General features: G+C 70.7%; 96 protein-coding genes, 2 pseudogenes and 1 riboswitch (1 of these 99 running past the window's edge). Of the genes and pseudogenes, 30 read left to right on the top strand and 68 right to left on the bottom strand.

The features are described from left to right. From ACIBUY_RS35180 to ACIBUY_RS35145, 8 genes are all read right to left on the bottom strand, one after another. A protein-coding gene (locus tag ACIBUY_RS35180) for a hemolysin family protein (protein ID WP_365575345.1) crosses the window boundary here: on the bottom strand, positions 1–677 show its 5' portion. Its footprint begins 661 nt before the window's first position; the window shows 677 of its 1338 coding nt (coding positions 1–677); it begins with the start codon at positions 675–677; the stop codon falls past the left edge of the window. A 246-nt stretch (positions 678–923) separates the two neighbouring features. Further along, entirely contained in the window at positions 924–1376 is a 453-nt protein-coding gene (locus tag ACIBUY_RS35175; protein ID WP_365575348.1) for a PH domain-containing protein, read from the bottom strand. 12 nt (positions 1377–1388) lie between these two features. Beyond that, a complete protein-coding gene (gene hisG / locus ACIBUY_RS35170) occupies positions 1389–2237 on the bottom strand; it encodes an ATP phosphoribosyltransferase (RefSeq protein WP_365575351.1) in 849 nt (282 codons plus the stop codon). Positions 2238–2292: 55 nt separating this feature from the next. Then, positions 2293–2565 carry a phosphoribosyl-ATP diphosphatase gene (locus ACIBUY_RS35165; RefSeq protein WP_018534786.1) on the bottom strand — a complete coding sequence of 91 codons (273 nt, stop codon included), beginning with the start codon at positions 2563–2565 and terminating at the stop codon, positions 2293–2295. Positions 2566–2599: 34 nt separating this feature from the next. Next, on the bottom strand, positions 2600–3085 hold the full coding sequence (ribH, locus tag ACIBUY_RS35160; protein WP_365575354.1) for a 6,7-dimethyl-8-ribityllumazine synthase: 486 nt from the start codon (positions 3083–3085) through the stop codon (positions 2600–2602). A gap of 44 nt (positions 3086–3129) precedes the next feature. Continuing rightward, the gene (locus ACIBUY_RS35155; protein WP_399154812.1) at positions 3130–4410 is read right to left on the bottom strand and encodes a bifunctional 3,4-dihydroxy-2-butanone-4-phosphate synthase/GTP cyclohydrolase II; all 1281 of its coding nucleotides are present in this window, start codon (positions 4408–4410) and stop codon (positions 3130–3132) included. Continuing rightward, the gene (locus ACIBUY_RS35150) at positions 4407–5057 is read right to left on the bottom strand and encodes a nicotinamide mononucleotide transporter family protein (protein ID WP_365575360.1); all 651 of its coding nucleotides are present in this window, start codon (positions 5055–5057) and stop codon (positions 4407–4409) included. The genes ACIBUY_RS35155 and ACIBUY_RS35150 overlap by 4 nt, the downstream gene beginning before the upstream one ends. Further along, entirely contained in the window at positions 5054–5674 is a 621-nt protein-coding gene (locus ACIBUY_RS35145; RefSeq protein ID WP_399154811.1) for a riboflavin synthase, read from the bottom strand. The genes ACIBUY_RS35150 and ACIBUY_RS35145 overlap by 4 nt, the downstream gene beginning before the upstream one ends. Before the next feature lie 157 nt (positions 5675–5831). Continuing rightward, positions 5832–5962, bottom strand: a riboswitch (FMN riboswitch). Between the two features lie 248 nt (positions 5963–6210). Between ACIBUY_RS35145 and ACIBUY_RS35140 the strand changes: the two genes are divergently transcribed. The 3 genes from ACIBUY_RS35140 (at position 6211) to ACIBUY_RS35130 (ending at position 10344) form a co-directional block, all read left to right on the top strand. Beyond that, on the top strand, positions 6211–8565 hold the full coding sequence (locus ACIBUY_RS35140; RefSeq protein ID WP_399154810.1) for a chitinase C-terminal domain-containing protein: 2355 nt from the start codon (positions 6211–6213) through the stop codon (positions 8563–8565). A 31-nt stretch (positions 8566–8596) separates the two neighbouring features. Continuing rightward, positions 8597–9496, top strand: coding sequence for an RNA polymerase sigma-70 factor (locus ACIBUY_RS35135; protein WP_399154809.1), 900 nt, complete (start codon positions 8597–8599; stop codon positions 9494–9496). 104 nt (positions 9497–9600) lie between these two features. Then, positions 9601–10344, top strand: coding sequence for an NAD(P)H-binding protein (locus tag ACIBUY_RS35130; protein ID WP_365575373.1), 744 nt, complete (start codon positions 9601–9603; stop codon positions 10342–10344). Between the two features lie 403 nt (positions 10345–10747). On the opposite strand, the gene ACIBUY_RS35125 is transcribed toward ACIBUY_RS35130, so the two are convergent. After that, positions 10748–11914, bottom strand: coding sequence for an ROK family transcriptional regulator (locus tag ACIBUY_RS35125; RefSeq protein ID WP_399154808.1), 1167 nt, complete (start codon positions 11912–11914; stop codon positions 10748–10750). Positions 11915–12032: 118 nt separating this feature from the next. On the opposite strand from ACIBUY_RS35125, the gene ACIBUY_RS35120 reads away from it, so the two are divergent. Then, positions 12033–13244 carry an MFS transporter gene (locus ACIBUY_RS35120; protein ID WP_365575378.1) on the top strand — a complete coding sequence of 404 codons (1212 nt, stop codon included), beginning with the start codon at positions 12033–12035 and terminating at the stop codon, positions 13242–13244. A gap of 75 nt (positions 13245–13319) precedes the next feature. On the opposite strand, the gene ACIBUY_RS35115 is transcribed toward ACIBUY_RS35120, so the two are convergent. From ACIBUY_RS35115 to ACIBUY_RS35050, 14 genes and pseudogenes are all read right to left on the bottom strand, one after another. Further along, positions 13320–14591: an alginate lyase family protein gene (locus ACIBUY_RS35115; RefSeq protein WP_365575381.1), complete on the bottom strand. Its 1272-nt coding sequence runs from the start codon at positions 14589–14591 to the stop codon at positions 13320–13322. Positions 14592–14683: 92 nt separating this feature from the next. Continuing rightward, positions 14684–17395 carry an Ig domain-containing protein gene (locus ACIBUY_RS35110; RefSeq protein ID WP_399154807.1) on the bottom strand — a complete coding sequence of 904 codons (2712 nt, stop codon included), beginning with the start codon at positions 17393–17395 and terminating at the stop codon, positions 14684–14686. 261 nt (positions 17396–17656) lie between these two features. Next, a complete protein-coding gene (locus tag ACIBUY_RS35105; RefSeq protein ID WP_399154806.1) occupies positions 17657–18586 on the bottom strand; it encodes a carbohydrate ABC transporter permease in 930 nt (309 codons plus the stop codon). Continuing rightward, positions 18583–19515 carry a carbohydrate ABC transporter permease gene (locus ACIBUY_RS35100; protein WP_399154805.1) on the bottom strand — a complete coding sequence of 311 codons (933 nt, stop codon included), beginning with the start codon at positions 19513–19515 and terminating at the stop codon, positions 18583–18585. The genes ACIBUY_RS35105 and ACIBUY_RS35100 overlap by 4 nt, the downstream gene beginning before the upstream one ends. A gap of 3 nt (positions 19516–19518) precedes the next feature. Then, positions 19519–20838 carry an ABC transporter substrate-binding protein gene (locus ACIBUY_RS35095; protein WP_399154804.1) on the bottom strand — a complete coding sequence of 440 codons (1320 nt, stop codon included), beginning with the start codon at positions 20836–20838 and terminating at the stop codon, positions 19519–19521. Between the two features lie 271 nt (positions 20839–21109). Then, positions 21110–22198: a LacI family DNA-binding transcriptional regulator gene (locus ACIBUY_RS35090; RefSeq protein WP_365580556.1), complete on the bottom strand. Its 1089-nt coding sequence runs from the start codon at positions 22196–22198 to the stop codon at positions 21110–21112. A 49-nt stretch (positions 22199–22247) separates the two neighbouring features. After that, complete coding sequence (locus tag ACIBUY_RS35085) at positions 22248–24497, bottom strand: alpha-galactosidase (protein ID WP_399154803.1); 2250 nt, start codon at positions 24495–24497, stop codon at positions 22248–22250. Then, on the bottom strand, positions 24463–25470 hold the full coding sequence (locus ACIBUY_RS35080) for a hydroxyacid dehydrogenase (protein WP_399154802.1): 1008 nt from the start codon (positions 25468–25470) through the stop codon (positions 24463–24465). The genes ACIBUY_RS35085 and ACIBUY_RS35080 overlap by 35 nt, the downstream gene beginning before the upstream one ends. A gap of 199 nt (positions 25471–25669) precedes the next feature. Next, positions 25670–27256, bottom strand: coding sequence for a glycoside hydrolase family 43 protein (locus tag ACIBUY_RS35075; RefSeq protein ID WP_399154801.1), 1587 nt, complete (start codon positions 27254–27256; stop codon positions 25670–25672). A 152-nt stretch (positions 27257–27408) separates the two neighbouring features. Beyond that, positions 27409–28305 (bottom strand): annotated as a pseudogene (locus ACIBUY_RS35070) (family 43 glycosylhydrolase); the annotation flags it as partial. 258 nt (positions 28306–28563) lie between these two features. Beyond that, complete coding sequence (locus tag ACIBUY_RS35065) at positions 28564–30132, bottom strand: alpha-L-arabinofuranosidase B (protein ID WP_399154800.1); 1569 nt, start codon at positions 30130–30132, stop codon at positions 28564–28566. Positions 30133–30269: 137 nt separating this feature from the next. After that, positions 30270–31289, bottom strand: a pseudogene (locus ACIBUY_RS35060) (glycoside hydrolase family 43 protein); the annotation flags it as partial. A gap of 49 nt (positions 31290–31338) precedes the next feature. Further along, the gene (locus ACIBUY_RS35055) at positions 31339–33645 is read right to left on the bottom strand and encodes a beta-L-arabinofuranosidase domain-containing protein (RefSeq protein WP_399154799.1); all 2307 of its coding nucleotides are present in this window, start codon (positions 33643–33645) and stop codon (positions 31339–31341) included. 96 nt (positions 33646–33741) lie between these two features. Beyond that, a complete protein-coding gene (locus ACIBUY_RS35050; protein ID WP_399154798.1) occupies positions 33742–35820 on the bottom strand; it encodes a family 43 glycosylhydrolase in 2079 nt (692 codons plus the stop codon). Positions 35821–36538: 718 nt separating this feature from the next. On the opposite strand from ACIBUY_RS35050, the gene ACIBUY_RS35045 reads away from it, so the two are divergent. Both ACIBUY_RS35045 and ACIBUY_RS35040 read left to right on the top strand, forming a co-directional pair. Beyond that, positions 36539–38761 carry an autotransporter gene (locus ACIBUY_RS35045; RefSeq protein ID WP_399154797.1) on the top strand — a complete coding sequence of 741 codons (2223 nt, stop codon included), beginning with the start codon at positions 36539–36541 and terminating at the stop codon, positions 38759–38761. A gap of 87 nt (positions 38762–38848) precedes the next feature. Beyond that, positions 38849–40051 (top strand): alginate lyase family protein, encoded by a 1203-nt coding sequence (locus ACIBUY_RS35040; RefSeq protein ID WP_399154796.1) that lies wholly within the window; start codon positions 38849–38851, stop codon positions 40049–40051. A gap of 13 nt (positions 40052–40064) precedes the next feature. Here the strand turns inward: ACIBUY_RS35040 and ACIBUY_RS35035 are convergent, their stop codons facing one another. Together ACIBUY_RS35035 and ACIBUY_RS35030 are read right to left on the bottom strand one after the other, a co-directional pair. Further along, positions 40065–41450: a uracil-xanthine permease family protein gene (locus ACIBUY_RS35035; RefSeq protein ID WP_399154843.1), complete on the bottom strand. Its 1386-nt coding sequence runs from the start codon at positions 41448–41450 to the stop codon at positions 40065–40067. 179 nt (positions 41451–41629) lie between these two features. Then, complete coding sequence (locus tag ACIBUY_RS35030; protein ID WP_399154795.1) at positions 41630–42826, bottom strand: glycoside hydrolase family 6 protein; 1197 nt, start codon at positions 42824–42826, stop codon at positions 41630–41632. Positions 42827–42924: 98 nt separating this feature from the next. Between ACIBUY_RS35030 and ACIBUY_RS35025 the strand changes: the two genes are divergently transcribed. Together ACIBUY_RS35025 and ACIBUY_RS35020 are read left to right on the top strand one after the other, a co-directional pair. Then, positions 42925–43638, top strand: a complete 714-nt coding sequence (locus tag ACIBUY_RS35025) for a DUF5995 family protein (RefSeq protein WP_399154794.1) — start codon at positions 42925–42927, stop codon at positions 43636–43638. Between the two features lie 101 nt (positions 43639–43739). Then, positions 43740–44669, top strand: a complete 930-nt coding sequence (locus ACIBUY_RS35020; RefSeq protein ID WP_365577578.1) for an LLM class F420-dependent oxidoreductase — start codon at positions 43740–43742, stop codon at positions 44667–44669. 22 nt (positions 44670–44691) lie between these two features. On the opposite strand, the gene ACIBUY_RS35015 is transcribed toward ACIBUY_RS35020, so the two are convergent. Then, a complete protein-coding gene (locus tag ACIBUY_RS35015; protein ID WP_365577581.1) occupies positions 44692–46410 on the bottom strand; it encodes an NAD(P)/FAD-dependent oxidoreductase in 1719 nt (572 codons plus the stop codon). Positions 46411–46766: 356 nt separating this feature from the next. On the opposite strand from ACIBUY_RS35015, the gene ACIBUY_RS35010 reads away from it, so the two are divergent. Continuing rightward, positions 46767–47312: a hypothetical protein gene (locus ACIBUY_RS35010; protein WP_399154793.1), complete on the top strand. Its 546-nt coding sequence runs from the start codon at positions 46767–46769 to the stop codon at positions 47310–47312. Between the two features lie 3 nt (positions 47313–47315). Here ACIBUY_RS35010 and ACIBUY_RS35005 read toward each other — a convergent pair whose 3' ends face one another. Both ACIBUY_RS35005 and ACIBUY_RS35000 read right to left on the bottom strand, forming a co-directional pair. Then, positions 47316–47768 (bottom strand): Lrp/AsnC family transcriptional regulator, encoded by a 453-nt coding sequence (locus tag ACIBUY_RS35005; protein ID WP_399154792.1) that lies wholly within the window; start codon positions 47766–47768, stop codon positions 47316–47318. A gap of 24 nt (positions 47769–47792) precedes the next feature. Then, complete coding sequence (locus tag ACIBUY_RS35000) at positions 47793–49283, bottom strand: amino acid permease (protein WP_399154791.1); 1491 nt, start codon at positions 49281–49283, stop codon at positions 47793–47795. 416 nt (positions 49284–49699) lie between these two features. On the opposite strand from ACIBUY_RS35000, the gene ACIBUY_RS34995 reads away from it, so the two are divergent. Genes ACIBUY_RS34995 through ACIBUY_RS34965 form a run of 7 tightly spaced genes read left to right on the top strand, consistent with a single transcriptional unit; the run spans position 49700 to position 54409 of the window. Next, on the top strand, positions 49700–50584 hold the full coding sequence (locus ACIBUY_RS34995) for an STAS domain-containing protein (protein WP_365577593.1): 885 nt from the start codon (positions 49700–49702) through the stop codon (positions 50582–50584). Then, positions 50581–50982, top strand: a complete 402-nt coding sequence (locus ACIBUY_RS34990) for an STAS domain-containing protein (protein ID WP_365577596.1) — start codon at positions 50581–50583, stop codon at positions 50980–50982. Before ACIBUY_RS34995 ends, ACIBUY_RS34990 begins: the two co-directional genes overlap by 4 nt. Continuing rightward, complete coding sequence (locus ACIBUY_RS34985) at positions 50972–51424, top strand: ATP-binding protein (RefSeq protein WP_399154842.1); 453 nt, start codon at positions 50972–50974, stop codon at positions 51422–51424. Before ACIBUY_RS34990 ends, ACIBUY_RS34985 begins: the two co-directional genes overlap by 11 nt. Next, complete coding sequence (locus ACIBUY_RS34980; RefSeq protein ID WP_399154790.1) at positions 51421–52437, top strand: SpoIIE family protein phosphatase; 1017 nt, start codon at positions 51421–51423, stop codon at positions 52435–52437. Before ACIBUY_RS34985 ends, ACIBUY_RS34980 begins: the two co-directional genes overlap by 4 nt. Further along, the gene (locus ACIBUY_RS34975) at positions 52434–53654 is read left to right on the top strand and encodes a PP2C family protein-serine/threonine phosphatase (RefSeq protein ID WP_399154789.1); all 1221 of its coding nucleotides are present in this window, start codon (positions 52434–52436) and stop codon (positions 53652–53654) included. The genes ACIBUY_RS34980 and ACIBUY_RS34975 overlap by 4 nt, the downstream gene beginning before the upstream one ends. Continuing rightward, the gene (locus tag ACIBUY_RS34970; RefSeq protein WP_365577604.1) at positions 53651–54031 is read left to right on the top strand and encodes an STAS domain-containing protein; all 381 of its coding nucleotides are present in this window, start codon (positions 53651–53653) and stop codon (positions 54029–54031) included. The genes ACIBUY_RS34975 and ACIBUY_RS34970 overlap by 4 nt, the downstream gene beginning before the upstream one ends. Before the next feature lie 9 nt (positions 54032–54040). Beyond that, a complete protein-coding gene (locus ACIBUY_RS34965) occupies positions 54041–54409 on the top strand; it encodes an ATP-binding protein (RefSeq protein WP_399154788.1) in 369 nt (122 codons plus the stop codon). Between the two features lie 28 nt (positions 54410–54437). Here ACIBUY_RS34965 and ACIBUY_RS34960 read toward each other — a convergent pair whose 3' ends face one another. Beyond that, positions 54438–55880 (bottom strand): GuaB1 family IMP dehydrogenase-related protein, encoded by a 1443-nt coding sequence (locus ACIBUY_RS34960; protein ID WP_365577610.1) that lies wholly within the window; start codon positions 55878–55880, stop codon positions 54438–54440. 244 nt (positions 55881–56124) lie between these two features. Here ACIBUY_RS34960 and ACIBUY_RS34955 point away from each other — a divergent pair, with 244 nt between their 5' ends. Continuing rightward, on the top strand, positions 56125–56802 hold the full coding sequence (locus ACIBUY_RS34955) for a hypothetical protein (protein ID WP_365577613.1): 678 nt from the start codon (positions 56125–56127) through the stop codon (positions 56800–56802). Here ACIBUY_RS34955 and ACIBUY_RS34950 read toward each other — a convergent pair. The 4 genes from ACIBUY_RS34950 to rpe all read right to left on the bottom strand — a co-directional run bounded on the left by ACIBUY_RS34950 (position 56795) and on the right by rpe (position 59447). Next, positions 56795–57151, bottom strand: a complete 357-nt coding sequence (locus ACIBUY_RS34950) for a barstar family protein (protein ID WP_365577616.1) — start codon at positions 57149–57151, stop codon at positions 56795–56797. The two genes, ACIBUY_RS34955 and ACIBUY_RS34950, sit on opposite strands and share 8 nt — an antisense overlap. Further along, on the bottom strand, positions 57148–57549 hold the full coding sequence (locus tag ACIBUY_RS34945; protein WP_365577618.1) for a ribonuclease domain-containing protein: 402 nt from the start codon (positions 57547–57549) through the stop codon (positions 57148–57150). The genes ACIBUY_RS34950 and ACIBUY_RS34945 overlap by 4 nt, the downstream gene beginning before the upstream one ends. A 57-nt stretch (positions 57550–57606) precedes the next feature. Then, the gene (locus ACIBUY_RS34940; RefSeq protein WP_365577695.1) at positions 57607–58587 is read right to left on the bottom strand and encodes a sugar-binding domain-containing protein; all 981 of its coding nucleotides are present in this window, start codon (positions 58585–58587) and stop codon (positions 57607–57609) included. A 176-nt stretch (positions 58588–58763) separates the two neighbouring features. After that, positions 58764–59447 (bottom strand): ribulose-phosphate 3-epimerase, encoded by a 684-nt coding sequence (rpe, locus tag ACIBUY_RS34935; protein ID WP_365577621.1) that lies wholly within the window; start codon positions 59445–59447, stop codon positions 58764–58766. 169 nt (positions 59448–59616) lie between these two features. Here rpe and ACIBUY_RS34930 point away from each other — a divergent pair, with 169 nt between their 5' ends. Both ACIBUY_RS34930 and ACIBUY_RS34925 read left to right on the top strand, forming a co-directional pair. Beyond that, positions 59617–61761, top strand: coding sequence for an MMPL family transporter (locus ACIBUY_RS34930; protein ID WP_399154787.1), 2145 nt, complete (start codon positions 59617–59619; stop codon positions 61759–61761). A gap of 112 nt (positions 61762–61873) precedes the next feature. Beyond that, on the top strand, positions 61874–63118 hold the full coding sequence (locus ACIBUY_RS34925) for a hypothetical protein (RefSeq protein ID WP_399154786.1): 1245 nt from the start codon (positions 61874–61876) through the stop codon (positions 63116–63118). Positions 63119–63125: 7 nt separating this feature from the next. On the opposite strand, the gene ACIBUY_RS34920 is transcribed toward ACIBUY_RS34925, so the two are convergent. Continuing rightward, positions 63126–64571: a transcription antitermination factor NusB gene (locus ACIBUY_RS34920; RefSeq protein WP_365577629.1), complete on the bottom strand. Its 1446-nt coding sequence runs from the start codon at positions 64569–64571 to the stop codon at positions 63126–63128. Between the two features lie 104 nt (positions 64572–64675). Continuing rightward, entirely contained in the window at positions 64676–65605 is a 930-nt protein-coding gene (gene fmt / locus ACIBUY_RS34915; protein WP_399154785.1) for a methionyl-tRNA formyltransferase, read from the bottom strand. Positions 65606–65907: 302 nt separating this feature from the next. Between fmt and ACIBUY_RS34910 the strand changes: the two genes are divergently transcribed. After that, positions 65908–66465, top strand: a complete 558-nt coding sequence (locus tag ACIBUY_RS34910; RefSeq protein ID WP_365577635.1) for a hypothetical protein — start codon at positions 65908–65910, stop codon at positions 66463–66465. A 115-nt stretch (positions 66466–66580) separates the two neighbouring features. Here the strand turns inward: ACIBUY_RS34910 and ACIBUY_RS34905 are convergent, their stop codons facing one another. Next, positions 66581–68728, bottom strand: coding sequence for a primosomal protein N' (locus ACIBUY_RS34905; RefSeq protein ID WP_365577638.1), 2148 nt, complete (start codon positions 68726–68728; stop codon positions 66581–66583). 290 nt (positions 68729–69018) lie between these two features. On the opposite strand from ACIBUY_RS34905, the gene ACIBUY_RS34900 reads away from it, so the two are divergent. From ACIBUY_RS34900 to ACIBUY_RS34885, 4 genes are all read left to right on the top strand, one after another. Further along, positions 69019–70248 (top strand): helix-turn-helix domain-containing protein, encoded by a 1230-nt coding sequence (locus ACIBUY_RS34900; protein WP_399154784.1) that lies wholly within the window; start codon positions 69019–69021, stop codon positions 70246–70248. Positions 70249–70326: 78 nt separating this feature from the next. Beyond that, entirely contained in the window at positions 70327–71040 is a 714-nt protein-coding gene (locus ACIBUY_RS34895; RefSeq protein ID WP_399154783.1) for a toll/interleukin-1 receptor domain-containing protein, read from the top strand. After that, positions 71037–72941 carry a hypothetical protein gene (locus ACIBUY_RS34890; RefSeq protein ID WP_399154782.1) on the top strand — a complete coding sequence of 635 codons (1905 nt, stop codon included), beginning with the start codon at positions 71037–71039 and terminating at the stop codon, positions 72939–72941. The genes ACIBUY_RS34895 and ACIBUY_RS34890 overlap by 4 nt, the downstream gene beginning before the upstream one ends. A 17-nt stretch (positions 72942–72958) precedes the next feature. Further along, positions 72959–74008: a hypothetical protein gene (locus tag ACIBUY_RS34885; RefSeq protein ID WP_399154781.1), complete on the top strand. Its 1050-nt coding sequence runs from the start codon at positions 72959–72961 to the stop codon at positions 74006–74008. A 62-nt stretch (positions 74009–74070) separates the two neighbouring features. Here ACIBUY_RS34885 and metK read toward each other — a convergent pair whose 3' ends face one another. The 13 genes from metK to pyrR all read right to left on the bottom strand — a co-directional run bounded on the left by metK (position 74071) and on the right by pyrR (position 88413). Beyond that, positions 74071–75294: a methionine adenosyltransferase gene (gene metK, locus ACIBUY_RS34880; protein ID WP_365577641.1), complete on the bottom strand. Its 1224-nt coding sequence runs from the start codon at positions 75292–75294 to the stop codon at positions 74071–74073. 251 nt (positions 75295–75545) lie between these two features. Continuing rightward, the gene (coaBC, locus tag ACIBUY_RS34875) at positions 75546–76754 is read right to left on the bottom strand and encodes a bifunctional phosphopantothenoylcysteine decarboxylase/phosphopantothenate--cysteine ligase CoaBC (protein ID WP_365577644.1); all 1209 of its coding nucleotides are present in this window, start codon (positions 76752–76754) and stop codon (positions 75546–75548) included. A gap of 120 nt (positions 76755–76874) precedes the next feature. Beyond that, positions 76875–77147, bottom strand: coding sequence for a DNA-directed RNA polymerase subunit omega (gene rpoZ / locus ACIBUY_RS34870; protein WP_005319902.1), 273 nt, complete (start codon positions 77145–77147; stop codon positions 76875–76877). Between the two features lie 71 nt (positions 77148–77218). Continuing rightward, positions 77219–77776: a guanylate kinase gene (gene gmk / locus ACIBUY_RS34865; RefSeq protein WP_365577647.1), complete on the bottom strand. Its 558-nt coding sequence runs from the start codon at positions 77774–77776 to the stop codon at positions 77219–77221. 61 nt (positions 77777–77837) lie between these two features. Next, complete coding sequence (locus ACIBUY_RS34860) at positions 77838–78161, bottom strand: integration host factor (protein WP_026246651.1); 324 nt, start codon at positions 78159–78161, stop codon at positions 77838–77840. Between the two features lie 279 nt (positions 78162–78440). Then, positions 78441–79286 carry an orotidine-5'-phosphate decarboxylase gene (pyrF, locus tag ACIBUY_RS34855; protein WP_399154780.1) on the bottom strand — a complete coding sequence of 282 codons (846 nt, stop codon included), beginning with the start codon at positions 79284–79286 and terminating at the stop codon, positions 78441–78443. Continuing rightward, a complete protein-coding gene (locus tag ACIBUY_RS34850) occupies positions 79283–80392 on the bottom strand; it encodes a quinone-dependent dihydroorotate dehydrogenase (protein WP_399154841.1) in 1110 nt (369 codons plus the stop codon). Before ACIBUY_RS34850 ends, pyrF begins: the two co-directional genes overlap by 4 nt. A 68-nt stretch (positions 80393–80460) precedes the next feature. Continuing rightward, complete coding sequence (gene carB / locus ACIBUY_RS34845; RefSeq protein WP_365577653.1) at positions 80461–83769, bottom strand: carbamoyl-phosphate synthase large subunit; 3309 nt, start codon at positions 83767–83769, stop codon at positions 80461–80463. After that, a complete protein-coding gene (carA, locus tag ACIBUY_RS34840) occupies positions 83762–84904 on the bottom strand; it encodes a glutamine-hydrolyzing carbamoyl-phosphate synthase small subunit (RefSeq protein ID WP_365577656.1) in 1143 nt (380 codons plus the stop codon). The genes carB and carA overlap by 8 nt, the downstream gene beginning before the upstream one ends. Then, a complete protein-coding gene (locus ACIBUY_RS34835; RefSeq protein WP_399154779.1) occupies positions 84901–85473 on the bottom strand; it encodes a hypothetical protein in 573 nt (190 codons plus the stop codon). The genes carA and ACIBUY_RS34835 overlap by 4 nt, the downstream gene beginning before the upstream one ends. Further along, positions 85470–86759: a dihydroorotase gene (locus ACIBUY_RS34830; protein WP_365577662.1), complete on the bottom strand. Its 1290-nt coding sequence runs from the start codon at positions 86757–86759 to the stop codon at positions 85470–85472. The genes ACIBUY_RS34835 and ACIBUY_RS34830 overlap by 4 nt, the downstream gene beginning before the upstream one ends. A gap of 4 nt (positions 86760–86763) precedes the next feature. After that, positions 86764–87741, bottom strand: coding sequence for an aspartate carbamoyltransferase catalytic subunit (locus tag ACIBUY_RS34825; protein WP_365577665.1), 978 nt, complete (start codon positions 87739–87741; stop codon positions 86764–86766). 99 nt (positions 87742–87840) lie between these two features. Beyond that, positions 87841–88413, bottom strand: a complete 573-nt coding sequence (gene pyrR / locus ACIBUY_RS34820) for a bifunctional pyr operon transcriptional regulator/uracil phosphoribosyltransferase PyrR (protein WP_365577668.1) — start codon at positions 88411–88413, stop codon at positions 87841–87843. A gap of 243 nt (positions 88414–88656) precedes the next feature. Here pyrR and bldD point away from each other — a divergent pair, with 243 nt between their 5' ends. Next, positions 88657–89157, top strand: coding sequence for a transcriptional regulator BldD (bldD, locus tag ACIBUY_RS34815; protein ID WP_093894511.1), 501 nt, complete (start codon positions 88657–88659; stop codon positions 89155–89157). Positions 89158–89242: 85 nt separating this feature from the next. Here the strand turns inward: bldD and ACIBUY_RS34810 are convergent, their stop codons facing one another. The 15 genes from ACIBUY_RS34810 to ACIBUY_RS34740 form a co-directional block, all read right to left on the bottom strand. After that, positions 89243–90691 (bottom strand): pyridoxal phosphate-dependent decarboxylase family protein, encoded by a 1449-nt coding sequence (locus ACIBUY_RS34810; protein WP_399154778.1) that lies wholly within the window; start codon positions 90689–90691, stop codon positions 89243–89245. After that, the gene (locus ACIBUY_RS34805; protein WP_399154777.1) at positions 90688–92100 is read right to left on the bottom strand and encodes an MFS transporter; all 1413 of its coding nucleotides are present in this window, start codon (positions 92098–92100) and stop codon (positions 90688–90690) included. The genes ACIBUY_RS34810 and ACIBUY_RS34805 overlap by 4 nt, the downstream gene beginning before the upstream one ends. 110 nt (positions 92101–92210) lie before the next feature. Further along, positions 92211–92645: a transcription antitermination factor NusB gene (nusB, locus tag ACIBUY_RS34800; RefSeq protein WP_365577678.1), complete on the bottom strand. Its 435-nt coding sequence runs from the start codon at positions 92643–92645 to the stop codon at positions 92211–92213. A gap of 2 nt (positions 92646–92647) precedes the next feature. Then, a complete protein-coding gene (gene efp, locus ACIBUY_RS34795; RefSeq protein WP_365577681.1) occupies positions 92648–93214 on the bottom strand; it encodes an elongation factor P in 567 nt (188 codons plus the stop codon). A gap of 59 nt (positions 93215–93273) precedes the next feature. Further along, positions 93274–94392: an aminopeptidase P family protein gene (locus tag ACIBUY_RS34790; protein WP_399154776.1), complete on the bottom strand. Its 1119-nt coding sequence runs from the start codon at positions 94390–94392 to the stop codon at positions 93274–93276. Between the two features lie 85 nt (positions 94393–94477). Beyond that, positions 94478–95329 carry a Pro-rich N-terminal domain-containing protein gene (locus ACIBUY_RS34785; RefSeq protein ID WP_365577685.1) on the bottom strand — a complete coding sequence of 284 codons (852 nt, stop codon included), beginning with the start codon at positions 95327–95329 and terminating at the stop codon, positions 94478–94480. A 134-nt stretch (positions 95330–95463) separates the two neighbouring features. Beyond that, complete coding sequence (aroB, locus tag ACIBUY_RS34780; protein WP_399154775.1) at positions 95464–96555, bottom strand: 3-dehydroquinate synthase; 1092 nt, start codon at positions 96553–96555, stop codon at positions 95464–95466. Further along, positions 96552–97067: a shikimate kinase gene (locus ACIBUY_RS34775; RefSeq protein WP_365577689.1), complete on the bottom strand. Its 516-nt coding sequence runs from the start codon at positions 97065–97067 to the stop codon at positions 96552–96554. The genes aroB and ACIBUY_RS34775 overlap by 4 nt, the downstream gene beginning before the upstream one ends. Further along, a complete protein-coding gene (gene aroC, locus ACIBUY_RS34770) occupies positions 97064–98248 on the bottom strand; it encodes a chorismate synthase (protein WP_399154774.1) in 1185 nt (394 codons plus the stop codon). The genes ACIBUY_RS34775 and aroC overlap by 4 nt, the downstream gene beginning before the upstream one ends. Before the next feature lie 160 nt (positions 98249–98408). Then, a complete protein-coding gene (locus tag ACIBUY_RS34765; protein ID WP_399154773.1) occupies positions 98409–99233 on the bottom strand; it encodes a shikimate dehydrogenase in 825 nt (274 codons plus the stop codon). Next, entirely contained in the window at positions 99233–100882 is a 1650-nt protein-coding gene (mltG, locus tag ACIBUY_RS34760; protein ID WP_365580272.1) for an endolytic transglycosylase MltG, read from the bottom strand. The genes ACIBUY_RS34765 and mltG overlap by 1 nt, the downstream gene beginning before the upstream one ends. Before the next feature lie 127 nt (positions 100883–101009). Then, positions 101010–101474, bottom strand: a complete 465-nt coding sequence (gene ruvX, locus ACIBUY_RS34755) for a Holliday junction resolvase RuvX (RefSeq protein ID WP_365580274.1) — start codon at positions 101472–101474, stop codon at positions 101010–101012. Beyond that, positions 101474–104146, bottom strand: a complete 2673-nt coding sequence (gene alaS / locus ACIBUY_RS34750) for an alanine--tRNA ligase (RefSeq protein ID WP_399154772.1) — start codon at positions 104144–104146, stop codon at positions 101474–101476. Before alaS ends, ruvX begins: the two co-directional genes overlap by 1 nt. After that, positions 104146–104505 carry a DUF6167 family protein gene (locus ACIBUY_RS34745; protein WP_365580280.1) on the bottom strand — a complete coding sequence of 120 codons (360 nt, stop codon included), beginning with the start codon at positions 104503–104505 and terminating at the stop codon, positions 104146–104148. The genes alaS and ACIBUY_RS34745 overlap by 1 nt, the downstream gene beginning before the upstream one ends. 7 nt (positions 104506–104512) lie before the next feature. Further along, positions 104513–104959, bottom strand: a complete 447-nt coding sequence (locus ACIBUY_RS34740) for a DUF948 domain-containing protein (protein ID WP_365580283.1) — start codon at positions 104957–104959, stop codon at positions 104513–104515. A gap of 179 nt (positions 104960–105138) precedes the next feature. Between ACIBUY_RS34740 and ACIBUY_RS34735 the strand changes: the two genes are divergently transcribed. Next, positions 105139–107355, top strand: coding sequence for an ATP-binding protein (locus tag ACIBUY_RS34735; RefSeq protein ID WP_399154771.1), 2217 nt, complete (start codon positions 105139–105141; stop codon positions 107353–107355). Positions 107356–107409: 54 nt separating this feature from the next. On the opposite strand, the gene rpsD is transcribed toward ACIBUY_RS34735, so the two are convergent. The 4 genes from rpsD to ACIBUY_RS34715 form a co-directional block, all read right to left on the bottom strand. Beyond that, positions 107410–108024: a 30S ribosomal protein S4 gene (gene rpsD, locus ACIBUY_RS34730; RefSeq protein WP_365580288.1), complete on the bottom strand. Its 615-nt coding sequence runs from the start codon at positions 108022–108024 to the stop codon at positions 107410–107412. A 413-nt stretch (positions 108025–108437) separates the two neighbouring features. After that, entirely contained in the window at positions 108438–109196 is a 759-nt protein-coding gene (locus ACIBUY_RS34725) for an HNH endonuclease family protein (RefSeq protein WP_365580290.1), read from the bottom strand. A gap of 173 nt (positions 109197–109369) precedes the next feature. After that, positions 109370–110734, bottom strand: coding sequence for a replication-associated recombination protein A (locus tag ACIBUY_RS34720; RefSeq protein ID WP_365580293.1), 1365 nt, complete (start codon positions 110732–110734; stop codon positions 109370–109372). A 57-nt stretch (positions 110735–110791) separates the two neighbouring features. After that, on the bottom strand, positions 110792–111433 hold the full coding sequence (locus ACIBUY_RS34715) for a vitamin K epoxide reductase family protein (RefSeq protein WP_365580295.1): 642 nt from the start codon (positions 111431–111433) through the stop codon (positions 110792–110794). A 140-nt stretch (positions 111434–111573) separates the two neighbouring features. On the opposite strand from ACIBUY_RS34715, the gene ACIBUY_RS34710 reads away from it, so the two are divergent. The 4 genes from ACIBUY_RS34710 to ACIBUY_RS34695 are packed head-to-tail and all read left to right on the top strand — an operon-like array spanning position 111574 to position 115158. Next, the gene (locus tag ACIBUY_RS34710) at positions 111574–112446 is read left to right on the top strand and encodes an ABC transporter ATP-binding protein (protein ID WP_365580298.1); all 873 of its coding nucleotides are present in this window, start codon (positions 111574–111576) and stop codon (positions 112444–112446) included. Next, complete coding sequence (locus ACIBUY_RS34705) at positions 112443–113291, top strand: ABC transporter permease (RefSeq protein ID WP_399154770.1); 849 nt, start codon at positions 112443–112445, stop codon at positions 113289–113291. The genes ACIBUY_RS34710 and ACIBUY_RS34705 overlap by 4 nt, the downstream gene beginning before the upstream one ends. Further along, the gene (locus ACIBUY_RS34700; protein WP_399154769.1) at positions 113288–114538 is read left to right on the top strand and encodes a sensor histidine kinase; all 1251 of its coding nucleotides are present in this window, start codon (positions 113288–113290) and stop codon (positions 114536–114538) included. Before ACIBUY_RS34705 ends, ACIBUY_RS34700 begins: the two co-directional genes overlap by 4 nt. Beyond that, positions 114535–115158 carry a response regulator gene (locus ACIBUY_RS34695; protein ID WP_399154768.1) on the top strand — a complete coding sequence of 208 codons (624 nt, stop codon included), beginning with the start codon at positions 114535–114537 and terminating at the stop codon, positions 115156–115158. Before ACIBUY_RS34700 ends, ACIBUY_RS34695 begins: the two co-directional genes overlap by 4 nt. Positions 115159–115343: the final 185 nt, after the last annotated feature.

Genomic DNA, 115343 nt, shown 5'->3' with positions numbered 1-115343 from the left:
ACGCGCGGCGTCATCACGTGCTGCGCGGTCAGCTCGGCGAGCGAGAGGGTGCGCACGAACAGGTCGGCCGTGTCCTGCTCCAGGGCGCCCGCCTGTGCGGAGTGCCGGGCGAGGGAAACCAGTTCGCCCGGGGTGCGGGCGGAGGCCAGTTCGTCGGCGGGTTCGACGCCGAGGGTGCGCACGAGGCGGTTGGCGACGGTGTTCAGCAGGGAGATCACCGGGCGGAACAGGCGGGCGAAGACCGTCTGGGGGCCGGCGACGAAGCGGGCCACCTGGAGCGGCTTGGACACCGCCCAGTTCTTCGGGACGAGTTCGCCGATCACCATCTGCACGGCGGACGCGAGCAGCATGCCGACGACGACGGAGACGCCGCCGACGGCGCCCTCGGGGATGCCGATGGCCGTGAAGGGGCCGCGCAGCAGCTCGGCGAGGGCCGGTTCGGCGAGCATGCCGACGACCAGGGAGGTGATGGTGATGCCGAGTTGGGTGCCGGAGAGCTGGAAGGAGAGTTCCTTCAGGGCGCTCACGACGGTACGGGCGCGCTTGTCGCCCGCGGCCGCCGCCTGTTGGGCGTCCTGGCGTTCGACGGTGACGAGCCCGAACTCGGCCGCCACGAAGAATCCGTTGGCGAGGATCAGGAGGAAGGCAGCCGCAAGGAGCAGCAACGGGATGGTCATGCCGCCGCCTCCGTGGACGTACGCGAACGGGTCGCGCTATGTCGGGAGGGGGCGGCGCAGGTACTACCGGACGATCCGTCCATCGCTGGAGGGAGTCACTCCTCGGTCAGTAGGATCCCCCGGCCGCCCGTCCGGGCGCGTCGGGGGCGGGGCGGCGCACGATGCATGCCCCGCCACCAGATTAATCAAGTCGGGGCGTTGTACGTCAGGGCGTACACCCCTGAGTCAGCCCTGAAGTCCAGGACGTCAGCTCTGAAGTCCCGTGTGGGCGGCTTCTGTCAGGGCTCGTAGGGCTTTCGCGTCGCGGATCGCCGTCTGCTTGGCGATGCCGGGCTGGATGCCCATCGCCGCGAGGCTCGTGCCGTCGGTGAGGTTGAGGAACACCCAGGGGTCGCCGGGCCGCAGGTTGACCTGGACGATCTCCGCCCAGGCCAGGCGGCGGCTGCGGGCCACGTTGACGACGGTGACGCCCCGGTCGTCGGCGACGACCTTGGGGCGTGCGAGCAGCCCGAGGACGCCCCAGAACAGGGCCGCGGTGAAGACGAAGCTGGTCTTCTCCCCCGGGCTCAGCCCCTTGAGCAGCAGCGCGATCACGGTGATCACGACGAAGCACGCGGCGCCGAGCCCGTGCAGGATCGCCCGGGTGCGGCCGGGCCGGAAGGTGACGGGCAGCCCGGGAAGTTCGGTCGGGTCAGACATGGCGGAACGTCCTCAGAGGCGGCAGGCGTGGATGGCCGTGGTGAGGATGGCCCGCGCGCCCAGGGCGTACAGGTCGTCCATGATGCGCTGCGCGTCCTTGGCGGGGACCATGGCGCGCACGGCGACCCAGCCCTCGTTGTGCAGCGGCGACACGGTCGGCGACTCGAGGCCCGGGGTGAGGGCGACGGCCTTCTCCAGGTGCTCGGCGCGGCAGTCGTAGTCCATCATCACGTACGTACGGGCGACGAGGACGCCCTGGAGGCGGCGCAGGAACTGCTGCACCTTCGGGTCGTCGGCCGTGGCGCCCTTGCGCCGGACGACGCACGCCTCGGACTTCATGATCGGCTCGCCGAAGACCTCGAGCCCGGCGTTGCGCAGCGAGGTGCCGGTCTCGACGACGTCGGCGATGGCCTCGGCGACGCCCAGCTCGATCGCGGTCTCGACGGCGCCGTCGAGGTGGACCACGGAGGCGTCGACGCCGTGCTCGGCGAGGTACTTGCCGACGATGCCCTCGTACGAGGTGGCGATCGTGCGGCCCGCCAGGTCCGCGAGGTCCTTGACCGCGCCGGGGCGGGAGGCGAAGCGGAACGTGGAGCGGGCGAAGCCGAGCGGCAGGATCGCCTCGGCGTTGGCGCCCGAGTCGATCAGCAGGTCCTCGCCGGTGATGCCGATGTCGAGCTTGCCGGAGGACACGTAGATCGCGATGTCCTTGGGGCGCAGGTAGAAGAACTCGACCTCGTTGTCCGGGTCGACCGTGACGAGTTCCTTGGACTCCTTGCGCTGGCGGTATCCGGCCTCATGGAGCATCGCCGACGCAGGTCCGGACAGTGAACCCTTGTTGGGGACGGCGATGCGCAGCATGAGGTCGGATTCCTTTGCGAAATGAGGGAGTTGGGTCAGGAACGGGCGGTACGGCTCAGAGGTGGGCGTACACGTCGTCGAGGGAGATGCCGCGGGCGACCATCATCACCTGGACGTGGTACAGCAGCTGCGAGATCTCCTCGGCGGCGGCTTCCTTGCCCTCGTACTCGGCGGCCATCCAGACTTCGGCGGCCTCCTCGACGACCTTCTTGCCGATGGCATGGACGCCCTTGCCGACCAGCTCTGCGGTGCGGGAAGTGGCGGGGTCGCCGGTGGCGGCCTTCTGCTGGAGCTCGGTGAAGAGCTCCTCGAACGTCTTATTGGACATGGTGGCCCCTACTTTACGCGGCTCTCCCGTGCCCTTAACGCCAGGGTTCCGAGACCGTACGCAGCGTGGTCGCGGTGGCGACGGCCGCGGTGACCGCTTCGTGCCCCTTGTCCTCGTTCGAGCCCTCGATGCCCGCACGGTCCAGGGCCTGCTCCTCGGTGTCGCAGGTCAGCACGCCGAAGCCGATGGGGACGCCGGTGTCGACGGAGACCTGGGTGAGTCCGTTCGTGACGCCCTGGCACACGTACTCGAAGTGCGGGGTGCCGCCGCGGATGACCACGCCGAGCGCGACGATCGCGTCGTAGCCGCGGCCCGCGAGGACCTTGGCGACGACCGGCAGCTCGAAGCTGCCGGGGACGCGCAGCAGCGTCGGCTCGTCGATGCCGAGCTCGTGCAGGGCGCGCAGGGCGCCGTCGACCAGGCCGTCCATGACCTTCTCGTGCCACTGGGCGGCGATGACGGCCACGCGCAGGTCGCCGCAGTTCTTCACGCTCAGTTCGGGTGCACCCTTGCCGCTCACGCGCTTCTCCTCGTACGTACGTAGATGAACAGTCGGTCGGTGGACTACTGGTTGTTGCAGGCGGACGTCTGGGGGGCGTCGAGCCAGGGCAGGTCGTGGCCCATCCGGTCCCGCTTGGTGCGCAGGTAGCGGAGGTTGTGCTCGCCCGCCGTGATCGGCATGGGCTCGCGGGCGGTGACCTCGAGGCCGTGCCGGGTGAGGGCGTCGACCTTGTCGGGGTTGTTGGTCATCAGGCGCACGCTGCGTACGCCCAGGTCGGTGAGGATCTGGGCGCCGGCCGCGTAGTCGCGGGCGTCGGCGGGCAGGCCGAGCTCCAGGTTGGCGTCGAGGGTGTCGCGGCCCTGCTCCTGGAGCTCGTAGGCGCGCAGCTTGGACAGCAGGCCGATGCCGCGGCCCTCGTGTCCGCGCAGGTAGACGACGACGCCCCGGCCGCCCTCGACGATGCGGCGCATCGACTCCTCCAGCTGGGGGCCGCAGTCGCAGCGCTGGGAGTGGAAGACGTCGCCGGTCAGGCACTCGGAGTGGATGCGGGCCAGCACGTCGTCGCCGTCGCCGATCTCGCCGTGCACGAGGGCGACGTGCTCGACGCCGTCGACGGTGGAGCGGTAGCCGTACGCCGTGAACTCGCCGAAGGCGGTGGGCAGTTGGACGGTCGCCTCACGCTTGACGGTCGGCTCGGCGGAGCGCCGGTACGCGATCAGGTCCTCGATGGAGATGATCGTCAGGCCGTGCTTGCGGGCGAACGGGATCAGGTCGGGCAGGCGCAGCATGACGCCGTCCTCGCCCGCGATCTCGACGATGGCGCCGGCCGGGCGCAGGCCCGCGAGGCGGGCCAGGTCGACGGCGGCCTCGGTGTGGCCGTTGCGCACGAGCACGCCGCCGGGCTTGGCGCGCAGCGGGAAGATGTGGCCGGGGCGGACGAAGTCGCCCGCCTCGGCCGTACCCGACGCGAGCAGCCGCAGCGTGGTGGCGCGGTCGGACGCCGAGATCCCGGTGGTGACGCCGTGGGCACCGGAGGCGTCGACGGAGACGGTGAAGGCGGTCTTCATCGACTCCGTGTTGTTGCCGACCATCTGCGGCAGGTCGAGCCGATCCAGCTCGTCGCCCTCCATGGGCGCGCAGATCAGGCCGCGGCACTCGCTCATCATGAAGGCGACGATCTCGGGCGTGATCTTCTCGGCGGCGACGATCAGGTCGCCCTCGTTCTCCCGGTCCTCGTCGTCGACGACCACGACGGGGCGGCCCGCGGCGATGTCACGAATGGCCTGCTCGACCGGGTCCAGGGAGAGGTCCTCGACCTCGTACAGAACGGTTGCCGTGCTCATGCGTGGGCTCCTTCGAGCGCAGGGGCGGAGGCCGCGGCCGCGCGGGACCGCAGCCACCAGTCGCGCATGCCCCACAGGACGAGCGCGCCGTAGATGACGTAGACGAAGCCGGAGAAGGCGAAGCCGTTGGCGAAGTTCAGCGGGACGCCGACGGCGTCGACCAGGAGCCAGGCGAACCAGAACTCGACCATGCCGCGCGCCTGGGCGTACATCGCGACGACCGTGCCGACGAAGATGTACGCGTCCGGCCACGGGTCCCAGGACAACGACGGGTACGCGGTGAACAGGCCGCCCACGGCGAGCGTGCCGACGGCCGCGGCGCCGATCAGGGCGCCGCGCTCGCGCCAGGTGGCGAACCGGACGGCGATGGAGCCGTCCTGCGCCGTGCCCTTGCCGCGGTTCCACTGCCACCAGCCGAAGAGGGCGACGACGATGACGACGAGCTGCTTGCCTGCGCTGCCCGACAGGTGGGCCGTCGCGAAGGCGGTCAGCAGGATCGCGCCGGAGATCAGCTGGGCGGGCCAGGTCCAGATGGAGCGGCGCCAGCCGAGCGCGAGGGCGATCAGGCCGATGATGTTGCCGATCATGTCGGACCAGAGGATGTGCTGGTCGAAGATCGTGAACGCTTCGGAGTTGAGCCAGTTCACTTCGTGTCCCCCGGGGTGCTGCCGTGGCCGAGCATGCGCTCGACGTACTTCGCGATGACGTCGACCTCGAGGTTGACCGGGTCGCCGGGCTGCTTGAGGCCGAGCGTGGTCAGCGCGAGCGTGGTCGGGATGAGGCTGATGGTGAAGTAGTCGACGGCGGCCTCGACGACGGTCAGGCTGACGCCGTCGACCGTGATCGAGCCCTTCTCGACGACGTACCGGGACAGCTCGGCCGGGAGCGAGACCTTGACGATCTCCCAGTGCTCGGAGGGCAGTCGCTCGATGATCGTGCCGGTGCCGTCGACGTGGCCCTGCACGATGTGTCCGCCGAAGCGGCCGTCGGCGACCATCGGGCGTTCGAGGTTGACGCGGGAGCCCGTGGCGAGCGCGCCGAGGCTGGAGCGCTTGAGGGTCTCGGCCATGACGTCGGCGGTGAAGGCGTCGGCCTCGTGCTCGACGACCGTGAGGCACACGCCGTTGACCGCGATGGAGTCACCGTGCTTGGCGCCTTCGGTGACGACGGGGCCGCGGACGCGGAAGCGACATGCGTCGACCGGGCTGCCGAGCATCTCGACGGCGGTGATCTCGCCCAGCTCTTCGACGATTCCGGTGAACACTTCCCGAGTCCTCCCTCATAGGGCACGGACTCCGGGGCACTGTCGTACGACGACGACAGAACGTACGGACGACGACACCGGGAGCGACAACGCCGAACGCAGGGCACCTGTGGGGTGCCCGGAACAGACGGCGACGCGCACACTGGGTGCCCGCCCGCCGCGCACTGCCTCCCATCCGGACTTTAACCGTCGGTCCAGGAATTTCACCTGGTCAACCGGTCACTGGAAGTGACCGGGTCGCGGACTGTAACCGCCGGTTCGGACTTTCACCGACCCCGGAGTGCGCTGCTTCTGGTACACGGCCAGTGTGCCACGTCCGATCGATGTGCATGCATGCGATCCCTGTGGGCTGACTCACAGGGCGTGGCGCTGGTTTTCGCGAGCTGCCGGGAATACGGCGCCAACTTGCCTGGTGGGTGCGGTGGTTGAGAGTTGATCGAGATTGGTACAGACCTATTGACGCGCTGGTCTAGTCCTCTTAAGTTCCTCGCAACCTGCTCGAGCACCACCGCTCCCTCTCCCCAGGAGGAACCGCCGTGCCGTTCTCCCGTCCCCACAGACGCCCGCGCTCCGTACTGCTGGCCGGAGCCGCCGCCGTCGCGGGGCTGTTGCTCGCCTCGCTGCCCGCGACGGCGTCCCGGGCCGACGCCTCCGACAACCAGGAGTCCTGTCGCCCCGACGGCCTCTACGAGACGCCCGGCGTCTCCGTCCCGTACTGCTCGGTCTACGACAGCGACGGCCGCGAGAAGATGGGCGCCGACCACCAGCGCCGGGTCATCGGCTACTTCACCGGCTGGCGCACCGGCAAGGACGGCACGCCCGCCTATCTCGCCTCCGACATCCCGTGGGACAAGGTCACCCACCTCAACTACGCCTTCGCACACGTCGATTCGGGCAACAGGATCTCGGTGGGCTCCGACGGCGCGACGAACGCCGCGACGGGTATGACGTGGCCGGGGGTCGCGGGCGCGGAGATGGACCCGGACCTGCCGTACAAGGGCCACTTCAACCTGCTCACCAAGTTCAAGAAGCAGCACCCGAACGTCAAGACCCTGATCTCCGTGGGCGGTTGGGCCGAGACCGGAGGCTACTTCGGGGACGACGGCAAGCGCGTCGACTCCGGCGGCTTCTACGCGATGGCCACGAACGCGGACGGCAGCGTCAACCAGACGGGCATCGACACGTTCGCCGACTCGGCCGTCGCGTTCATCCAGAAGTACGGCTTCAACGGCGTCGACATCGACTACGAGTACCCGACGACGATGAAGGACGCGGGCAACCCGCTCGACTGGTCGCTCTCGAACGCCCGCAGGGCCGGACTGGTCAAGGGCTACGCGGCCCTGATGAAGTCCCTGCGCGAGAAGCTCGACCGCGCGGGCGCCGCCGACGGCAAGCACTACCTGCTCTCCGTCGCCGCCCCCTCCTCCGGGTACCTGCTGCGCGGCATGGAGACCTTCCAGGTCCAGAAGTACCTGGACTACGTCAACATCATGTCCTACGACCTGCACGGCGCCTGGAACGAGTACGTCGGCCCGAACGCCTCGCTGTTCGACGACGGCAAGGACGCCGAACTCACCGCCGCGGGCGTGTACTCGACGTCCCAGTACGGCGGCACCGGCTACCTCAACACCGACTGGGCGTACCACTACTTCCGCGGCTCGATGCCCGCGGGCCGGATCAACATCGGACTGCCGTACTACACGCGGGGGTTCAAGAACGTACAGGGCGGGACGGACGGGCTGTGGGGCAGGGCCGCGTCGACCGACTGCCCCGCGGGTGCGGGCCTGACCAAGTGCGGTGACGGGGCCGTCGGGATCGACAACCTCTGGCACGACCTCGACACCAACGGCAAGGAGGCGCCCGCCGGTTCGAACCCGATGTGGCACGCCAAGAACCTGGAGAAGGGCATCCTCGGGGACTACGTCACGAAGTACGGCTTCCCCGCCGACACCAGGCTGACCGGTACGTACAAGCGGAACTACGACTCGACGCTCGTCGCGCCGTGGCTGTGGAACGCCGACAAGAAGGTCTTCCTGTCGACCGAGGACGAGCAGTCGGTCGCGGCCAAGGCCTCCTACGTCGCGGACAAGGGCATCGGCGGCGCGATGATCTGGGAGCTGGCCGGCGACTACGGGTGGAACGCGGCGAAGGGCCAGTACGAGCCGGGCGACACCCTGACGTCCACGCTCTACGACGCCTTCAAGTCGGCGACGCCGTACGGTGCGAAGCGGTCCACGATCGACCTGCCGAGCGAGGCGCTCGACATCGACGTGAACTTCGGGGAGTTCCCGCTCGGCGACTCCAACTACCCGATCTCGCCCAAGGTGCGGATCACGAACAACACGACCGCGACGCTGCCGGGCGGCACGGAGTTCCAGTTCGACTACGGGACCTCGGCGCCCGCCAACGCCAAGGACCAGTCCGGGTTCGGCACCACGATCGTGCGCAGCGACCACAGCGGCAGCAACGCGGGCGGCCTGAAGGGCGACTACAACCGGGTCTCGCTCAAGCTCCCGGGCTGGCAGTCGGTGGCGCCGGGCGCCTCCGTGACGGTGGACTTCGTGTACTACCTGCCGGTGTCGACGCCCTCCAACTGGACGGTCACGTTCGGCGGGAAGACGTACGCGCTCGCCGGTGATCTGGCGCGCGGCACGAGCGTCGTGCAGCCGGGGCCGGGGTCGACGTCCTCGCCGTCGCCGTCGCCCACGCCGACTCCCACGTCCGGCGGCGCGACCTGCACGGCGGCCGAGTGGAGCGCGACGTCCGAGTACGGCACGGGCACCGTCGTTGCGCACGGCGGGCACTCCTGGAAGGCGAAGTGGTGGACGAAGGGCGAGGAGCCCGGGACCACCGGCGAGTGGGGGGTGTGGCAGGACCAGGGTCCCTGTTGACCTCGACGGACGCTCTGGCACGCTGGGGGGCGTGACGACTGCTGTTGACCCTGATCCGACCGTCGAGTTCGAGAGCCTGCGCCCGCGGATGTTCGGGCTCGCCTACCGGATGCTCGGGTCCGCCGAGGAGGCACAGGACACGGTGCAGGACGCGTACCTGCGCTTCCGGGCCACCGAACCCGGGGCGATCGAGCACCTGGGTGCCTGGCTCGCCAAGGTCGTCACGAACCTCTGCCTCAACCGCCTCGCCTCGGCCCGCGTACAGCGAGAGCAGTACGCGGGCCCCTGGCTGCCCGAGCCCGTCGTCACCTCGGACGGCGCGCTCGGGCCACTGGAGTACGCCGAGCGGCGCGACGCGGTGTCCTGCGCGCTGCTGCTGCTCCTGGAGCGCCTCACGCCGACGGAGCGGGCGGTGTACGTGCTGCGGGAGGCGTTCGCGTACGGCTATCGGGAGATCGCCGACGTGCTCGGCCTCGGCGAGGCCAACTGCCGTCAGCTGTACCGGCGTTCGGTCGCCCGCATGCACGCGGACGAGTCGCGCTTCGAGGCCGCCGAGCCGGTGCGGCGCGAGCTCGTGGAGGCGTTCGTGCAGGCGGCCCGGGAGGGCGATCTGGCGGGCCTGGAGAAGTTCCTCGCCGCCGACGTGACCTGGCGCAGCGACGGCGGCGGCAAGGTGTCGTCCGCACTGCGGCCCATCGAGGGGCGCGACAAGGTGCTGCGGTTCCTGGCCGGCATCGTGGAGAAGTACGCGGCGGGCTGGGACATGGCGATCGCCGAGGTCAACGGGGCGCCCGCGGTGGTCGCGCGGTCCGGCGACGCGATCGTCGGCGTCACCTCGTTCGAGATGCGGGACGGTGTCGTCCTGGCCGGGCACACAGTGATGAACCCGGACAAGCTGGGGTTCGTGAGCCGTCAGCTGGCCGGCTCCTGACATTCGATCCCCGCCGCTGTCACATTCGCGGCGGCTCGTCGGTTCTCAGCTGACGACGGGCGCTCCGCACGGGAGCGCCCCGGGCACAGAGGGACTGATGCACGATGACCACGATCCTGGTGACCGGCGGGACCGGAACGCTCGGCCGGCACGTCACCGAGCGGCTGCGCGCCGGCGGGCACGAGGTGCGGGTGCTGAGCCGGCACGCCGAGCCGTACGCCGTGGACCTGCGCGAGGGCGGGCCCGCACTCGACCGGGCCGTCCGGGACGTGGACGTGATCGTGCACTGCGCGTCGACGCCGCGCGGCGGTGACGAGCGGGCCGCGCGGAACCTGATCGAGGCCGCGCGCGCCGCGCAGGTGCCGCACCTCGTCTACATCTCGATCGTCGGCGTGGACGAGGTGCCGTACGGCTACTACCGGGCGAAGCACGCGGTGGAGAAGCTGGTCGAGGAGTCGGGGCTCGGCTGGACGGTCCTGCGCACCACCCAGTTCCACGATCTGGTGGTCCAGGTCCTGGACGCCTTCGCGAAGCTGCCGGTGCTGCTGCTTCCGGCGGGCGTCAGCGACCAGCCGCTGGACGTGACCGAAGTCGCCGACCGGCTGGCCGAGTTGGCGCTCGGCTCGCCCGCCGGGCGCGTGCCCGACATGGGCGGACCCGAGGTCCGGGCGTTCGACGACCTGGCCCGCGCGTATCTGCGGGCGACGGGGCGGCGGCGGCCCGTGGTGAACGTGCGGCTCGCGGGGAAGGCGTACGGGGCGTTCCGTGCGGGCGGACATCTCGCTCCGGAGCGGGCCGTGGGGACGGGGACGTTCGAGGAGCACCTGGCTCGGCGCGGCGGGGTCTGAACCTGAACCCGGCCTCCGCCGGCCGCGTCGCCGGGTGCGGCTCCGGCGGGGCTTCTCGCGCAGTTCCCCGCGCCCCTGGAGATGCGCACTTCGTGCGTGATCTCCACCGGGAAGGCAGCGGCCTTCAGGGGGAAGGCGCGGCGAAGCCGCAGCTTTCAGGGGCGCGGGGAACTGCGCGAGAAGCCCACCCGAGCCGCACCCGACGACCAACACGGCCCCGCCGCGTCTAGGGCCTGTCTCTCAGATCCCTCCGTCCGCCCGGAGGGCGGGCCCTGCGGCGTCTGGTGCGTGCTCTCGGCTTGCCGGGGGCCGACCCTCGTACTGGATGTACTTGGGTCTGCGCCCGGTGAGGCGAGAGTGCGTGCCAGGCGTCGCGGGGCAGGAGGGATCTGAGAGACAGGCCCTAGCCCGCCCCGAACACGTCCTCCTGCGCCGCGCCCCGCGCCATGAGCAGCGCTCCGCGCAGCACCGCTCCCCCGCCGAGCTCGCCCGCCCGTACCTGCGTCGCCAGCGGGGACATCACGGTCAGGCGGTCCGCGACCCGGCGGGCCAGGTCGTCGCCGCCGGCCCGGCCGACCTCCCCGGCGAGAACGACGCAGCCGGGGTCAAGGACGGCCACCACCGCGGCGACGCCGAGGACCACCCGGTCGGCCAGGGCGTCAAGGAAGCCCGCCGCGCCGGAGGTCACCGCATCCCGTACCACCTCCGCGGCCCGCTCCACCGGCTCCCCGGGCTCCACCAGGCCGTGCGCGACGGCGAGTTGGAGGATCGCGCCCGAGCCTGCCAGGGAGTGGTAGCCGCCGCCGCAGTCCGTGGCGGAGGGCAGGCTGTCCGTGCCGGGGACCGGGAGGAAGCCGACCTCCCCGGTCCCGCCGGACGCGCCGCGGCGCAGTCTGCGGTCCAGGACGACCGCCGCGCCGATGCCGAGTCCGAGCCAGAGCAGGACGAAGGTGTCCCGGTCGCGGGTGGCGCCGTCGCGCTGCTCGGCGAGGGCCGCGAGGTTCGTCTCGTTCTCCACCAGCACCCGGGCCGGGAGCCGCTCCTGGAGCGCGGCGACGAGGCGGCGGTGCCACTCGGGCAGGCCGGACGAGTCGCGCAGTTCGCCCGACGCCGGGTCGATCAGGCCGGGGGCGCCGACGCCGACGGTGTGCAGCCGCTCGGCCCCGGCCTCCTTCGCCGTACGTTCCAGGAGGGCGACCGCGCGGTCGACGGCGGCGCCCGTCTGCTCGCCCGGTTCGATCGGCAGCGCGGCCTGTGCGAGGACCTTGCCGAGCAGGTCGGCGACGACGAGCCGGACGCCCTCGGTGCGCACGTCGAGCGCCGCGAGGTGCGCGCGGTCGGCGACGATCCCGTAGAGCTTGGCGTTCGGGCCGCGCCGCTGGGCACCCGCCTCCCCGACGACCGCGACGAGCCCGGAGGCGGTGAGGCGCTCGACGAGGTCGGCGACGGTGGGCCTGGACAGGCCGGTGAGGTCCTTCAACTGCCCCGCCGTCAGCGGCCCTTCCTCCTGGAGGAAGCGCAGCGCGAGCCGGTCGTTGATGGCCCGGGCGGTGCTCGGTGATGCGGGCATGGCGAGATCCTACGCCGAAACGGGTTAACTATCAGGCAGGGTTCCTGATAGTTTACGGCCGCGGCCTGGGGACGGGTATGGGGCGGCACAAGGGGACGTACCGGGAGGGACCCATCGGATGAGTGAAGTGACGTACGCGCTGAGGGACTTGAAGCGGGCGCGCTATGCCGTCGCGGCCGTCTTCTGCGTCCATGGCGCAGTGACCGGTTCCTTCGCGACCCGGGTGCCGTGGATCCAGGACCACGCGGGCGTGAGCGCGGGCCAGCTCGGTCTCGCGCTCGCCTTCCCGGCGATCGGCGCCTCCGTGGCGATGCCGCTGGCCGGCAGCGTGAGCCACCGGTTCGGGGCGCGCACGGCGCTGCGCGGGCTGCTCGCCCTGTGGACGCTGGCGCTGACCCTGCCCTCGCTCGCCCCGAACCTGCTCACGCTCTGCGCGGTGCTCTTCGTCTACGGCGCGACGGCCGGCATGTCGGACGTGGCGATGAACGCGCTGGGCGTCGAGATCGAGACCCGCCTCGACAAGTCGATCATGTCGGGGCTGCACGGCATGTGGAGCGCCGGTGCGCTGATCGGCTCGGCCGGCGGCACGCTCGCCGCGCACATCGGCGCGGACGCCCGGCTGCACCATCTGCTGGCCGCCGCGGTGCTGACCGTCGTCGGGTTCGCGGCCTGCCAGTGGGTGCTCGACCTGCGGCCGACCGCGGACGAGGAGCCGCCGCCGCGGTTCGCCCTGCCGCCCAAGTCCGCGCTGCTGATCGGCGCGGTCGGCTTCTGCGCCGTCTTCGCCGAGGGCGCGAGCCTGGACTGGTCGGCGGTGTACCTGCGGGACGTGCTCGACACCTCGGCCGGTCTCGCGGCGGCCTGCACCACGGCGTTCACGCTCACCATGGCCGTCGCCCGGATCGCGGGCGACGCGGTGGTCGACCGGTTCGGCGCGGTGCGCACCGTGCGGGTGAGCGGCGTGATGGCCACGTGCGGCGCGCTGCTCGTCGTCGTGGCCCCGAACCCGCCCGTGGCGATGGCCGGATTCGGACTGCTCGGCCTCGGCATCGCGGTCGTCGTGCCGCTCGCCTTCGCGGCGGCCGGGCGCAGCGGCCCGAACCCGAGCCAGGCCATCGCCGGCGTCGCCACGATCACGTACACCTCGGGCCTCATCGCCCCGTCGGCGATCGGCACGGTCGCGGACGCGACGAGCCTGGTGGTGTCGTTCGGTCTGGTGACGGCACTGACCTGCGGGCTGATGCTGTTCGCGGGCGTCCTGCGCGGCGGCGACCGCACGCCCACGGCTGCCCGGAAGGCCCAGGACCCCTCGCCCGCCCGCACGAACTGACCGTCCCCGGGCGGGGATTCAAAGACAGACGCTCAGGGGCGCCGGGACACCCGGCGCCCCTGTCGGCATCCGGTATCACCCCGCGATCGAGTCCAGTTGCTCGGCCGCGGGCCGCAGCGCCCACAGGTCACCGCCGGGCGGCGTCTCCAGCTGCGCGACCGCCCTGCGCGCGGCCTTGTCGCCCGCGTCGGCCGCCGCGTGCACGACGTCGCTCGCCGCGAACCGCTTGAACTCCAGCTCCGGATGCGGCCAGGCCGCCTGCCCCGTCGCCGCGGGCAGCAGGTAGTCCACGGCCTTGAACAGGCTCTGCCCGTCAGGACCTCGGTACGCCCACAGGTCGACGCCGACGTGCTTGCCGATGGCGGCGAGCCGCGTGTACGCGACCAGGTCGAAGGTCGAGTAGTGCCAGCTTCGGGTGCGCGCGAGCTCCTGCGGCTGGGTGCCGTCGCCCGCGATCTGCGCGTCGATGCGCCCGGCCCGGGCGTCGAGGACCGTGCGGCGCGCGAGGTCCGTGTCGCCGGTCGCGTACGCGAGGGCGGCGACCTGCATGTCATAGAACGTGCCGTGGTTGTTGTCCGCGGCGCCCTCCTGCTTGCCGAAGTCGCTGTTCACCAGCCAGTCGAGGAAGTCCTCGTTCCACTGGCCCATGCCCGCGCGGTCGGCCTTCGACCAGCCGGGGGCGCCGTTCGCGAGGAGTGCGACCGCGTCGACGACGCTCGTGTACGACTGCGAGAAGTCGATGATGCCGATGGCGCGGCCGTCGTACTTGCACGGGATGAACTGGGCGTGGTTCAGGTTCGGGTTCATCTTCGTGTCGGCGTCGAGGAACCAGGTGCGCAGGACCTGTCCGGCCTTCTCCGCGTAACGCCGTTTGCCCGTGTAGTACCAGGCGAGCGCGAGGTCGTAGGTGGAGTCGAAGACCTTCTCGACGTCCTGCCGGTCGGTGCCGGTGTCGACCTCTGGATTGCGCTGTCCGTCCTTCTGAACGTACGGGCAGCCCCACGGATTGTCGGCGGTAGGGGCGGTGGACGGCCACCAGTAGGGGGCCTGGCTCAGATAGTCGTGGACGTCGCCGCCGGGCGCGGGCTTCGGCTTGTCGACGACGGTCCAGGGGCCCTGGTCGAGCCAGGCGTCGGCGCGGGCCGTCAAGTTCCTTACCGAGCGCTCGAGTTGGTGGTCTCCATGGGCGATCCGCTCCTTGGTCTGCTGAAGGCGCTTGCCGTCGAGCACGGCGGTTCGGGGAGCGGAATCGCGGGCGGCGGCGTCCGCGGTCGGTACGAGGACGGCTGCCAGAGCGGCCGCGGCCGCGACGAGAGCGCCGAGGCGCATCCGAGGTCTTGCACGCATCACACGGCTCCATTCAGACATATATCTGAACGATGTTCACGAATAAGTGCATGCGAGCGTAGACCTCGGACCACTCCTCAACAAGAAGCGCGTCAGGTCTCGTGCCGTTCTCCGTAGATGTGGAACTCGGTCATCTCGAACACGTTGCGGACGATGCCGTAGAGCACGTCGGGCAGGGGTTCGAGCATCTGGACCTTCACGTAGCGGAATGCGGCGTCCCGCAGAGCGGGGTCGACGTCGAGCGTGTTGAAGTCCTGGGTGAAGCTGGTCACGCCCGGGGTGAGCCGGGTCCATGTCGTGCCGTCGTTCGAGCCGTAGACGGCGGAGTTCGCGAGCCGGTCCGCGAAGATGTTGCTCTGGAATCCGAAGCGGGTCGCCGAGACCCGGAAGCCGGGACCGAAGTCGAAGGTGTGGGAGAGGTCGACCGCCTGGGAGTACACGGTTCCCGACTGGTTGTCGCCGTCGACGAGATTGCCGATGTTGGCCCCGGCCGTGGAGGAGGCCACGAGTGAGGGGTAGTCGAGGCTGCCGTCCACGTCCGTGCGCGGGGAGAGGAGGGCGAGACCGTCGACCGCCGTCACGAGGCGGGCCAGCGCCGTGAGGTACGTGTCGTCCGTTCCTTCGGCACGCGCGGCCTCGGCAGCGGTGAGCGCCTGGTCGTAGGCGGCCTCGGTGTGGGAGACGTACGCGGCGTCGGCGTCGTGACCCTGCTGGGCGAGTGTGAGCGCGGCGGTGCGGTTGCGGGCGGCGGCGAGCTCGACCGGGTGGCTCGCCACGGTGGTGCCGTCGGAGACGGTCACGGTGCTGACGGTGGAACCGGCCGTGTCGGGCCCCCACGTCAGTTGGCCGGTGGCCGAGTTGAGGGTTGCACCGGCGGGCAGTCCATGGGCTGTGTAGGTGAGGGTGCCCGAGCCGTTGTAGTGCGCGGACAGGTCGGCGTTGGCGGTCGCGCCCCTCCAGGCGACGATGCGCTGGGGGGACGTGTCGTCGAAGCTCGGGGGTGTCAGCTCACCTGCGGCGTTGGTGTTGACGTGGTCGATGTCGATCGTGCCGCTGCCGGTGGCCCGGATGAAGAGGATGTCGCCCATGGAGTGGGGGTACATGACGTAGCGCCATGCGCCGCCGGTGTCCGGCACGAGGATCGTGCGGTCGTCGTGGCGGTCGAGGCGCAGCCGGACCTCACCGTCGGTGCGGACCCGGAAGGCGAGGAGCTGCTTGCTGGTCGAGCCGCTGAGGTAGGCGATCTCGGAGCCCCGGCCCGCGGTCGGCATCCGCACGTAGCCGGTGTCACCGTCGGTTCTCCGCTCGACGTCACCGGAGAGAGCGGTGTACTTGTTCTCGACCTCGAGGATCGTCGGGCTCGCCTGCGGCGGCGGGACGGTCTGCCCGGCCGCGGAGGCGGGCGCGAAGAGCCAGGAGTCGCCGCCGCCGTCCACGTTGTCCCACGCGTTGCTGAGGGTGCCGTTGTAGGAGAACAGGGGGCCGTTGCGCTTGGCGTACGCCTCGGCGAAGTACGGCGCGAGCTTCTTGACGTCCTCGCCGCGGGTGAACGCGTAGTAGTAGTAAATGTCCCAGAAGCTCGCGGTGTTGTAGCGCCCTCGGTAGTTGTACGAGATGTGGTTGTAGGTGTCTCGGATGGTGCCGTCGGGCGAGATGGCGTAGGCCATCGGGGTCCACGGGGTGTCGTGGCCGAGCATGTAGCGCCAGAAGTAGTCGGCGGCGGCGAGGATCCGGTTGTCGAGGAACTCGTAGGGGCCGACCGCGTTCGAGGCCTCGGAGACGGTGCCCGCGACGGGGTCGACCTTGGTGTGCTGCGCCATGAGGATGCGGGAGATGATCGCCGCATTGGTGAGGTCGCCCCCGCCGTGCGCCTGGTCGCGCCCCATCTCGGCGTGCTGCACGTGCGGGTTCTTGATCGGTTTGCCGGTGGCGTCGTCGGTGTCGACCCAGCGGAACAGCCGCGCGACCGAGCCGTTGAAGCCCTGGTCCTTCGCTGTGGCGTTGACCGTGAACCATTCGACCGAGCGCTGATAGAGGGCGGTGTCGTCCATGAAGACGGCTCCGGCCATCGCCCCCATGAGCGGGTAACTGTGCTGGTTCATGAAGTGGTTGTTGTCGTCCTGGAAGGTCTTGACGACCGGGACGACGAGGTTGCTGGTGAACGCCCGCGTGTCCGCCTCGGTCCAGGGGTACGCCTCGTCGGCGCACGAGGTGTAGCGCAGCAGCTCCGCGGCGGAGACCATGCGGTTGAGGGGGATGCCGGTGTGGATGTGCGCGTCGGTGAAGTACGCGTACTTGGCCGGGTCCATCTGCTCCCAGATACGGATGATGTCCAGGGCGTTCTTGCGGTAGACCTCCTCACCGGTGAGCACGTAAAGGAGCGCCTGCGTATAGGACTTGAGACCGTCGGCGATGAAACGGCCGTTGAATCCCTGGCTGTTGAACGCGTCGGACGCGGGCTTGGTCGGGTCGGCGCTGCTCCGGTTCGACGATGTCACCCCCGTTCCGGCCGCTGACGACTTCTGCATCGCGCGGAAGGACGACGTCCAGGGTTCGGCGCCCGCGGCGATCTGCCGGCGGGCGTTCTGAAGGATCGGCTCGGTCAGGCCGACGCCGGGGTGGACGAACTTCTGTGCGCTGACCGTGGATTGGAACGTCACGGCACATGTGCCGGACTCCTGCGCGCCGGCGGTTCGGGGCACCGCGAGGAGGAGTGCGGTGACGAGCAGGAGCACCGCGCCGAACGCGCCGAGTCTTCGGACGCGGGCGTCCGCGGCGACGGGAGTCGGATTCAGGGTGAGCACCTTGAGAGCACCTTCTTCCTTGACCGGGGAATTCAGATGACAGGTTCCGGTGGCGATCAGGAACCCCGTGCCGGCACGCGCCTAGGGCGTGTCTTCAAACTCCCGTCGTCGCCCGCAGGGCGGCCGCGCGGCGTCTGGTGCGTGCTCTCGGCGTGCCGGGTGCCGACCCTCGTACTGGATGTACTTGGGTCTGCGCCCGGTGCGGCGAGAGTGCGTGCCAGGCGTCGTGAGGCAGACGGGAGTTTGAAGACACGCCCTAGGTCACTTGAGGCTGCCGAGCGTGACTCCCGTACGCCAGTAGCGCTGCATGGAGATCATCAGGAGCACCATCGGGATGAGCGAGATCATCGAACCGACCACGACCATGCCGGTGAGGTCGACGGAGGAGTCGACCTTGATCTTGAGCCACGAGTAGAGGCCGACCATTACCGTCCACTTCTCCGGCGTACGCAGGAACACCAGTGGGCCGAAGAACGAGTTCCAGGAGCCGACGAACCCGAGCAGGAAGATGGTCGCCGCGCCCGTGGACATCAGCCGGGCGCCGATCTGGAAGAAGATCCGGTACTCGCCGGCGCCGTCGATGCGGGCGGCTTCCAGGAGTTCGGCGGGGATCGCTCCCTCGGCGTACACCTTCGCCAGGTAGACCGAGAAGGCGTTGAAGAAGCCCGGCACGATGATCGCCCACGGTGTGTCGACGATCTGCAGGTCGGTGTAGAGGAGGAAGGACGGGATGGTGAGCAGCGCGTGCGGGACGAGGAACGAGCCGATGATGCAGCCCATGAGGACGCTCTGGCCCCGGAAGCGGTACATGGCGAGGCCGTAGCCGCAGGCGACGCAGATCAGGGTCATGCCGAGCGTGGAGACCACACCGTAGAAGACGGTGTTCCACATCCACTTGAGGAAGATGCCGTCCTGATAGGTGAAGAGTCCCTTGAGGTTGTCCCCCAGGTGCATGTCCGCGAACCAGAGGCCGTTGGTGGTGTAGAGGTCGCTCTGGCTCTTGGTGGCGGAGACGATGAGCCACCAGATCGGGGCCAGCGAGTAGACGGTGAAGAAGACCAGGCCGCCGACGACCAGGGACTTCGTCCGTCGGCTGTGCCGCACCTGGCCATCCGTACGCGGCGTGACGCGCGGTCGCTTGGCCGGGGCGGGCGGGGTTGCCGACGGGGGCCCGTCGAGAGTTGCGGTCATGATGTGGGCGCCTTGTTCGTGAACCGGTAGAAGAGGGCCGAGGCGGTGCCGACTACCAGGGCGAGGATGATCGACAGGGCGGCCGCGTAATTGAAGTTGCCCTGTTGGAAGGCCCAGTCGTAGATCGCCATGATCGGTGTGAAGTCGCGCGTGATCGTCTGTGGCGTCATCGACTTGAACAGCATCGTGTCGCTGAAGATCTGCAGCGTCCCGATGATGGAGAGCACCGTGGTCAGCACGAGTGAGCGGCGTACCAACGGCACCTTGATCGACCATGCGATACGCCACTCGGAGGCACCGTCGATACGGGCCGCCTGGTAGACGTCGGGATCGACCGAGCGCAGCGCGGCGTACACGATCAGCATGTTGAAGCCGATGCCGCTCCAGGCCATCAGATTGCCGATCGACACCCAGAGCAGGCTGCTGCCGTAGAAGTTCGCGTCGATGCCGAAGAGGCCGAAGAACCCGGTGAGGGGGCCGACGGTCGGGCTGTAGAGGTAGATCCAGATCAGCGTGGCGACGATCCCGGGGATCATGTACGGCACGAGGAGCGGCAGCCGGAAGCGGTCGGCCAGCTTCTGCGACGCGGCGTCGAGGAGGAGGGCGAGTCCGACGCTGAGGAACTGGATGAGGGGGATGCTGATCACGGCGAAGAGGCCGACGCGCAGCATCGAGGACCAGAACCTGCCGTCACCGAACCCGTCGAGGAAGTTGTCCACACCGACGAACTCGACCGTCTTGGCCCCGAATCCGAGCCCCGAGCCCATTTCCGCGTACAAGCTCTCCTTGAGTGCCAACACCATCGGTACGACGGTGAACAGGGTGAACCCGAGGAAGAACGGGACGGTGAAGGAAGCCCCCTTGAGGGCCATCATGCGCTGCCGGCCGAGACGCGGGGCCTCGGCCGACGGGCGGGTGGAGGCGCTCATCGATCAGCCCTCGACGTTGATGTTCTTCGACTTCAGATCCCGGACCGTGAACTCCTGCATGTGCTGGAGTGCGGCCTTGACCGTGATCTTCTTGGTGACGATCTTGGCCCACTGGTCCTGGAGTTCGGCGAAGACGCCGGTGTAGTTGGGGCCGACGGTCCAGGAGTCCTTGGCGTGCTCGAACGCCTTGAGGATGACGCCGCGGGCCTCGGACTTGTGCGGGCCGAAGAGCTTCTCCGGCACCACCGAGTCCACCCAGGGGGTGACGTCCTTGACCGCGCCCGGCCACTCGTACTGCTTGGTGTCCTTCCGATAGGTCGCGTTGATCGCTTCCTTGTCGGTCTTCATCCACACGCCGGCCTCGACGGCCTCCTTGACGTGGGCGCAGCCCTTGGGCACGAGCAGGCCGGCGTTGGCGAGGTGGGCCGGGGTGGTGAAGTCGGCCCCGGCGAACTGCGGCAGGTCGACGGGCTGCCAGTCCCCCAGGGACTTCTTGTTGTTGATCTCGTAGTTGGCCAACTGCCAGGTCTGGGTGGGCAGCGAGACCATCTTGCCGGAGTCGAAGTATTTGATCAGCGCGGGACGGTCCTGGTACGTCTGGTTGGCGACGAGGCCGTTGTCGACGAGCTGCTGGACGACGTCGGCGGCTTTGAGGGACTCGGGCGAGAGGAAGTCGACCTTCCAGGTGTCGCCCTGCTCCTTGTACCAGGTGCCTCCGGCCTGCTGGACGAGGTTGACCAGGGTGGACGGATCCTCCCCGGCGAGGTTCATGATCTGGACACCGTGCTGCTTCAGCTTCTTTCCGGCGGTGATGACGTCGTCCCAGGTCTTCGGGACGGCAACGCCGTACTGGTCGTACACCTTGCGGTTGATCATGAAGAAGGTCGGGTTGAAGCCGGTCGGGATGGCGTAGTACGCGCCACCCGCCCGGACCGACGGCGGCGCGACCGGGTTGAACTCCTTGAGGTGGGGCTCCAGTTCCTTGGTGATGTCGGTGAGCAGACCCTCGCCTGCCAGGCCCGGCACCTCACCGAAGTTCTTGACCAGGCAGGGCACGCCCTTGCCCGAGGCGACCACGTTGCGCACGTTCTGCCCGGCGCCGACGCTGTCGGTCTGCTTGACCAGCTTGATCTTGACGTCGTCGTGGGTGGAGTTGAACTTGTCGACGACCGGCTGGATCGTCTTTGCCTCGTCCCAGCTCCACCACTCGATGGTGACGGGACCGTCGGCCTTGCCCTCGCCGTCGGAGCCGCAGCCCGCGAGGATGACGGACAGAGTGACGGTGGAGGCCACGGCGGCCATTCTGCGGTGACGCGTACGCATGCGGGCTCCTGGAATGAGAGCGGCAAAGGGAGGGTGGACCGTTCACTCGCAGCTTGGGGGCGCGTGCCCGAACTCGGCGTAGAAATCGGTCTCTACGGAAGCTAGGGCCACGTCGCGAGCCGGGCAAGGTGTCTGCACGGGAAAAGTTTGATTACGTCGGTTCTTGTGACCTTCGGTCGAGATCTCGGACGGCCTGATTCAGAAATCGGTCTCCATCCAGACCCCGCTGGAGCGATGAAGACCGGTATCGGAGCGTGTGCGGGTCCGTCGGCTATGCCCTCGACGGCCGCTTACGGGCAGCCCCGGGGGCGCGGACGGAGTCCCTGATGACCACGTGGGTACCGAAGACCTTGTGCTGACGCCCGGCCAACTCGTCGCGGTGCAGGGCGAGTCGCACGGCGTCGCGCCCCATCTCCTCGAGCGGCACGGCGACGGTCGTCAGTGCGGGATAGATGTCCATGGCGAAGGGGATGTCGTCGTAGCCCGCGACCGACACGTCCTCCGGTACGCGCACTCCCGCCTCGCGGAATGCCTGGATCACGCCCGCGGCGACCATGTCGGTCCCCGCGAAGACAGCAGTGAACTTGGCTTTCGCGGCGAGGAGTTCCTTCGCAGCGCGATAGCCGAACGACCGCGTGAACTCCCCCGGCACCATCAGTCCCGGATCGGGTTCCACCCCGAGCATCTCGTGCGCACGCCGGAAGCCGGCCACCCGCTCCGTGCTGGTGGAAAGACCCGGCACGGCGCCGAGATAGGCCACCCGCCGGTGCCCCGAGGTGAGCAGGTGCGTCGTCATGGCGAAGGCGCCGCCCTCGTTGTCGTACTCCACGACGGTGGCCGGCACGCCCTCCCCCAGGGGTGGCCTTCCCACCAGGACGAGACGGGAGCCCGCACGGTCGAGCGCGGTCGCGAAATGGGTCATCCGCTCCTGGTAGGCCCGGTCTTCCAGGGCCCCGCCCACCACGATCACGGCGTCGGCCCGCTGCTCCCGCATCGTCTCGACGACGGCGATCACCCGCTGCGGGTCTCCGTGGGTCGTGCAGAGCATGCAGAGCCTGCCCTCGGCCGACGCCTGCTCCTCCACACCGCGCGCGATGTGCGCGTAGAACGCACCGGTCACGTCGTTGACCACGAAGGCCACCGTCTTGTTGCTGGCCCCGCCGAGCACCCGGGCATGGGCGTTGACGACGTAGTCCAGCTCCCGCATGGCCTTGAGGACCTTCGCCCGGGTGGTCTTCGCCACCGGATAGGTGCCGCCGATGACCCGGGAGACGGTCGCCGGTGAGACGCCGGCCAGCCGGGCGACATCCCTGACGGTCGAGGCGTCCGCCGTGGACCCGCCCCCCGTGCTGCTGCTCACTGTGCCCCTGTCCCCTCGGCCTGTTCCACCACTGTGCCTGCGGTGACGCTCACGATAGTGGAGGCGACGGGCGGGGGATCCGCACGATCACCGCGGAGACCGGATGGGCGAGCCCCACCCGCAGCCCCTCGGGAGTCGGATCGAGGCGCACGGGCACGGACGCGTACAGACAGTGGATGCCCTCCGCCTGTCTTTCGGGCTGCCCTTCGGGCTGTCTTTCGGGCTGTCTTTCGGTCTGCCCTTCGGTCTGCCCTTCGGGCTGCCTTTCGGGCATGGGGATCAGGCAATCCCCTGGACCACCGCGCCGCCAGACGGCCATGAGCGTCGCCTCGTCCGTGGTCAGGGCGAGTGCGAGCCAGTCGTCGCGCCAGCCGGGCAGTCCGAGCGGCCAGCTCGGCACCGCGCGGGCCAACTCGCGCCGATAGGTCTTGTAGACGTCGAGCGCAGCGGACACCAGGCCGATCTGCCGGTCGTCCAGCAGGTCGATCCGGCCGCTGAGATGGACCCGGCCCAGCAGTGCCGAGACCATCGAGAACCCGATCTCCGCGTCCGTCATGCCCGGCTGCGGGTATGCCCACACAGCGCCCTGCTCCGGGGGCACCGCCGCCGGTGCGGCTGCGGCGACCGCCGCGATCAGCCGCTCGTCCTGCTGGTCGGTGAGCGACTGGACGGGCACCCGGGCCAGCGTGGCGTGGTCGACGCGCATCCCACCGGCCGCGCATCCCTCGACCACCAGGCCGGGGTGACGCTCCATCACGGACTCCAGCCAGGCCAGAGTGGCCCGGTTGTGGGCCAACAGGCCGTGGCCGGGCCCGTGGGGAGCGGCGTCGGTGCCGACGCCTATGTCGATGTTGTGGTCGAACTTGAAGTAGCCGATGCCGTACTCCCTGACGAGCCGGTCGACCGTCTCGTCGAGGTGGGCGAGAGCAGCGGGATGCATCAGGTCGAGCTGGTGCCGCCCCCACTCGGTGATCCGGACACCGTCGCGCCGGAAGAACGCTTCGTCCGGCAGCATCCTGGCGATCGGGCTGCGCACGCCGACGACTTCGGGCTCCAGCCACAGCCCGGGGATCATCCCCGCTGCCTTCACGGCGTCGGTGACCTCGGCGAGACCGCCGGGGAAACGGCTCGCGGCCGGGCGCCACTCGCCGATGGCGTCCCACCAGCCGGGCACGCCTCCCACGCCGTCGGGGCCCCGTTCGTCGTCGAACCAGCCGGCGTCGACGCAGAAGTACTCCGCACCCGCCGTCGCCGCCGCCCGGACCAGCGGCAGCAGCTTGTCCGTCGTGGGGTCGCCCATCAGACAGTTCATGAAGTCGTTGAAGACGACGGGGAGTTCGGTGCTGTCCGGGTGCGGTCGCCGCCGCGCACGCCGGTGTCCGGTGAGAGCGGCCAGGGCCCCCTCCCGCTCGTCGGCCACCGCGACCGTCGCCGCGACGGTGGTGAACGTGTCTCCCGGGGCGAGCAGCACGGACCACTGGTGCTCGCGCTGCCCGGGCCCGGACAGGAGCAGGTACAACTCGTCGAAGCGGTCGGCGACTTCGGCGTGCCAGGAACCGTTGTGCTCGATCTGCCAGGCCAGCACCCCGGCCGGGCCCTCCAGCCAGCCCATCGGCAGCTTCTCGGAGGAGGGCCAGGCACCCGAACTGGTCAGCGCGGCCCGGTTCTTCGAGCCGGTCTGCCCGAAGCGGGTCATGCCCACGTCGACAAGGCCCGCCTCGCCGAGCGGCACTCCCTTCCAGCGGTACTCGCCGCTCCACGGGTTGTCGCCGGACCACAGCAGAACGTCGTTCTCCCACCGCCCGGCAGCGCCGAGCGCTCCGGCGACGCCGGCCAGGACGAACGACGTGACCTGCTCGATCCGTACCTCGCGCGCCCCGGCCGTCACCTCGGCCCAGGCGGTCACGACCGGCAGGCCCGGGGTCAGGCGGTAGTGGGCGGCGACCCGCAGATCCGTCGCCTGGTCCCTCATCCGTACGGTGAGCAGGTCCTCCCCCGCCTCATGACTCTCGTACCGCAGTCGTCGGGAAGCCAGGGAGTCGACGTGCCGCTTGCCGGAGGTGCCACTGCGGCCGTGGCCGGTGACTTCGATCTCCACCAACGGCAGTGCCGCCGCCCCGGCCGAGGCGGTGTTGAGGCCGAGCAGGCGGGGCGGGGCGTCGGGGCCGTGGGCGAAGTGGAGGGTCAGGGCTTCATGGCCCCAGTTGTCGATCATCGAGAAGCCTTCGGTGCGGGGAATCGGCAGCGTGCGCGAACGGGCCTGCTCACGCCGCCCGTTCGAGGACGGAGGGGTCGACACGGTGCAGCAGTGGGACACCCGACACCAGTCGCTCCAGCTCGGCGATGGCATACAGGCCGAGACGCCGTACTTCGTTGCCGTGCGAGCCGGCCAGATGAGGGGTCAGAAACGCGCCGGGCAGGTCGAACAGCGGCGAGTCGCTCGGCAGTGGCTCGGGCTCCGTGACGTCGAGGACCGCCGCCAGCCGGTCCGTCCGCAGTTCCGCGATGAGCGCGTCGTGATCGACGAGGCTGCCGCGCGCCGTGTTGATCAGCACGGTTCCGTCGCGCATCGCCGCGAGCTCGGCCCGTCCGATGAGTCGGTCCGTCTCGAAGGTCGCCGGAGCGTGCAGGCTCACGATGTCGGATGCCCGCAGCAGCGCGTCGAGGGACACCAGACGGACACCGAGCCCCGAGGCCTGTGCCTCGTCGACGTACGGATCGGCGAGCAGGACCTCGAAGTCGAACGGCCGCAGCAGCTCGATGACCCGGCGGCCGATGCGGGAGGCGCCCACGATGCCGATCCTGCGTCCGAAGTTGCCGATGTCCGGCTGGATCTCGGCGAGGGTGAAGCCGCGGCGGGCCCGGTAGCGCTCGCGCGCCGCGATCACGTCCTTGCCCGCCAGAAGGATCACGCCGAGGGTGTACTCCGCGACGGGCAGGGCGTTGGCGTCGGCGGACGAGGAGACGACCAGGCCGCGGTCCCACCATCCTGGGGCCATGATCCCCTTCACGGAACCGGCGGCGTGCAGCACGGCCCTGAGCCGGGGTGCTGCGTCGAGGACGCCGGCGTCGACAATCGGGCTGCCCCAGCCCGTGAGGAGGATCTCCGTCTCCGCGAGGGCGGCGCGAACCCGTGGGCCGGTGAAGTCGCGGACGAGCAGTGCCGGGTCGACGTCCACGGTGCGCCCCAGTCGGTCCAGGAGATCGGGCGGATAGACGGCGGCCAGCGTCTCGGCGCTCATGGCGAGCAATGCCTTCGGACGGTCGGACACTGAGGGGCCTCCGGTGGGATGACGAGAAGGGACATGAGAGGGGCTGAGAGGCTGAGAGGACTGCGAGGGCTGCGCAGGACCGCGAAGGCTGCGAAGGCAGCCAAGAGAGAAATCGGTCTCTGTCGAGGGCGAGAGTCTCTGTCGAGTACGAGACGAGGTACGGCCGGTGGCTACGAGCACACCCGTTCGTCGCGGCCCGTCACCTGTCCCTGAGTTCGAAGTGATCGAAGAACGCCGGCTTGCGCGTCCCGCCCAGGTCCTGGGCGCACAGGCCGACGAACGCGCCGGTGAAGCGGAGCGCGTCCCCGTAGTCGTCGGAGAGCCTGCTCGCGTCCAGGACGGGGCCGACGTCCCGCCAGTCAAGGCCGTCGGGCGAGGCCGACAGGCGCAGGTCCGCCTCGTCGAAGCGGGCGCGGAGGTGGATCGCGGGCCAGTCGTCGACGTCGGTCTCGGTGGCCGGCTGTTCGCGGTAGGTGCCGGCGTCGTTCTCGACGAGGCCGAGGATCCGGCCGCGGGTCTCCTCGTGGGTGACGCGCAGGTAGAAGTACGTGCTGGTGTCGTACCAGCAGATGAGCCCGGCGGCCTGGGTGAAGTGATCGGGGCGGAAGTCCACGACGGTGGCCGCCTCGCACCGCACCGAGCGCAGGCGCCGGGCGACCAGGCTCTGCTCGAAGCGCGAGTGCAGACTCTGGCGGCCGCTGAGGCGCAGCTGCCCGGGCCGGTCGGTGAGGCTCAGCCATGACGGGTCGGCGGGCACCCGGAGGGTGCACCAGGAGGCGTCCAGGGTCGTTGCGTCGAAGTCGTCCCGCTCGGGTGCGACGACGGCTGCGGCGGTGGCGGCCGAGGGCGGGCCCGGCACCGTGACCCGGGGTTCCGTACCGCCGTGCGCCAGTCCCGGCCAGCCGTCGTCCGTCCACACGATCTGCTCGACGCAGGTCTCCCGGCCGAGGACCGAGCGCGGCCCGCCCTTGGTGTCCACGGGTCGTGAGGCGAGGTGGGCGATGTACCACTCCCCCTCGGGTGTCCGGACGAGCTCGCCGTGACCGGCCTTGAGCAGCGGCGCCTTCCAGGTGTGACGGGTCGTCATCAGGTCGCCGCCCGGGGCGAGTTCGTACGGTCCGGCGAGCGATCGGGACCTGGCCATGAGGATGCCGTGGTTCCAGCCGGTCCCCCCGTGCGCGAGCATCAGGTAGTACCAGCCCTCGCGCCGGTACAGGTTCGGGCCCTCGACCAGGTCCTCGTGGGTGAGGATCGTGCGGGGCCGCCCGGTCAGCCGTCGCTGCTCGCGGTCGTACTCCTGGAGCAGGATGCCCGCGAACGACGGGCGCCCCTCGCGTGCGTCCCACTGGATGTTGAGCAGCCAGGTCCTGCCGTCCTCGTCATGGAAGAGCGACGGGTCGAAGCCCGACGAGTTGAGGAAGACCGGCGCCGACCACGGGCCCTCGATCGAGGGCGCGGTGATCAGGTAGTTGTCGACGTCCTTGAACGGGTTCCCGGTGGTGCGCACGATGCTGTACGCGAGCCAGAACAGGCCGTCGTGGTGGGAGAGCGACGGGGCCCACACGCCCGCCGAGTCCGCGACGCCCCGCAGGTCCACGAGGTCGGGCCGGTCGAGGATGTGGCCGGCGGGCTCCCAGTGCGCGAGGTCGGTGGAGCGGTGGACGGGGACACCCGGCAGCCACTCGAACGTGGAGTTGACCACGTAATAGGTGTCGCAGACACGGACGATGCTCGGGTCCGGGTGGAAGCCGGGAAGTACGGGATTGCGGATCAGGCCCGCGGGCATGCGGCGGTTTCCCTTCGGCAGAGGCAGGTCCGGCAGGTCTCTGGCACCGTGAGGAGTCGACCCCACTTTAGAAACCGATTTCCATGGGGTCAATGGTCATGGTGTGCGAAGCCCGGCCTCGCTCTCGGTTCCGGTCAGGGCCCGACGGCGACGACCGTGCCGGCCTTGGCATCCACCGAGATCCGCTCGCACCAGTCCATGACCAGCGTGCGCCGGTCGGGGAAGGACAGCGGCAGCCACACGTGACGCGAGTCGTTGACCGGGGCGCCCCAGTTCGCCGCCCACCGGTCGCCCAGGTACAGGTACGACGAGTCGTCGGCGCCGTGCACGGCGAGTGCGTATGCGGTCTGCGAGTCGTACGTGGTCGCGTCGCCCGCGTCGCGAAGCTCGCTCCACGGGCCCGTGAGGGAGTCGGCGGTGGCGTACTGCTGCTGATTGGGAGCCCAGCCGGTGCAGCCCGACGTGAGCAGGAAGTAGACGCCGTCCCGCTTGAACACGGCGGGGGCTTCACGGGACTTGCCCACCCACAGCTTCGCGACCAGTTCCTCGGCCGACAGGTAGTCGGGGCTCAGCCGGTAGACGTGCAGGTCCTCGTTCTCGTTGGCGGCGGAGACGAGGTATCCGGTCCCGTCGTCGTCACGGAAGAGGGTCAGGTCACGGGACATGTGGCCGAGCGGTCGCAGGCTGCCCTGATAGGCGTAGGCCCCGTCAGGGGTGTCGCACACGGCGACCGCGGCGCGGGCCTCCCCGTAGTGACCGACCGCCTCTTTGTGCATCCACAGGACGAAGGCGCCGGTGCGGGGGTTGTGGAGCACCTTGGGGCGCTCGATGTTCGCCGCGGCCAGCTCGGGATGGGACGCCTGCGTGAGCACGTGCCCCCTGAACTCCCAGTTCACGAGGTCCGCGGAACGGTAGGCGGCGACACCGCGGAAGGTGTTGTCGGGATGACGGTCCTCCCCGAACCAGTAGAAGAATCCGTCGACTTCGACCATCCCCCCGCCATGGGTGTGGAGCGGACTGCCGTCGGTGTCGGAGAACTGTGTGCCGTTCACCAACTGGTGCATGGATCGCGTCCCTTCCTCAGCGCAGCAGTTCGACCGAGACCAAATAGAAATCGGTCTCTACGGAAGAGTGCTGGGTGAGCGGGAGCAGGTCAAGATGTCGGCGAGGAGATCGAGTGCGTTCCGGGCGGAATCGAAGCCGTACGACGGACGACGGCCGTCCCGCGGCACCCTGCTGGGTGCCGCGGGACGGCCTTCCGGACGAGATGGGCGTACTCCCTGTTCGCCTTCAGCGGTGGTCGCTCGTCAGCTCAAGGGGGTCGCGGTGAGCCAACTGGTGTCCTGGGCCCACGAGTTCGTGGAGTCCCAGGCGTTGGAGCCGCCGTTGGCGGCGATGTAGGACGAGTATTTGTAGTGGCGTACGTATTTCGTCGGGTAGTTGACGGATGTGAAGGAGGTGCCGGATCCGCTGTTGCCCGCGGTGGGGCAGAAGGTGGCGTCCTGGGCGAACGAACCTCCGCCGTCGTCGGTGTTCACGTAGAGCCGGAGGTTGCGGTGGCGCAGGAACTGGCCGGGCTTGCCGGCGGACTCGAAGGAGAGGCAGGAGGTGTTGGCCAGTCCGGCCCGGACGACCCAGGTGGCGTCCGCTCTGTCGGCGGCCGGGCTCGACGAGTTGACCGCGGAGATGCCGACCGTGCTGTCGGCGGCGTTGCGGTGGAGGTAGTGCGAGGTGCAGCAGGGCGCGGTGGTGGCTTTCAGGGAGGTCCGGGAGCCGGGGGTGAGGGTGCCGGTGTTGGTGGTGGCGCTGCTGTAGCCGGCGGCGGTGATGTTGGCCTGGACGGCGTTCTCGGTGGCGTCCGAGGGGTAGCCCGAGGTCATGACGCCTTCGTAGAAGGTGCCTTGGCCGGTGTTGCTGTTGTCGCCGCCGATGCCGAGGATGATCGCGCCTTGCTTCTTCATCGGGTTGTAGCCGGAAGCGTTGGGGCGTACGCCGTTGTAGTAGGTGGACAGGCTGCCCGACTGGGCGTTGCCGCCGCGGATGGACCACTGGTTGGGGCCGCCCTTGAGCAGGGCGGTCTGGAAGCGGTTGTTGACGCTGGGGTCACCCGCGTTGTAGCCGCGGTTGACCCCGGAGAACAGGCCGTTCTCCAGGTCGGCCATGACCCAGGGGCCGTTGCCGCTGCCCCAGCCCCAGCCTTTGCTGTTGCCGAAGTAGAGGGCCTCCATGGTGCCGTTGCCGTCGTCGTTGCCGGTCGTCTCGGCGTTGCCGTAGTCGAAGCAGCAGCCCCCGTTGAAGTGGGTGCCGTCGAGGATGGCGTACATGCCCTCGGGCTGGTCGCCGGTGGCGATGCCGTGGGTGTTGTTGTTGCGGTAGCCGGTGCCGGGGGCGACGTGGACGCCGTACGCGGTGTGGCCGCCGACGGTGACCGGTGCCTCGAAGGCGTTGGCCAGGTTGTCGTTGCCGCCTTCGGCCGGTCCTGGCCAGTGGCCCTTGAGCGCCCGGGTGAGCTTGTTGCCCTTGCCGGACTGGTCGTAGATGACGGAGATGACACAACTGGTCTTCGCGCAGAAGGAGTCCTGCGCTGCGGCGTCGGCGTATCCGCCGACGCTCAACGGGCCGATGTCCTTGGTCGCGTTGTCGGAGGCGCGCATGACCTGGTACAGGGGGCCGTTGTACGTCCCGTACAGGGCGCGGGTGGTGCTGTGCGCGGCGACGCAGGGGGTGCCGCCCGCGGCGTAGATGTCGCACGGCCCTTGGGCTGCGGCCTGCGAGGTGGTGCTCGTGGCGGTGAGCAGGCCGCCGGTGAGCACGGCTGTGGCGACCGCCGCGAGGAGGGCGCGGGTGGCACGGCGGAGCAGCCGTGGCGTGACCATGAAGTACTCCTTCACCTGAGGTGGGGGGCTGAACCGGGCGGTCAGGGAACGGACTTGAGGCAGGGCCGCCCGGACGGGACCCTCCTGCTGGCTTCGGCCGCGGGTCAGTTCGTCACGCGGGAGGCAGCCGCTCGGCCGGTGTCGGGCCAGCGGGCGAGGACACGGCTCTCCTCAGCGGCCGTCAGGGACATGATCGAGCCGTGGCGTTTCGGGGTGCCGCCCATGTCGTAGCTCGGCGGATCCTGGAGCCGGTAGGAGCTGACGTCGAACGGGTCGGTCATCAGGATCGGCCTGTATTCGCGTACACCGTTCGGGGCGTTGTAGTCGATGTAGAGGGCCCACTCGTCGCGGTCCTTGAACTTCATCCAGGCCGGGCCCTCGACCACATTGCCGGTGAGACCGATGCTGGAGAGGTCGCCGAGGTCGGTCCACGTCCCCAGGAGCGAGTGGGCGCCCTCGACCGTGTTCCGGCCGTCTCCGGAGACCCGCACGTAGCGGTAGTCGCCGGCGCCCGGGGGCACCTCGGTGATCTGGGTGTCGACGACCGGCGTGGTGCCCGGTGGGTCGATGTAGACCTGCGGGGTGGTGAGGGAGCGGAAGTCCTTGGTGCGGGCGTAGTAGATGCGGTACTTCAGCACGCCGTTCAGCGTCGCGTTCGTCGCCCAGTACAGGACGTAGTCGTTGGTCTCCGGATTCCACATGGCCTCGGGCGCCCAGGCGTTGCGCCCGTCGGGGATCGCGCCCGCGACGTTGAGCAGCCGCGGCTGCGACCAGGTGACCAGGTTCGTCGACTCCCACACGACGAGGCTGGGGCTGCCCTTTTCGTACGTGGAGCCGCAGCGGATGCACAGGTCGGTCGCGATGATCCAGTACCGGCGCCCGTCGGGAGAGCGGATCAGCGCAGGGTCGCGCACCCCGCGCGTTCCCACGGTGGAGCGCAGCACCGGCGCTCCACCGTTGAGGTCGTTCCAGTGCAGGCCGTCCGCGCTGTGCGCGAGGTACAGCGTCTGGCCGGTCGCGGAGTCGCCGGTGAAGTGCACCATCAAGTAGCCGGGTTCGGCGGCGGCGGCTCGCTCGGGCGAGCCGTGAATGTGGAACGTGAAGAGCAGACCGACGGCGACGACGACCGCCGCCAGCCGGGAGAGAAGCGCGGACATGCTCATCTCCTGCCTCGTACAAGGGGAAAGGGGAATGGTGGGGCGGCGCCTAGTTCCGCACGATGCGCCAGCGGTTGTCGGCCGAGCCGTCGTCCGGGGCCTGCACCGCGAACGCGCCCACAGCCGTGGAGTTGCCGGCGATGGCGAGCAGCTTGCCGCTGTGCTCGTTGCGGATCTTGTAGGTGCCGTCTCCCTGGTCGAGCAGCGTCCACCTGTGGTCGGCGGTGCCGTTGTCCGACCACTGCAGGACGGTCGCGTCGTTTGCCGTGGACATGTTCAGGACGCCGAGCACCTTGCCGCTGTGGGCGTTGCGGAAGCGGACCGCGCTACCGTCCGGGACCACTTCCCAGTCATGGTCGGCGGTGCCCGTGTCGCCCCACTGCAGCGCGCGGCCGCCGTCGGCCGTGGACATGTCCTGGATGCCGAGGACCAGACCGCTGCCCGCGTTGGCGAGCCGGACGGTGCCGCTGGTGTTCCAGTACACGGTGTAGTTGTGGCCGTGCGCGTCGTGGAACGGGCCCAGGTTGACGGTGGATCCGTTGGCGGTGGCGGTGAAGGCGAGCGAACCGCTGTCGGTCCGTTTGATGGAGGACGTGTTCAGGGAAGGGAGGGCGCTCAGCGCGACGTCGCCGTAGTCGCCGGACAGGACGACCGGGCCGTGGGTGATCGCCGCGACGTTCGGGTTGTCGTTGGCCGCGCGCATGATGATCCGCATGGGCAGGCGGACGGTGACGGTGTCGCCCGAGGTCCATGAGCGGCTCAGGGTGGCGTAACTGCCGGGGGTGGTGGTGATGGTCTGGGCGACGCCGTTGACGCTGATGGTGGCGCCGGTGGTCCAGCTCGGGATGCGGATGCGCATCGCCCAGGTTCCGCTGACGCTGCCGGTGACCTTCAGGGTCGTGGTGTCGCTGACGGGGTATGCGGTGGTCTGGGTGACCGTGATGCCGCGCTCCGACCAGGTGAGCACCGAGGGCACGAACAGGTTCACGATCAGGGTGTTGTCACGGTGGAAGTAGATGGAGTCCATCAGCCTGGTGTGCATCTCCAGGCCCGTGCCCTGGCAGCACCAGAAGGTGCCGTAGTCGGTGCTCCAGGTGCCTCCGCCCCATGCCGGGCCGACGCCGCGTCGGCCTCCCGGGTTGAGCGGGGTGAAGTAGGTGACGTGGCCGTGGTCGTCGGCCGGGTTCTGCTGGCCGATCATCTGGTTGAGCCAGGCCCGCTCGTAGTAGTCGAACAGTGCGGCCCGGTCCGGGTCCAGCTCGAAGAGTTCCCGGGTGAGGGTGAGCATGTTGACGGTGTTGCAGCTCTCGCAGGTGTCCTTGGCCAGGTAACCGGCGATGGCGTTCGGGGCGCGGAAATGCTCCGCCTGGCTGTTGCCGCCGATGGCATACGTGTGTGTGCCGACGCAGATGTCCCAGGCGTGGGTGGCGATGTCGCGGTAGCGGGTCGTACCGGTGGCCTTGTACTCCCGGGCGGCACCGATCCACTTGGGCACCTGGGTGTTGGCGTGCAGTCCGGCGAGCTGGTCCTGGTTCGCCGCCAGCGGGTCGAACACCGCGGCGTGGTCGAACCGTTGGGCGACGGTGAGCCAGCGCGCGTCGCCCGTCTGCTGGTGGAGATCGGTCAGCACGGCGTTCATGCCGCCGAACTCGGTCCCCAGCATGGCCTGCATCTGCTGGGTGCTCAGCCTGCCGGTGCGCCGGTCGACCCATCCCGCCAGGGCGAGCAGGACGTCCCGCGCCTGCGTACTGCCGAGGTGGCGCCATACGTCGAGGAGGCCGGCGAGGGTTTTGTGGATCGTGTAGTACGGCACGTTGCCGTTGGTCAGGGTCCCCTGCTCGAGGGCGGTGAAGTCGGACTCGGGGTAGCCGGAGAGGTACCCGGCACCGAAACCGGCAGCACTGTTGTTGGCCTGGCACTTGGCCAACTCCGCGACCATGTGCGTCGCCTTGTCCCGGCAGACGCTGTCGCCGGTCACGGCGTACAACTGCGCCCACGCGGTGAGGAAGTGTCCTTGGACGTGGCTGCGGAAAGGGAAGGTCGGCGCGTCCCAACCGCCGTTGGCGGCCGCGCCGTTGGTGGACAGCCGGTGGTTGGCGCGGAAGGTGTACAGCAGCCGGTCGACATCGACGAACCGCAGGTAGTTCCGCGTCCGGTTCTGGTTGTCCAGCCACCGGCTCGCGGTGAGCTGGACCTGGCCGAGCGCGAAGGGCTGCGCCAGGACCCCGACGGCGGCCCGCGGCGAGGAGACCGCTGCGCGGGCGGCGGAAGTGCCGATGGAGGAACCGGTGGCGGAGGCCGCCGCGGTGGCCCCGGCCATGTGCAGGAGGCGCCGTCTGCTGACTGAGGAGGACATCTTGCACCTTTCGGTGACGGGAGCGTGCTTGCCTGGTCGTTGCTGTGCCTGCTCTTCGAGGCCGGTGGGACTCCCCGGCCTCGTCCCACAGGGCCCCTAGCCGGTGACGCGCGGGAAGGCCCATCGCTGGTTGGAGCTGCCGACGTCGCGGTACTGGATCAACGCGGCACCGTCGGCCGTACTGCCTCCCCTGACGTCGAGCACCTTGCCGCTGTTGCGGTTGACCAGGACGAATGCGCCACCGGCCGCCGGGTTCAAGCGCCACTGCTGACTCGTCCGGCCGTCGGCCGTCGCCTGCACGACCGGTGCCCCGTCCGCCAGGGACGATCCCGCCACGTCGAGCACCTTGCCGCTGGGGACACAGGTGAGGGTGTGGTAGCCGTCCCCCGTTGACTGGAAGGTCCAGTGCTGGTTCGATCCGCCGATGTCGGGCCACTGGATCACGGGGGCACCATCGGTGTCGGAGGCGCCGGACACCTCGAGGACTTTGCCGCTGCGTGCACTGACACACGTATGGGCCCTGGTGGGTGCGATGACGTACTGCACCGAGTCGATGTCGACGTAGCCGGTGCCGTTCGGGTTGTGGGTGAACAGGCCGATCCGGTCACCGCGGTAGCCGCCCCAGGTGAGTTGATAGGTGCCACCGAACGTGGTGAAGGTGCTCCCGTCGAGGCTGTAGGAGAACCGGCTGACTCCGTTCACGTCCCAAGTGGTGCGCAGCCACAGGGAGTTCTGGGTCACGACGGGGCCATGGGTCAGGGTGCCGCCGGCGTTGTGCGCGAGCGTGGTGGTGGTCCCGGAGCGCCGGACACCCAACCCGGCGTAGGTGGCGGCGTAGTGGCACAGTCCCGCGTGCTGGCCGTCGGCGAGACCGTCCAGTTCGAGGCGGACGGTCACCCTCGCGCCGCCCGCCGTGCGCAGCACCCGTTGAGTGAGCGTGTTCCCCGCTTTGGTCAGGTTGTCGGCCGCCAGCGGCGCGAACGCCTTCAACCGCAGGTGGCCGGGGCGTTCGGTCAACGACCAGTGGTCCGCGCGTGGTTGGTAGTTCCACTCCCACTGCGGCTTGAGGCGGGTGTCGGTGAAGAGGTCGCTGGTCACGACGGCGGGCAGCGCGTCGACGGGCAGCCCCGGCGCGCCCCCCGCGGGCACCTGGCCCGTCCAGACCATGGAGCCGATGCCGTCCGCGCCCACCGCGCCCAGGATCGGCCAGCCGTCCACCCAGGTCACCGGCAGCAGGGACAACGGACGCCCCTCCCAGTCGCCGTGGCCGTGATGGGTCACGAAGTACCAGGAGCCGTCCGGAGTCTGCACCAGACCGCCCTGGTTGGGCTCGCGGTCCACCGAGGCGTCGACGTGCTCCAACTGCCGCGTCTCGAACGGGCCGTAGAGGCTGGGGCCGCGGTTCATCATGAGCACACGGCCCTCCGGCTTCACCTCGCTGTAGAGGTGGTAGTAGAGACCGTTGATCTTGTACAGCTTGTTGGCCTCGCTGCCCGGCGACCGGTGGATGACCGTGGACGGGCCGACCAGCGACTTCCCGTCCGCGGACAGCTTGAACAGGTGGATCTTGTAGCTGTCGGCGTAGTGCGTGGCGACCAGGTAGCCCTGGCCGTCGTCGTCCCAGAACGGGCACGGGTCGTCCCAGCCCGAGGTCCGCCACACCGCTGTCAACGGCTCCCAGGGCCCGGCCGGTGACGGGGCCGACGTCATGAAGAAGCCTTCGTCGGGGGTGTTGAAGTACACCCGGTACCGCCCCGCGTGGTGGCGGATGGCCCCGGCCCACACCCCGCGGCCGTAGCGGTTCATGCGGTCCCAGTTCAACTCGGGCCCGACGGCGGTGAGTTCGTCGACCGCGCCGCCGAGCGTCCGCCAGTTGACCAGGTCCTTCGAGTGCAGGACGGCCACGCCGGGCGCGTACCCGAACGTGCTGGTGATGCCGTAGTAGTCGGCGCCGACCCGGATGCAGTCCCAGTCGCTGAAGTCGCCCGGGAGGACGGGGTTGGCGTAGCTGCCGTCGCCCTGGTCGCCCCACGTCCCGGGGGGAGGTGCGGCTGCCGCCACCGCCCTGCTGGACGGCATCGGGCCAGGCAGGAGGAGGGACCCGGTGCCGACCGCGGCGAGTCGGGCGAGCTGTCGTCTGCTGATGTCCACGACCTGTCCTTCGTCGGAAGTCATCGTGTGGGGGCCGTTCTTCGACGCGGAACGCGCAGCGTGCGCAGATGCCGGGAGCGGTCGCTCCGGCACTGCCGTTGACCGATATTTCGAACAGCGATCGGCTTGTCGGACGTGGTCGGCGCCGAACGTAAACGTGGTCAAGGCCGGAAGTCAACGCCTGTCACAGGGCGGCTTCTTCGTCCGCACGCCAACAGGAAGCGCGCCGGAGGAAATCCGTCGGAAACATTGACGGAACCACGACTCGAACCTATTTTTTGCGCGCAGCGCGGCACCCGGCGTCGCCCGCACACCGCGCGGCACGCCTACACCTGCCGCAACGTCGACCTGCCGCCGGGACCGTCCGGATCGAGAACGCCGACGCCCTGCATCGTGGACGCCCAGGGAAACACGCCCCCCGCGTCGAAGTCGCTCCTACACCGAGAGACCGGCTCCGCAGTGCCACGGCCCGCCACGAAATCGGCACCAACTACGCCAAAAAAGACGGGAAGTTCACGAACACCACACGCATTGACCCCCACCTCCCCCGGTGCCACAATCGGGGGCTTCGACCAGCCATACAGCGTCCGGTATTTCGAACCCATGGGTGTCGTGTCTGCGCACGCGCACGGCCAAGGGCAAAGCCCGGCCGAGCGGGGCTCCTCGCCCGAGCGGCGCGGAACACCGGAAACAGCTGGTCCCTTGGTCACCCCCCCCCACCCCGCTCACCGGAGTCACGTCCATGCTCATCCCCCCACGTCGCCCGCCCACTGCCGAGGAACCCGCCGGTCGCCGCTTCTCCCGCCGCGCCGCGCCGTCGGCCATCCTGGGGATCCTGGCCTCGCTGACGCCGTGGCACAGCGCGTACGCGGCGGGCGGCAGCGGCGACATCACCGCCGAGATCCTGGCGGGCCGGGACGTGACGCTGACCGGGGACGCCACGGTGCGTGTGCCGCCGGGCACCACCACGTACGAGGGTGTCATCGGCGGCGAGGGCACGCTGCGGATCGGCGGCAGCGGCACCCTGATCCTCACCAGGGACAGTGACTTCACCCTGCCCTCAGCGCGGCGGCGGCAGTCGGTGCAGGTCCAGGGCGGGAACCATCCGTACGTCACCGTCAGCCGTCCCGACCCGCCCGCCATCACTGTCGAGCGGGGTGCCACGCTGCAGTACGGGACGGGCGGCGGCACCGGACTGATCGGCCACTTCCCGTACAACACCCCTGGCTTCGCACTCAATCAGGACAACATCCGTGTCGACGGCACCCTGCGTCTGTCGCTGACGCGGACCTTCAACCTGGGCACCCTCAGCGGCGCGGGCCTGATCACCCAGCCCCGCGGCATGTGGGGCAAGCTCCAGCTCGCCGGGACCCATCCGTTCTCCGGCGTGATCGACAACGGTACGCAGATGGACGCCGGAGCACCCGAGTTCCCGGTGTCGCTGCCGAACGCGCGCGCCGTCCTCAACCAGGGCACCTGGACCGTCGACACCCCGCTGAACCACACCGTCACCCTGCGCCAGAACTTCTACCAGCGCGAGTACGGCAGCGACATCAACGTCCAGTCCCGGCCCGGCAGCAAGGTGATCCTGACGGGCCAGTACAGCCACACCGACCGGGGCGGCGACACCGACCCCGGCCTCAGCGACCCGGGCATCAACTGGCGTCCGGTACCGAAGAACGTGAACAAGCGCGGCACCAACATCAAGGGCGCGAACGTCCAGTGGGGAGACGGCACCACCGACAGGATCTTCATGCCCGGCACCGCGCAGACCGTGTACATCAACCTGCTGGCGGCCAGGGCCCGCTCCACGCTCGCCTTCGCCTACAACGGCCCGGTGACGCTCGGCGCCCCGATCGGCGGTGGCAGGTTCCACGACACACTCTCCGCCCCGGGCCAGGGCGACATCGTCATCAAGGGCGTACGCGGAAACGACGTCACCTTCGCGGCCGCCCAGTACTACAACGGCTCCACGACGATCGAGAAGGGCGCAACCCTCCGACTCGGCAGCGGGAAGGAGGGCGAGGACGGCGCTCTGCTGACGGACACGCCCCTGTACCGGGTCGTCGACAACGGCTCCCTGATGTCCCAGAACGCCGCCAAGGCCCTTTCCCTGTCGAAGATCAGCGGCCGAGGCTCCTTCACCCAGGCCGGAGCGGCCACCACCACACTGACCGGAACGCTCTCCTACACCGGGCCGACCAAGGTCACCAAGGGCACCCTCGCCGTCACCGGCCCCGGAAGCACCTTGAAGTCGAGCAGTGCGGTCCTGCTGACCGCGGCAGGCACCGCGCTGGACCTCACCGGGGCCGGGGACCAGACACTGCGGAACGTAGGACTGGTGAAGGGTGCCACCATCCGTTACGGGAACAAGGCGACGCTGACCGTTTCCGGCACCGCCGCAGCCGGCGACCTCTCGGGCTCCTTCCAGGGCGGCGAGTTGCGGGCCACCGGAAGCATGGAAGGGGCCTTCACCGTCAAGGGCGACTACACCCAGACCCGCGAGGCGCGGCTCACCGCCCGAGCCGACGGCAAGCCGCTCCACGTCACCGGAAAGGTGACACTCGGCGGACGCCTGCTCATCGACCCGAAGGCGAAGCCGCCCACCGGCGGCACCGAGACCGTACTCGTCTCCAACTCCGGCTCCGACAAGATCTCCGGCACGTTCACCGGACTCGAAGAAGGCACGGAGCTCACCGTGCACGGCACCGAGTACGCCCTCACGTACAAGGGCGGTGACGGCAACGACGTGGCCCTGTCCCGCGCCAAGTCCTCCGGGACACCCGCCGGCGCCGCCGAGGGAGCACCTCGCACCACCGGCAACTCCGGCAGCTCCTCAGGAGGCACGTCCTTCCCCTGGCTCACCACCGCCCTGGCCTCCACCCTCGTCCTCGCGGCGCTCGCCCTGCGTTTCGCCGTCCGCCGCCACCGGGGCCGTCCTCGCGGCAGCCACCGGGCCCCCTGACAGCCGGGCCACGGGTCTCCCCCACGACCCCTTTCCCTGAGCCCGGACACCAGCACCCTCCACCCCCACACACATAGGAGGCGTTACATGGGCCACCACAACACACACCGCGTGAGCCGCCGCAGGATCCTGCAGATGGCCGGAGGTCTGGCGGCGGCCGGGGCCGTGGGCGGCGGGGTCGCCGCGTACGCCGCGCCGGACACCTTCACGCATCCCGGGATGCTGCACAACGAGGGCGATCTGAACCGTGCCCGCGTCCGGGTGGCCGCGGGCGACGACCCGTGGCTGGCCGGCTGGAACCGGCTGACCGCCAACGCGCACTCCGCGTCGGGCTGGGTACCCAACCCCCAGGAGACGATCATCCGCGGCGGCAGCGAAGGGCAGAACTACGGGATCCTCTACAACGACATCCACGCGGCGTATCAGAACGCGCTGCGCTGGAAGATCACCGGCGACACCGCCCACGCCGACACCGCACGGGACATCTGCAACGCCTGGTCCACGACCCTGAAGACCATCGATCCCACCTACTCGGACTCACGGCTCGCGTCGGGCATCTACGGCTACCAGTTCGCCAACGCGGCCGAACTCATCCGCGACTACGAGGGGTTCGACCTGCCACGTTTCCAGACCCTGATGAAGGAGGTCTTCTACCCGCTGAACAGCGACTTCCTCGTCCGGCACAACGGCACCTGCGACACCCACTACTGGGCCAACTGGGACCTGTGCAACATGGCCTCGATCCTCGCCATCGGGATCCTCTGCGACGACAAGGCGAAGTTCGACGAGGCGGTGAACTACTTCCAGAGCGGCAAGGGCACCGGCGCGCTCAAGAACGCGGTCCCCTTCGTGTACGCCGACGCGGGCCTGGCCCAGTGGCAGGAGTCCGGCCGCGACCAGGGCCACACCATCATGGGCATCGGCCTGATGGGCGCGATCTGCGAGATGGCCTGGAACCAGGGCGTCGACCTCTACGGCGCGGACGGCAACCGGTTCATGAAGGCCGCCCAGTACGTGGCCGAGTACAACCTCGGCCAGGACGTCCCGTACACCACCTACAACAACTGCGACAACGTGAACCAGACCGTCATCGGCTCCGGCAGCCGCGGCCAGGAGCGCCCGGTGTGGGACATCCTCCACTACCACTACAACCGGCGCCGCGGACTGTCCGTTCCGTACATCACCGCGATGGCCGAGAAGGTCCGCCCCGAGGGTGGCGGCGGAGACTACGGCCCCAACAGCGGCGGCTACGACCAGCTCGGCTTCGGCACCCTGCTGTACGCGAAGTAGCCGGCTGCCGTGGTCACGGGGCGGGTGTGGTCTCGACGTCGTAGTCGGTGGTACCGCCGTCCAGGAGCGGCGGCTGGGATGTGCCCGCGGCCCGGGAGAGCCACCGCAGGGCGTGGTACCCGGTGAGGACGATCAGAGTGCCCAGGGCAATGCCGGACAGTTCGAAGTTGTCGGTGAACTTCAGCGAGACCCCGCCGATGCCGACGATGACGCCGGCCGCGGCCGGGACGAGATTGAGGGGCTGGGTGAAGTCGACCTTGTTGCGGATCCAGATCTGCGCGCCCAGGAGCCCGATCATGCCGTACAGGATCACCGTGATCCCGCCGAGCACCCCGCCCGGGATCGCGGCCACCAGCGCGCCGAACTTCGGACACAGCCCGAACAGCAGCGCGAACCAGGCTGCCGCCGTGTACGCGGCCGTGGAGTAGACGCGGGTCGCGGCCATCACCCCGATGTTCTCCGCATAGGTGGTGGTCGCCGGCCCGCCCACCGCAGTCGACAGCACCGTCGCCGCGCCGTCCGCCACGATCGCCCTGCCCATCTGGTCATCCAGCGCATCGCCCGTCATCTCCCCCACCGCCTTGACGTGCCCGGCGTTCTCGGCGATCAACGCCACCAGCACCGGGAGGGCGACCAGGACCGCCGAGGCGGAGAAGTTCGGGGCGTGCAGGGACGGGAAGCCGATCCAATCGGCGGCCGAGACGCCGGAGAAGTCGATCCGCCGGTGCTCGGTGACCTTTCCCGCCCCGTTCGCGGAATGGATCATCCCGGCTGTGTGGTCCAGGACCCAGGACAGCACATAGCCGAAGAGCAGCCCCAGGAAGATCGCGATGCGGGACCAGAAGCCGCGCAGGACCACCAGCGCGAGGCCGGTGAACAGCATCACCGCCAGCGCCGTCCACTGATCCTGCGGCCAGTACGTGGACGCGGTCACCGGTGCCAGGTTGAAGCCGATCAGCATCACCACCGCTCCGGTCACCGCCGGCGGCAGCACCGCGTGAATGACCCGCGCGCCCAGCACATGAATGGCCAGCCCGCAGCCCGCCAGGCAGGCGCCGACCACCAGCATCGCCCCGGTCAGCGTGCCCGCGTCCCCGCCCTGCGAGGCGATGACCGCCGAGACTCCGACGAAGGACAGTGACGATCCCAGATAGGACGGGATACGGCCCCGCGTCACCAGCAGGAAGAGGATCGTCGCGACGCCGGAGGCCATCAGCGCCAGGCTCGGGTCCAAGCCCATCAAGACCGGGGCCACGAAGCATGCGCCGATCATCGACACCACATGCTGTGCGCCCAGACCGATCGTGCGCGGCCAGCTCAACCGCTCCGACGGCCTGACCACCTCCCCCGGCCTCAGGTCCCTGCCGTCACCGTGCAGCGTCCACCCGAATCTCGCCATGCCCATGCCTCTCGCTCCGGTACGCCCCGCGCACCGCAGAGCCGACGTGATCTTCAGTTGAACACCCCCGCCGGGGCAAGCCGAGCCCAGGAGGGTATCCGAGTGGATTCGGGCACGTCGGCGTACGACCAGTCCGGGAAGAACGAGGACGAGGACGAGGCCGAGGACGAGGACGAGGATCAGTCGGCCAACTCATACGCGTAGTCGGGGGTGAACGTCCCCGGCGAGCCCTTGCAGCCGTCGGACTCCCCCGGCAGTTTCACCCACAGGTAGGCGTCGATCCCGGCCTCACCGGTCCGCAGGGTCGGCGCCTGCCCCAGTTTCCGGCCGTCGGGGTCGCACCAGGCGCCGTCCGCCGGGGCTCCGTTGCCGTTGCGGCTGGTGTCGATGACGGCGCCGAGACCGCTCGCTCCGCCCATCGCGGCGAGGACCCTGCGGGCGTACGCGATCTCGTCCGAGGTCCGGTTGAAGTTCGAGACGTTGGTGAAGATGCCGTCGGAGGACGCGGCCGACGCCGCACCCGCCGCGCGCAGCCGGGCGGCCTGCGTCCCGGCCGGGTTCCAGTCGGAGTGCCCGGCGTCGTAGTACACGCGCGCCCGCGGGTTCGCGGCCTTCAGGACGCGGCCCGCGCGGGCCAACGCCGCGTACCTGTCCGCCCGTTGGCCCTCGCTCAGGCACTCCGTCTGCGACAGCGCGTCGGGCTCCAGGACCACGATCACCTCGCGCGAGCCCAGCCCCGCGGCGAACCGGTCGATCCAGTCGCCGTACGCCCCGACGTCCGGGGCCCCGCCGCTCGAGGCGCCGCCGCAGTCGCGCTCGGGTATCGCGTACGGCACGACCACCGGCACCTGCCCGGACCGCGCCGCGCCCGACGTCACGGCGCGCACCCGGGACGTGATCGTGTCCGGCGTGAAGTCGGCGAACCACACGGCGGCGGGCCGGTCCGCGATCCGGGCCTCGATCAGGGGGCGCCGCGGATCGGAGCGATGGGCCCGCACCCAGTCGAGGACCTGCGAGTCGGCGTGCCGGTACAGGCCGGTCGGCGCGGGGGCTGCCGGAGCCTCGCTCGACGGCTTGGGCTTGGCAGGAGAGGACTTCCGCTCCGCGGGCTTCGGTGAACTGTGCGCAGGAGAGGGCGAGTTCGTGTGCGCGCTCGGGCTCGGCACCGCGGGCAGCGGCCGCAGACTCGGCGCCCCGCTCACGGTGGGCCGCGCCTCGTCGCCGCCGTCAGGACCGCTGTCGTGTGCGGACACCAGGCCCGCGACGGTCCCCACGGCCACCACGGCCGAGGCCGCCGCGACCAGCACGCCGCGCCCCGCCGCCCGTCGCCGCGCCCTGCGCCGCTCGGCGAGCCGCCGCGCGCGTAACCCCGACACCGCGCCCTCCCCCTCGTATCCGTCGGCCGTTCGCTCGTTCTGGGGAAGCCCCCGGCCAGCCGACGCCCGCGTCAGCCTACGACTGGGACCCTTCGTCCATGGCGCAGTTGGAACGGATCGCAGTGACCCACGTCCCCGCCCAGGGGGTCGCCCCGGTGCTCGCACGGATGCGCGCGCTCGCCGCGGAGCTGCCGCCGCGGGACGGTGTGGCGGTCTTCAACCGGGTCTATCTGTCCGTCACGGAAGCGGTCGACCGGGCCATCGGGTCGGGCGCCGCAGCGGGCTTCGGGGACCGGAGAGCCGCGATCACGCTGGACGTCCGCTTCGCCGAGCGCTATCTCACGGCCGTCGACGCGGCGGCGCGCGGGGTCCGCGGCCCCGCCTGCTGGCGCCCGCTGCTGCAGTTCCGCCGCCATCCCGGCGTACGTCCGCTGCAGTTCGCGCTCGCGGGCATCAATGCGCACATCGGCCACGATCTGGCGCTGGCCGTCGTGGACTCCTGTCGTACGCTCGACTGCGAACCCGGCGCCCTGGAGGACGAGTTCGACCGCGTGGGCGACCTCCTCGTCGCGCTGGAGGAGCACATCCGCGAAGAGCTGATGCCGGGTCCCGATCTCCTCCAGGTCGCCGATCCGCTCACCCATCTGCTCGGCTCCTGGAGCCTCGAGCGGGCGCGCGACGGGGCGTGGGCGGCGGCCCGGACCCTGTGGGCGCTGCGCGAACTGCCGGGCATGGCGGCCGAGTTCGCACACCGCCTCGACACCTCGGTGGGCCTGGTGGGCCGCATACTGCTCACCCCGCTCCCCGACTGAATCCGGCCACCTGTGCCCCGGAACTCCCGTGCGATCTCTGTACGTTGAAAGGCGTGCGACACCCGATACGCACCGATACGCACGCGACGAAGGAGCACCGCATGGCGACCCGACTGGGCCTGAGCCTGCCGCAGATGAAGCAGTACGACATAGGCCGCGACATCCCCGACGTGGCGCGTGCCGCGGAAGCGGTGGGGTTCGAGAGCCTGTGGGTCTTCGAGCGGATCCTGTTCCCCGAGCCCGCCACACAGGGCCTTTACGGGATCCCGGGGCTGCCCTGGCCCGAGCAGTACCGCTCGGTCGCGGACCCGCTGGTGTCGCTCACGCTCGCCGCGGCTGCCACGTCCCGCGCCCGGCTCGGCACCAGCGTGCTCGTGGCACCGCTGCACGTCCCGTTCCAACTGGCGCGCTCTCTCGCCTCGTTGGACGCGGCGAGCGGCGGCCGCGTCGTCGCCGGCCTCGGCACGGGCTGGTCGCACGACGAGTACGCGGCGGCGGCCGTGGCCCCCTTCGAGCGGCGCGGCAAGGTCCTGGACGAGCTGATCGACGTGTGCCGTGCGGTGTGGGGCCCGGACCCGGTCGCGTACGAGGGCGAGCTGACCACGATCGCCCCGTCCGAGGTGGGCCCGAAGCCGGCCGGGCCGATCCCGATCCTGCTCCCGGCGAACAGCCCGAAGGCGCTGCGCCGCCTGGTCGACCGGGCGGACGGCTGGATGCCCGTCGGCATGGGAGCCGAGCAGCTCAAGCAGCAGTGGGCGGACCTGCAGGCCCTGGCCGAGGAGCGGGGCCGCACGGCACCGCTGCAGAGCGTGCTGCGGGTGAACACGGTCTATACGCGGGACACGTACACCGGCGACGACCGCAAGCCGTTCCAGGGCAGCGTCGACCAGATCGTCGAGGACCTGGTCGCACACGACGAGGTGGGCCTGGAGGAGATCCTCATCGACCTCCAGGGCCTGGTCCGTGACGCGCAGGAGCTCAAGGACGTGGCATCGGAGGTCTACGAGAAGGCGCGGGCCGCGGGCGTCTAGCGCTCCGCGGCCCCAACTGCCTCTAGTCCTCGGGCAGTTCGACCGGCGCGATCGACTCGTACAGGTCCCCGGGACCCGGGTTGGTCGCGTCGGTGGCCCCGCCCAGGTGGTGCATGACGCCCCACACCGCGTTCAGCGCGGTCTGTACGGCGCCCTCGGCCCAGCCCGCCGTCCAGGAGATGTCGTCACCGGCGAGGAAGATGCCGCGCCGGTCCTCGGGCAGGCCCTCCTGCATGAAGTGGGTGAACAGGCGCCGCTGGTAGCGGTAGTGGCCGGGCAGGTTCGCCTTGAAGGCGCCCATGAAGTACGGCTCGTTCTCCCAGGACACGGTCACCGGATTGCCGATGATGTGCTTGCGGATGTCGACCTTGGGATAGATCTCGCCGAGCGACTTCAGCATGACTTCGAGCCGCTCGTTCGCGGACAGCGGCAGCCACTTCAGGCTGTCGTCGCACCACGTGTAGGAGAGGCAGATGACGGCGGGCTTGTCGGGCCCGTCGTCGAGCAGGTACGTGCCGCGCGTCATCCGGTCGGTGAGCGTCATCGACATGACGTCGCGGCCGGTCGGGTTTCCCTTGTCGTCGACGGCCTTGTCGAGCCAGAACGGCCGGTCCACCGGCACGAACAGCTTGCTGGACTCCATGTAGTGCGTGCGCTCGATCGCCGTCCAGTGGTCGATCGGGAACAGCGCGTCGTCGCACGCCACCTTCGACAGCAGCATCCAGGACTGGGCGGTGAAGATCGCCGCCTTGTAGGTGCGGATGTCGCCGGACGCGTCGGTGACGGTGATGTGGTTCCCGGCGGTGCGCGCCAGCCGGGTCACGGCCGGGCGCGGCGTGCCGTCCGTGTGCAGCGACGCGAGCGAGGTGCCCTGCGCCCAGTGCACGATCTTCTGCGGCTCGCGCTCCCACAGCCGCACCGGCAGCTGCTGGGAGCCGCCGACGATGCCGCGGTGGTGGTCGTCGGCCTCGGTGTAGACGACGCGCAGGATCTCCAGGATGGAGTTGGGGAAGTCGGTGTCCCAGCCGCCCGTGCCGAACCCGACCTGCCCGAAGATCTCCCGGTGCCGGAACGACTTGAACGCCTCGGACTCGCACAGGAACCCGTAGAAGGTCTGGTTGTCGAGCTTCTCCACGAGCTTCGACCAGATCTCGCGGATGCGCGGCACGTCCCGCTCGCGCATCGCCTGGTTCATGTCGGAGAAGTCGGCGCCCTCGTCGAGGCACTTGTTCCACGCGGCGGCGACGTCGCGGTACACCTGCGGCAGGTCGTCGATCGTCTCGGCGTAGTGGCTCTCGCCCTTGAGGTCGACGACGGTCGACGGGGTCGCGGGCGACAGCGGGTTCGGGAAGGCCCGGGTCTCGAGCCCGACCAGGTCGATGTAGTGCTGCAGCGCCGTCGAGGACGGCGGGAAGCGCATCGCGCCCATCTCCGCGGTCAGCCCGGCCGCGTCCGGCGGCGTCCCCTCGAACCCGACCGTGCGCAGCCGGCCGCCGATCTCGTCGGCCTCGTACACGACGGGCTTGAGGCCCATCTTCATCAGCTCGTACGCGGCGACGATCCCGGAGAGTCCCCCGCCGATGACCGCGATCTCGGTCCCGTGCTCGGTCGCCGGTATCTGCCCCAGGCCCGCCGGGTGCGCGAGGAAGTCGTCGTACGCGTACGGGAAGTCCGGTCCGAACATGGTGATCGGCGGCTGGGCGTCGGTGTGCTGGACGGCGGTGGGCACCGTGGACGTCATGGGGTGCGAACTCCTTGCGGATACAGCCCGGTCGAGGCAGGGGGCAGCTCGGGAAGAGCAGCGGGGCAAGAGGGGAGGGGGTCCACAAGGACCGCTACGACGGTACGTTTCCGCAGGTCGGCGGGACAAGACGGGACTGTTGCGTCTGGTCGTGCGATCCGTTGCGCAGCGGGGACCTGTTCCGGCGATTCGTTGCGCGCCCGGGTGACCCCGTGGTCGCAGTCCGTACGGACCTGCCTCCCCCGCGCGGCGGAGGCAGGTCCCGACCGGGGCAGGACGTGCCTGAGGTCACCGTCGCGGGATCGTGATCACGCCCGGACGGACCGGGCGGCACGGCGCACACCAAGGGGATCCCCATGGCTCACCTCAACATCCGCATCATGGCTGCCGCGGCGGCGGTCCTGATCCTCGCGACCGGCGGTACGGCGGCGGCCACCGCCGACCACGGCCACCGGCCGGCGCCCCGCGAGGCGGCGGCGCTGACCGGTTCGGCCAAGCTGTACCGGCCGCTGGGCGACGACATCACGTTCACGTTCGACGCGCATCTGGCGATGAAGAACACCATGGAGCCGGAGAAGGCGTACGGCACCTTCTCCTTCAGCCACTACCTCGGCGGCAAGGGCGGCTGGGCGAAGGGGAAGGTCGACTGCCTGGTGACGGGCGGGAGGACGGCGGTGCTGACGGGCATCGTCACGGACTCGGACACCCCGTTCAAGGGCAAGCGGGTCGGCATCACCGTCACCGACGACGGGAAGCACGACCGGCTCGGCTACAGCTGGGCCACTCCGGACGAGGACGTGCCGGTCCCCCGGTGCCTGAGCGGCGCGCCCTTCGAGACGGTCAAGAAGGGCAGCGGCGACTTCACGGTGCTGCCGTGGCAGCCGGTGTTCCCCACGGAGTAGGGGTTATGCGGGCGAGCCGGACGTGAAGCGGCGCATCAGCGGGGAGAGCACGAGCACCGACTTGGTCCGCTCGACGAACGGCTCCCCCGCGATCCGCTCCAGGACCCGCTCGAAGTGCCGCATGTCGGAGGCGAAGACCTGGACGAGCGCGTCCGCCTCACCGGTGACGGTGGAGGCGGCCGCGACCTCGGGGTAGCGCTCCAGGCCTCGCCGGATCGCGTCCGGCGAGGTGTTGCGGCGGCAGTAGATCTCGATGAACCCCTCGGTCTCCCAGCCGAGCGCGGCCGGGTCGACCCGCACGGTGAACCCGGTGATCGCCCCGGTGGCCCGCAGCCGGTCGACGCGCCGCTTCACGGCGGGCGCGGACAGGCCGACGAGCTGGCCGATGTCGGCGTAGGAGCGGCGGGCGTCCTCGGCGAGGGCGTGCACGATGCTTTCGTCGAGTTCGTTCAGCACGGCAGGAGGTTCACTTTTCTGCGTCTACGAAGACGCCGTCGAGGCGTCGTCGAGGGCGTCTTCACGGGCCAGTCGGGAGCGACGCATCCCGTAACAGAAGTAGATCACGAGCCCGACGGCCATCCAGACTCCGAAGACCGTCCAGGTGATCGCGGACAGGCTGCCCATCATCCAGACGCACAGCGCGAACCCGATCACCGGCAGCACCGGGGACAGCGGCACCCGGAAGGTGCGCGGCATGTCGGGCCGCCTGCGGCGCAGCACGATCACGGCGATGTTGACCAGGGCGAACGCGAAGAGCGTGCCGATGCTGGTGGCGTCGGCGAGCTGGCCGAGCGGGATCGCGGCGGCGAGCACCCCGCAGAACAGGGAGACGAGGACCGTGTTGGCGCGCGGCGTCCCGGTCTTCGGGTGGACCTTCGCGAAGGTCTTGGGCACGAGTCCGTCCCTGGCCATCGCGAACAGGATGCGGGTCTGCCCGTAGAGCACCGTGAGCACGACCGACGCGATGGCGATGACGGCGCCCGCGGCGAGCACCGTCCCCCACACGGACTGGCCCGTGACGTCCTTCATGATCCCGGCGAGGGCGGCCTCGGAGTCGCTGAACTGCTTCCAGGGCCGCGCCCCGACGGCGACCGCGGCGACGAGGACGTACAGCGCGGTGACGATGACGAGGGAGAGCATGATGGCGCGCGGCAGGTCGCGCTGTGCGTTCTTCGCCTCCTCACCGGCGGTGGAGGCGGCGTCGAATCCGATGTACGAGAAGAAGAGGGTGGCCCCGGCGGCGCTCACGCCCGCCATGCCGAGCGGCATGAAGTGCTCGTAGTTGCCGGACTGGAAGCCCTTGATGCCGATGGCGCAGAAGAGCAGCAGCGAGGCGATCTTCACCACGACCATGATCGTGTTGGCGCGGGCCGACTCACGGGCGCCGCCGAGCAGGAACACCATGGCGAGCAGCACCACGATCAGCGCGGGCAGGTTGAAGATGCCGCCGTCGCCGGGCGGCGCGGAGAGCGCGTCCGGGATGGTGACGCCGATGGTGCCGTCGAGCAGCTCGTTGAGGTACTCGCCCCAGCCGACGGCGACGGCCGCGACGGAGACCCCGTACTCGAGGACCAGGCACCAGCCGCAGACCCAGGCGATCAACTCACCCATCGTTGCGTATGCGTACGAGTAGGAGGACCCGGCGACGGGGATGGTGCCGGCCAGCTCGGCGTACGAGAGGGCCGAGAAGAGGGCCGTCAGACCGGCGATCACGAACGACAGCGTGACGGCGGGACCCGCCTTGGGCACGGCCTCGCCGAGGACCACGAAGATGCCGGTGCCGAGCGTCGCACCGATGCTGATCATGGTCAGCTGCCAGAGCCCGAGCGAGCGCCGCAGTGAGCCGCCCTCGCCCTGGCCGCCCTCCGCGACCAGGCGTTCCACCGGCTTGCGCCGCATGAGTTTGGCGCCGAGGCCCGTGGGGGCACTCTCGGCCGGGGTGGTGCGCGGGGGTGCGCCGTGATCGAGCACGGGCTGGCTCCTTCATCGCTGCCGGTCGGGCGGCGAGAAACGCGACAGCCCCCACCCTGACCGGGGACCGCCGTGCAGGCCGTCCCCCGCCACGCCACGTACAGCGGATGACTCTAGAGGACGTACGTTCCCGGCTGTAATGCAGCAACCTTGCGCACCCTCGCAAGATCGTTGCGCATACGCCGGGGGGACAGGTGTTCATTGCGTCGCTCGTTCCGCTTGATGCGTGCGGTGTGTTCGGGACCACACCGCATGCACGGGAGTGAAGCCGCGCGACAGGGGTATCCGGAACCGCTGCCCCTACCGTTGGCCTGCGAAGACGGCGACACGTCAACCCGGCCCCCGGCGGGGGCAGTTCGGCCCGCGCATCCCGTGCGGGGTACACACGTCCGGCGAAAACGATGAGAGAGGGGCTTGTGAGTACCAGCGACACCGAGATCCGTGCCCTGTTGCTCGAGGCACTGCGGGACCAGGAGGAGCGGATCGCCGAGCGGTGGACCACGCTCCAGCTGGAGCAGGCCGCACTCGGCACCGACATGACCGAGAGTGAGCTGCGCGACGAGGCCCACACCCTCATCGACGCGCTCACCGACGCGCTGGCCAGCGACACCCCCGTCGAGCGCCTGGTGGCCTCGCACCACAACCTGCGCACGACGGTGACCGAACTGTCGCTGCGCCGGGTCCGGGCGGGCGCCACCCCGACCGACACCTCCCTCGCGGTCCTCAGCCTGAAGGAGGCACTGCTCGCGGCCGTGCAGCACACGACCCGCGACATGGGCGAACTGTTCGCGACGGCGATCTTCGTGAACCGGATGCTGGACGCGGCCGGCGCACTCTCCTTCGAGACGTACGTCGAGGGCCGCGAGGAGATCATCCAGCGGCAGAGCCGGCAGCTGATGGAACTGTCCACGCCCGTCGTGCGGTTGTGGAAGCACGTGCTCGCCGTGCCGCTGATCGGCACGCTCGACACGGCCCGCACCCAGATCGTCATGGAGTCCCTGCTCCAGGCGATCCAGGACGACGAGGCCAAGATCGCCATCATCGACATCACCGGGGTGCTGACCGTCGACACCGCGGTCGCCCAGCACCTCATGCACACCGTCAACGCGGTCCGGCTGATGGGCGCGGACTGTGTCATCAGCGGCATCCGTCCGCCCATCGCCCAGACCATCGCCCAGTTGGGAATCGACCTGTCCACCATCCTGACCCGCGCGACCCTGGCGGACGCGCTGGCCGACTCGATCAAACTCACGGACCGGCCCGCCGTCGGCCTCGCCGTCGCCGAGTCGGCAGCACGGTGACCGAGCGGCGCCCGCAGGGCGTTCCCATTCTGCGGCTCGGCGACGTCCTGGTGACGGGGCTGCTCAACGAGCTGGACGACCGTTCCGCCCTGACGTTCACGGACGAGCTGACCGAGCGGATCGCGTCCGACGGGGCCCGCGGGGTGCTCATCGACATCTCCCGGCTGGAGATCATCGACTCGTTCGTGGCCCGTACGCTGATGGAACTGACCACGATGGCACGGTTGTTGGGCGCCCGGGTGATCGTCGCCGGGATGCGGCCCGCCGTCGCCATCACCCTGGTCGAACTCGGTATCCGGCTCACGGGCGTGGAGACCGCGCTCAACGCGGAGCAGGGCCTGACCGCACTCGGCTGGCAGCGGACCCCGGAGGCCTCCGGCCATGACCATGTCGGATGAACACGCCGCGCCCGCGCTCCACCCGCCGGGCCCGCAGGTGACCGTGCAGCGCTCGTACGAAGTCCGCTCGGAGGACGATCTGTTGACGGTGCGTCACGCCGTCCGCGCGGCCACGGTCGAGTGCGGCTTCGGTCTGGTCGACCAGACCAGGGTGGTGACCGCCGCCAGCGAACTGGCCCGTAACGCCTACGTCCACGGCAAGGGCGGCACCCTCACCGTCGAACTCCTCGCGCGCACCGGGGCGAACGGCATCCGCCTGGTGATACGGGACGAGGGCCCCGGCATCCCCGATCTCGGGGCGGCACTGACCGACGGCTTCACCACCGGCGGCGGCCTCGGCCACGGCCTGGGCGGCGCCCGCCGTCTGATGGAGGAGTTCCGGGTCGACACCCGGCCCGGGGCCGGCACGACGGTGACCGTGGCGCGCTGGACGCCGCGATGACCGCGCAGCCGCACGACGACGCCGTGACCGCACAGGTCGTCGTCGACCACGCCAGCGCCGTGCACCACGCGGCCACCCTGGTCCGGCGGACGGCGCGCGCCGGCGGGCTCGACGACACCGCCGCCGAGCGCGCCGCGGTGCTCACCACCGAGCTCGCCGGGAACCTGCTGCGGCACGCGGTGGGCGGCGCCGTCTACGTACAGCGCCATCCGGCGGGCGGCGGGCTCGACGTCGTCGCCGTGGACCGGGGGCCCGGCATGGCCCGCCCCGATCACGCCATGGTCGACGGGTTCAGCACCACCGGGACGCTCGGCTCCGGCATGGGCGCGGCCCGCCGCCTGGCCGACGAGCTGACGCTGCGCACCCTGCCCGGGGTCGGCACGCTGATCTGCGCCCGGTTCCACGCCCCCGGCATCCGTCCGGCGCGCACCGACCTCGGCCTGGTGTGCCTGCCGGTCCGCGGCGAGCGGGCGTGCGGGGACAGCGCGGCCGTGGTCGACGCCCCGGGCGGGCGCACCGCGGTCGTGGTGGACGGGCTCGGGCACGGGGATGAGGCCGCGCAGGCGAGCGCCGCGGCCGTGGCGGTCTTCCGCTCCGCACCCGACCGCCCGCTGCCCGAACTCCTGGCGAGCATGGACCGGGCGCTGCGCTCGGGGCGCGGCGCCGCGGTCTCCCTGGTCCGGCTGCGGCCCGGCTCGGTGGAGCACTGCGGCATCGGCAACGTCCGCCTGCTCCTCGTCGCCCAGGACGGCGTACGGTCCCGGGCACTCGGCCAGCCGGGCGTGGTCGGCTGGAACATGCCGACGCCGCAGACCCGCACCCGGCCGATGCCCGAGGAGTGCGCGGCGGTCGTGCACAGCGACGGCATCTCACCGCGCTGGGCGGACACGGCCACGCCGTTCCTGCTCGGGCTGCCGCCCCGGCTGTTCGCCGCCGCACTCGGCCACGGCCACCGCAGCGCACGCGACGACGCGACCGCCCTGGTCTCCGGGGCGGCAAGGAGGAGCTCATGACCGACCAGGCGGCCGCACCCCACCGTACGAAGCACCACTCCCTGCCCGAACTGCGGTCGGCAGTGCGGGCGTTGGCCGCTCAGCTGCGTCTGCCGGCCGAGCTGCGCACCCGCCTGACCCTGTCCGTGTCCCGGGTCGCGGAGCCCGAGCTGCGCGCGGGACGCCTCGTCACGCTTGAAGCCGTGCCCGAACAGGCCGTCGCCGAGCGGCAGTTGACCCTGCGCCTGCGGGCTCCGACGGCGGCCGCCGTGGAAAGCCTGCCCCTGCCCGCCGGGCGCGAGCAGGGCAGCACGGTGTGGCGCATCCCGCTGCCCGCGCAGCCGTCCGCCTCCCCCGCCGCGCCGCGCTCCACCGTGGAGCTCCTGGAGGAGGAGCTGCGGGCGGCCCTGGCCCGGGCCGAGACCCTGGAGGCCGACCGGCGCAGCCTCACGCACGAGCTCGACGAGACGAACAGCGGAGTCCTCGCGCTGTACGTCCAGTTGGAGGAGCGGGACGAGCAACTGCGGCGCGCCCACGGCCAGATGCTGCGCGAGCTGGAGGACGCCCTGCGCCCGGCCCCAATAAAGGTCGACGGCCTGGAACTGGCCATCCACTACGCTCCGGCCGGCACCGACGCCCCCACCGGAGGCGACCTGTACGACTGGTTCCAACTCCCCGACGGGACCGTGCACATCACGGTCGTCGACGCGCTCGGGCACGGCGTCGCCAGCACGCGCAGCGCCCTGGACGTGACGCACGCGGTGCGCACCCTCACTCTGGAGGGCCACTCCCTGGAGACGATCGTCGGCCGCACGGACGAGATCCTGCTGCCCTACGACCGGGAGCTGATGGCGACGGTCCAGCTGGTCCGCATCGACCCCGTCTCCGGCCGGCTCTCCGTCGCCAACGGCAGCCATCCGCCGCCCCTGTTGGTGGGCGAGGACGGCAGCGCCCGCTTCCTGGAGGTGCGCGGGCGGGGCATCGGCTATCCGCTGGCGGGCAGCGAGGGCCTCCTGCACGAGCGGCTCGGCCCCGACGACCTGCTGGTCCTGTACACGGACGGCCTGACCGAGAGCCGCCGCGACCCCTACGAGGGAGAGCGCCGGCTGACCGCGGCGGCGGTCCGCCACCGGCACCGCCCCACCGATGAGATCCCCGGCGCCCTCGCGGAGGAGATGCACACCGTGATCCTGCACCCGGACGACACCCTCGCCCTGACCGTACGGAGAAGCCGATGAGCGCCACCGCCGCCGGGCCGATACCCGACGACCCGTCCCACCAGCTGTCCCTGGACACGGCACCGGGCCCGCACGGTCCGGTCGTCGCGCTGACCGGCGACCTCGACTACGAGAGCGCGCCGCTGCTGCTCGACGCCCTGCCGCGGATCGACGTGACCGCAGGCGGCACGGTGACCCTCGACCTGGCCGCCGTGCGGTTCTTCGACTCGGGCGGCATCAACGCGCTGCTGCGGGCCCGCACCGCGCTCCAGGAGCGGGGGGCCGGCCTGACGGTGCGCAGGCTCTCCCCGGTGGTGGAGCGCATCTTCCGGATCACGGGGCTCGACACGGTGCTCGTCCCCGAAACCGATTCCGATACCGACGCGGTGGCGGGGTAGCCGTACCGCATGGAGATCGTGATGGACGGTCCCCTGACGGGGGCACAGGCCCGGAGCACCGCTGCCCGGTTTCTCGCCGAGCACTGTCCGTGGGCCGATGCCGACGCGGTGCTGCTCGTCGTGTCGGAGCTGGTCACCAACGCGGCACGGCACACGGGCGCTCTGGCGCGGCTTCGGCTGCGCCTGGACGCGGGCGAGTTGGCGGTGTGCGCGGAGGACGCCGATCCGCGCACACCCGTGCCCCGCACACCCGACCTGGGCGGCGGCGGTGGCTTCGGCTGGCACATGGTGGAGCACCTGGCGGAGCGGCTCGCGGTGTTCGAGGCCCCGGACGGCAAACGCATCGAGGCCGCGTGGGCCGCGCCGTCCCCGGCGTGACCACGCGGCCTCGACGACCGATAAGTGACTAGCTCCAGCTGGCGTGCAGCGGCTTGCCCTCGGCGTAGCCCGCGGCGGACTGGATGCCGACGGTGGCCTTCTCCTCGAACTCGGCCAGCGAGTTGGCACCGGCGTAGGTGCAGGAGGAGCGGACGCCCGCGATGATCGAGTCGATCAGGTCCTCGACGCCCGGACGCTGCGGGTCGAGGAACATGCGCGAGGTGGAGATGCCCTCCTCGAAGAGCGCCTTGCGAGCCCGGTCGTACGCGGACTCGTCGGAGGTCCGGTTCTTCACGGCGCGGGCCGACGCCATGCCGAAGGACTCCTTGTACGCGCGGCCCTGGGCGTCGTGCTGCAGGTCGCCCGGGGACTCGTAGGTACCGGCGAACCACGAGCCGATCATCACGTTCGACGCACCGGCCGCGAGCGCCATGGCGACGTCGCGCGGGTGCCGGACACCGCCGTCGGCCCAGACGTGCTTGCCGTACTTCTTCGCCTCGGCGGCGCACTCCAGGACGGCGGAGAACTGCGGCCGGCCGACGCCGGTCATCATGCGGGTGGTGCACATGGCGCCGGGTCCGACGCCGACCTTGATGATGTCGGCACCGGCCTCGATGAGGTCCTTGACGCCCTCGGCGGCGACGATGTTGCCCGCCACGATCGGGACCTGCGGGTCGAGCGCGCGCACGGTCCTGATCGCGGAGATCATCGACTCCTGGTGCCCGTGGGCGGTGTCGATGACGAGCGTGTCGACGCCCGCGTCGAGGAGCTGCTTGGCCTTGCCCGCCACGTCGCCGTTGATCCCGACGGCGGCGGCGATGCGCAGCTTGCCCTCGGCGTCGGTGGCCGGGGAGTAGAGCGTGGCGCGCAGCGCGCCGGTGCGGGTCAGGATGCCGGCGAGCTTGCCGTCCTTGTCGACGGCCGGGGCGTAGCGGCGGTTGGCGCCGTCCAGCTTGTTGAAGGCGTCGCGCGGGTCGATGTCCGCGTCGAGCAGCAGCAGGTCCTTGGACATGACCTCGGACAGCTGCGTGAAGCGGTCGACGCCGCTGAGGTCCTGGTCGGTGACGACACCGACGGGCCGCTGCTCGTCGTCGACGACCACTCCGGCGTTGTGCGCGCGCTTGGGCAGCAGCGCCAGGGCGTCGGCGACGGTCTGCGTCGGCGCGAGGACGATCGGGGTGTCGAGCACGAGGTGGCGGGTCTTCACCCAGGAGATGACCTCGGTGATGACCTCGATCGGGATGTCCTGGGGAATGACGACGAGCCCGCCCCGGCGGGCGACCGTCTCGGCCATGCGGCGGCCGGCGATCGCGGTCATGTTGGCCACGACCAGCGGGATCGTGGTGCCCGTGCCGTCCGGCGACGAAAGGTCCACGGCCTGACGGGAGCCGACGGCGCTCCGGCTCGGCACCATGAAGACGTCGTCGTACGTCAGGTCGTACGCGGGCTTGATGTCATTGAGGAAACGCACGTGCGCAGGTCCCGATCGCTAGAAGGGAGCCCCGGAAGGATGCCGCCGGGGCACAAAGCACGTACTTCATTTTCCCATGGACCACGCGAACCCGTCTCCGGGCCGAACGTCCCAAGGTCAGCGGTACCGGCTTGGATGATCACCCAATCTTCGGGCCCGGTCCGGGGCGCTTGCCGGACCGGGCCCGCGCGCCTACGTTCCGAGCCACCATCACGGATGGAAACGGATGGACGGGGGTCCAACCATGAAAGACGACGCACAGACCCGACTGGCCGATGCCGAGCGGCGCCTGACCGAGCTGCGCACGGAGGCCGAGGCGCTGCTCAAGGAAGTCGAGCAGCTCCAGCACACCGACGAGACGGCCCGGGCGGAATCGGAGGCCGCGCCCCGCGCCAACGGCCAGCCGGTCATCCAGGGCGGCTTCAACAACGCCACGTCCCTGACCTACCTGTCCGCGACCCAGGGCGACCCGTCGGCGCTCTACCTGGTCGGCAACCTGCGGGGCCTGGTCTCCCTCGGGCAGCAGAGCGACGGCGTGTTCGGCTTCAGCCCGGGCCAGTCCGGGGTCGTCGGCACCTCGTCCAACGGCACCGGCGTCCGGGCCGTCAGCCAGACCGGCACCGCCCTGGCGGCAGGCAGCACGGCCGGTACGGGCGCGGCGGTGTCCGGGAACGGGGTCGGGCTCGTCGCCGACAACAACGGGCAGTACGGCGGCTACGGCGTGATCGCCCTCGGCCAGGTGAAGGGGATCGGCCTCTACGCCTCCGGGGAGCGGGCCGCGGTCCGCCTCGGCCAGGCCCCGTACGCAGGACCGCCCACCGCGGACTACCACGATGTGGGGGAACTGGTCCTGGACGCGAAGGCCGACCTGTACCTGTGCCGCAAGGCGGGCACACCCGGCAGCTGGGCCAAGCTCAACTGAGGGCGAGCACCACGGTGAGGGCGGCGCCGGCCTCCCGGCGCTGCTCCACCGCCTCGGCGAACACCTCCCGCGCGGTCTCCCACACCTCGGGACGCCGCGCGCCGAACTCCTCCCACCCGCGCACGACGACCACGAGCCCGTGCTCGCCCTGCGGACCCACGCCGGGGTCGCTCAGGCAGTCGGCCAGCGCGTCCCAGTTCCGCCCGAACCACGCGGGCAGCTCCAGTGCGGCGGCGCAGCGGTCCATGAACGCGGCCTTGCCCTCGGCCCCTTCGAGGTCGACGACGCGCACCGCCCACCCGGCCCCGGCGAGGGCGTCAAAAGGCCCGGCTTGCCCAGCCCCGCTCATCGCAGCACCGCCTTGAACGACTCGTAGTGGTCATCGGTGTAGTACGTCTCCCCGCCCCGCCCGGTGACGATCCGCCGGGCACCGCGGTCGCGCTCGCCCGGGGTGCGCACGGTGTACTCCCGGTAGTAGCCGCGCTTCTGCCGGGGCAGCTCCCGCTCGAAGTTCCCGAAGACGGTCCCGTCCTTGGCGTACGGGAACGGCCCGCCCTTGTCGATGAGCTCCAGGGTCCGCCGCGCCTCGGCAGGCAACCGCGAGGCCTGCACCGTGGCCATGCCGTCGGCCCAGGCAGGCGTGGAGACGGAACTGTCAGGGGTGCCGACGCCGGTGCCACTGGACCCGCACCCGGCGACAAGCACACCCAGACAGACAAGAACAACACCGACAAGCCGCGCAACCATGCTCTGATGGTGCCTCACTCAGGCACATCAAGCCCCTCCGGCGTGTGAGGAGCGGGGTCAGTCGTCGGGATCGGCCCGCTGAAGCGCAGGCCGAGGCGTAGACCCGGCGGTCAACAGGAAATCAGCCGCCGCCGTATCAGTGACCAGGCTGGTCACCAGCCCCGACCGCAGCACCGCATCAATGGCAGCAGCCTTGCGCTGCCCACCCGCGATGGCCACGACTTCCGGTATCCGCCGGAGGCGATCCGCCTCGACGGTGATGCACCGCTCCCCCAGATCCCGCCCCACCCGACGCCCCTGCGCGTCGAAGAGATGGGCCGACATCTCGGCCGCGACACCGAGGGACGCATAGTGCGCGCGCTCCTCGTCGCTGAGCATGTCGTGCACGGTCGAGATGCCGGGCTCCCACGAGCCGATCGACACGCACGCCACGGTGACCTTGTCGAAGTACTCGAAGGCACGGGCGATCCCGGTCTGGTTGCGCAGCGCGGCCGCGGTGGCCTCGTCCGGCAGCAGCATCGGCGCGTAGATCGGGTGGGCGTCGCCGCCGGAGACCTGCGCGGCACGCCGCACGGCCTCGACGGATCCGCGCTCCGCGGTCCCGGCGTCGTACACACCGGTCAACTGCACGACGGTGCACGGCGGGAGCCGGTCGAGGGCAGCGGCCATGTGAATGGTGGAGCGGCCCCACGCGAGGCCGAGCACATCGCCTTCGGTGACGAGTTCACCGAGCAGATCGGCGGCGACCTCGCCGAGGTTCTCGGGGTCGGGCGACTCCTCGGCCTCGGCCGGCGACTCGACGACCACCGCGTGCCGCAGGCCGTAGCGGGCGCGCAGCGCGTCGGAGCGCTCGGCGTCCAGCTCGGCCGGGACCCGGATCTCGATGCGCACGAGATCTCGTTCCAGGGCGGTCTCGAGGACCCGGGCCACCTTGAAGCGGCTCACGCCGAACTCCTCGGCGATCTGGATCTTGGACTTGCCCTCGAGGTAGAAGCGGCGGGCCATGGCCGCCGCCTGCACCAGCTCCGCGGGTCCCATCCGCAGGGCTGCCCGTCCCGCCGATGATGCGGACACGGCGATCTCCTCACTGCTCTTCTTCACGACTCACACGACACACACGACAGACTGACGTTCACAACCTGGATTCGCCGTTCATCCTTGCAGATCCGGCGGCGTTGATCAGCCCTGATGAACGGCGTTCACGTATCCGTGGCTCAGTGGTCGCATGCCCAGGCGGCGGACGCGGTCGCGCTCTCGGCCTGCGTGCGCAGTGCACGTACCGCCTCGACCGGGTCCTTCGCGCCGTATACCGCCGAACCGGCGACGAAGACGTCCGCGCCCGCCTCGGCGCAGCGCTCGATCGTCGACGCGGAGACGCCGCCGTCGACCTGCAGCCACAGCTCGAGGCCGTGCTTGGCGATCAGCTCACGGGTCCGGCGGATCTTCGGCAGCATGATGTCGAGGAACGACTGCCCGCCGAAGCCGGGCTCCACGGTCATGATCAGCAGCATGTCGAGCTCGGGGAGCAAATCCTCGTACGGCTCGATCGGGGTGGCCGGCTTGAGGGCCATGGAGGCACGGGCGCCCTTGGCGCGGATCTCGCGCGCCAGACGCACCGGCGCGTGCGCGGCCTCGGCGTGGAAGGTGACGGACCCGGCCCCCGCTTCGACGTACTGCGGAGCCCAGCGATCGGGGTCCTCGATCATCAGATGGCAGTCCAGCGGGGTGTCCGTCGCGCGCGCCAACGACTCTACGACCGGAACCCCCAGGGTGAGGTTCGGGACGAAGTGGTTGTCCATGACGTCGACATGGAGCCAGTCGGCGCCTTCGACGGCCCTGGCCTCGTCGGCGAGGCGGGCGAAGTCCGCGGACAGGATGCTGGGGTTGATCTGAGCCATGCCCCAAGCCTGCCATGCCCGGCGCCCGTCGCCCGCCTCGGTCTGGACCAGTACGCGATACCGATGCCGAGCCGTGCCCTCCCGTGCCATTCTTGGCGGCCCACAGCGGGCCCACAGCGGGTCACGGCTGGCCGACAGCAACACCGCGCACGACGCAGCGGGGGGCGCCATGGCGGACGTACGGACCGATGTCCGGACCACTGAACCGGGCCGGGGTCGCGGGGTGGCGCGGCTGGTGTGCGGGCGGCGCAGCAAGTGGCTGGTGCTGCTGCTGTGGTTGGTGATCCTGGTGGGAGCGGCGCCACTCGCCCAGAAGCTCACGGACGCGCAGGACAACGACGCGCAGTCCTGGCTGCCGGGATCGGCCGAGTCGACCCAAGTCCTCGACGTGTCCAAGGACTTCAGGCCGGAGACCATCCCCGCGATCGTGATCTACGCGCGCGAGGGCGGCCTGACCGCGGCGGACCGGGCCCGGATCACCGCGGACGTGGCGGAGATCAAGCAGCTCAGCGAGCACGGTCTGCGCGGCAAGGAGACGCGTGGGCCCGACTTCGACAAGGCGGACCGGCCGTCGGCGGCGCAGATCTACGTACCGGTGACGATGGACGCCAAGGGCTGGGAGCAGATCGCGCCCGCGGTCGACTCGATCCGGGACCGGACGGGCAGGTCCGCGGACGGGCTTTCCGTCCACATCACCGGCCCCGGCGGCACGTCCGCCGACTTCTCCAAGGCGTTCGAGGGCATCGACTCCACCCTGTTGCTGTCCGCGCTCGGCATCGTGATCGTGATCCTGCTGTTCACGTACCGCAGTCCTACGCTGCTGCTGGTGCCGGTGCTGAGCGTGGTGGCCGCGCTGTTCACCGCGCAGGCGCTGATCTATCTGCTGGCCAGGCACGCGGGCCTGACGGTGAACGGGCAGAGCGCGGGAATCCTGACCGTCCTCGTGTTCGGCGCGGGGACGGACTACGCCCTGCTGCTGGTCGCCCGCTACCGGGAGGAGCTGCGCCGGCACGAGGACCGGCACGAGGCGATGGCGCTCGCCCTGCACCGGGCGGGCCCCGCGGTCCTGGCGTCCGGCGCGACCGTGGTGCTCAGCATGCTGGTGCTGCTCACCGCCGACATGAACTCGACGCGGGGGCTCGGCCCGGTCGCCGCCATCGGCGTCGCGATCGGCCTGCTCGCCATGGTGACGCTGTTCCCGGCCCTCCTGGTGGTCTTCGGGCGCTGGATCTTCTGGCCGGTGATCCCGCACATGGGCTCGCCCGAACCGACCGAGCGCGGCGTCTGGGCACGCACAGGCCGCCGCATCGCGCGCCGCCCGCGGCTGGTGTGGGGCGTGACGGCGGTGGCGCTCGCGGCGTTCTCCCTCGGCCTGATGCAGCTGCGCGCGGAGGGCATCAGCAACGCCGACTCGTTCACGGGCAAGCCGGACTCGATCGCCGGGCAGGAGGTCTCGGCGAAGTACTTCCCGGCGGGCTCCGGCGACCCGCTCGTCATCGTCGCGAACCGGGCGCAGGGCGCGAGGGTCAAGGACGCGGTCGCCGCGACCGACGGCGTCGTGCGGCAGGGCATCGGCACCCCGCCGGGCACGGCCGCCGAGCACGACGGTCAGGTCCTGATCGAGGCGACGACCACCGCCCCGTCCGACAGCCAGGCGGCGCGCGACACGGTGCAACGGGTGCGCGACGCGGTGCACGCGGTGCCGGGCGCGGACGCCGCGGTGGGCGGCGGGCCCGCGGTCCTCCTCGACATGGACCGGGCGACGGCGCACGACAACAAGCTGGTGATCCCGCTCGTCCTGGTCGTCGTCCTGCTGATCCTGGGGCTGCTGCTGCGCTCCCTGATCGCGCCCCTGCTGCTGATCGGGACGGTCGTCCTGTCGTTCGCGGCGGCGCTCGGCGTGAGCGCGCTCGCCTTCCGCCATCTCTTCGACTACGCGGGCGAGTCGACGGACTTCCCGCTGTTCGTCTTCGTGTTCCTGGTGGCGCTCGGCATCGACTACAACATCTTCCTGACGACCCGCATCCGCGAGGAGGCCGCCCGGCAGGGCACCCGGCCGGGTGTCGTCACGGGTCTGGCCGCGACCGGTGCGGTGATCACGTCGGCGGGTCTGGTCCTGGCGGGCACGTTCGCGGCGCTCGGCACGCTGCCGATGGTGGCGTTCGCGGAGCTCGGCTTCGCGGTGGGGCTCGGCGTGCTCCTGGACACGTTCATCGTGCGCTCGGTGCTGGTGACCGCGCTGTTCCTGGACGTGGGACCGCGTGTCTGGTGGCCCGGCGCCCTGGCCGCACGGCCGGAGCCGCCCGCCGAGTGAGTACCGCAACCCCCTTGTGGCCAGCGGTAGTTGAGGGTGGGGGGCTGCCCCATGATCGATCAGGGGGGCAGCCCCAATGCCCCGGCGGGCCCCGCACGGGCAGAGTCCCTTCATGACCTTGAAGCGGTTACCCACACGACTCACCGCGGCCGGCGCCCTCGCCCTGGCGTGCGCCGCGACCGTACTGACCGGCACGGGGCACGCCGACGCCCCGCACACCCTCACCGGGTCCGTCGCCAACCCCGCCACGGCCCGCGGCTCGGTGGTCTCGGCGACGCAGGTCGCCGACCTGTCGGCGCGCGACGTCGCGGCACTCCTCCAACAGGCGGGCATCGAGCCGTACGCGGGCCAGGTGCGGCACGGCGTACGCGCTCATCGCATCGTCTATCGCACGGTCGACCCGCAGGGCCGCCCGACGACCGCCAGCGCCCTGGTGGCCGTGCCCGAGAACAGCGCGCGCACCCTGCGCGCGGTGTCCTGGCTGCACGGCACGGAGGTGTTCCGCGGCGAGGTGGCCTCCGTCAACGACGCGTCGGCCGACCGCGCGACGGCCCTGCTGTTCGCCTCGTCGGGCTTCGCGGTGTCGGCCCCCGACTACCTCGGCCTGGGCACCGGCCCGGGACTCCACCCGTACGGGGACCCGGGCGCGACGGTCACCGCCTCGGTGGACGCGCTGCGGGCCACGCGCGCGTTCGTCCGCGGCGAGGGCCGCGCGCTGCGCCCGGACGTGGCCGTCGCCGGGTTCTCGCAGGGCGGGCCCGCGACGATGCTGGTGGGCCGGGCGCTCCAGGAGGGCGCCGACCCGTTCTTCCGCCCGGCGGCCCTGACCACCGTCGCGGGACCCTTCCACCTGAGCGCCTTCGAGGCCGCCGCGGCGGCCGACCGCCTCGACCGCTCGCCGCTCTACCTGGCCTACTTCACGACCGCGTGGAACCGCCTGTACGGCCTCTACGACAGCCCCGAGCAGGCGTTCCGGGCCCCGTACGCCGACCGGATCGAGACGCTCTTCGACGGCAACCACACGGGCGCCCAGATCGCCGAGGCGCTGCCCGCGACGTCGAAGGAGCTGTTCACCGAGGAGTTCCTCCGGTCGGTGCGCCACCCCACGGGTGAACTGCGGCGCAGGCTGAGGGCGTTGGACACCGCCTGCGACTGGCGCCCCGACGTCCCCGTGCACCTCTTCCACGCCACCGGCGACCGGGACGTCCCGGTCGCGCACTCCGCCTACTGCGGGAGCCGGCTGGCCGCGGCAGGGGCCACGTACCGGCTCACCGACGTCGGGAAGGACGCCGACCACAGCACGACGGTGCTCAGGGCGCTGCCGGACGTGGTCCGCGAGTTCCACGCCCTGGGCTGACGGTTGGTCAGGCGGTACGCCGGATCAGCGCCAGGTACATCGCGTCCGTACCGTGCAGATGGGGCCACAGCTGTACGTCGGGGCCGTCGCCGAGCGCCGGGACGCCCTCCAACAGCGGGCGCGCGTCGATGAGTTCGGCCCCGTCGTGCCCCTTGAGCACGTCGTCGACGACGGCCCGGGTCTCGGCCAGGTGCGGGGAGCACGTCGCGTATCCGACGACGCCGCCGACGCGCACGGACTCAAGTGCCCTGCGCAGCAAGGTCCGTTGGAGCGGGGCGAAGCCGTCCAGGTCCTCGGGTCGGCGCCGCCAGCGGGCCTCGGGACGACGGCGCAGGGCGCCAAGTCCCGTACAGGGCACGTCCATCAGGATCCGGTCGAAGGTGCCGGGCCGCCACGGCGGACGCGTCCCGTCCGCGGCGATCACCTGGTAAGGACCGGGGTTCCCGTCGAGCGCCTTGGCGACGAGCCCGGCGCGGTGCGGCTGCTTCTCGGAGGCGAGGAGCGTCGCGCCGCGCTGGGCGGCGAGCCCGGCCAGCATCGCGGCCTTGCCGCCGGGGCCGGCGCACCCGTCGAGCCACTTCGTGTCGGATCCCTCGACCGGAGCGTTCGCAAGCGCAAGGGCAACCAGCTGGCTGCCTTCGTCCTGCACGCCGGCGCGCCCCGACTTCACGACGTCGAAGGACCCCGGCTCCCCGCCCTCCGCAAGCCGGACCGCGTACGGGGACCAGCGCCCGGGCAGCCCGGACTCCTCGCCGACCTCGGCCAGTACGGCGTCCGCCGTGGTCCGCCCGGGGCGCGCCACGAGCGTCACCTCGGGCCGCTCGTTGTCGGCCTCGAGCAGGTCCTCGATCCCGGCACGGCCCCCGCCGAGCGAGTCCCAGAGCGCCGACACGACCCATCGCGGATGCGAATGCACGACGGCCAGGTGATCCTCGGGGTCCTCGTCGTACGGCGGCGCGACCTTCTCCACCCAGGTGTCGAGATCGGCTTGCGAGACCTTGCGCAGCACGGCGTTGACGAACTTGGCCCGCCCGTCGCCGAGCACGACCCGCGCCAGCTCCACCGACGCGGAGACGGCGGCGTGCGTCGGGATCCGGGTGCCGAGCAGCTGGTGGACACCGAGGTTGAGCACGTCGAGCACCGGCGGATCGACCTCGCGCAGCGGCCGGTCGATGCAGGCCGCCACGATCGCGTCGTACGTGCCCTGGCGGCGCAGCGTCCCGTAGACGAGTTCGGTCGCGAGCGCGGCGTCACGCCCGTCGAAGTCGCCCTTCTCACGGGCCTTGCGCAGCAGCGGCGGCAGCACGAGGTTCGCGTACGCGTCCCGCTCGTCGACCGCGCGCAGCGCCTGGAAGGCGAGGATGCGGACGGGGTCCTTCTGCGGACGGCGATGGGGCTTGCCCGGCTTACGGGGGCGACGGTTGGACTGCGACGGGGCCGGCTGGTCGTTCAAAGGTGCTCCGCTGGTGGGATCGTACGGGCGCTACGCACAGGTCGTACGCCGAGGTGAACCCTCCCAGCGTACGACCCCGCCCCCGTACGGGCCGACCCAGGCTCTCAGCCCAGGCGCTCGCCGGACGCGATCCGCACGCCGCGCGCCCAGTCGGCGGCGGCCATCGGCTTCTTGCCCTGGGCCTGGACCCACAGCAGCTCCACGGCGTGCGAGCCCGTGCCGACGTACAGGTTCTTCTTGCCGACGCCCAGCTCGCCCGGCGCCAGGTCCGTGCGGTCCGGCGCGAGCACGGCCGTGCGCACCTTCAGGCGCTCGCCGCGGAACTCGGTCCACGCGCCGGGCGCGGGCGTGCAGCCGCGGACCACGCGGTCGACGCGCAGCGCGGGCGCCGACCAGTCGATCCGGGCGTCCTCGACCTGGATCTTCGGGGCGAGCGAGACCCCGTCGGCGGGCTGCGGCACGGCCTGCAGGGAGCCGTCCTCGATCCCGTCCATCGTGGCGACGAGCAGCCCCGCACCCGCGAACGCGAGCCGGGTCAGCAGGTCACCGCTGGTGTCGGTGGACCGCACGGCCTCGGTGACGGTGCCGTACACCGGGCCCGAGTCCAGCCCCTCCTCGATGAGGAAGGTGGAGGCACCGGTGATCTCGTCCCCCGCCATGACCGCGTGCTGCACGGGAGCGGCCCCGCGCCAGGCGGGCAGCAGTGAGAAGTGCAGATTGACCCAGCCGCGGGCCGGCACGTCGAGCGCGACCTTGGGCAGCAGTGCTCCGTAGGCGACGACCGGGCAGCAGTCCGGGCCGATCTCCCGCAGCCGGGCGAGGAACTCCTCGTCACGCGGCTTGGCGGGCTTCAGCACCTCGATGCCGGCCTCCTCGGCCCGCTCCGCGACCGGGCTCGCGACGAGGCGGCGGCCGCGCCCCGCGGGGGCATCGGGCCGGGTGACGACCGCGGCGACCTCGTGCTTGTCGGAGGCGATCAGGGCGTCCAGAGCGGGTACGGCGACCTCGGGGGTGCCGGCGAAGACGAGCTTCATCAGTGGCTAACGGCCTCTCGGGGCAGGGTCACGGGCAGCGCACCAGTCTATGGCGCCCCGCTGTCGGGCACGCATGTCGGGCACACATCGACAGGCGTCGGGCCTGCATGGGGCGCACGCTTCAACGCGCGCCCTGCGCATATGCGGATACGCCCGAACAGCGTGACCCCTCACTGAATGGCGCGTTGGTCAAGAAAGAGTTGACCAGTCAACGGGCCGCAATCACCCGACCGCCCCCGGCGGTTGTCACTTGACGCGAGCGCGGCCCCATCCTTTTCATCGCCGGTTCGAGAGGCTTGTACATGGCCGACCACGCAACCCACGACGCCCAGGCACGGGCCAGTCTGCACCTTCTGGTGCGGGACATCGAGCGGGTCCGGCGGCAGGTGGACGCACTGCGCACCCTCACCGCACAGCTCGGCAATGTCTACCGTCCGCGCCGCTCCGGTCCCTCCGCGGGGTTCGTCGTCTACGGCAGGGCGCCCGCCCCGACCGTCCGTCTCGCCCAGGAGCTGCGGGACAGCGTCGAGACCCTGGTGACCGCCGCCGTGGACTTCGATCGTTCGCTGGGTTTCTCGTGGGACGCGGTGGGTTCCGCGCTCGGGGTGACCAAGCAGGCGGTGCACCGCCGGTACGGGGCCCGCAGGGCGGCCGCGCAGGCGGCGGCCGACGCCGAGCGCGCCACCGACACCGCTTCCACGCCCCTGCCCGCGCCGGCGCGCCCGCCCGTCCCGCTCGGTGCGGGTCCGCTGCCGTCGGTGCCCGCGGCCCGCTCCATGCCGACCCAGCCGACCGCGGGCAGCCCCGGCCTGCGCGACGAGGCACGCCCCGGCGCCTTCCCCGGCCCGCGCAACGGCTGAGCCCGTCACCCCGTCCGCTGCCTCCCCGTACGTCATGTACGGGGAGGCAGCGGCTTGATGTACGGGCAGGCAGCGGCATGTTGACGCTCCGCCGTCAGACTGGGCTGACCCCGGGTCACCCGATGTCGAGCGGATCCACCCGAACACGCACCGGCTCGTTCCCCCCGCGCGCCATGCGTGCGGCCTGCGCCTGCTTCAGGGCACCCGCCAGCGCCGCGCCACTGCCCGGGGGCACGCGCACCAGCACCCGCTCCCACTGCTCACCGGGCGGGGCCGCCGACGCCCGCCGCCCTGCCCCCGGCACGGCATCGGGCACCGGAACCGGGCCCAACACCTCGGCGTCCGCGGGCAGTTGGACCGCACCGAGGAAACCGCTGAGCGCCTCCGGGGCCCCGCTCACCGACGCCATCCGGGAGACCGGGGGGAAACCCAACTCGGCCCGGTCCGCGAGCTCGCGCACCGCGTGCCCCACCGGGTCCCAGCGCACCAGCGCCTGTACGGGTCGCAGCGTCGGCTCGGCCATGATGACCACGGTGCCGCCCGCCTCCTGGGGCCGCACCAGGGCGGCCGCGCCGATCCAGCGGCGCAGCGCGTCCTCGCCCGCCCGCAGGTCGGGCCGCCCGAGCATGGCCCAGCCGTCGAGCAGCAGTGCGGCCGCGTACCCGCCCTCGGCGACGGGCTCGGCGCCGGGCGTGCTCACGACGAGCGCGGGCGCACCGGAGACGGTGTCGAGCACCTGCTCACGCCCGGAGGTCCGCACCGGCACGGCGGGAAAGGCCCGCCCCAACTCCTCGGCGGTGCGCCGCGCCCCGACGACCTGGGCCCGCAGCCGCACCCCTCCGCACGTACCGCACTGCCAGTGGGCCTCTTGCACCCCGCACCAGCCACAGGCCAGCACGCCGGTGGCTTCCCGGGCCTCGAGCGGCCCGGCGCACTGCCGGCAGCGGGCGGGCTCCCGGCACTGCTGACAGGCCAGCCTCGGCACGTACCCGCGCCGCGGCACCTGGACCAGCACGGGCCCGTCGCGCAGCGCGGTCCGCGCCACGTCCCAGGCGATGCTCGGCAGCCGGGCGGCGCGGGCGGCCTCGTCCCGTGCGACATCGAGATCCCCCACGGTCCGCACGAGCGGAGCGGCCCGCCGCACCCCGTCCCGCGGCGCGGCGACAGCGGCGGCCCACCCACTGCGCACCAGCTGCGCGGCCTCGACCGTGCAGCTCCAACTCCCCAGCAGAAAGCCGCACTTGTCCCGAGCGGCCCGCAGCTCGAGCACCTCCCGCACATGCGGGAACGGCGCATTGTCATCACTGTGGTGCGCGTCCCCGTCGTCCCACACCACGACGAGTCCCAGATCCCGTACGGGAGCGAACATGGCGGCCCGCGTCCCCACCACGGCCCGCACGGCCCCCCGCCGCACGGCGAGCCACTCCGAGTACCGCCGCTGCTGCCCGGCATCGGCGGTCAGCAGCGCGTGCTGCCCGTCCCCGAGCACCCGCCGGAAGGCTTCGTCGACCCGCGCCGCGAGCCGCACGGTCGGCACGACGACCAGCGCCCCGCGCCCCGACGCCAGGGTCGCCTGCACGGCCAGCGCGAGCTCCTCGGCCCACTCGGGCCCGGGCAACGCGGTCCACACGGCACGCGGCGCCCCGCCGGACGCCAACGAGGCCACGAAATCGGCCCCGCGCTCATATCTGCGCCACGACCCGGGATCGGGCACGGCAGGCGGCGCGGGCGGCGCCGGGAACTCCCGCTCCTCGGCCTTCGCGTGCCGCGGCGGAACGGCCAGCTGCAACACGTCCGCGAGACTCCCCGCATACCGATCGGCAACGGCCCGGGTCAGCCCCAGCAACTCCCCGTCGAGCACCACCTCGGGCGACACGACCTGCGCGATCGCGGCCAACGGCCCCTGATACTCGGCCTCGGCGACCCGCTCGACGAGAAACCCGTCGATCAGCCCACCACCCTCGCGCCGCCCGTCCCGCACATTCTTGCTCCCGGCCCCGAACCGCACCCGCACGCGCACCCCGGGCCGGGCGACGTCATCCAACTCCTCCGGCACCGCGTACTCGAAGTACCGGTCGAGATGCAGCACGCCCTTGTCGACAAGCACCCGCGCGACCGGCAACTCCTTGGCCAGCGGCGCCCCCCGCCACGTCCGCGGCTTGGCCCGCGGCACCTTCGCCCTGCGCACACTCTCCCGAATCAACGCAAGCTGTTCCGGCTCGCCACCACCGGGCGACTCGGCGTCGTCGTTCTCGCTGCTCACAGGTGCATTCCTACCAGAGGGGACTGACAACGGGGCGGGAGTGAGATCACCGCACCCGGCGGCCTCACCACGCGTCCTCCGCCGTCGCAACACCGCCCGTCCAGCCAAATCCGCCCATGATCCGGACGCCGCGCGATGCGCGGGCAGCGCGTCGTGCCCCGGCCCGGTATCTCAACTGGAAACGGGAAACACCGGCCGCGGCCTTGCTCGTGTCATCGCCGGAGCCGACGCTGGCTGGCAACGACAGACACCCGGGAGCGCACGGCCGGTGTCGGGCATGAGGGGGGACCATGCTGGAGCAGGCACCTGGGTTCGGGGCCGAACTGCGCCGATTACGCCTGGCCGCGGGGCGGACGCTCACGGACTTCTCCGCTTCGGTGCACTACAGCAAGAGCCAGATCAGCAAGGTCGAGACGGGGCGGAAGCGGGCCACCGCCGAGTTCGCGAGGCTCTGCGACGCAGCCCTCGGCGCGGGCGGGCGCCTGAGTGCGCTGGTGCCGGTCGAGCCGCCCCCGTCCCGACGCGGAGTCCTCACCATTGGCGCGGCTTCCGCCCTTTCCTTCGCCACAGCGCCCCTGGCGTCCGGCGCGCCCGGTCCGGACGACCTGCCGTCCCCGGCGTCGCTCCCGGAGATCATGCTCTCGCTCCTTGCGGACTTCCGGCGCATGGGGCAGGTGGTGCCGCCCGCGGTGCTGCTCTCCCCGCTCGCCGAACAGACGCGGTCCGTGACGACACTGGCGCTCGGCGGAAAGGGCCGCACGAGACAGGAACTCTTCCGGGCAGCTGCGCGATTCGCCGAGTTCACCGGCTGGATGGCCCAGGAAGCCGGGGACGACGATGCCGCCCTCCGCTGGACGGAGCATGCCGTGGAACTCGCCTCGGCGGGCGACGACCACGACCTGGCTGCCTACGCACTCGTACGCCGTGCCCTGATCACGTACTACCGAGGAGAGGCAAAAGACACCGTTGCTCTCGTCCGGCAGGCACGAGACGGTCGCCTTCCTCCGAGGATTCGCGGTCTGGCCGCCCAACGGGCCGCGCAGGGACACGCCTTGGCCGGTGACCACAGCGCCTGCATGCGCGACCTGGACACGGCCCACTCTCTGCTGGCCGTCGAGGCCGCTCAATCGGTCGGCCATGCCTCCGCCACGCTCCTCGGCACCTCCCATCTTGCCGATCCCGCCTCCATGATCACAGGGTGGTGCCTGCTCGATCTCGGGCAACCGCGAGCCGCCGCCCGCGTACTGGATCGCGAGCTCGCCCTGGTGCCCGCGTCAGCGCTGCGCACCCTCGCCCGTTACGGCGCACGTCGTGCCCTGGCCCACGCTCTGGCGGGCGACATCGATGCGGCCTGCGCGTACACGGCCTCGCTCCTGCCGTCCGTGTCCGCCGTCCAGTCCGCCACCGTCGCGCTGGACGTGCACCGGCTGAAGCGAACGCTGTCCCGGTACCACCGCCACCCCGCCCACCGTGCGATCGCACCACAACTCGCCGCGGCGGCTCCCGCCGATCCTCTCTGACGAACCCCTGACGCACACCACCCCGGCGCCGTCCGTGCGACGGGTCCGACTCCCCCACGCCCAGAAGGAGATTGGGTCATGCACGACATCTTCATCAACTACCGCACCGGTGACGGGGAACAGTTCTCCGCCACCCTCGAGAGCGCTCTGTCGGCCAGGTTCGGCGCCGACCGGGTCTTCCGCGCGAGCAAGGACATCGCGCCAGGTGCGCGTTTCGACACGTCCCTCCTCGAAGGAGTTCGGCGCAGCGGTGTCCTCCTGGCTCTCATCGGCCCGGGTTGGGCCGACGACCCCCGGCTGCAGAACCCCTCCGACTGGGTGCGCAAAGAGATACTCGAGGCCTTCGAATGCGGCATCCGCGTTCTCCCCATCCTGCTCGGACGCAAGACGGAACGGCCGTCCCGGGACCAGCTTCCGGCCCCGATGGCCCATCTGACCGACTGCCAGACACTGCGGTACGACCACCAGTCCAACGCGCATGACCTCAAGCGCATCGGGGACGCGCTGGCCACCCTTGTCCCGCAACTCGCAGCGTGCGACGCGGATCGGACGAAGTCCGAGTCGCCCGCCCCCGGAAGCACCACGAACACGATCACGGGAGACAACAGCGGGTCGCAGATCCAGGCAGGCTCAGTGAACGGCGACCTCAACAGCAACAGCCCCCACCACAACGGCATCCACATCGGACCTGCTCACCGCACCGTCAACCAGTCCGGTGACGGCGCGAGTTACGCCGAGGGTGACAACACCAACCACCACACCTTCGGCCGCAAGGACGACGACCGTCGATGAGCGGCGACACGTACAACACGTTCTTCCCCTCCTCCCCCGCCTACTTCTCCTCATCGCTGTTGGGACCGTCTGCCGCCACGCCCCGCCGCGTGGCTGAGGACCAACTCGAGCGTCTGAGGCAACAGTTCGCACGCCCCAAGGGGATGAACGCCGCCTACGACACCCTCGCGTCGCAGCGCACGGTGTTCCTGGACGGCCCACCGGGCTGCGGCCGCAGCGCCGCCGCACGCGTCCTGCTCTGCGAACTCCCGTCGGACCGTGGGACATATCACGAACTCAGCCCAGAGGTCGGCGAGGGACCCTGCCTGTCCACCGCTCTCATCGGCATCAGGGACCGCATGCTGCTCGACCTGTCGACCGCCGACGAGCACCTCTGGCAGGCCGTACGCCATGAGCTGTCCGGCTTCCGCCACGAACTCCTGCACAAGTACGCGTTCCTGGCCGTCGTGCTTCCCCAGAACATCGCGTACGACCTTCCCAGCGAGTTCGTCAGGACCACCATCGACCGCCCTGACGAGAAGGAGGCGCTCTTCCGGCATCTGCGCAGCCGCGGCCTCGACGACAGCCTGTGGACGCCGCTGTCGGAGCAGACGCAGGCGTACCTGGACCTGCACCCTGCGATGGAGGACCTGGCTCGGCTCGCCGGCCGGATTGCCGAGGCCCGGGCTGCCAGGTCCGGCTCCGGCACGTTCGACGACTGGCTGCGGGCCGCACTCGCGACCCAGGGGGACCACAGAGCCGAACTCGACCGTCTGGTACCCGGCCTGCAAGAAGGGCGGCAGCGTGCCCTCCTCCTGGCCACGGCACTCCTCGATGACGCCCCGGCCCAAGCAGTTCACGGGGCAGCGACGCTCCTGCTGCGCAGGGTCGGCTCGGCCGACGACAGCCGCCCCGTACTGGAGCAGGCGGGACTGACCGAGCGCCTGGAGCCACTGCATGCGCGACTGACGCCCGAGGGCCGTGTGCGATTCGAGCAACGCGACTTCGCCGAGGCCACGTTGCGATACTTCTGGGCCAACCTTCCGCACTTCCGGGAGCCCCTGCGCGAGTGGATCTGCGCCACGCTCCGGAGCCCGGCCCTGACCGCCGAGGTCCGTGCTCGGATGGTCGGCCGCTTCACCGCGCTCCACCTGTCCACCGGCGAGACCAAGGTGATCATCCGGCAGATCGAGCGGTGGACCGCAGACGGAGCCCCCCGCACGACCGACGTCACGGCAGCGGCCGAGTCCCTCAAGCACTGCGTCCTCGACGAAGAGCACGGCCGGGCGTTCCAACACCATATGTACCTGTGGAGCCTGGGCCACCCGACGGATCTGCTGCGCGAGGTCCTGGTCGAGGTCTGCGAGAAGGTCCTGTCGATCCACCACCCCGACGCAGCGCTCGTCCGGCTGCACCACCTCGCCCGCAGGGAGCCGAATCCGCCGGGGGTCGCGACGCGGGGCCTCTTGCGCTTCGTCGACCAGGACGCGGGGGTCCAGCGCCGCTTCCTCTTCCGGCTGGCCACCAGCCGGAACTCCGAACACCACCGTCCCGACGCTCGCCTGTTCCTCCAACTCCCGGAACTGCCGACGGGCTTCCTGACGCAGCGCTCTCCCCGGGAGTGGTTGACCACGTGCTGGCAGCGGGTGTTCGAACTGCCGGACCCCCAGGAATGGGCACCGGCAGCACGCGCCTGGCTGCTCCGTGCAGACGACGCCCAGAACACCCGCCTCACCGACGCCGCGCTGAAGATCCTCGTCGACGCGTCGGTGTCGCGGTATCCGGTCGTCTCCCGTCTGTACGCGGAGTCCCGGCGAGCCACGTCCCCTGCTCTCGCCGCGCGGCTGCTGCGTGCGATCAACGAGGCCCAGAGCGCGGCATTCTCCGCACGGGCCCGCGAACCGGAGGTGTCGCCCACATGAGTTCAGGTCAGAAGACCGTGTCCGTATTCTTCAGCGTCATCGGCGCCTTGCTCGTGCTCATCCTCGGCCTCTGGTTCCGCTGGCCGGTGTGGACGTGGATCGGGGCCATGGCGGTGCTGCTCGCCGCCGGAGCGACGACGGTGGCCCTCACCCGGCGATCGGCACTGCGAGAACCGTTCCCCGACCACATGTTGCCGCAGCGCCCGACGCCCCCGGTCGAGCGCCGCGAGGTCCGCATCCAGCGCGTCCCGTTGCAGAGCAACACCCCCGACTACGACTTCCAGTTCACCGCCAATGTCCGCTGGTGCCCTGCGGATCCCTCAGCGGGAGCCGTCCTCATCAACCCCAGCGCCCTGGCCGTGGAAGCGGTCCTGCAGCGGGCCTCCACGATCACGGCCACCATGGAGCCGCACCGTGCCCCACTGGCACAGCACGAACTCAGCGGCTTCCTCGCCTTGATGGAACCCGTTCGCGAGGGACATGTCCTCGCCATGGCCATCGACGTCGAACTCACGCTCTCCGAGGCCGACCAACTGCGCCTCGACCAGCTGGCCGCCATCCGCAAGGACGAAGCGGTCTGGGAACACCAACGCAAGTACGAACAGAACAAGCGCGCCTACCTCGGGGGCGACGTCCTGCAGAGCACCGGCAGTGCGGTCGTGTGGTGGCTCGCCAAGAACGACGACCACGTGGAGAAAACCGTCAAGGACATCGGCCTGCTGGCCAAACTGGCCTCGGCGGCCAACGACACCGACGTGGACGAGCACTTCCGCTACTTGGTGCCCGAGGCCTTCGCACCGACCTACGTGCCTGACCCCGACGTGCCGGTCGAACCCGAACCCGAGCCGCCCGAGCCGTCACCGGCCGACGTGTTCGCGCACTTCCTCCGGCGCAGCGGCTTCGCGCCCAGCGACGAGGACGTGCCCTTGCTGGTCGACCTGGTGGCCCAGGCCGTCGAGTCCAAGGACGCCGTGGCCGCGGACGACATCCGCCGCCGCTTCGGGGGCTCACCGTTCGGCGCCCACCCCAACGGTGCTCCCTCGGCCGCGGGGCCCGAGGACCTCTGAAACGCGCAGGCCCGGCCCTCCCTCAGGAGAACCGGGCCCAACAAGCACCACCAAGCGCGGACTTACAGGCCCGCAGCCTTCCGCAGCGCGTCCACGCGGTCCGTCTTCTCCCACGTGAAGTCGGGCAGCGCGCGCCCGAAGTGGCCGTAGGCGGCCGTCTGGGAGTAGATCGGGCGGAGCAGGTCGAGGTCGCGGATGATCGCGGCCGGGCGGAGGTCGAAGACCTCGGAGATCGCGGCCTCGATCTTGTCGGTGTCGACCGTGTTCGTACCGAAGGTCTCGACGAACAGACCCACCGGCTCGGCCTTGCCGATCGCGTAGGCGACCTGGACCTCGCAGCGCGCCGCCAGGCCCGCCGCGACGACGTTCTTGGCGACCCAGCGCATCGCGTACGCGGCCGAGCGGTCGACCTTCGACGGGTCCTTGCCCGAGAAGGCGCCGCCGCCGTGCCGGGCGTAGCCACCGTACGTGTCGATGATGATCTTGCGGCCGGTCAGGCCCGCGTCACCCATCGGGCCGCCGATCTCGAAGCGACCGGTCGGGTTGACCAGCAGGCGGTAGCCCTCGGTCTCCAGCTTGATGCCGTCGTCGAGGAGCGCCTTCAGCTCGGGCTCGACCACGAACTCCCGGATGTCGGGGGCGAGGAGCGAGTCCAGGTCGATGTCCGAGGCGTGCTGGGACGAGACCACGACCGTGTCCAGGCGGACCGCCTTGTCACCGTCGTACTCGATGGTGACCTGGGTCTTACCGTCCGGGCGGAGGTAAGGGATCGTGCCGTTCTTGCGGACCTCGGACAGGCGGCGCGACAGGCGGTGCGCGAGGTGGATCGGGAGCGGCATGAGCTCCGGGGTCTCGTCGCACGCGTAGCCGAACATCAGGCCCTGGTCGCCCGCGCCCTGCTTGTCGAGCTCGTCCCCTTCGTCTCCGCGGGAGGCACCCTCGACGCGCTTCTCGTACGCCGTGTCGACGCCCTGAGCGATGTCGGGGGACTGCGAGCCGATGGAGACCGAGACGCCACAAGAAGCGCCGTCGAATCCCTTCTTCGACGAGTCGTAGCCGATCTCGAGGATCTTCTCGCGCACGAGCTGCGCGATCGGCGCGTACGCCTTCGTGGTGACCTCGCCGGCCACGTGCACGAGGCCCGTGGTGATCAGCGTCTCGACGGCGACGCGGGACGTCGGGTCCTCGCGAAGCAGCGCGTCGAGAATGGTGTCGCTGATCTGGTCAGCGATCTTGTCGGGGTGGCCCTCGGTCACGGACTCCGAGGTGAACAGGCGACGGGACACAACGCTCCCTGTGGTTGCAGCGGCTGCTGGCTGATCATTGACGGACGGGACGGGGGCTGCGCCCGACGACATCCAAGAACAGTTTATCGGTCGTGCTCGGCCGCCGGACCACGCGTCTCGCCACTTGGGAGCGCTGTGACCTGCGACACCGCATTCTCCGATACGACGATCGGTCTTCGGAAGGGGCCCGAGCGCCCGAAATTCCCAAGTTTTCGGGGATTCGGGGCACCCGAAGGGGCGAACGTGGAATTTCACTCGGTGACGCGGCGCACGACCTCGTCCCAGATCCGGTCGGCGAGTGCCTCCTTCGGGCCGTACGGGATCGGCGTCTCGCTGCCGTCGGCGCCCAGGATCACGGCCTCGTTCTCCTCCGCGCCGAACGTCTTGCGCTCCCCCACCTCGTTGACGACGAGCAGGTCACAGCCCTTGCGGGCGAGTTTGGCGCGGCCGTTGGCGAGCACGTCGTCGGTCTCGGCGGCGAAGCCGACGACGATCTGCCCTGCGCGCGGCCGGTCCCCGGAGATCTCGGCGAGGATGTCCGGGTTGCGGACGAGCGCGACCGGCGCCGGGTCCTGCCCGTCCTTCTTCTTGATCTTTCCGGTCGCGTACGTCTCGGGCCGGAAGTCGGCCACCGCCGCGGCCATCACGACCGCGTCGGCGTCGGCCGCGGCCTTGAGGACCGCCTCGCGCAGCTGCACGGCCGTGCCGACGTGGACGACGTCGACGCCCGCCGGGTCGGGCAACGCCGCGTTCGCGGACAACAGCGTGACGCGCGCGCCGCGGGCCGCCGCCGTGCGGGCCAGTGCGTAGCCCTGCTTGCCGGAGGAGCGGTTGCCGAGGAAGCGGACCGGGTCGAGGGGCTCGCGGGTGCCGCCGGCGCTGACCACGACGTGCCGGCCCGCGAGATCGGGCTCCACGGAGCCGCGCGCGAGGACCCGACGGACGTACTCGAAGATCTCGACCGGGTCCGGGAAGCGGCCCTTGCCGGTGTCGACGCCCGTGAGGCGGCCGACCGCAGGCTCGATGACGAGGGCGCCGCGGTGGCGCAGCGTCGCGACGTTCTCCTGCGTCGCCGGGTGTTCCCACATCTCGGTGTGCATCGCGGGTGCGAAGACGACGGGACAGCGGGCGGTGAGGAGGGTGTTCGTGAGGAGGTCGTCGGCGAGGCCGTGGGCCGCCTTCGCGAGCATGTCGGCGGTGGCCGGGGCGACGACCACGACGTCCGCGTGCTGGCCGATGCGGACGTGCGGGACCTCGTGGACGGAGTCCCAGACCTCGGTGGAGACCGGGTTGCCGGACAGCGCGGACCAGGTCGCGGCGCCGACGAAGTGCAGCGCCGAGTCCGTGGGGACGACGCGGACGTCGTGGCCCGACTCGGTCAGCCGCCGCAGCAGTTCGCACGCCTTGTAGGCGGCGATCCCACCGCTGACTCCCAGTACGACCTTGGGCTTCGACGACACCGGCTCTCCCCTGATTCGAAAACGTACGACCAGAAAACGTACGACTCCATGACACACCACAGGCCCGGCAGCAGCACTGCCGGGCCTGTGGTGACGTGTACTTCAGTGATACGACGAGTGTTACTGCGCCGGGCCCTCGATGGCCTCGGACGTCAGCAGACCCGCGTTGATCTCACGAAGGGCGATCGAGAGCGGCTTCTCGTGGACGTGCGTGTCCACCAGCGGGCCGACGTACTCGAGCAGGCCCTCACCGAGCTGCGAGTAGTACGCGTTGATCTGACGCGCGCGCTTGGCGGCGTAGATGACCAGGCTGTACTTCGAGTCGGTGGCTTCGAGCAGCTCATCAATCGGCGGGTTGATGATGCCCTCGGGCGCGGTGATGGAAGAGGACACTCTCTGCCTTCCGATGGGGGCCGGGACCGGGACCGGTTCCGACTGGGGTAAAGATCAAAAAAGGGTGAAGATCAAAGAACCTTCATCAAGGCTAGCAGCTCACGCGCCACGTCCTCGACGGAGGTATTGACCAGGGTCGTGTCGAACTCGGACTCGGCCGCCAGTTCCACCTTGGCCGCGTCGAGCCTGCGCTCGATGACCTCGGGGGCCTCGGTGCCGCGCCCGGTGAGCCGGCGGACCAGCTCGTCCCAGCTCGGCGGTGCGAGGAAGACCAGCTGAGCCTCGGGCATCGACTCGCGGACCAGGCGAGCACCCTGGAGGTCGATCTCGAGGAGCACGGGCTCGCCCCGGTCGAGGCGCTCCAGCACGGCGCGGCGCGGGGTGCCGTAGCGGTTTCCCGCGAACTCGGCCCACTCGAGCAGCTCGCCGTTGGCGATCAGCTTGTCCATCTCCTCGTCGGTGACGAAGAAGTACTGGACTCCGTGCTTCTCGCCCGGGCGCGGCTTGCGGGTCGTCGCCGACACCGAGAGCCAGACCTCGGGGTGTTCCTTGCGCATATGAGCGACGACCGTGCTCTTGCCGACTCCAGAGGGGCCGGAGAGCACGGTCAGCCGCGGACGTTCACTCATGCAGCGATTATTCCAGTTGTTCCGGAGTGCCCGGACCAGCCCTCGGGCCGGTCAGTGGCGCTCAGGCTCCGGTGCTGCCGAACTCGCGCTCCAGGGAGGCGATCTGGTTGGAACCAAGACCGCGCACCCGGCGGGATTCGGAGATCCCGAGGCGCTCCATGATCTGCTTGGCGCGGACCTTGCCCACGCCCGGCAGGGACTCGAGGAGGGCGGAGACCTTCATCTTTCCGATGACGTCGTTCTCCTGGCCCTGCTTGATGACCTCGTGAAGGGAGGCGCCGGAGTGCTTGAGTCGATTCTTGACCTCGGCCCGCTCCCGGCGAGCCGCGGCGGCCTTTTCGAGCGCGGCTGCGCGCTGTTCAGGGGTAAGGGGCGGAAGAGCCACGCCTACGTCACCTCGGATGTCGAACTGTCGGATACGGACCGGTGAGGAACCTAGTCGCCCCACACCTGGTGAGCAACGAGCAACGCGCTTGCCTGCGTTCACCCGTTGGCTCTCGACGGAGACTAGCGGCCAAGGGCCTCTGAGTCAGCGAGAACAGCGGAAAAGTCCTGGTCAGCCTCTGTCGAGCCATACATTACGGACAAAACGACCGCTAAATCGGTCAGGATTCGGACGCGGGGCCCAAGGTCGGCACGGAGTGCCACCCCTGGGCGGCACTTCTCACGCGTCAGCGACTGCCTCACGGACCTCGTCCGCGAACCGCACGGCGGCGTCCTTGAGCGCGGAGACGGACGGACCCGCCTTCAGGACGCCGCGGCTCACGTTCGGTACGACGTTGCGCACGGCCGCGCCGAACACCGACGGGAGATCGGCGGCCGTGGCGCCCTGCGCGCCGATGCCGGGCGCGAGGAGCGGACCGTTGATGTCGAGCTCGTACGAGGAGAGGTCACCGAGGGTCGCGCCGACGACCGCGCCGAAGGAGCCCATCGGGGTCTCCCCCGCGTTCTCGGCCGCCAGGTGCGCCAGCATCGTCGCGCCGATGTTCTTCCCGTCCTCGCGCACCGCGTGTTGCACCTCGCCGCCCTCGGGGTTGGAGGTGAGCGCGAGCACGAAGAGGCCGGCGCCGGACTCGCGGGCGAGGTCCACGGCGGGCTTCAGCGATCCGTAGCCGAGGTACGGCGACACGGTCAGCGCGTCCGAGAACAGCGGGGAGTCCTTGTGCAGGAAGGTCTCCGCGTACGCGGCCATGGTCGAGCCGATGTCGCCGCGCTTGGCGTCCATGACGACGAGGGTGCCCGCGGCGCGCAGATCGGCGACGGCCTGCTCCAGGACGGCGATGCCGCGCGAGCCGAAGCGCTCGAAGAACGCCGACTGGGGCTTCACCACGGCGACGGTGTCGGCCAGGGCCTCGACCGTCGTGCGCGTGAAGGACTCCAGGCCGGCGATGTCGTCGTTCAGGCCCCAGGAGGACAGCAGGGCGGCGTGCGGGTCGATGCCGACGCAGAGCGGGCCGCGCTCGTCCATGACGCGGCGCAGGCGGGCACCGAAGGGTTCGAGGACAGTCATGCGGCGTTGGCCTTCTTCCTGACGTCGGCGCCGATCGCGTCGGCGAGGGTGGCGTACGGGCTCGTACGGAGACGGGCGGCGAGCCCCTTGTGGATCGCGCGGGCGTAGAACGGGCCCTCGTAGATGAAGGCCGAGTAGCCCTGGATGAGCGTGGCGCCGGCGAGGATGCGCTGCCAGGCGTCCTCGGCGTTCTCGATGCCGCCGACGCCCACGAGGGTGATCTGGTCCCCCACGCGCGCGTAGAGGCGCCTGAGGACCTCCAGGGAGCGTTCCTTGAGGGGCGCGCCGGACAAGCCACCGGTCTCGTTCACGACGTCGCCGCGCGTCGTCAGACCCTCGCGGGAGATCGTCGTGTTCGTGGCGATGATGCCGTCCAGGCCGAGCTCGACGGCCAGGTCGGCGACCGCGTCGATGTCCTCGTCGGCGAGGTCGGGCGCGATCTTCACGAGGAGCGGGACGCGGCGGGAGCGCACGGTGCGGTCGGCGGCCTCGCGCACCGCGGTGAGCAGCGGGCGCAGCGCCTCCGTGGCCTGGAGGTTGCGCAGGCCCGGCGTGTTCGGCGAGGAGACGTTCACCACGAGGTAGTCCGCGAAGGCGGCGAGGCGCTCGGTGGACTTCACGTAGTCCCCGACGGCTTCCGCCTCGGGCACGACCTTGGTCTTGCCGATGTTCACGCCGACCGTGGTCCTGATGACGGGGTTGCGGGAGGCCAGGCGCGCGGCGACGGCCAGCGAGCCCTCGTTGTTGAAGCCCATGCGGTTGATCAGGGCGCGGTCCGGGACGAGCCGGAAGAGGCGCTTCTTCGGGTTGCCGGGCTGCGGCTCGCCCGTGACGGTGCCGATCTCGATGTGGTCGAAGCCGAGCATCGCCATGCCGTCGATCGCGATGGCGTTCTTGTCGAAGCCGGCGGCGAGACCGAAGGGACCGTGCATACGGAGACCGAGGGCTTCCGTACGCAGCTCCTTGTAGCGCGGCGCGAGAGCGGCCGCCACGAAGGTGCGCAGGACGGGGGTGCGGGCCGCGAGGCGGATCCAGCGGAAGGCCAGGTAGTGGGCCTTCTCGGGGTCCATGCGCTTGAAGACGAGGTTGAAGAACAGCTTGTACATGGTGGGTGCCCTCTTGATGAGCCTCATGAAGAGGGGGACACCGTTTCCGATGTCCCCCTCTTGGGTTGCTAGTCGCGGGCCGCGGTCAGGTGTTCCGCGTGTTCCTGCAGTGAACTGACGCCCACGTCACCGTGGTTGAGGGCGTCGATGCCCTGGACGGCGGCAGCAAGGGCCTGGACCGTCGTCAGGCAGGGCACGGAGCGGGCCACTGCCGCCGTGCGGATCTCGTAGCCGTCGAGGCGGCCGCCGGTGCCGTACGGGGTGTTGACGATGAGGTCGACCTCCCCGTCGTGGATCAGCTGGACGATGGTCTTCTCGCCGTTCGGGCCCTCGCCCTCGGACAGCTTGCGCACGACGGTGGCGTTGATGCCGTTGCGCTTGAGGACCTCGGCGGTGCCCGAGGTGGCCATCAGCTCGAAGCCGTGGGCGACCAGCTCGCGCGCCGGGAAGATCATCGAGCGCTTGTCGCGGTTGGCGACCGAGATGAAGGCGCGTCCCTTGGTCGGCAGCGGCCCGTAGGCACCCGCCTGCGACTTGGCGTACGCCGTGCCGAAGACGGAGTCGATGCCCATGACCTCGCCGGTGGAGCGCATCTCCGGGCCGAGGACCGTGTCGACGCCGCGGCCGTGGATGTCGCGGAAGCGCGACCACGGCATGACGGCCTCCTTGACGGAGATCGGCGCGTCGAGCGGCAGCGTGCCGCCGTCGCCGGTCTTCGGGAGCAGGCCCTCGGCGCGCAGCCCGGCGACCGTGGCGCCCAGCGAGATGCGGGCGGCGGCCTTCGCGAGCGGCACCGCGGTCGCCTTCGAGGTGAAGGGGACGGTGCGCGAGGCGCGCGGGTTGGCCTCCAGGACGTAGAGGATGTCACCCGCCATCGCGAACTGGATGTTGATCAGGCCGCGGACGCCGACGCCCTTGGCGATGGCCTCGGTCGAGGCGCGCAGGCGCTTGATGTCGTAGCCGCCGAGGGTGATCGGGGGCAGGGCGCACGCCGAGTCGCCGGAGTGGATGCCGGCCTCCTCGATGTGCTCCATGACGCCGCCGAGGTAGAGCTCCTCGCCGTCGTAGAGCGCGTCCACGTCGATCTCGATGGCGTCGTCCAGGAAGCGGTCCACCAGGACCGGCCGGGACGGGCTGATCTCGGTCGACTCCTCGATGTACGAGGACAGGCGGGTCTCGTCGTAGACGATCTCCATGCCGCGGCCGCCGAGCACGTACGACGGACGGACGAGGACGGGGTAGCCGATCTCGTCGGCGATGGCCTTCGCTTCCGCGAACGTGGTGGCGGTGCCGTGCTTCGGGGCCGGGAGGCCGGCCTCGGCGAGGACACGGCCGAAGGCGCCGCGGTCCTCGGCGGCGTGGATCGCCTCGGGCGGGGTGCCCACGACCGGCACGCCGTTGTCCTTGAGCGCCTGGGCGAGGCCCAGCGGGGTCTGCCCGCCGAGCTGCACGACGACGCCCGCGATCGGGCCCGCGAGGGACTCGGCGTGCACGATCTCCAGCACGTCCTCGAGCGTCAGCGGCTCGAAGTACAGGCGGTCGGAGGTGTCGTAGTCCGTGGAGACGGTCTCCGGGTTGCAGTTGACCATCACGGTCTCGTAGCCCGCGTCGCTGAGCGCGAAGGAGGCGTGGACGCAGGAGTAGTCGAACTCGATGCCCTGGCCGATGCGGTTCGGGCCCGAGCCCAGGATGATCACCGCGGGCTTGGTCCGGGGCGCGACCTCGGACTCCTCGTCGTACGAGGAGTAGAAGTACGGCGTCTTGGCGGCGAACTCGGCGGCGCAGGTGTCGACCGTCTTGTAGACCGGGCGGACCCCGAGCGCGTGCCGGACCTCGCGGACGACGTCCTCGCGCAGGCCGCGGATCTCGGCGATCTGCTGGTCCGAGAAGCCGTGGCGCTTGGCCTCGGCGAGCAGCTCGGCGTCCAGGCGCTCGGCGCCGGCCAGCTCGTCCGCGACCTCCTTGATCAGGAAGAGCTGGTCCACGAACCACGGGTCGATCTTCGTGTAGTCGAAGATCTCCTGGGGCGTGGCACCGGCGCGGATCGCCTCCATGACGGTGTTGATCCGGCCGTCGGTCGGGCGCACGGCCTCTTCGAGGAGGGCGGCCTTGTCGCCGACCGGGCCCACGAAGGTGAACTGGCTGCCCTTCTTCTCCAGCGAGCGCAGCGCCTTCTGGAACGCCTCGGTGAAGTTGCGGCCGATCGCCATGGCCTCGCCCACCGACTTCATGGTGGTGGTGAGGGTGGAGTCGGCCTGCGGGAACTTCTCGAAGGCGAAGCGCGGGGCCTTCACGACCACGTAGTCGAGCGTCGGCTCGAAGGAGGCCGGCGTCTTCTCGGTGATGTCGTTCGGGATCTCGTCGAGCGTGTAGCCGACGGCCAGCTTCGCGGCGATCTTCGCGATCGGGAAGCCGGTGGCCTTCGAGGCGAGGGCCGACGAACGCGACACACGCGGGTTCATCTCGATGACGATGATGCGGCCGTCGTCGGGGTTGATCGCGAACTGGATGTTGCAGCCGCCGGTGTCCACGCCGACCTCGCGGATGATCGCGATGCCGATGTCGCGCAGGCGCTGGTACTCGCGGTCGGTCAGCGTCATCGACGGGGCGACGGTGATCGAGTCGCCGGTGTGCACGCCCATCGGGTCGAAGTTCTCGATGGAGCAGACGACCACGACGTTGTCGTTCTTGTCGCGCATCAGCTCCAGCTCGTACTCCTTCCAGCCGAGGATGGACTCCTCCAGGAGCACCTCGGTGGTCGGGGAGAGCGTCAGGCCCTGGCCGGCGATGCGGCGCAGCTCCTCCTCGTCGTGGGCGAAGCCGGAACCGGCGCCGCCCATGGTGAAGGAGGGGCGGACGACGACGGGGTAGCCGCCGAGGGTGTCGACGCCCTTGAGCACGTCGTCCATGGAGTGGCAGATGACCGAGCGGGCGGACTCGCCGTGCCCGATCTTCTTGCGGACCTCCTCGACGACGCCCTTGAAGAGGTCGCGGTCCTCGCCCTTGTTGATCGCCTCGACGTTGGCACCGATGAGCTCGACGCCGTACTTCTCGAGGACGCCCTGCTCGTGCATCGAGATGGCCGTGTTGAGGGCCGTCTGACCACCGAGGGTGGGCAGGAGCGCGTCGGGGCGCTCCTTGGCGATGATCTTCTCGACGAACTCCGGGGTGATCGGCTCGACGTACGTGGCGTCGGCGATCTCCGGGTCGGTCATGATCGTCGCCGGGTTGGAGTTGACGAGGATGACCCGCAGGCCCTCGGCGCGCAGGATGCGGCACGCCTGGGTGCCGGAGTAGTCGAACTCGGCGGCCTGGCCGATGACGATCGGGCCGGAGCCGATGACCAGGACGGACTGGATATCGGAGCGCTTAGGCACGCTGGCCCTCCATCAGGGAAACGAAGCGGTCGAACAGGTAGGCGGCGTCGTGCGGACCGGCCGCCGCCTCCGGGTGGTACTGGACGGAGAAGGCCGGCTGGTCGAGCAGCTGGAGGCCCTCGACGACCTGGTCGTTCAGGCAGACGTGGGAGACCTCGGCGCGGCCGAAGGGCGTCTCGCTCACCTTGTCGAGCGGCGCGTCGACGGCGAAGCCGTGGTTGTGCGCGGTGACCTCGACCTTGCCGGTGGTGCGGTCCTGGACCGGCTGGTTGATGCCGCGGTGGCCGTACTTCAGCTTGTACGTGCCGAAGCCGAGGGCGCGGCCGAGGATCTGGTTGCCGAAGCAGATGCCGAACAGCGGCGTCTTGCGGCCGAGGACTGCGGTCATCAGCGCGACCGGGCCCTCGGCGGTGGCCGGGTCGCCCGGGCCGTTGGAGAAGAAGACGCCGTCGGGGTCGACCGCGTACACGTCCTCCTCGGTCGCCGTGGCGGGCAGCACGTGCACCTCGATGCCGCGCTCGGCCATGCGGTGCGGGGTCATGCCCTTGATGCCGAGGTCGATCGCGGCGACGGTGAACTTCTTGGTGCCGATGGCCGGGACGACGTAGGTCTCCTTGGTGGCGACCTCCTCGTACAGGCTCAGGCCCTTCATGGCGGGCTGCGCCTGGACCTTCTCGACGAGCTCGGCGTCGGTCGGCAGCTGCGGGCCGGAGAAGATGCCGGAGCGCATGGAGCCGCGCTCGCGCAGGTGGCGGGTGAGGGCGCGGGTGTCGATCCCGGAGATGCCCACGATGTTCTGGGCGACCAGCTCGTCGTCGAGCGAGCGCTTGGCGCGCCAGTTGGAGGGGATGCGGGCGGGGTCGCGCACGACGTAGCCCGAGACCCAGATGCGGCTCGACTCGTCGTCCTCGTCGTTCCAGCCCGTGTTGCCGATCTGCGGGGCGGTGGCGACCACGATCTGGCGGTCGTACGACGGGTCGGTCAGGGTCTCCTGGTAGCCGGTCATGCCGGTGGAGAACACGGCCTCGCCGAAGGTCTCCCCCACGGCCCCGTAGGCACGGCCGCGGAACACCCGGCCGTCCTCCAGGACGAGTACGGCGGGAACCTTCGCGGTTCCCCTGGTGGAGGTGGTCATCGTGCGGCGCCTTCCGTCGTGGTGTTCGTCTTGATCATGTCGTTCAGAGCGGTGACCCAGTCGGCCTGCTCGGCGGCCAGGTCCGAGCGGAACCCGGAGTCGATCAGCTTGTCCCCGTGCGCCCAGGTGACGATCAGCAGACCGCCCTCCGTGAGGACCTTGCCGGCGATGCCCTTGTCGAGCCGGGCCTCGCGCAGTGCGTCCGCCGGGACGAAGAAGTCCGTCGCGCCCGGGCGTACGACGTCGAGGCCCGCGTCCGTGAGGGTCAGCTCGACGCGGCTGCGGGTGCCGAGGCCGTGCGCCACGATGCGGTCGAGCCACTGCCCTGCCGTGGTGGAGCCGTGGTAGCGGCCGCTCAGCTCCAGTTTCGCCGGGCCCGGCTCGCTCGGCGCGCTGAGCAGCGGTGGCAGGTCGCCCTGCAGCGTGCTGCGCCACTTCCAGCCCTGGCGCATCAGCCAGTAGACGAGCGTGATGAAGAGCAGCAGCCCGACGATCCAGCCGATCCGGTCGGGCCAGTCGGTCACGTCCGCCGACTTCTGTTCGGCGGCCAGGTACAGCTGTGGAGTCACGCGAGCTTCCCGTCGGCGAGGGTGGCCTTGCCCCGCAGCCAGGTGTGGGTGACGCGCCCCGGCAGCTCGCGGCCCTCGTACGGGGTGTTGCGGCTGCGCGAGGCGAAGCCCGCGGGGTCAACGGCTCCACGGTAGTCGGCGTCGACGAGGACGAGGTTGGCCGGCTCACCTGCCGAGACGGGGCGTCCATGGCCGGCGGCCCGGCCGATCTCGGCGGGCTTCACCGACATGCGGTCGGCGACGCCGGCCCAGTCCAGCAGCCCCGTCTCGACCATCGTCTGCTGGACGACGGACAGCGCGGTCTCCAGGCCCACCATGCCCATGGCGGCCGCGGCCCACTCGCAGTCCTTGTCCTCGTGCGGGTGCGGGGCGTGGTCGGTGGCGACGATGTCGATCGTGCCGTCGGCCAGCGCCTCGCGCAGCGCCATGACGTCCTTCTCGGTGCGCAGCGGCGGGTTCACCTTGTAGACCGGGTTGTACGAGCGCACCAGCTCGTCGGTGAGGAGCAGGTGGTGCGGGGTCACCTCGGCGGTGACGTCGATGCCGCGGGACTTGGCCCAGCGCACGATCTCCACCGAGCCGGCGGTCGACAGGTGGCAGATGTGCACCCGCGAGCCGACGTGCTCGGCGAGCAGCACGTCACGGGCGATGATCGACTCCTCGGCGACGGCCGGCCAGCCGCCCAGGCCCAGCTCTGCGGAGACGACGCCCTCGTTCATCTGGGCGCCCTCGGTGAGGCGGGGCTCCTGCGCGTGCTGGGCGACGACGCCGCCGAAGGCCTTCACGTACTCCAGGGCGCGGCGCATGATCACGGCGTCGTGGACGCACTTGCCGTCGTCGGAGAAGACGGTGACGCCGGCGGCGGACTCGTGCATGGCACCGAGCTCGGCGAGCTTCTGCCCCTCCAGGCCGACGGTCACGGCACCGATGGGCTGCACGTCGCAGTAGCCGTGCTCCTGGCCGAGCCGGTAGACCTGCTCGACGACGCCGGCGGTGTCGGCGACCGGGAAGGTGTTGGCCATGGCGAACACGGCGGTGTAGCCGCCGGAGGCGGCGGCCTGCGTACCGGTCAGGACGGTCTCGGAGTCCTCGCGGCCCGGCTCGCGCAGGTGGGTGTGCAGGTCCACGAGGCCCGGCAGGAGCACCTTGCCCTCGGCCTCGACGACCTCGTCGACGCCCTCGGCGGACAGGCCGGTGCCGACCTCTGCGATGACGGCCCCGTCGATCAGGACGTCCTGCGGCTCGCCGCCGAGCACCTTCGCACCACGGATCAGGATCTTGCTCATGGTCTTACTTCTCCTCGGTACGAGAGTGGGTGACGGCGGGTTCGTTGCCGCCGAGCAGCAGATAGAGGACGGCCATGCGCGTGTGCACGCCGTTGGCGACCTGTTCGACGACCGTGCAGCGCTCGGAGTCGGCGACCTCGGCGGAGATCTCCATGCCGCGGACCATCGGGCCGGGGTGCATCACGATGGCGTGCTCGGGCATCTTCGCCATGCGGTCGCCGTCGAGGCCGTAGCGACGCGAGTACTCGCGCTCGGTCGGGAAGAAGGCGGCGTTCATCCGCTCCCGCTGCACGCGCAGCATCATCACGGCGTCGGACTTCGGCAGGGTCGCGTCCAGGTCGTAACTGACCTCGCACGGCCAGGTCTCGACGCCGACGGGCAGCAGGGTGGGCGGCGCGACGAGGGTCACCTCGGCGCCGAGGGTGTGCAGCAGGTCGACGTTCGAGCGGGCGACGCGGCTGTGCAGGACGTCACCGACGAGCGTGACGCGCTTGCCGTCGAGACCCTTGCCGAGCCCCTCGTCGGCGCCGACGAGGCGGCGGCGCATGGTGAACGCGTCGAGCAGCGCCTGCGTGGGGTGCTGGTGGGTGCCGTCGCCCGCGTTGATGACGGGGGCGTCGATCCAGCCGGAGTTCGCGAGCCGGTAGGGGGCGCCGGAGGCGCTGTGCCGGATGACGACGGCGTCGACGCCCATCGCCTCCAGGGTCTGCGCGGTGTCCTTCAGGGACTCGCCCTTGGAGACGCTGGAGCCCTTGGCGGCGAAGTTGATGACGTCGGCGGACAGGCGCTTCTCGGCGGCCTCGAAGGAGATCCGGGTCCGGGTCGAGTCCTCGAAGAAGAGGTTGCAGATCGTGCGGCCGCGCAGTGCGGGCAGCTTCTTGATGGGCCGGTCGGCGACGCGGACCATCTCCTCGGTGGTGTCGAGGATGAGGACGGCGTCGTCGCGGGTGAGGTCGGCGGCCGAGATGAGGTGTCGCATCATCGGGGGTGCTCCGTAAGGAAGTTCAGAACATTCAGGGCATACGGGCGCGCGTGAGCACACCTGTCGGGCCGTACGGGAATCACGTACGGCGGGAGGTGGCTACTGCTCGGCCGCCTTGGCGTCCCGCTTGGCACCCAGCAGCACGGCGTCGCGGCCGTCCTCCTCGGCGAGCTGGACCTTGACCGTCTCCCGCAGCGACGTGGGGAGGTTCTTGCCCACGTAGTCGGCGCGGATCGGGAGTTCGCGGTGACCGCGGTCGACGAGCACCGCGAGCTGCACGGCGCGCGGGCGCCCGATGTCGTTCAGGGCGTCGAGTGCGGCCCGGATGGTGCGGCCGGAGAACAGCACGTCGTCGACGAGGATCACGAGGCGGCCGTCGATGCCGTCGGCGGGGATCGCGGTGCGGGCGAGCGCGCGCGGCGGGTGCATGCGCAGGTCGTCGCGGTACATCGTGATGTCGAGCGAGCCGACGGGAACGGCGCGGCCGGTGATCTCTTCGAGCTTCTCGGCCAGGCGGCGGGCGAGGAAGACGCCCCGCGTGGGAATGCCCAGGAGGACCACGTCCTCGGCGCCCTTGGCGCGCTCGACGATCTCGTGGGCGATGCGGGTCAGTACCCGCGCGATGTCAGGGCCTTCGAGAACAGACCTGGCATCGGAATTCTGCGTGTCCATACGAAACGGACCCCCTTCTCCGCCTCACGGGACGGATCTTAAAGGACGTCGGAATTGCGCCATCCAGACTACCAGCCCCTCAACATCGCTGATCACCCCCCTGGAGGTGCGAGAACGCCGGTTTCGGGAGAAGGTCGGTACGGACCATTCGGCTTGACGCGGCCAAGTAACGCTGCGTAACCTCACAGTGAGTTACCAGCCACGCGGCGCAGCCGCTAAGTGATGCAGTGTCCGGGGAGCTATATGTCCAGCGAATACGCCAAACAGCTCGGGGCCAAGCTCCGCGCGATCCGTACCCAGCAGGGCCTTTCCCTCCACGGCGTCGAGGAGAAGTCCCAGGGACGCTGGAAGGCGGTCGTGGTCGGGTCGTACGAGCGCGGTGACCGTGCCGTGACCGTGCAGCGCCTTGCCGAGCTGGCGGACTTCTACGGAGTGCCGGTGCAGGAGCTGCTGCCGGGGACCACCCCGGGCGGCGCCGCCGAGCCCCCGCCGAAGCTGGTCCTGGACCTGGAGCGCCTGGCCCACGTGCCGCCGGAGAAGGCCGGTCCGCTGCAGCGCTATGCCGCCACGATCCAGTCGCAGCGCGGTGACTACAACGGCAAGGTGCTGTCGATCCGCCAGGACGACCTGCGCACGCTCGCCGTCATCTACGACCAGTCGCCCTCGGTCCTGACCGAGCAGCTGATCAGCTGGGGCGTCCTGGACGCGGACGCGCGTCGTGCGGTGGCGCACGAAGAAGCCTGAGCGAAGGCCGCTTGGCAAGAACACCGCAGAAACGTCACATCCCAAGGGGCGGAGCCGGTCGGCTCCGCCCCTTGGTGCATTCCGGTCAGACCTGGTAGAGCCGCCCGATGACCTCGGGCAGCAGCCGCTCGCCGAGCCGTGGGGGCAGCGCCTGCAGGACGGCCAGTACCGGCGCCATCCGCTCGGGGAGCCGGCCGCCCTCCCCCACGCCCGCCAGAGCGAGCGCCGCCTCGACCTCCTGCGGGGTCAGCGCCTGCGGGTCCAGCGCGGCGGCGGCCTCGACGATCGCCGGGTCGACCCGCACGGGCCCGGCCGCGCGCGCCCGCCCCACCGCCTTCTCCACCTCGCCGAGCAGCAGCTCCACGGTCTCTTCGCCGGCCACGGCCGCGGTCACCGTCAGGTGCAGATTGGCCGGTGACGCCCCGAACGCCGGCTGGGGCTGCAGGTACCAGCCGCTGCCCCGGATCTCGTCCGCCACCACGAAGACGTCCAGACCCGGGTCGTCCGATGCCACGGCGAGCAGGGACGCCTCGGGCCGCGCGAGCAGCCGCAGCCCCTCGATCCGCCCGATGCCCTCGGCGAGCGCCCGGGTGGCGCGGTGTACGCGCGTCGACAACTGGGCGTAACCCTCGGTCCCGACGCGCTCGGTGACGGCCCAGGCCGCGGCGAGCGGTCCGGCCGACTTGGTGCCCTGCAGCGTGGAGTTGACGACGGGATAGCCGGGCCAGGAGGCGTGCGCGAACCAGCCATGGCGGCGCAGTTCGGCATCCCGGAAGAGGAGCAGCGAGGCGCCCTTCGCCGTGTACGCGTACTTGTGGAGGTCCACCGAGAGGGATGTCACACCGGGCACGGACAGGTCGAACTCCGGTATTTCCGGCGCGTCTTGGACAAAGGCACCGGAGCGTACGGCCTCCCTGAGATGCCCGAGGTACCAGCCGCCGATGCAGGCGTCGACGTGGCAGAGGACGCCGCGCCGCGCCGCCTCGGCCGCCACCTCCGTGACCGGATCGATGACGCCGTGCGCGTACGAGGGCGCGGAGACGACGACCAGGGCGGTGCGTTCGGTGAGCGCCGCCGCCACGTCGCCGGGGTGCACCCGGAAGGTCGACGGATCGACGGGCACGCTCACCACCCGCAGTCCGAAGAGTTCGGCGGCCTTGTGGAACGCGGCGTGCGCCGTCTCCGGTAGCACCAGCTCGGGTTCCGTCACGCCCCGCACGCGCCGGGCGTGCTGACGTGCCGTCAGGACGGCGAGCAGGCAGCTCTCGGTGCCACCGCTGGTGAAGGTGCCCGCGCTGCCGCCGAGGAGTGCGGTGGCCCGGCGCACCAGGTCGTTCTCCAGCTCCACGACGCTCGGGAAGGCCGTCATGTCGAGCCCGTTGACCCCGGCGAAGGCGGCCTGTGCGGCGTTCGCCAGTTCCTCGAGCCCGTCGAGCCCCGAGTCGTAGACGTAAGCCATGGTGCGTCCGCCGCGCACGGGCAGATCACCTGCGCGCAGGGCGGCGAGCCGGGTCAGGAGGGGATCGGACGTCATGCGTACTCCTCGTCGTGCGGGGTCGATCCGGCGCGCAGCCGGGTCAGTTCGGCCTCGGTCAGGCGGTAGCGGGACAGCAGGGGAAGGCTGAGCAGCAGCAGTGCGGCGGGCAGGACGCCGAAGCCGACGACGATCGCGGTGAGCGCGGAGTCGGGCTGGGCGACGCGGTGGTCGGCGTCGGACGAGACGAAGCCGCCGAGGGCGAGCACGAGCCCGAACAACCCTGGTCCGAGGGCGAGTCCGAGTGTCTCGCCTGCGGTCCACAGGCCGGTGAAGACCCCGGCCCTGCGCTTGCCGCTGCGGTACGCGTCGGCGGCGATCGCGTCCCCGAGCATCGCCATGGGGAGCATCTGCATGCCGGCGTATCCGACGCCGCCCAGGGCCACGGCGACGTAGATCAAGGAGGTCGGCAGCTCGCGTCCGGCAGCGGCGCCGACGGCTCCCAGGAGGAAGCACAGGGAGGCGCCGATCGCCGCGTTCCGCTTGCCGGTGCGGCGGCCGACGGCCAGCCAGAGCGGCATCGCGAGCAGCGACGGGACGATGAGGCACGCGAAGAGGAGCGTCGTGGCGCCCGGCCGGTCGAGGATGTACGTCGCGAAGTACTGGGTGCCCGCCAGCATCAGCCCGGTCGCGGCGGCCTGGACGACGAAGGCGCCGAGCAGCCGGGCGAAGGGCGCGTTCGAGCGGGCGGCGCGCAGCTGGGCGCGCAGGCCCGGCTCGGCCGTCGTACGGATGACGCTCCCGGTGCCGGCCGTCGCGGCGACGGCGGCCAGCATCCCGGCCGCGAGCAGGGCGCCGACGACCGCGCCCATCAGACGGTAGCCGCCCGCGCTCCCCCGGTCGTCGCCCGAGGCGCCCGCGAGCAGCGGGGCGACCGCGCCGGACAGCAGGATCGCGACGGCGAGGAACGCCACGCGCCAGGACATGACGCGGGCCCGCTCGTCCGGATCTGCGGTGAGCTCCGCGGGCAGCGCGACGTACGGCACCTGGAAGCAGGCGTACGCGGAGGCGGTGAGCAGGAAGAGCACGGCGACGTACGCGGCGGCCGGGCCGCCCTCGAGTCCGCCGGGCGCGGCGAACATGGCCGCGAAGCACAGTGGCAGGGTGATCGCGCCGAGCAGCATCCAGGAGCGGCGCGGGCCGAGGCGGGAGCGGGTGCTGCGGTCGGAGAGGCTGCCGATCCACGGGTTGAGCAGCACGTCCCACGCCTTGGGCAGGAAGACGAGCAGCCCGGCGAGGCCCGCGCCGACCCCCAGGACGTCGGTGAGGTAGTAGAGCAGGAGCAGGCCGGGGACGGTGCCGAAGGTGCCGGTGGCGAAGGAGCCGAGGCCGTAGCCGACGCGCACCCTGGCCGGGAGAGCCGGGAGAGCCGGGCGGGCCGGGAGGGCCGGCGGACCTGTTGGGGTCATGGCCAGAACGTAATGACCGGTCCGGGAACGCACCAGGCCCGAAGCAGAACATTGTTCAAGTTCTGCTTCGGGCCTGCGGAGGTACGGAACGCTCTGCGGCGATCTGGCGGTTATGCCTCGTCGCGTCGGAGCGTCGGCTTCAGGTCCTTGAAGCGGGCCAGAAGTCCGTTGATGAACGCCGGGGAGTCGTCCGTGGAGAACTCCTTGGCGAGGCCCACGGCCTCGTCGAGGACCACGGCGTCCGGCGTTCCGTCGACCCAGATGAGCTCGTACGCGCCGAGCCGCAGGATGTTGCGGTCGACGACCGGCATCCGGTCGAGCGTCCAGTCGACGGAGTACTGCGAGATCAGCTCGTCGATGCGGCGGGCCTTGGGGGCGTACCCCTCGACCAGCTCCATCGTGTACTCGCTGACGGGCGGCTGCTGGGGGTCGCTGTGCGAGTTCTTGACCCAGTCCGCGAGGACCGTCACGACGTCGGCGCCGCGCTGGTCGGCCTCGAAGAGGATCTGGAAGGCTCGCTTGCGGGCCGTGTTACGGGCAGCCACGGTTAGCTGTTCACCCGGCCGAGGTAGCCGCTGTCGCGGGTGTCGACCTTGATCTTCTCGCCCGTGGTGATGAAGAGCGGGACCTGGATCTGGTGGCCGGTCTCCAGGGTGGCGGGCTTGGTGCCACCGGTGGAGCGGTCGCCCTGGACACCCGGCTCGGTCTCCTGGATGGTCAGCTCGACGGCGGCCGGCAGCTCGACGAAGAGCACCTCGCCCTCGTGCTGCGCGACCGTGGCGGTGAAGCCCTCGATCAGGAAGTTGGCGGCGTCACCGACGGCCTTGCGGTCGACGTGCAGCTGGTCGTAGGTCTCCATGTCCATGAAGACGAAGTAGTCGCCGTCCATGTAAGAGAACTGCATGTCGCGCTTGTCGATCGTGGCCGTCTCGACCTTGACGCCGGCGTTGAACGTCTTGTCGACGACCTTGCCGGAGAGCACGTTCTTGAGCTTGGTGCGCACGAAGGCCGGGCCCTTGCCGGGCTTGACGTGCTGGAACTCGACGACGGACCAGAGCTGGCCGCCTTCGAGCTTGAGCACAAGGCCGTTCTTGAGGTCGTTCGTGGAAGCCACGGTTGCGGAATCTCCTGGACTGACGTGGACGACCCCGGGGCACAGCGCGTAGCCGACGGCTACAGCGCGAGCAGCTCCTTGGTCGTGATGGTGAGTAGCTCGGGTCCGCCGTCCGCCTCGGGGCGGACGACGAGCGTGTCATCGATCCGGACGCCGCCCCGGCCCGGGAGGTGGACCCCCGGTTCGACGGTGACCGGCACACAAGCGTCAAGTTTACCCATGGCGGCGGGGGCCAACTGCGGGTCCTCGTCGATTTCGAGTCCCACCCCGTGTCCGGTCAGCGCAGCAAGCCCGTCACCATACCCCGCCGAGTCCAGTACGTGCCGGGCGGCCCGGTCCACTTCGCGGTACTCGGCACCGGGCACGAGGGACTCCCGTCCGGCCCGCTGAGCGGCGAAGACGACGTCGTAGAGCTCGATCTGCCAGTCGGCGGGCGAGGTCCCGATGACGAAGGTCCGGCCGATCTCGCAGCGGTATCCGCGGTAGGTGGCGCCCAGGCACACGGACAGGAAGTCGCCCTCCTCGACGCGGCGGTCGCTGGGCCGGTGGCCACCGCGCCCCGAGTTCGGGCCGGTACCGACCGACGTGGGGAAGGCGGGCCCGTCGGCGCCGTGGTCGACAAGTCGACGTTCCAGTTCCAGGGCGAGATGCCGTTCCGTGCGCCCCACGAGGATGGATTCGAGCAGCTCCCCCAGTGCCTGGTCGGCGATCTCCGCGGCGATCCGCAGACAGGAGATCTCCTCCTCGTCCTTGACGAGCCGCAGCTGCTCGACGGCCTTGTTCAGGTCGGCGAGGCGGAGCCGGGGCGCGACGGAGGCGAGCGCCCGGTGCCGCACGACCGTCAGGTGGTGCTCCTCCACGGCGAGCGAGTCGGCGCCCTGCGCGGCGGCGACATCGGCCGCGGCGACGGCCGGGTCCGCGGCGGGCGCGGCCAGGACCTGCACCCGCAGCTCCTCGTCGGCCCGGCCCTCGGTGGGCTGTCCGCTGGGCGGCCGCGCGCACAGCATGACGTCGCCGCTGCCGCCGGGGTCCCGGCCGAGCAGCAGGACGGCGCCGAGCGGGGCCGCTCCGGCGAGATAGCGGACGTTGGCGGGGCGCGACACGAGAGCGGCTGCGCTGCCGCCCGCTGTGGCGCGCTCTCTGAGCCGGTCCCGACGGGCCGCGTACACCTCTGACATGAGGCCGAGCGTACGAGCGGGCGCGCCGGGCGGCCGGTTCAGCGCGTCCGGACGGGCGGCGGCCCTTCCGGTCCCCGGGATGTCGTCACCATTGGGGCGGACTGGCGATGGCCCGGGCGAGCACCTCGTCCAGGACCTGGGCCGTGCCGGCCACGTCGAGCTGCGAGTTGTCGATGATGGGCAGTCCCGAGCCGTACCAGCCGGCCATGCGGCCGTGGATCCGGGCGACTTCCTCGTCCGTCAGGCGGCGGTTTCCACTGCGCCGGGCATTGCGCTCCAGGACGATCTCGAGGCCCGGCAGCAGGACGACCGGCAGCAGGCCCGGGCCCACGTGCCGCTTCCAGCCGCCGAGGCCCACGACGGGCCGGTCGGGGAAGACGGCGTCGTCGAGGATGCAGGAGATCCCGTTCGCCAGGAAGTTCCGCGCGGCGAAGCCGCAGGTGCGGCGGGCCAGGCGGTACTGCGCCTCACTGTTGTCGTTCCACCCGGTCTGCGGGTCGGCGAATCCGGAGCGCACCCATTCCCGTACGTCGTCCAGGCTGATGTGCGCGGTCGGGACGCGGCGCCGCTCCGCCCAGAGCTTGGCGACGCTGGTCTTGCCCGCGCCGGCGGGACCGATCAGCAGCACGGCGAGGGTGGTCGCCGACGGGTCGACGGGGGCCTGCGCGGGCGGCGGGCTCGGCACGGCGAAGGGGCCGCCCGGCGGGAGCTGCACATGGCCCGTCGTGTCGCGCTGCGGCGGCGCGGGCGGGCGCGGGGCCGCGGGCGCCTGGGGGTGCGGTGGCCGCTGCGGATGGTGCTGCGGGACGCCGGTGAAGCCGGGGGCGCCGTGCGGCTGCTGCGCCTGGTGCGTCTGCGGCACCACCGGCCAGGGGCCGGCCGGTCCATGCCCCGGCCGAGGGGGCGGTGGCAGCGGAGACCCCACTGCGTCCTGCATCCGGTGCCACTCCATCTCGTACAACCGTCGTCTGGGCGCCGGCGGACCGGGCGCTACCGAACGGTACCGTCCCCGGCCGCCGTTGTGTGAACGGCCGGGGACGCCACAAAGTGCCCGTAGCTGAACGAGCAGTGCTATTCGGCCACTTCACCGTACGCGGCGAGGAGGACGGCGGGGTCGGGTCCCTCGAGCACGGTGGGCTTGCCCTGGCCGTCCAGGACGATGAAGCGCAGCAGGTCACCGCGGGACTTCTTGTCGACCTTCATCGTCTCGAGGAGCTTGGGCCACTGGTCGTGGCGGTAGGTCAGCGGCAGGCCGACGGACGCCAGGACGGTGCGGTGCCGGTCGGCCGTCGCGTCGTCCAACCGACCGCCCAGGCGCCCGAGTTCGGCGGCGAAGAGCATGCCGACGGAGACGGCTGCGCCGTGGCGCCACTTGTAGCGCTCGTTCTTCTCGATGGCGTGCGCGAGCGTGTGCCCGTAGTTGAGGATCTCGCGCAGCCCCGACTCCTTGAGGTCGCTGGAGACGACCTCGGCCTTGACCTTGATGGCGCGCTCGATCAGCTCGGACGTGTGCGGCCCCTGTGGCGTACGAGCCGCCTCCGGGTCCTCCTCGACGAGCTCGAGGATCCGCTCGTCCGCGATGAACCCGGCCTTGATGATCTCGGCCAGGCCCGACACGTAGTCGTTCACCGGCAGCGAGTCGAGCGCGGCCAGGTCGCACAGCACGCCGACCGGCGGGTGGAACGCACCCACCAGGTTCTTGCCCTCGGCGGTGTTGATGCCGGTCTTGCCGCCGACCGCCGCGTCCACCATGGCGAGGACGGTGGTGGGGATGGCGATCCAGCGCACTCCGCGCAGCCAGGTCGCGGCCACGAACCCGGCGAGGTCCGTCGTCGCGCCGCCGCCCACGCCCACGATGACGTCGGTGCGGGTGAAGTTCGACTGACCGAGCGCCTTCCAGCAGTAGGCGGCGACCTCGGCGGTCTTGGCCTCCTCCGCGTTCGGCACCTGGACCACGATCGCCTCGAAGCCCTGCTCCGCCAGGTCGGCGCGCAGCGCCTCACCGGTCTCGGCCAGCGCCTCCGGGTGCACGACGGCCACCCGCTTCGCCTGCTCCCCGATCAACGAGCTCAGCTCGCCCAGGAGTTGACGGCCCACCAGCACCTCGTACGGCTCGGTACCGGCCGTGCCGCCGACCTGGATACGGGTCACTTCGTCACTCATGCCTGCTTCAACTCCAGTGCGTCGAGGACCGCTTCGGCGACCTCGTCGGGACTACGGCCGTCGGTGGCCACGACCACCCCGGCCACCTCGGTGTACAGATGGCGGCGCGCCTCCATCAACTCCCGCCACTGCTTGCGCGGGTTGACGGCCAGCAGCGGCCGCGCGACGTTCAGACCGGTCCGCCTGACGGCCTCCTCGACGTCCATCGAGAGATAGACGACGCGGTGCCCGGCGAGCAGCGCGCGGGTGTCGGTGTCGAGGATCGCGCCGCCGCCGAGGGAGAGGACCCCGTCGTGCTCGTCCAGCGCCGTCGCGACGGCGGCCTTCTCCAGCGCGCGGAAGTACTCCTCGCCCTCGTCGACGAAGATGTCCGCGATCTCCCGGCCCTGCCCGGCCACGATGTCGGCGTCGGTGTCCCGGTACCCGCAGCCGAGGCGCTGCGCGAGCAGCTCGCCCACGGTCGACTTGCCCACGCCCATGGGACCGACGAGAACGACCTTCGGCCCGCTCACCGGATCTGCAGGTTGTCGAGGTACGAGGTCACGTTGCGCCGCGTCTCGGGCACGCTGTCACCACCGAACTTCTCGGCCACCGCGTCCGCGAGGACCAGCGCCACCATGGCCTCGGCCACGATCCCGGCCGCGGGCACCGCGGACACGTCCGAGCGCTGGTGATGGGCCTGCGCGGCCTCACCCGTGGTCACGTCCACCGTCTGCAGAGCACGCGGCACGGTCGCGATCGGCTTCATCGCCGCCCGCACCCGCAGCAGCTCACCCGTGGACAGACCACCCTCGGTACCACCCGCACGCCCGGAAACCCGGCGAATACCCTCCGGGGTGTTCACGATCTCGTCGTGCGCCTGCGAACCCGGCACCCGGGCCAGCTCGAAACCGTCACCGATCTCGACACCCTTGATCGCCTGAATGCCCATCAACGCACCGGCCAGACGGGCATCCAGCTTGCGGTCCCAGTGCACGTGCGACCCCAGGCCCACCGGCACCCCGTACGCGAGCACCTCGACCACACCACCAAGGGTGTCGCCGTCCTTGTGGGCCTGATCGACCTCGGCGACCATCGCCTTCGACGCGTCCGCGTCCAGACAACGCAGCGGATCTTCATCCAGCCGCGCCACATCGGCCGGCGTCGGCAGCACATCGTGCGGCGCCTTCACCGAGCACAGCTCCACCACGTGCGAGACGATCTCGATCCCGGCCGTCTCCTTCAGGTACGACCGTGCGATCGCACCCAGCGCCACCCGAGCGGCGGTCTCCCGGGCGGAGGCCCGCTCCAGGATCGGCCGCGCCTCGTCGAACCCGTACTTCTGCATCCCCGCCAAGTCCGCGTGACCGGGCCGCGGCCGGGTCAACGGAGCATTGCGGGCGAGGTCCTTGAGGATCTCCGGGTCGACGGGATCGGCCGCCATGACCTGCTCCCACTTCGGCCACTCGGTGTTGCCCACCATGACCGCGATCGGGGAACCCAGGCTGAGCCCGTGCCGGACGCCGCCCAGGAACGTGACCTCGTCCCGCTCGAACTTCATCCGCGCCCCGCGCCCATAGCCGAGGCGCCGCCGAGCCAGGTGATCCGCCACCATCTCCGTGGTGACCGGAACGCCGGCGGGAAGTCCCTCCAGCGTCGCCACAAGTGCGGGTCCGTGCGACTCCCCCGCGGTCAGCCAGCGCAACCTGCTCAACGGTGCTCCTCATGCTCGCGCTCTGCGTTACGGGTCAGCAGGCGGTACCGGGCACGCGGCCGGGCCCTGCCCACCGTCCATCCCCCGATCCTCCCATGTCCCATGGCGCGTCCGTTCCGGTGTCCGCCCTCCGGACGAGCGATGAGACGGGGACCACGCCTCAGGACAGGGCCTTCAGCCCCGCCTCACGCATCACGTCGAGCACCGGCCGGGTGTCGCCGGTGAACTGCTCGAACTGGAAGACCGCCTGGTGCACGAGCAGATCGAGTCCGCTGAGCACCGGCCCGCCGCGCTCCTGCCAGGCCGCGGCGAGCGGCGTCGGCCACGGGTCGTAGACCACGTCGAAGAGCGTGCCCACCTGTCCGGGGACGTCGGACACCAGGTGGTCCGTGCCGCCCTTGGGGGTCGTGGAGATCACCAGCGGAGCGTCGAAGGCACGTACCGCGTCCGCCCAGTCGGCCGTGCGGACGCAAACCCCGAGCCGCTCGCCCCAGCCCCGCATCTCCTCGGCCCGCTGCTCACTTCGTACGTAGGCGACGACCTCACCGGTGCAGATCCGGGCGAGCGCGGCGAGCGCCGAGGAGGCGGTGGCTCCCGCGCCCAGGACGGCCGCGGAGTCGACCCGCTCCACGCCGCGCTCGCGCAGGGCGGCGACGAGCCCGGGAATGTCGGTGTTGTCTCCGACCTTGCGACCGTCCGCCCGGAACACCACCGTGTTGACGGCCTCCACCGACGCCGCCGCGTCGGTGATCTCGTCGAGCAGTGCGATGACGGCCCGCTTGAGCGGCATCGTCAGCGACAGGCCCGCCCACTCCGGCCCGAGGCCGGAGAGGAAGCCCGGCAGGGCCGCCTCGTCGATCTCGAACCGGTCGTACGTCCACTCGTCCAGACCCAGCGCCTCGTACGCCGCGTTGTGCAGCTGCGGGGAGAGGGAGTGGGCGATGGGCGACCCGAGTACGGCCGCCCTGCGCTCTATGGCCACCATCAGTCGTTGTTCCTCGACGCGTTCCACTCGTCGACCAGCTTCTGGTGTTCCGCGTTGGTCTTGGTGAACTTGCTGGTCTTGCCGTCCATGGAGATGAAGTAGTACCAGCCGTCGTGGGTCGGGTTGAGAGCGCCCTTGAGCGCTTCGTCCCCGGGGTTCCCGATCGGGCCGGGCGGCAGGCCACTGTCGTGGTACGTGTTGTACGGGTTGTCGTACTTGCGCAGCTCGGCCAGCGAGAGGTCGATCTTGCTCTGGTTCTTCACGTAGTTGTACGTGGAGTCGAACTCGAGCCTGCCGTAGGTCTGCGGGTTGCCCGGCTTGAGGCGGTTGTAGACGACCTCGGCCATCTTGCGGAAGTCGTCGTGGCTGGTGCCCTCGGCCTGCGCGAGGCTCGCCACGGTGAGCAGCTGCCACGGTCCGTCGAGGCCCAGGCCCTTGGCCTGCTTCTCGAGACCGAGCTCGTCGTACTTGTCGTTGGCCCGGGAGACCATGTCCTTGAGGACGGCCTCGGGCTTCATCCCCTTGGCCGCCGCATAGCTCGACGGATACAGGAAGCCCTCGAGCGGGTCCTTCACGTCGGCGTGGTTCATCGCCCAGTCGGGCAGGCCCAGGCTCTTGTAGTCCTTCTTCGCGACCGCCGCGGTCGTGCCCTTGTCGACCTGGAGCTTGGCGTCGATGAGCTCGTAGACCTTGGCGTTGCGCGTGCCCTCGGGGATGGTGAGGTTGGCGCGGCTCTTCGGGCTGAGCATCAGGTCGACCGCGCTCGCTCCCGACATGTGCTTCTGCAGGAGATACGCGCCGGCCTGGATCGTCCGGCCCTTGGGGTTGGCCGACTGGGCGGCGACGAAGGCGTCCACGCTCTGCACGACACCCGCCGCTTTGAGCTTCTGCCCGATGGCGTACCCGCCGGAGTTCTTGTCGATGACGACGCTGACGGTCTCCCCGTTGCCGTCGCCCTCGTAGTCGGGCGACGAGCCGAAGCGGTCTTGGTAGAACTGGTAGCCGAAGTAGCCGACGCCGCCTACGCCGCCCGCGAAGATCACGGTGAGGACGAGGCAGGCGCAGCCGCTGCGGCGCTTCTTGGGCTTCTTGCCGCCACGGCCGCGACGCCCTGACCGGCTGTCGTCCTCGTAGTCGTCGGCGTCTTCCCCGTCACCGTTGAAGAAGGCGTGCTCGCCCTGGTCGGGGCCCGCGTCCCAGTCGGTGCGCTCCGGCTCGGGCGCGCGACGGCGGCCCGGCGGCTCGGGCGGCGGATAGGCGCCCGGAGTGTTGTAGTAGTCCGGCTGCTCGCCGTTGTACGCCGCTGACTGACCCGTGTTGTAGGGGTCCATGGGGTCGGAGCCGTACGGGACCTGGCCGTGCGAGCCGGTGTTGTCCCAGCCGCCCTGGCCCTGGCCCTGCCCTTGGTTCGGCTGGCCCTGTCCGCCGTACGCCTGCTGACCGTAGCCGGGATCCTGCCCGTAGCCGGGCTGCTGCCCCGTGCCCCAGTCACCGCCGTAGCCCTGCTGCGGCTGCTGAGGGTGGTACTGCCCCTGGCCGCCGTAGGCAGGCTGGCCGTGTCCGGCCTGCTGCCCCCACCCCTGGTCCCCGTACAACGGGTCCTCGGGGTGCCACGGTTCGGAGCCTTGGCCCCGGCCATACTCAGTCATCGATCCCCTACAAGCCGCGAGGCGGGGAGGAGCCCAGTCCGGTCAGGAGGGCAACCGTTCCGCCTCTTGATGCTGTGCGGCGGCTGTTCGAACGCCACCGATCGCGCGGAACGTTACCGTATCGCGATCAGATGACCACTTCGACGCCCTCGCCGGGAGCTTTACCTGACGCCCGTTCGGACTCCAGGGCCTGCTGGAGGATGATGACGGCCGCCGCCTGATCGATGACAGAGCGGCCCTTTTTGGACTTAACGCCGCTGGCGCGCAGCCCTTGACTGGCCGTCACTGTGGTCATCCTCTCGTCCACGAGCCTCACCGGAACGGGTGCGATGCCCTGCGCCAGGACCTGTGCGAAGCCGCGGACCTTGACGGCCGCCGGACCCTCGCCCCCCTTGAGGGAGCGAGGGAGTCCGACGACGACCTCGATCGGCTCGTACTCCTCGACGATCTGCTTCAACCGCCGGTGGGCGGCCGGGACGTCACGTCCCGGGACCGTCTCCACCGGAGTCGCGAGGATCCCGTCGGGGTCGCAGGACGCGACCCCGATCCGGGCGTCGCCGACGTCGATCGCCAACCGGCGGCCTCTGCGCATCAGTTGGCCGTCTCCCCGACCAGGCGCTCGACGGCGTCGATGGCGTCGCCGATGGCGGCCGGGTTCTGGCCGCCGCCCTGGGCGACGTCCGGCTTGCCGCCGCCACCGCCGCCGAGCGTCTTGGCCGCGGTGCGGACCAGGTCGCCGGCCTTGAGGCCGCGGTCGCGGGCCGCGTCGTTCGTGGCGATGACCGTGAGCGGCTTGCCGTTGACCGTCGTGAAGAGGGCGACGACCGCGGCGCGACCGCCCTGGATGCGGCCGCGTACGTCGAGGACCAGCTTGCGCAGGTCGTCGGCCGTGGTGCCGTCCGGCACCTGGCCGGTGACGAGGGCGACGCCGCGGACGTCCTTGGCGGAGTCGGCGAGACCGCCGGCGGCCTGCAGGACCTTCTCCGCGCGGAACTTCTCGATCTCCTTCTCGGCGTCCTTGAGCTTGCCGAGCATGGCCGAGATCTTCTCGGGGAGCTCCTCGGGACGGCCCTTGACCAGTTCCTGGAGCTGGGCGACGACCGTGTGCTCCTTGGCGAGGAAGTTGTACGCGTCGACGCCGACCAGGGCCTCGATGCGGCGCACGCCGGAGCCGATGGACGACTCGCCGAGCAGCTTCACCAGGCCGAGCTGGGCGGTGTTGTGCACGTGCGTGCCGCCGCACAGCTCCTTGGAGAAGTCGCCGATGGTGACGACGCGGACGCGCTCGCCGTACTTCTCGCCGAACTCGGCGATGGCGCCCTGCTTCTTGGCCTCGTCGATCGACATGACCTCGGCCTGCACGTCGAGTTCGCGCGACAGGACCTCGTTGATCTTCTGCTCGACGTCCGTCATCACGGCCGTGGGCACGGCGGACGGCGAACCGAAGTCGAAGCGGAAGCGGCCCGGCTGGTTCTCCGAACCGGCCTGCGCGGCCGTCGGGCCGAGCGCGTCGCGCAGCGCCTGGTGCGTGAGGTGCGTGGCGGAGTGGGCGCGGGCGATCGCGCGGCGGCGGGTGACGTCGATGATCGCCTGCGCCGGAGCGCCCACCGTCACCTCGCCGACCTGGACGACGCCCTTGTGGACGTAGACGCCGGGCACCGGCTTCTGGCAGTCGCGGATCTCGACGACCGCGCCGTTGTCCAGCTTGATGCGGCCGGTGTCGCCGATCTGGCCACCGCCCTCGGCGTAGAAGGGGGTGCGGTCGAGGACGACCTCGACCTCGTCGCCCTCGGTGGCGGCCGGCGACGACGCGCCGTTCACCAGCAGGCCGACGATCGTCGACTCGCCCGTGGTCGAGGAGTAGCCGATGAAGTCCGTGGCGCCGGCGGCGTCCGCGATCTCGCGGTACGCGCCCATGTCGGCGTGGCCGGTCTTCTTGGCCTGGGCATCCGCCTTGGCGCGCTCCCGCTGCTCCTTCATCAGGCGCCGGAAGCCGTCCTCGTCCACGGTCAGGCCCTGCTCGGCGGCCATCTCGAGGGTGAGGTCGATCGGGAAGCCCCAGGTGTCGTGGAGCAGGAACGCCTTGTCGCCCGCCAGGACCGTCTTGCCCTCGGCCTTGGTCTCGGTGACGGCCGTGTCGAGGATGTTCGTGCCGCCCTTGAGGGCCTTGAGGAACGCGGCCTCCTCGGCGAGGGCGACCGTCTCGATGCGCTTGCGGTCGGTGATGAGCTCCGGGTACTGCAGGCCCATCGTGTCGATGACGACGCCGATCAGGTCGTGCACGACCGGGCCCGTGGCGCCGAGGATGCGCATGTTGCGGATGGCGCGGCGCATGATGCGGCGCAGCACGTAGCCACGGCCCTCGTTGCCGGGGGTGACGCCGTCGCCGATGAGCATCGCGGACGTACGGATGTGGTCGGCGACCACGCGCAGCGAGACGTCCGACTCGTGCTTGGCGCCGTAGGCCACGCCGGTCAGCTCGGTGGCCTTGTCCATGACGACGCGCAGGGTGTCCGTCTCGTACATGTTCTGCACGCCCTGCAGGATCATGGCGAGACGCTCGAGGCCGAGACCCGTGTCGATGTTCTTCGACGGCAGGTCGCCGAGGATCTCGAAGTCCTCCTTGCCGATGCCCTGGCCGCGCTCGTACTGCATGAAGACCAGGTTCCAGATCTCCACGTAGCGCTCGTCGTTGACGGCCGGGCCGCCCTCGACGCCGAACTCGGGGCCGCGGTCGTAGTTGATCTCGGAGCACGGACCGCAGGGGCCCGGGACGCCCATGGACCAGAAGTTGTCCTTCTTTCCGAGGCGCTGGATGCGCTCCTTCGGTACGCCGACGACCTCGTGCCAGATGCGCTCGGCCTCGTCGTCGTCCAGGTAGACCGTGATCCAGAGCTTCTCCGGCTCCAGGCCGTAGCCGCCGTCCGCCACGGAGCTGGTGAGCAGCTCCCAGGCGTACTTGATGGCGCCTTCCTTGAAGTAGTCGCCGAAGGAGAAGTTGCCGCACATCTGGAAGAACGTGCCGTGGCGGGTGGTCTTGCCGACCTCTTCGATGTCCGGCGTACGCACGCACTTCTGCACCGAAGTGGCGCGCGGCGCGGGCGGCTTGACCTCACCCAGGAAGTAGGGCTTGAACGGGACCATGCCGGCAGGGACGAGCAGCAGAGTCGGGTCGTCCGCGATGAGCGACGCCGAGGGCACGACCTTGTGGCCACGCTCCTCGAAGAAGCTCAGCCAGCGGCGGCGGATTTCAGCCGACTCCATCAGTGGTCCTCATTCCGGTTGTTGATCGAGTACCTGGTGTTCTCGAGGTACTTGGGTTGCTTGGTCTGCTTCGGGGCGGACGCGTTCTCGATGACCGTGAAGCGGCGCTGCGCGGGCAGTTCGCGGTCGACCGGCTCGTTCAGGCCGAGCGCGTCCCCGAGTTCGGCCTCGCGCTCGGCCATGTTGTCGCGGACGTCGAGGGCGAAGTCCTTGAGCTTGTGGCCCGCTTCGACCGCCTTGTTGGCGGCCTGCACGGCGAGGTGCTCAGGAGTCAGCTGCTTGATCTTGCGGTTGACCTTGGCGGTGGCCCACACGCCGGCGGCGGCGCCCGCGGTGAACCAGAACGTACGGCGGAACATCGCTGGGTCAGTCCCTCTTATTCCGGTTGGCCCGCTTGGCTCGGCGCGCTTCGGGGACCGCACGCCCCACGATCACCGTACGACGGGTCTGCTTCGCGGGCACGTCCTTGGTGCGGCCGCCGATGGCCCGGCGCACCCCGTAGCCGAACGCGGCCACCTTGACCAGCGGGCCGCCGAAGGTGGAGGCCACGGTGGAGGAGAGCGCCGACGCGTTCGACGTGACTTCCTGGACGTCCGAGGCGATGGCGTCGACCCGGTCGATCTGGGTCTGTGCGGAGCGCACCGCGGCGGAGGCGTCGGCGAGCAGCGGAACGGCCTGCTCGGTCACGTCCGCGACCAGCTTGGTGGTCGCCCTGAGCGTCTGGGCCAGCCTCGCGAGCGCCACCGCGAGGAAGGAGACCAGGATCGCCCAGAAGACAGCCACCAGGATCCCGGCCACCTCTCCACCGGACACTTGGCACCGCTCCCTTGTCGCCGATTGTTGCCGATTCACCGCTGCTGAACATCGAAAAGTCGTCCCCCGAGCCTATCGCGCCCGGCCCCGCGCTTCTTACCGCATTCCGCGCTCACGCGGGGGCACTTCGGCCGGAGCGATTGTACGGACTGCGTACGGATGAGTACGCTCCGTACCTCATGCGACGCTCTCCGCGCCCCGACGCCGTACCGGCCGGTCCCCCACGACCTGGCAACCTCCCCTACGAACTGAACCGTTTCGTCGGCCGAGCGGTCGAACTCACCGACCTGCAAAGGACCCTGGAGTCCGGGCGCCTGGTCACGGTCACCGGGGTCGGCGGGGTCGGCAAGTCCCGGTTCGCCGCCCATGCCGCGGGCCGCACCCCGGCGCGGCTGCGCCGGGACGGGGTGTGGCGGGTCGAGCTGGCCGCGGTGCGCCGGCCCGAGCTCGTCGAGTACACGGTCGTCGAGGCCCTCGGGCTCACCGACCACACGACCCGCCCGCCGCGCCAGGTGCTCGTCGACCATCTCGCCGACCGCCAACTGGTGCTCGTCGTCGACGGGTTCGAGCATCTCGTGGACGTCTGCGCCTCTCTCGTACGGGACTTGCTGCGGGCCGCTCCCGGGCTGCGGGTGATCGCGGTGGGCCGCAGGCCGCTGGCGCTGGAGGGCGAGCGCCTCTTCCCGCTGGCGCCGCTGACGGTGCAGGACGCGGCGGAGCTGTTCGCGGACCGGGCGACGGCGCTGCTGCCCGGTTTCCGCCTGGACGACGGGCACCTGTCGGACGTCACGGAGGTGTGCCGGCGCCTGGACTGTCTGCCGCTCGCGGTGGAGCTGGCGGCCGGGCGGCTGCCGGCGCTGTCGCCGACGCAGCTCCTGGAGCGGCTGGACGACCGCTTCCGGCTGCTGACCGGCGGCGGCCGGGACTCGCTGCCGCGCCACCAGACGCTGCGTACGGCGATCGGCTGGAGCCACGAGCTGTGCACGGCGCAGGAGCGGCTGCTTTGGTCGCGCCTGTCCGTCTTCTCCGGACAGTTCGACCTGGAGGCCGCGGAGTACATCTGCGGCGGCGAGGGCCTGCACGCGGAGCTGGTCCTGGACGTGCTGCACGAGCTGCTCGCGCAGTCCGTCGTGATCCGGGAGGAGTCACGGACCGGGGTGCGCTACCGGATGCTGGACACGGTGCGGGCGTACGGCGCCGAGTGGCTGGAGCACACCGGTGACGGCGGCCGGATGCGGCGGCGGCACCGCGACTGGTACATGGGCCTTGCGACCTGGTGCGAGCTGGACTGGTTCTCGCCGCGGCAGGGCGAGGTGGCTGCCCGGATCGACGCGGAGCTGCCGAATCTGCGGACGGCCCTGGAGTTCTGCCTGACCGAGCCGGGCGAGACGCATCTGGGCCAGTACCTGGCGGGCACGCTCTGGTTCTACTGGGCGGGCTGCGGGCGGCTCGCCGAGGGCCGGCACTGGCTGGACCGCAGCATCGCCCTGGACGGCGAGGCGGTCGACGAGGGCGAGCCGCTGGAGTACGGGATCTCGCGCCTCAAGGCCCTGTGGGTGCTCGGCTACGTGGCGATCCTGCAGGGCGACACCGTGCCCGCCCTGGCGGCGCTGCAGGAGTGCCAGGACGAGGCGAGGCGCGGCGACGACGCCACGGCCCTCGCGTACGCCGTGCACCGCACCGGCTGTCTGGCCCTGGTCACGGACGACATGCCGCGGGCCGAGCAGCTGCTGCGGGCGGCGCTCGCCAGCTACCGCGAGATCGGCGAGCTCAACAGCAATGTGCTGATGGGCCAGGTCGAGCTGGCGATGGCGGTGGCGTTCCAGGGGGATCTGGCGCAGGCCGTGGCGCTGTGCGAGGACGTACGGCAGGTGTGCGAGGACCACGGGGAGCGCTGGACCATGGCGTACGCCCTGTACGTCCTGGCGTACGCGGCCTGGCACGACGGGGATCCGGCGAAGGCCCGGACGCTGCTGCACGAGTGCCTGGCCATCGACCACGAGTTCCACGATCTGCTCGGCACCGTGCTCGCCGTCGAGCTGCTCGCGCTGGTCACGCTGGTGGAGGGGGACGCGGCCGAGGCCGCGGTGCTGCAGGGCGCGGCGGCCGGCATCTGGCCGTCGGTGGGGCTGCCGCTGTTCGGCTCGGCGTACTACAACGTGCCGCACGAGCTGTGCGAGACGCGGGCCCGCGAGGCGCTCGGCGACGCCCGGTTCGACGAACTGGCGCGCGCGGGCGAGCGGTTGGGGCACGACGAGGCGGTGGCCCGGGCGCTCGGCGAGCGCGAGCGGCGGATCGCGGTGGCGACCGTGCCGCGACCGGTGCGGTCGACCGCACCGGAAATGCGCGAACCCGCCGCCTCCCCCACCGCGAACGGCGGGGAGACGACGGGCTGAAACGCAGGTGGGACTACGTCCGCTCTCCGTTGCCGGAGACTCCGGTGAGGGAGATCAGCGGGCGTAGTACTCGACGACGAGCTGCTCGTCGCAGATCACGGGGATCTCCTTGCGGTTCGGGTCACGGTCCAGGCGGAAGGCCAGGGCCTTCAGGTTGACCTGGAGGTAACGCGGGGTCTCGCCCTCGGGGGCGAAGCCACCCTCACGCGCGACCTGGAACAGCGGCTTCTCGCGGCTGCGCTCGCGGACCATCACGACGTCGTCGGGACGGACACGGAACGAGGGCTTGTCGACCTTCGTGCCGTTGACCTCGATGTGGCCGTGGACGACCATCTGGCGCGACTGGTAGATCGTGCGGGCGATGCCCGAACGCAGCAGCAGCGCGTCGAGGCGACGCTCCAGCTCGATGACCAGGGCCTCGCCGGTCTTGCCTTCGGCCTTCTTGGCGCGGTCGTAGGCGCGGGCCATCTGCTTCTCGCTGATGTCGTACTGCGCGCGCAGACGCTGCTTCTCGAGCAGACGGACCTTGTAGTCCGAGTTCTGCTTGCGGCCGCGGCCGTGCTCGCCCGGCGGGTAGGGGCGGGCCTCGAAGTACTTGACGGCCTTCGGGGTCAGCGCGATGCCGAGGGCACGCGACTTCTTGACCTTGGGACGGGACTGGTTCGCCATGAACCAAACACCTCATGTTTCTGATGCGAATACGGCTTCACCAGGGTTTGGGGAGGTCGCATCCGCAGCCCGGGAAACCCGCGCCTCGCTTCGTGAGCAAGGGTGGGCAGCCGCTCCCGGATCTGGGCACATACGTGCAGCACGCGAGTGGCCCACCGACCTGTACCCGGGAACCGGGAGGGTGGTGGGCTGCCCGCGACACCTTCGAAGGTGCGCGACGCTCCTGGATCCCCTTGCCTTGCGGTGTGGGGGGTCCGGCTGGATGTCCCGCTCTGGTGATGCCCCGCTTCCCTTTCGGGAGGCCGGGCGCAGGACGCAGCACTTCGCAGAAGTCTACCGGATCGTTGCGGACCGGATTCACCGGGCTGGATTCACCGGACCGGTCTCACCGGACCGGTCTCACCGGACCGGTCTCACTTCGGGCAGGTGGCCAGCAGATCCTGCAGGGCCAGCTTCTCCGGGGCGGTGACCGTGAGCTTGTACTTGTGCTTGATCCCGGTCCAGCGGCGGCCGTACTCGCACCAGTAGGCCTGGTTCGGCGGCTTCCACTTGTCGGGGGTCTGGCTGCTCTTCTCGTAGTTCGTCGTCTTGTCCGTGGCGAGCAGCACGTCGAGGTCGTTGGCGTACGTGAGCCGCTGCTGCGGGGTCCACGCCCAGGCCCCGGCCCGCCAGGCGGCGCCGAGCGCGACGACGTGGTCGGACTGGATCTGGGAGGCGCGGCGGTAGTAGTACGGCAGTTCCTTGCCGGTGTACGGGTCGTGCAGCACCCCGGAGAGAACGACGCAGGGGTTGCGGTCGCCCTCGCGCAGGTCGCTCAGGTCGCGGCGCAGGACGTCGTCGCGGGTGTCGCACCCGTTGCGCCCGCCCGGGGCGTCGACGGCGTCGCTCCAGCCTTCGCCGAACTCGCTCCGTTTGTACGTCTCCCAGTTCTTGCCCCAGGCGACGGTCAGACCGGCCAGCTGGGAGCGGGCCTCGGCCGGGGTCGGCGGGAAGCCCTTGCTGGCCAGTGTCTGCGGGGTGGCCGTGACCGTGGGGCTCGGCTTGGGCTCGGCGGTGGCCGTCGGGCTGCGCCGGTGCTCGGCCCGGTCGAGCTGGGGCGGAGTACATGCGGCTCCGCCGAGCAGCAGGAAGAGGAGTGACCCCGCGATGGCTCTTCGCCGTGGCCTGCGCATGGGCCGAGCCTAGGTCGGGCGGGGTCGGGCTGCCCGTCGGGCGCGTCTGCCGGGTTCCGCCTTGGTCGCGGGCTGACGGCCGGTGGGGGCTGGTCGCGCCCCGCGGCGGAGCCGCTGATGACGCAGCCCCCACCGGCCCGCACCCGGCAACGCAACAGGAACCCCGCAGACGCTCACCCGTCCCCGCCCCCACCCCCGCGGAGCCGCTCCCGCACCCGCTCGACCACATCCGCGTACCGCGCCTCCGCCCCGTACCGCGTGGGCTCGTAGTACCGCCGGCCGGCAATGGCGTCCGGCGCGTACTGCTGCGCCGCGATGCCCCCGGGCACGTCGTGCGGATACACGTACCCCTGCGCGTGGCCGAGCTTGGCGGCGCCCTTGTAGTGCCCGTCGCGCAGGTGCGGTGGCACCGGTCCCGCCAGGCCGCCCCGCACGTCCGCCATGGCGGCGCCGATCGCCGTCGTCGCCGCGTTCGACTTCGGGGCCAGGGCGAGGGCGATCGTGGCGTGGCTCAGGGTGAGGGCCGCCTCGGGGAAACCGATCATGGCGACGGCCTGGGCGGCGGCGACCGCGGTGGGCAGGGCCGTCGGGTCGGCGAGGCCGATGTCCTCGCTGGCGGAGATCATGAGGCGGCGGGCGATGAAGCGCGGGTCCTCACCGGCCTCGATCATGCGGGCCAGATAGTGCAGCGCCGCGTCGACGTCCGAGCCGCGGATCGACTTGATCAGGGCGCTGGCCACGTCGTAGTGCTGGTCGCCGTCACGGTCGTACTTCACCGCCGCCTTGTTGACCGTCTCCTCGACGCTTTCGAGGGTGATGGTCTCCTCGCTCTTGGCGAGGGCGGCACCGGCCGCGGCCTCCAGGGCGGTGAGCGCGCGCCGGGCGTCTCCCCCGGCGACCCGCAGCAGGTGTTCCTCGGCATCCTCGTCGAGCGTCACCGCACCGCCGAGGCCCCGCTCCTCGGTCAGCGCCCGGGCCAGCAGACCCCGCAGGTCGTCGTCCGTGAGCGGTTCGAGAGTGAGCAGGAGGGAGCGGGACAGGAGCGGGGAGATCACCGAGAAGTACGGGTTCTCCGTGGTCGCCGCGATCAGCGTCACCCAGCGGTTCTCCACGGCGGGCAGCAGCGAGTCCTGCTGGGCCTTGCTGAAGCGGTGGATCTCGTCGAGGAAGAGGACGGTCTCCTTGCCGTGGCCGCCCATCGCGCGGCGGGCGCCCTCGATGACGGCCCGGACTTCCTTGACGCCCGCGGTGATCGCGGAGAGCTCCACGAACCGCTTGTTCGTGGCCTTCGAGACGACGTAGGCGAGGGTCGTCTTGCCGATGCCGGGCGGGCCCCACAGGATCACCGACGAGGCGCCCGCAGGACCGCCGCCGCCCTCGCCGACCAGGCGGCGCAGCGGCGAGCCCTGCTTCAAGAGGTGCTGCTGGCCGACGACTTCGTCGAGGGTGCGCGGGCGCATCCGGACGGCCAGGGGACTCGCGGACGGGTCCTTCTCCTGGCGTTCCTCGGCTGCGGCGGTGAAGAGGTCGGGTTCCACGTCCAAAACCCTAAGTCACGGCACTGACAACCCCGCGGGCGCCGGTCGGGACGGGGGTCAGGCCCAGAGCTTGTCGCCCCAGCGCGTGAAGATCAGGACGGCGATGATGCCGATGTGCACGACGGGCAGCGCCCAGGTGAAGTCCGTGAAGAACGACTTGAGCCAGCTGGGCGCCGGCAGGAAGTCGTTGCGGACGTTCGACGAGGTGACGTACCAGAACATGATGATCGTGGCGACCCACGCCAGCGAGCACCACAGGCACAGGGCGCCGATCCGGTACAGGGACTCGAACTGCAGCCAGCTCACGAAGCCCACGCCGAACAGGCAGCCCGCGTTGAACGTCAGCCAGTACCAGCGCGGGAACGTCGCCCGGGCCAGCAGCGTCATGCCGACGCAGATCACGATGCCGTAGGCGACGAGGCCCAGCATGGGGTTCGGGAAGCCGAAGACCGACGCCTGGTCGCTCTTCATGATGCTGCCGCAGGAGATGACCGGGTTGATCGAGCAGCCCGGTGTGAAGCCCGGGTCCTCGAGGAGCTTGAACTTGTCGAGCGTGATGACCCACGCGGCGAGCAGGCCGGCCGCACCGGTGATGATCAGAAGCAGCCCGAGGGCGCGGCTGCCGCCCACGGTGCGGGGAGCGCTCCGGACAGCGGAGTCGTGGGAGACGCTGTCGCTTGCTGTCGTCGTCTTGCTCATCACGCCGATCCGTAAGTGAGAGGTGGGGCCTGCGGGCAGGGCCATTGTGCCGTACGGGCCCGGGTGTCCACCGTTCGATGGACATAAGCATGTACGCCCGTAGGTCCCGGAACGTTCGGTTCGGCGGGAGCCTGCTTCGTATGACGACACAGACAGCCGGGTCCGGACTCGCGGTGGACGTACGGGGACTGCGCAAGCGGTACGGCGACGTGACCGCCGTCGACGGAATCGATCTGACGATCCGCACCGGAGAGGTCTTCGGGCTCCTCGGCCCGAACGGGGCGGGCAAGTCCACGACCGTGGAGATCCTGCAGGGCAACCGGAGCCGCGACGAGGGCACCGTGTCCGTGCTCGGCGCCGATCCGGCGGGGGCGGGGCGCGGCTGGCGCTCGCGGGTGGGGATCGTCTGGCAGGACGAGTCGGCGCCCGCGGAACTGACGGTGCGCGAGACCGTACGGCACTTCGCCCGCTACTACCCGAGGCCGCGCGACCCCGAGCGGGTCATCGACCTGGTGGGCCTCGGGAAGAAGGCGAACGCGCGGATCAAGAGCCTGTCGGGCGGGCAGCGGCGCCGCCTCGACGTGGCGCTCGGCGTGATCGGCGATCCGGAGCTGCTGCTCCTGGACGAGCCCACGACCGGTTTCGACCCGGCCGCGCGGCGCCAGTTCTGGGACCTGATCCGGATGCTCGCCGACGAGGGCACGACGATCCTGCTGACCACGCACTACCTGGAGGAGGCCGAGGCCCTTGCACAGCGCCTCGCGATCGTCTCCGCGGGCCGGGTCGTCGCCGAGGGCGCACCGTCCGAGCTGCGCCACCGCCACGGCACCGAGGCCACCGTCGAGTGGACCGAGCCCGACGGCGTCCGGCGCAGTGAACGCACGGCCACGCCCACCAGGACCGTCGCGGAGCTGATGCACCGCTTCGACGGCGAGATCCCCGGCCTGAAGGTCGGCCGCCCCACGCTCGAGGACGTGTACCTCCGGCTCACCGGACAGGAGACCCAGGCATGACGACGACCACGACAGCCACCCGCCCCCGGGACCGCGCCGCCGAACGTCTGCCCGGCGCCTGGCAGTTGGGGCTGCAGCGGGGTGCCCTGGAGATCAAGCAGTTCTTCCGGATGCGCGAGCAGGTGGTCTTCACGTTCGCGTTCCCCGTCGTCTTCCTCTTCCTGTTCGCGTCGATCTTCAGCGACGACGTGCAGGGCGCGGGCATCACCGCGTCGCAGCTGTACGTCCCGGCGATGATGGCGGCGGGCATCATGTCGACGAGTTTCCAGTCCCTGGGCACCTCGATCGCGATCGAGCGCGACGAGAAAGTGCTGCGCCGACTGCGCGGTACGCCGATGCCCCCGGCCTCGTACTTCCTCGGGAAGGTCTGGCTCGTGCTGGTCACGGGTCTGCTGGAGACGGCGGTCCTGCTCGTCGCCGGGGCAGCGTTCTACGACGTGGACCTGCCGTCGAGCGCCAGCAAGTGGCTCACGTTCGCCTGGCTGTTCCTGCTGGGCATCACGGCGTGCGCGCTGCTCGGCATCGCGATCAGCTCCGTGCCGAAGTCCGGCAAGAGCGCGACGTCCGTCGTCGTCCTGCCGTTCCTGGTGCTGCAGTTCATCTCCGGTGTCTACATATCGATCGACACGATCCCGGACTGGATGCTGAACATCGGGGCGCTCTTCCCGCTGAAGTGGCTGTGCCAGGGGCTGCGCGGGGTGTTCCTGCCGGACTCGGCGCACGTACTGGAACAGGCGGGCGGCTGGGAGCTCGGCAGGACGGCTCTGGTGCTCGGGGCCTGGTGCGTCGGAGGATTGGTGCTGTGCCTGCTGACTTTCCGGTGGAAGAACCGGCGCGACGGGTGAACGAACAGACCGGACCGCGCGGAGTGCACGTCTGGGACCGGACCTTCCGGCTCTGGGACGTGTACTTCGCGACGGTGTGGGCGGCCACGGTGGTCTTCGTGCTCGGCACGGCGGAGCCCGGGTGGCCGGTCCGCGTGGCGGCCGGCAGTCTGCTCGTGCTGCTCGTTCCCTGGTACGTGGCTCGTGGGCGGCCCGTACTCATGACGGAGGGGACGGCCGAGCGGCGCGCGATGACGTACATCGCGGGCGCCGTGCTGCTGTACCTGCCGCCGGGTGTGCTGGTCGGCGAGACCCGGCTGATGGCCTTCGCGCTCGTCCCGCAGTGCTTCATGACGCTGCGCTACCGCCGGGCGATGGCCGCGGTCACCGTCGTCAACATCGCGCCGGTGGTGGGCTGGGCACTGCTGTGGGACATCAGCGCCCAGGACGTCTTCTTCAACTCGGTGTTCGCCGTGGTGACCCTCGCCTTCTCGGCGGCGTTCGGCAACTGGACGATCCGGATCATGGACCAGAGTCAGGAACGAGCCGATCTCATCGCCGAGTTGGACGCGAGCCGCGAGGAGGTCGCCCGACTGTCCGCCGACCGCGGCGCGCTCGCCGAGCGCGAGCGGATGTCCCGCGAGATCCACGACACGCTCGCCCAGGGTTTCACCAGCGTGCTGATGCTCGTCCAGGCCGTGGACGCCGAGCTGGAGCACGATGTGCCGCAGGCCCGCCGTCACTTGGGCCTGATGGCGGACACCGCGCGGCAGAATCTGGCGGAGGCCCGGGCTCTCGTCGCGGGCGGCGCCCCGGCCGATCTGGACGGCGCCTCGCTGTCCGACGCGCTGCACCGCCTGGCCTCGCGGCACGGCGCGGAGGTCGAAGTGACGGGCACGGCACGGCCGTTGCCGCCGGGCCTCGAGGTCGTGGCGCTGCGCGGCTGCCAGGAGGCCCTGGCGAACGTACGCAAGCACGCCGGGCCCGACGCCACGGCACGGGTCGAACTCGCTTACTCCGTGGGGGCGTTGACCGTGGCGGTGCGGGACTCGGGGCCCGGTTTCGACCCCGAGGCGCCGACGGACCGGTTCGGCCTGCGGGGGCTGCGGACGCGGGCCGCGGAGGTCGGCGGCACGGCAACCGTCGACAGCGCACCCGGCGCGGGCACCACGGTCACGGTCCACCTCCCCGCACCCGAAGCACCCGCAATTCCCGTAGCCCCCGTAGTCCCCAAAGGCCCCGTAGTTCCCGAAAGGACCCGTTCGTGATCCGCATCCTGCTCGCCGACGACCACCCCGTCGTACGGGAGGGCCTGCGGGCCATGCTCGACGCCGAGCCGGACCTGGAGGTCGTCGCGGAGGCCTCGGACGGACCGCAGGCGGAGGCCCTCGCCGCTCGACTCGCCCCGGACATCGTCCTGATGGACCTGCGGATGCCGGGCGGCGACGGCGTGAACGCGATCGTCCGCATGGCGGCGGCGGGCCTGCCGTGCCGGATGGTCGTCCTGACGACGTACGAGACGGACCGGGACATCCTGCGGGCCGTGGAGGCGGGGGCCGCCGGGTATCTGCTCAAGGACATGGCGCGGGCCGAACTGGCCGGCGCGGTGCGGGCCGCCGCCCGGGGCGAGACGGTCCTGGCCCCGTCCGTCGCCGCTCGCCTCGTCGACCAGCTGCGGACGAATCCGGAGCGGCCACGGCTCTCGGAGCGGGAGACCGCGGTGCTGCGGCTGGTCTCCGACGGCTGTACGAACGCGGAGATCGGGCGGCGTCTCCATGTCGCCGAGTCGACGGTGAAGACCCATCTGCTGCGGGCGTTCGGGAAGTTGGGGGTCGATGACCGGACGGCGGCCGTGACCAGCGCGATGCGGTTCGGGCTGCTCGATTGAGAAAGCGGGGTGGGGGGGGGGGGGGGGGGGCCCCCCCCCCGCCCCCCCCCCCCCCCCCCCGGCCCCGCGCCCCCCCCGCCCCCCCCCCCCCCCCCCCCCCCCCCCCCCCCCCCCCCCCGGGCCCCCCCCCCCCCCCCCCACCACGCCCCCCAGGCACCACCCCCGGTGAAAGATTGAAATACCCA

Source organism: Streptomyces sp. NPDC050085 (genome assembly GCF_044460595.1).
GTDB lineage: Bacteria > Actinomycetota > Actinomycetes > Streptomycetales > Streptomycetaceae > Streptomyces.
The sequence above is the reverse complement of the archived record's forward strand: the minus strand, read 5'-3'. Positions and strand labels throughout refer to the sequence as shown.

Excerpts from the sequence above, each read along its gene's own strand:
- ACIBUY_RS35010 (WP_399154793.1), top strand. The coding sequence starts at position 46,767 with ATGGCTCACCTCAACATCCGCATCATGGCTGCCGCGGCGGCGGTCCTG.
- ACIBUY_RS34940 (WP_365577695.1), bottom strand. The coding sequence starts at position 58,587 with ATGGGACCCGCGGAGCTGGTGCAGGCGGCGGCCATGGCCCGCCGCTTC.
- ACIBUY_RS34950 (WP_365577616.1), bottom strand. The coding sequence starts at position 57,151 with ATGAGCGGGGCTGGGCAAGCCGGGCCTTTTGACGCCCTCGCCGGGGCC.
- bldD (WP_093894511.1), top strand. The coding sequence starts at position 88,657 with ATGTCCAGCGAATACGCCAAACAGCTCGGGGCCAAGCTCCGCGCGATC.
- ACIBUY_RS35175 (WP_365575348.1), bottom strand. The coding sequence starts at position 1,376 with ATGTCTGACCCGACCGAACTTCCCGGGCTGCCCGTCACCTTCCGGCCC.
- ACIBUY_RS34735 (WP_399154771.1), top strand. The coding sequence starts at position 105,139 with ATGCGACGCTCTCCGCGCCCCGACGCCGTACCGGCCGGTCCCCCACGA.
- mltG (WP_365580272.1), bottom strand. The coding sequence starts at position 100,882 with ATGACTGAGTATGGCCGGGGCCAAGGCTCCGAACCGTGGCACCCCGAG.
- ACIBUY_RS35065 (WP_399154800.1), bottom strand. The coding sequence starts at position 30,132 with ATGGTCACGCCACGGCTGCTCCGCCGTGCCACCCGCGCCCTCCTCGCG.
- ACIBUY_RS34790 (WP_399154776.1), bottom strand. The coding sequence starts at position 94,392 with ATGTCAGAGGTGTACGCGGCCCGTCGGGACCGGCTCAGAGAGCGCGCC.
- fmt (WP_399154785.1), bottom strand. The coding sequence starts at position 65,605 with ATGAAGCTCGTCTTCGCCGGCACCCCCGAGGTCGCCGTACCCGCTCTG.
- ACIBUY_RS35035 (WP_399154843.1), bottom strand. The coding sequence starts at position 41,450 with ATGGCGAGATTCGGGTGGACGCTGCACGGTGACGGCAGGGACCTGAGG.
- ACIBUY_RS34715 (WP_365580295.1), bottom strand. The coding sequence starts at position 111,433 with ATGAGCAAGACGACGACAGCAAGCGACAGCGTCTCCCACGACTCCGCT.
- rpe (WP_365577621.1), bottom strand. The coding sequence starts at position 59,447 with ATGGCTCAGATCAACCCCAGCATCCTGTCCGCGGACTTCGCCCGCCTC.
- ACIBUY_RS35125 (WP_399154808.1), bottom strand. The coding sequence starts at position 11,914 with ATGCCCGCATCACCGAGCACCGCCCGGGCCATCAACGACCGGCTCGCG.
- ACIBUY_RS34785 (WP_365577685.1), bottom strand. The coding sequence starts at position 95,329 with ATGCAGGACGCAGTGGGGTCTCCGCTGCCACCGCCCCCTCGGCCGGGG.
- gmk (WP_365577647.1), bottom strand. The coding sequence starts at position 77,776 with ATGAGTGAACGTCCGCGGCTGACCGTGCTCTCCGGCCCCTCTGGAGTC.
- ACIBUY_RS35105 (WP_399154806.1), bottom strand. The coding sequence starts at position 18,586 with ATGACCGCAACTCTCGACGGGCCCCCGTCGGCAACCCCGCCCGCCCCG.
- ACIBUY_RS34830 (WP_365577662.1), bottom strand. The coding sequence starts at position 86,759 with ATGAGCAAGATCCTGATCCGTGGTGCGAAGGTGCTCGGCGGCGAGCCG.
- ACIBUY_RS34900 (WP_399154784.1), top strand. The coding sequence starts at position 69,019 with ATGCTGGAGCAGGCACCTGGGTTCGGGGCCGAACTGCGCCGATTACGC.
- ACIBUY_RS34965 (WP_399154788.1), top strand. The coding sequence starts at position 54,041 with ATGGAGATCGTGATGGACGGTCCCCTGACGGGGGCACAGGCCCGGAGC.
- pyrR (WP_365577668.1), bottom strand. The coding sequence starts at position 88,413 with ATGGACACGCAGAATTCCGATGCCAGGTCTGTTCTCGAAGGCCCTGAC.
- ACIBUY_RS35165 (WP_018534786.1), bottom strand. The coding sequence starts at position 2,565 with ATGTCCAATAAGACGTTCGAGGAGCTCTTCACCGAGCTCCAGCAGAAG.
- ACIBUY_RS35115 (WP_365575381.1), bottom strand. The coding sequence starts at position 14,591 with ATGCGTGCAAGACCTCGGATGCGCCTCGGCGCTCTCGTCGCGGCCGCG.
- ACIBUY_RS35155 (WP_399154812.1), bottom strand. The coding sequence starts at position 4,410 with ATGAGCACGGCAACCGTTCTGTACGAGGTCGAGGACCTCTCCCTGGAC.
- rpsD (WP_365580288.1), bottom strand. The coding sequence starts at position 108,024 with ATGGCGAACCAGTCCCGTCCCAAGGTCAAGAAGTCGCGTGCCCTCGGC.
- alaS (WP_399154772.1), bottom strand. The coding sequence starts at position 104,146 with ATGGAGTCGGCTGAAATCCGCCGCCGCTGGCTGAGCTTCTTCGAGGAG.
- ACIBUY_RS35020 (WP_365577578.1), top strand. The coding sequence starts at position 43,740 with ATGGCGACCCGACTGGGCCTGAGCCTGCCGCAGATGAAGCAGTACGAC.
- ruvX (WP_365580274.1), bottom strand. The coding sequence starts at position 101,474 with ATGCGCAGAGGCCGCCGGTTGGCGATCGACGTCGGCGACGCCCGGATC.
- ACIBUY_RS34895 (WP_399154783.1), top strand. The coding sequence starts at position 70,327 with ATGCACGACATCTTCATCAACTACCGCACCGGTGACGGGGAACAGTTC.
- ACIBUY_RS34705 (WP_399154770.1), top strand. The coding sequence starts at position 112,443 with ATGACGACGACCACGACAGCCACCCGCCCCCGGGACCGCGCCGCCGAA.
- ACIBUY_RS34970 (WP_365577604.1), top strand. The coding sequence starts at position 53,651 with ATGAGCGCCACCGCCGCCGGGCCGATACCCGACGACCCGTCCCACCAG.
- ACIBUY_RS35025 (WP_399154794.1), top strand. The coding sequence starts at position 42,925 with ATGGCGCAGTTGGAACGGATCGCAGTGACCCACGTCCCCGCCCAGGGG.
- ACIBUY_RS34890 (WP_399154782.1), top strand. The coding sequence starts at position 71,037 with ATGAGCGGCGACACGTACAACACGTTCTTCCCCTCCTCCCCCGCCTAC.
- ACIBUY_RS34710 (WP_365580298.1), top strand. The coding sequence starts at position 111,574 with ATGACGACACAGACAGCCGGGTCCGGACTCGCGGTGGACGTACGGGGA.
- hisG (WP_365575351.1), bottom strand. The coding sequence starts at position 2,237 with ATGCTGCGCATCGCCGTCCCCAACAAGGGTTCACTGTCCGGACCTGCG.
- ACIBUY_RS34765 (WP_399154773.1), bottom strand. The coding sequence starts at position 99,233 with ATGGTGGCCATAGAGCGCAGGGCGGCCGTACTCGGGTCGCCCATCGCC.
- ACIBUY_RS34825 (WP_365577665.1), bottom strand. The coding sequence starts at position 87,741 with ATGATGCGACACCTCATCTCGGCCGCCGACCTCACCCGCGACGACGCC.
- ACIBUY_RS35100 (WP_399154805.1), bottom strand. The coding sequence starts at position 19,515 with ATGAGCGCCTCCACCCGCCCGTCGGCCGAGGCCCCGCGTCTCGGCCGG.
- ACIBUY_RS35075 (WP_399154801.1), bottom strand. The coding sequence starts at position 27,256 with ATGCCCGCGGGCCTGATCCGCAATCCCGTACTTCCCGGCTTCCACCCG.
- ACIBUY_RS34930 (WP_399154787.1), top strand. The coding sequence starts at position 59,617 with ATGGCGGACGTACGGACCGATGTCCGGACCACTGAACCGGGCCGGGGT.
- ACIBUY_RS34945 (WP_365577618.1), bottom strand. The coding sequence starts at position 57,549 with ATGGTTGCGCGGCTTGTCGGTGTTGTTCTTGTCTGTCTGGGTGTGCTT.
- ACIBUY_RS35050 (WP_399154798.1), bottom strand. The coding sequence starts at position 35,820 with ATGACTTCCGACGAAGGACAGGTCGTGGACATCAGCAGACGACAGCTC.
- ACIBUY_RS34910 (WP_365577635.1), top strand. The coding sequence starts at position 65,908 with ATGGCCGACCACGCAACCCACGACGCCCAGGCACGGGCCAGTCTGCAC.
- ACIBUY_RS34975 (WP_399154789.1), top strand. The coding sequence starts at position 52,434 with ATGACCGACCAGGCGGCCGCACCCCACCGTACGAAGCACCACTCCCTG.
- ACIBUY_RS34955 (WP_365577613.1), top strand. The coding sequence starts at position 56,125 with ATGAAAGACGACGCACAGACCCGACTGGCCGATGCCGAGCGGCGCCTG.
- ACIBUY_RS35040 (WP_399154796.1), top strand. The coding sequence starts at position 38,849 with ATGGGCCACCACAACACACACCGCGTGAGCCGCCGCAGGATCCTGCAG.
- ACIBUY_RS34985 (WP_399154842.1), top strand. The coding sequence starts at position 50,972 with ATGTCGGATGAACACGCCGCGCCCGCGCTCCACCCGCCGGGCCCGCAG.
- ACIBUY_RS34805 (WP_399154777.1), bottom strand. The coding sequence starts at position 92,100 with ATGACCCCAACAGGTCCGCCGGCCCTCCCGGCCCGCCCGGCTCTCCCG.
- ACIBUY_RS34850 (WP_399154841.1), bottom strand. The coding sequence starts at position 80,392 with ATGTACAAGCTGTTCTTCAACCTCGTCTTCAAGCGCATGGACCCCGAG.
- ACIBUY_RS35095 (WP_399154804.1), bottom strand. The coding sequence starts at position 20,838 with ATGCGTACGCGTCACCGCAGAATGGCCGCCGTGGCCTCCACCGTCACT.
- ACIBUY_RS34980 (WP_399154790.1), top strand. The coding sequence starts at position 51,421 with ATGACCGCGCAGCCGCACGACGACGCCGTGACCGCACAGGTCGTCGTC.
- ACIBUY_RS34745 (WP_365580280.1), bottom strand. The coding sequence starts at position 104,505 with ATGTTCCGCCGTACGTTCTGGTTCACCGCGGGCGCCGCCGCCGGCGTG.
- ACIBUY_RS34810 (WP_399154778.1), bottom strand. The coding sequence starts at position 90,691 with ATGACGTCCGATCCCCTCCTGACCCGGCTCGCCGCCCTGCGCGCAGGT.
- carA (WP_365577656.1), bottom strand. The coding sequence starts at position 84,904 with ATGACCACCTCCACCAGGGGAACCGCGAAGGTTCCCGCCGTACTCGTC.
- ACIBUY_RS34725 (WP_365580290.1), bottom strand. The coding sequence starts at position 109,196 with ATGCGCAGGCCACGGCGAAGAGCCATCGCGGGGTCACTCCTCTTCCTG.
- ACIBUY_RS35130 (WP_365575373.1), top strand. The coding sequence starts at position 9,601 with ATGACCACGATCCTGGTGACCGGCGGGACCGGAACGCTCGGCCGGCAC.
- ACIBUY_RS34925 (WP_399154786.1), top strand. The coding sequence starts at position 61,874 with ATGACCTTGAAGCGGTTACCCACACGACTCACCGCGGCCGGCGCCCTC.
- ACIBUY_RS35015 (WP_365577581.1), bottom strand. The coding sequence starts at position 46,410 with ATGACGTCCACGGTGCCCACCGCCGTCCAGCACACCGACGCCCAGCCG.
- ACIBUY_RS35120 (WP_365575378.1), top strand. The coding sequence starts at position 12,033 with ATGAGTGAAGTGACGTACGCGCTGAGGGACTTGAAGCGGGCGCGCTAT.
- ACIBUY_RS35045 (WP_399154797.1), top strand. The coding sequence starts at position 36,539 with ATGCTCATCCCCCCACGTCGCCCGCCCACTGCCGAGGAACCCGCCGGT.
- ACIBUY_RS35055 (WP_399154799.1), bottom strand. The coding sequence starts at position 33,645 with ATGTCCTCCTCAGTCAGCAGACGGCGCCTCCTGCACATGGCCGGGGCC.
- aroB (WP_399154775.1), bottom strand. The coding sequence starts at position 96,555 with ATGAGTGACGAAGTGACCCGTATCCAGGTCGGCGGCACGGCCGGTACC.
- pyrF (WP_399154780.1), bottom strand. The coding sequence starts at position 79,286 with ATGACTGTCCTCGAACCCTTCGGTGCCCGCCTGCGCCGCGTCATGGAC.